This window comes from Glycomyces albidus (genome assembly GCF_009451885.1).
Classification (GTDB): Bacteria; Actinomycetota; Actinomycetes; order Mycobacteriales; family Micromonosporaceae; genus Glycomyces; species Glycomyces albidus.
The window spans coordinates 57071-143361 of sequence record NZ_WIAO01000012.1; the positions used below are offsets into that span (position 1 = coordinate 57071).

The following is an 86291-nucleotide window of genomic DNA, read 5'->3' on the forward strand; positions in this document are numbered from 1 at the left end:
CTGGCTCGAGGAGCGGTACGGCTAGGGCCTGCCCTCTGCCGAGGCGGTACCCGACCCGTTCGCTCGCAAGGCGGACGGGTGTTCAGGCGACGGGGCCGACAACGCGGCGAGCGGGCAAACGGGCGGACACCGCTCTGATTCACGCTCAAGGGTGGTCCGCACCGGGGCCCTCATGCTCGCCGCCGTCGAGGCCGCCCGCTAGAACTCCAGCGGTCCCAGGTCCGGCTCGGCCGCGAAGCGGAGGACCGCTTCGGGTGCGCCGTCGAGTTCGAGGAGCACCGCCTCGTTCGTGCCCGCGCGCAGCACCGGGCCCGGGACGTACAGGGTGCGCTGTGGTCCGCGGGACCAGTAGCGGCCCAGGCAGAACCCGTTGATCCAGGCGATGCCCTTGCCGAGCCCGGAGGTGTCGAGGAACCGGTCCGCGGCCTCCTCGGCAGTGAACTCGGCGCGCGCGAACGTCAGTCCCGGGATCGCCGGCGCCGCCTCGCCCGCCCCGGTGCCGATGGCGAGCAGATCGGCCTCGCCGATCGCGCGGGTCGCCCAGTCGGTGAGCGGCCGGCCGTCGAGGCGCACGCCGCCGATGATCCCCTTGTCCTCGCCCAGGCGCGGCCCGTAGTTGACGCGGCCCTGGTCCTCGACCAGGAGCCGCAGGGATCCGGTGACGGCCGGGATCGCGAGGGTGCGCTGGTGGAGGTCGCGGGACAGGATCCCGACGCAGACGCCGTCGACGACCACGTGGACCCGGTCGCGGACCTCTCCGACCGTCAGGACGCCGGCCTCGGCCGCGAAGTGCTTCTCGTGCAGCAGGAACGCCGCGTCGTGCCGGGCCTCGGCGAACGTGGGGACCTCCGTCGTCGCGACGGCGGCCAGGGCCTGCGCGGCGTCGAGCAGGGATCCGGCGCGCAGCAGCGGCGCCTCGCCGGTCGGGGCGGGCGCGGCCGGGTCGGGGACCTCGTCCGGCAGTGCGGTGTAGCGGCCGAGGACCTCGCGGAACGCCCAGTACTTGGCGGTGGGGCGGCCGGCCTCGTCGAGGGGCGCGTCGTAGTCGTAGCTGGTGGAGATGGGCATGTAGGTGCCCTTGTCGTTGGCGCCGCTGGTGAGCCCGAAGTTGGTGCCGCCGTGGAACATGTAGAGGTTGACGGAGGCGCCGCGGCTCAGGAGCACGTCGAGGTCGGCGGCGGCGTCCTCGGCCTTGGTGGTGTGGTGGTGGGTGCCCCAGGAGTCGAACCAGCCGTCCCAGTACTCCGAGGACATGAGCGGGCCGGTGGGCTGGTGCTCGCGGAGGACGTCGAGGCGCTCGTCGGAGCGGGAGCCGAACGAGGCGGTCATGTGGAGCCCGGGGGCGGATCCGCGCTTGAGCATCCACGGCTCCGGTTGGTCCACTGTGGTCAGCGGGACGGTGATGCCCTTGTCGCGGAACATCGCCGTGAGCGTCTCGATGTAGGCGGTGTCGTCGCCGTAGGCGCCGTACTCGTTCTCGACCTGCATGAGGATGACGGGCCCGCCGGCGTCGATCTGGAGCGGCGCGACGATCGCGCAGACGTGCTCGAGGTAGTCCTCGATGGCCGCCAGGAAGCGGGGTTCGCTGCGGCGGACGCCCACTTCGGGGTCGGCGAAGAGCCAGGCGGGGAGGCCGCCGTTGTCGAGTTCGGCGCAGATGTACGGCCCGGGGCGCACGATGGCGTGCATGCCCTCGACGGCGACGGCTTCGAGGAACCGGCGCAGGTCGAGGCGGCCGGCCTCGGTCCAGGAGCCGGGTTCGACGGCGTGGAGGTTCCACGGCACGTACGTCTCGATGGTGTTGAGGCCCATGAGGCGCGCCTTGCGGATCCGGTCGGTCCAGTGGTCGGGGTGGACCCGGAAGTAGTGGATCGCGCCCGACAGGACGCGACGGGGCTCGCCGTCGAGCAGGAAGTCGTGCTCGCCGATCGCGAAGCGGCTCATGCGCTGGTCCTTCGTTCGGGGGGTATTTATAGCCGTTAGAAAAATACCCGGAGCGGTCGGCGGGCCGCCGGGCCGGTCGGCGGTTCGGTGAGCTGGCCCCCTTCCCACGGGTCCGACGGGCGGGCCGCGGTCGCATAGGATTGGCGCACTACGCGTGGAAGGGCGGGCATGTCGACGGTTCGAGGGGCGCGGCAGCCGACGATCAAAGAGGTCGCGAGCCGTGCCGGGGTGAGTCCGATGACCGTCTCCCGCACGCTCGCCGGCGGCCGCAACGTGCGTCCGGACGTGCAGCAGCGCGTCATGGAGGCGGTCCGCGAACTCGGCTACTACCGCAACGAGAACGCGCGGAGCCTGCGACCGGGCCAGCCCAGCGGCCTCATCGGGGTCGCGATCACGAACCTCGCCAACCCCTATTACGGCCTCTTCGCGCTCGGTGTCGAGGAGGTGGCCGCCGAGCACGGGCGGCGGATCCTGCTCGGCAACACCGGCGAGGACGACGCACGCGAGCGCCAGCTCGTCAGCGACTTCATCGGCCGCCAGGTCGACGGGCTGATCCTGGTGCCGACCAGCGGCGACGCGGCGCACCTGCGGCCCGAGCGGCTCGGCGACGTGCCGCTGGTGCTCGCCTCCCGCCGCGTCCCGGGCCTGGAGGTCGACACGGTCCTCCTCGACGACGTGGGCGGCGCCTACCGCGGGACGATGGCGCTCCTCGACGCCGGGCACACCCGGATCGGGTTCCTCGGAAACCGCAGCTCGGTGTTCACCGGCGAGCGCCGCTACCGCGGCTACGAGCGGGCGATGACCGAGCGCGGCGCGCCGGTCGACCCCGCGATCATCGCCCGCGACCAGCAGGACGTGGACGCGGCGAGCCGGGCCGCCCGGGCGATGTTCGACCTCGCCGAGCCGCCGACGGCGATCTTCAGCGCGAACAACCGCAACACGATCGGCGCGATGCGCGAGATCGGGCGGCGCATCCGCGAGGGCGTGCCCGGGCCCCGCCCTGCCGTGGTGAGCTTCGACGACTTCGAGCTCTCCGAGCTCATGCCGGTGCCGGTGACGGTGATCGACCACGACGCGCGGCTGCTGGGCCGCGAGGCCGCGACCCTGCTGTTCTCGCGCCTGGACGGCACCGCGGAAGCGCGCGTCCGCACGGTCGAGCTGCCGGTCTCCATCGAATTCCCCTGAGTCGTTCCGGCCGGGTTGCAATCCGCCGCGGTATGTTGGTAACGTTACCAACCGCGAGGCCGCCACGGTCCCGCGAACCCGGCCCACGGACGAGGAGGCAGACGAGCGATGGAGCTCTGCATCGACTTCGGCGGCTCCGAGATCAAACTCGGCGCCTTCGAGCAGGCCGCTCCCGTCCGCACCGCCGCCGTCCCAGTCGGCGACGGCGACCTCGAGGCCGCTGCCGCCGCCGCGGCCGGACTCACCGCCGGCCGTACGCCGGACGCCGTCGGCATCGCCGTCCCCGGCGTCCTCGACCGCGCCGGCAAGCGCATGGTCCGGGCCCACGACAAGCACCCGCGCCTCGACGGCCTCGACCTCGGAGCGTGGGTGCGGGACGCGCTCGGACTCCCCGCGGGCGCGACCGTCGCGGTCGAGAACGACGCCCGGGCCGCCCTCGTCGGCGAGACCACCGCGGGCTCCGCCGCCGGCGCCCGGAACGCCGTGCTCATGACGCTCGGCACCGGCATCGGCACCGCCGCGCTCATCGACGGCGCGCTCCTGCGCGGCGCCCACGACCACGCGGGCATCCTCGGCGGCCACCTCACCGTCGACCTCGACGCCCCCCGGTGCAACTGCGGCAACGTCGGCTGCGCCGAGTCGATCGCCGGGGCCTGGGCCATCCGGCGCGACCTCGCCGCCCGCGGCGACGCCGTCGCCGACGTCCGCGAGATGTTCGCCGCCGCAGCGGCGGGCGACGCCGCCGCGGCCGCCGTCCGCGACCGCGCCATCCGGGCCTGGGGCGCCACCGCGGTGTCGCTGTGCCACGCCTACGACCCCGAGGTCGTCGTCCTCTCCGGCGGCATCATGCGCGCCGGCGGCGCCGTCTCCGCGCCCGTGGAGGCGTACGTCCGCGACCACCTGTGGACCAGTTCGCACCGCCCCGCGTTCATCGTCCCCGACCGCCCCGACCTCTCGGTGCTGCGCGGACTCGCCGTCCTCGCGGCCGACACCCATTCCTAAGGAGCGCTCGTGCCAACCGCCAGTCCGTCCGACCCCATCGGCCGCTACGAGAAGCAGCCGACCGTGCCGCTGCCGGCCGGCGCCCGCGTCCTCACCGGCGCTCGCGCCTGGGCCGCCGCCGCCGACACGGCGACCGAGCGCGCCGCCGGCCGGGCCCCGCGGCTCGTCGTCGACGCCTACCCCGGCGCGGACCTGCCCCTGATCGCCGAGGCGATCGCCGACGCGCTCCCGCAGTGGACGGTCATCGACGTCGAGGACGCCGCCGCCCTCCCGATCGAGGCCATCAACGCGCGCTTCGCCGACAACCTCACCGACGACCGCGTCTTCGGCGTCCTCTCCCACGCCGGCGTCGACGCCTTCTACGACACCGAGCGGCTCGACAAGCTCGCCGTCGAAGTCGACGGCGCCGACCACCCCGTGGTCCTCCTCGGCTGGGGCGCCGACCTCGTCGCCCGCCGCACCGGAGCGCCCTACGCGCTCGTCCTCGCCGACATGGCCCGCTGGGAGATCCAGCTCCGCCAGCGCGCCGGCGCCCCCAACTGGCGGGCCGGCAACCCCGGTGAGGACCGGCTGCGCAAGTACAAGCGCGGGTTCTTCGTCGAGTGGCGCGCCGCCGACCGGCACAAGCGGACCCTGTTCGACCGGGTCGACTTCGTCCTGGACGCCAACGCGATCGGCGCCGCCGCCGCGACCGGCCGCCCCGCCGGGATGATCACCGGCGACGCGTTCCGCACCGCGATCGCCAACGCCGCCCGCGCCCCCTTCCGCGTCGTCCCCTTCTTCGACCCCGGCGTCTGGGGCGGCCAGTGGATGAAGCGCAGACTCGACCTCGACCCGTCGCAGCCGAACTACGCGTGGTGCTTCGACTGCGTCCCCGAGGAGAACTCCCTGCTCCTGGAGGACGCCGACGGCGCGATCGTCGAGATCCCCTCCCTGGACCTGGTGTTCACGCAGCCGAAGGCCCTCCTGGGCGAGCGGACCTACGCGCGCTTCGGCGCCGAGTTCCCCATCCGCTTCGACTTCCTCGACACCATGGAAGGCGGCAACCTCTCCCTCCAGGTGCACCCGCTCACCGACTACATCCAGCAGACCTTCGGGATGCACTACACCCAGGACGAGTCGTACTACCTGCTCGACGCCGGCGACGACGCGGTGGTCTACCTCGGGGTCAAGGACGGCGTCGACCGGGACGCGATGCTCGAGGACCTGCGGACCGCCGAGACCGGCGAGCGGCCCTTCCCGGCCGAGCAGTACGTGAACGCGTTCCCCGCCAAGAAGCACGACCACTTCCTCATCCCCGCCGGCACCGTCCACAGCTCCGGCGCGAACTCGATGGTCCTGGAGATCTCGGCGACCCCGTTCATCTTCACGTTCAAGCTCTGGGACTGGGGCCGGGTCGGCCTCGACGGCGTCCCCCGCCCCGTCCACCTCGACCACGGCGAGCGGAACCTCGTGTGGGACCGCGACCGCGACTGGACCGAGTCGAACCTCGTCAACCGGGTCGAGGTCCTCTCCCAGGAGGACGGCGTCGTCGAGGAGCGCACCGGACTCCACGAGCTCGAGTTCATCGAGGTCCGCCGCCACTGGTTCACCGACCAGGCCGCCCACGACACCGAGGGCACCGTCAACGTCCTCAACCTGGTCGAAGGCGACGAGGCCGAGATCATCAGCCCCACCGGCGCGTTCGCGCCCTACACCGTCCACTACGCCGAGACGTTCATCGTCCCGGCCGCCGTGGGCCCCTATGTCATCCGCCGGACCGAACGCTCGCGCAGCGAGCGGTTCGGAACGGTGAAGGCCTCGGTCCGCGGCACCCGCACCGGCGAGGCGTAAGCCCGCACCCTACCCCTTGAGAACAAAGGAGTTCGACATGAGATCACGGAGGATCCCCCTCACCATCGCGGCGGCCGCCGCGGCGAGCCTGGTGCTCGCCTCGTGCGGCGGCGGCGGGGAAGACGACGGCGCCACCACCGGCACGCTCGACTTCTACACCAACAAGGCCGCGTGGGAGCCCGACTTCGACGAGCTGAACGCCGCCAGCGAGTCCGGCGCCGACATCACCCTTGAGACCACCGGGTACTCCGACGCCGGCCAGTACGACGCGTTCATCAAGCAGTCCTTCCGCACCGACAAGAGCCCCGGCCTGTTCACCTGGCAGACCGGCCCCTCGCTGGCCGAACTCGTCGACGAGGGCCTCATCGCGGAGACCACCGACATCTGGACCAAGGCCGTCGACGAGGGCTGGGTCTCGCCGGACCTGCGCGACTCGTACACCTTCGACGGCGAGCAGTACTGCGTCCCGATGAACATCGCCTACTGGGTCATGTACTACAACAAGACGATCTTCGACGAGCACGGCCTCCAGGAGCCGACCACCTGGGCCGAGCTCGACGCCATCGCCGCGGAGCTCGCCGGAGCCGGGGTCACCCCGTACTACCAGACCAGCACGCTGTTCACCTTCCAGTGGTTCCAGCAGCTCGTCGCCGGCACCGACCCGGAGCTCTACGACGGGCTCGCCACCGGCGAGGTCGAGTACACCGACCCGCGCATCGTCGACATCATGAACACCTGGCTCGATCAGCAGGAGGCCGGCTGGTTCTCCGACGCCGGCTCCACCGTCGACCCGGCCGTCGGCCTCAAGCAGGGCGACTACGCGATGATCAACTTCGGGTCGTTCTTCAACGGCTCCCTCGACGGCGCCGGCATGGTCTCGGGCCAGGACTACGACATGTTCGTGATCCCCGCCGTCAACGGCGACCTCGAGCAGACCCCGGTCGCCGTCGAGTCCGGGCCCCTGTGCGTGGCCGAGAACTCCGCGCAGAAGACCCTCGGCCTGACCTACTCCGAGTGGTGGATGTCGCCCGAGGCGCAGTCCGCCTGGAGTGAGGCCCGCGGCGACGTCGCGTTCAACCCCGAGGCCACGGTCGCCGACCCGATGCTCGAAGAACTCGGCTCCACCGTCTCCGGCGACGGCTACCGGCTCTTCGACCGCTACTACGAGGCCACGCCCACGCCGATCCTCACCGTCGCGCTCGAGCAGTTCGGCGCCTTCATCGCCAACCCGTCCGACCCGCTGCCGTTCCTGGAGGCCATCCAGGCCGAGGCCGACGACTACTGGGCAGACCAGGGATAGCACCGAGATGAGCGACACGACCCCGAACCCGCGGGCCCGCCGGCGGCGTGAACCGTACCGCCGGCCGGCCCTGGGGTTCATCGCGCCAGGCGTGCTCCTCGTGGCGGTGCTCCTGTACCTGCCGCTGGTGTGGACGACGTTCCTCAGCCTCACCGAGTACAACGGCCTGGGCGATCCCGAATGGATCGGCCTCGAGAACTACGTCGAGATGTTCGACGACCCCGGATTCGTCGGCTCCGTGCTCAACACGCTGCTGTGGGTCGCCGGCACCCTCCTCGTCCCGGTGGGCATCGGGCTGGGGGTCGCCCTGCTCACCTGGAACCTCAAGGGCGGCACCTGGCTGCGCCTGCCGTTCCTCATCCCGTACGCGCTCTCGGGGATCGGGGTCGGCGTCATCTGGTCGTTCATCCTGTCCGGCGACGGCGCCCTCGACCAGGCGCTCGCCGCCTTCGGAGTCGACGACACGCCGCGCTGGCTCGTCGACGCCCCGCTCAACACGGTCGTGATGATCCTCGCGACCGCGTGGCAGGGCGTCGGCGTGAACGCCCTCCTGTTCACGATCGGCCTCCAGTCGATTCCCAGGGAGCCGCTCGAAGCGGCCCGCATGGACGGCGCCAACGGGCTCCGGCTGTTCCGCAGCATCCTGTGGCCGATGCTGCGGCCGCTGACCGCGGTCGTCGTGGGCCTCTCGATCGTCGCCTCGCTGAAGACCTTCGACATCGTGCAGGGCATGACGAAAGGCGGCCCGGGGCGCGACTCCGAGACGCTCGCGTTGACGATGTACAAGGAGACGTTCGTGAACAGCGAGTACGGGCTCGGCTCGGCGATCGCGGTGTTCCTCACCGTCGTCACGCTCCTGGCCTCCATCCTCTACCTGCGCCAGCAGCTCTCCAGCAAGCACGGGGTCTGACATGCCGTTCAAGCACACCGCACGCGTCTTCCGCACCGCCGTCCTGGCCGTCCTCGGCCTGGTCTGGCTGCTCCCGGTCTACCTGCTGCTGGTCAACGCCGCGAAGTCCCCGGCGACGTTCACCACCAAGGAGTCGTGGCTGCCCACCGACTTCGCCCTGTTCGGCAACATCGCCGAGGCGCTGCGGCTCTCGGGCCTCGCTGAGAGCGCCGCCAGCACCCTCCTGTACGCGGTCGTCTCGCCCGCGATCGCCGTCCTCGTCGGCGCCGCCGCCGGGTTCGCGATCGTCGCGCTCCGCCTCAGGCACGGCTTCGCCTGGTTCGTCGCCATCTTCGGCGGCACCGTGTTCCCGCTCCAGATGATCCTGCTGCCGCTGTTCGACGCCTACTCGCGCACCGGCCTGTTCGACACGCAGGCGGGCATGATCATCGTGTACACGGCGATCTCGATCCCGTTCTCGGCGTTCGTGATGCGCAACTTCTTCAGCGGCATCGCCCACAGCGTGTTCGAAGCGGCCGTCATCGACGGCGCCTCGACCTGGCGGATCTTCGCCCGCGTCTACCTGCCGATGGCCTCGAGCGCGCTCGTGGCGATCTTCATCCTCCAGGCCACCTTCATCTGGAACGACTTCCTGCTCGGCCTGGTCCTCAGCCAGTCCGACACGGTGCGGCCCATCGTGACCAGCCTCGCGGGGATGCAGAGCACCTACGGCGGCGCCCAGATGTCCACGGTGCTCGCCGGCGGGCTGCTCGTCTCGCTGCCCACGGTGGTCCTGTTCCTGTTCACGCAGAAGTTCTTCGCCCGCGGCCTCGCCCTCGGGCAGTACTAGGAGCTCCCATGCGCCACATACCCACAGTGGACGACCTCGCCGCCGACCCGGTGACGCACCACTACGACGACATGATCGCCCCCAGCGGCCTGACGAACTTCCTCGGCACCGCCCGGGTCGAGCACGACCTGACCGCGGTCGGCGCCGTCACGTTCCCCCCGGTCTCCCAGGGCCTCACCCGCACCGCCGCGTGCTTCGTGGACGGGCGCCTCGTCGAGTCCTACGGCGCCCCCGTCACCCACGAATGGCGCCCCGACCGGGTCCGCCGCAGCGTCGCCCTGCCCGGCCTCGACCTGTCCACGGTCACCGTCTGCGCCCCCGGCGAGACCGGCGTCGCGATCGACGTCAGCGTCACCAACACGGGGGAGGAGCACCGCACCGTCCCCGTCACCCTCACCCTCGCCGCCGGAGCGACCCGCTCGGCCGAGGCGTGGCTCGACGCCGTCGCCCCCGAGGAGCGCAACCGCGCCGCCACCGGACCCTCCCGCCTGGTCTTCCACAACCGCGCCCGCACCGCCTGGAGCGTCCAGGGCGTCGACACCGCCGCCGACGTGCGCCTCTCCGGGATCGCCCCCGCCGCAGGGGAACACGAGGTCGGCATCGGCGGCATCGAACGCGGCGGCGAGGTCACCGTCCGCCTCGACCTCGCCCCCGGCGCCACCGCCCGCTTCGGCTACGTCCACACCGTCGCCGAGACCCAGGACGCCGCCCAGGCGGCCTTCGACCGCATCGCCGCCGACGTCCCCGCCGCGGTCCGAGCGGCCGAGACCTTCTGGAACACCCAGCTCGACGCCGCCTTCCGACCCGGCAACGGCGAGTTCTCCGGCCACCTGCCCGTCCTGGAGACCACCTCGGCTCCCCTGCGGCGCCTCTACTGGTGGGGCGTCCTCGGCGTCGTCTGGTTCCGCCGCGACTTCGCCGGCAACGTCCTCGGACGCAGCTACGACACCCTCATGCCGAACTACTGGGCCACCACCACGTTCATCTGGGACTTCAGCCTCAGCTCCATCTCCCACGCCCTCCTCGACCCCGACGCCATGCGCCGCCAGATCGAGCACTGGATCGCCTCCGACGTCCACACCCACTTCGGCACCTCCTCGCTCACCGGCGGACCGGTCGGACGCTGGTACTCGGTCAACGACTACGCCATGACCCGCCTGGTCCACGACTACCTGCGCTTCACCGGCGACACGGGCCTCCTCGAGGCCGCCCCCGGCGGCCGGCCGGTCGCCGACCACCTCCGCGACTGGGCGCTGGCCTGGCATGACCTGCGCGGCGCCTCGCCGCTCGCCGACTACGGCGAGATCGACAACCTCCTCGAATGCGTCAGCTCCTACACCCACGAAGTGGCGAGCCTGAACGCCGCGAACGTGTGGAGCATGCGCACGGTCGCCGAGATCCTCGCCGCCCGAGGCGACGTCGACGGCGCCGCGGCCCTCACCGCCGAAGCCGACGCCCTCGTCAAGGCCGTCGCCGAGCTCTATGTTCCCGGCGGCGGCCACTTCGCCGCCCGCCAACCGGACGGCACCCGCGTACCGGTCCGCCACGTCTACGACTTCTCCATCGTCGGCACCACCATCGCCGGCGACCTCGACGCGACCGTCCGCCGCGAGATGGTCGACTTCTTCCGCCGCGAACTCCAGACCGGCGTCTGGCTCCGCTCGCTGTCCCCATGGGACCCGGACGCGAGCTACTCCGTCCGCCCCGACCACCAGTGGAACGGCGCCTACCCCGCCTGGCCCGCCGACGCCGCCCGCGCCCTCGTCGGGCTCGGCGCCGCCCGGACCGCCATCGACTGGCTCCCGGGCCTGGCCCGCTCCGCCAACCAGGGCCCGCCCGGCCAGGCGCACTTCACCGAAGAGGCGATGCCCGCCCTCAACGGCGGCGCCCGCAAGGCTCCGCCCCAGCTCCCGTACATCATCGACTGGGCCTGCTCCTCCGCCGGAGCCTATGCGGCCCTGGTCATCGAGTCGTTCTTCGGCGTCGACCCGCGCGTCGGCTCCGACCGGCTCGACACCTCGCGCGCCTGCATCGCCGACCTCGACCCGGACGCGGTCCTGCGCGGCCTGCGCCTGGGCGACCGCCTCGTCGACGTCCACGCGGACGGCACGGTCACCGACAGCGCGATCATCGGCGGCACCGTCACCGACAGCGCGGGCACCGAGAGTGCGGTCACCGACGGCACGGCGGTCGACGTCCCGTGAACCCCTTGCAGCCCTACGACATGAGGCCGCTCATCCGCGGCGCCGTCGAGATCGAGGAGACCGGTCGCGGCCTCCTGCCGCACCGGCTGCCGCGCTGGGCCCGGCGCCAGATCCCCGACCGCTTCATGGTGCAGACCAGCGCTGAGAGCGCGGGCGTCCGGCTCGCGTTCCGCACCGCCGCCGACACCCTCGAACTCGACGTGCAGGCGCGGCGCATCGCCGCCGACGCCGACACGCCCCTCCCGCCGAGCGTCTACGAGCTCACCGAGGACGGCGAGGTCGCGGCGGCCGCGGCCGTCCCGGTCGGCTCCCGCTTCGTCTTCACCTTCGAACGCCCCGAAGGCGAGATCGTCCCCGGCCCGGACGCGACCGCCCGGTTCACCGGCCTCGCCCGCGGCGCCGAACGCGACCTCGAACTGTGGCTCCCGTACCACGACGCCGTCGAACTCCTCGAGCTGCGCGCCGACGCTCCGGTCACGCCCGCCCCCGACCGCGGGGCGGTCCGCTGGCTCCACCACGGCAGCTCCATCAGCCACGGCTACCGCGCCGACACGACCACCGGCACCTGGCCCGCCGTCGCCGCCCTCCGGGCCGGCGTCGACCTGACCAACCTCGCATTCAGCGGCAACGCGATGCTCGACCCGTTCACCGCCAGGACCATCCGCGACACCCCCGCCGACCTCATCACCCTCAAGATCGGCATCAACATCGTCTGCGGCGACACGATGCGCCTGCGCGCCTTCCGGCCGGCCGTCGACGGCTTCCTCGACACCGTCCGCGACGGCCACCCCGACACCCCGATCGTCCTGGTCTCCCCGATCTGGTGCGAGCCGGTCGAGACCGCCGCCGGACCCACCGTGCAGGACCCCGACCGCGACCGGGAGTGGTCCGTCGCCGCCGGCACCGAGGACGACGTCCTCCTCGGCAAGCTCTCACTCCAGGTCGTCCGCGCCGAGCTCGCCGCCATCGCCGACCGCCGCCAGGACGACGACCACCGCCTCCACTACCTCGACGGCCTGACCCTCTACAGTGGACAGGACGCCGCATCGACGCCGCTGCCCGACAACCTCCACCCCGGACCCGACGTCCAGCGCCTCATCGGCGAGCGGTTCGCCGACCGAGTCCTGGCCGAACTCACCCCCGAACTGCAAAGGAGCAGCACATGACCCGCCGACCGATCGCGATCGCCGGGGCGGCCCTCGCCGCCCTGGCCGTCGCCGCGATCCCGACCGCCGCGCAGGCCGCACCCGCCTGCGAGCCGACCGTCACCGCCTCCGTCAACGAGGAGCTCACCGAGCGCTTCGGCACCTACGGCGACACCGCCGGCCGCTGGACCGGCGCCGACTCCGCCTACAGCGTCCCGCTCCCCGACGGCACCACCGCGTGGCTCTACTCCGACACCTTCATGGGCGAGGTCGACGACGACCTGAGCCGGCCCCTCGACTCGCCGTTCCTCCACAACTCGATCATCGTCGACGACGGCGGCGTCCTCACCACCCACACCGGCGGCACCGAGGCCGCCCCCGAATCGCTCGCCAAGGTCGCCGGCGCCGACGAGTCCCAGAACTGGTACTGGTTCGGGGACGGCACTGTCGAAGGCAGCACAGACGAAGGCGGCACCCTCCAGGTGATGCTCCTCGAGTTCGTCAAGACCGGCACCGGCGTCTTCGACTTCAAGTTCACCGGCAACGCCGTCGCCTCCTTCGACACCGACGACATGAGCCTCACCGCGATCACCGAACTCCCCGCCTCGGAGGTGAACTGGGGCTCGGCGATCTACGAGGACCCCCGCGACGGCTACACCTACGTCTTCGGCGTCGAGGACGACCAGGCGCAGAAGTACGCCCACCTCGCCCGCGTCCCCTCCGGCTCCCTCACCACCGCCGCCTGGGAGTACTACGCCGCCGGCGAGTGGACCTCCGACCCGAACGCCTCCACCCGCATCCTCGAAGGCGTCTCCAACGAGTTCAGCGTCCACCGCTTCCAAGGGAAGTTCACCCTCGTCACCGGCGACGCCACCGCGCCGCTCAGCGCCGAGATCGTGATGTACCGCAGCGACGACCTGGAGGGCCCGTACACCGGCAAGACCGTCCTCTACACGACCCCCGAGACCGGCGGCAACGTCTTCACCTACAACGCCAAGGCCCACCCGAACCTCGGCGACGCCGACTCGCTGCTGATCACCTACAACGTCAACAGCTTCGAAGGCGCCGACCTCTACGCCGACGCCCACATCTACCGTCCCCGCTACATCGACGTCGACGTCCAGAACCCGGGCCGCCGCCGATGAGGGAAGGGGACCGCCCGGGCGAACCCCGGGCGGTCCCCTTTCCACCGCCGTGCGACTGATTCGCGCATTCCGCCCCCGCCCCGCGCCCGCGGGAGTACACAGGAGCGAAGGGCGATCCGCGCCCGCGACGGAAGGAGTGGCGATGTCACCGGACGACGGCAGCAGGCTCGCATGGGCCACCGCGGGCGCGGTCACCGCAGGCGCCCTGATGATCACGGTGGGCCTGTTCCAGCTCTTCGAAGGCATCGCGGCCGTCTCGCGCGACCGGCTGCTCCTGGACCTCGACGACTATACCTTCGCGCTCGACCTCACCGGCTGGGGCTGGATCCACATCGTCCTCGGCACGCTGGTCGCCCTCACCGGCGTGTTCGTCCTCAAGGGCCGCTCGTGGGCGTACGGCTTCGGCATCGGCCTCGCCGCGATCTCCGCGCTGAACCAGTTCTTCTTCCTGCCCTACTACCCGGTGTGGGCGCTGCTCATCATCGCCTTCGACGTGTTCGTCATCTGGGCCCTCTCCGTGGTCCTCGCCGAGGTCAACGCGCCCTCCTGAGCCCGCCCTCCCCAGACCGGCCGAGTCCGTGCGGCCCGCGCCGGCGGACCGCCTAAGCTGATTCATACCGACCAGTTGGTATGTGCCGGGCCGCTGCGGCGCGGCACCTCCCCGAAAGGATTCGACGAATGGCGATCGCGACCGTCAACCCCGCCACCGGAGCGACCGAGCAGGAGTTCGAACCCCACTCCGCCGAGGAGGTGCAGCGGCGGATCGCCGCCGCCCACGACGCCTTCGCAGCGCTCAAGGACACCACCTTCGCCGACCGCGCCCGGTGGCTGCGCGCCGCCGCCGACCTCCTCGACGCCGAAGCGGACGCGACGGCGCGACTCCTCGTCCTCGAGATGGGCAAGCCCATCGCACAGGCCGACGCCGAGGTCCGCAAGAGCGCCAAGGGCCTGCGCTACTACGCCGAGCACGCCGAGGCGTTCCTCGCGGACCAGCCCCTCGCCGACCCCTCCGCCGTCGGCGCTTCCCGGGCCTGGACCCGCTACGAACCGCTCGGCCCCGTCCTCGCCGTCATGCCCTGGAACTTCCCGGTCTGGCAGGCCATGCGCTTCGCCGCGCCCGCGCTCGCCGCGGGCAACACCGGCCTGCTCAAGCACGCCTCCAACGTCCCCCAGACCGCGCTCTACCTCGACACGCTCTTCGAACGCGCGGGCTTCCCCGCCGGCGCCTTCCAAGCGCTCCTCATCGGCTCCGCCGAGGTCAACGCCGTCATCGAGGACGAGCGCGTCACCGCCGTCACCCTCACCGGCTCCGACCCCGCCGGCCGCGCCGTCGCCGCCGCCGCAGGCGCCCAGCTCAAGAAGACCGTCCTCGAACTCGGCGGATCCGACCCGTTCATCGTGCTGCCCTCCGCCGACCTCGACGCCGCCGTTACGACCGCCGTCAAGGCCCGCATCGTCAACAACGGGCAGTCGTGCATCGCAGCGAAGCGTTTCATCGTCCACACCGACGTCTACGACGAGTTCAGCCGCCGCTTCACCGAGGCCACCGCCGCCCTCGTCGTCGGCGACCCCCTCGACCCGGCGACCGATGTCGGCCCCCTCGCCACCGAGTCGGGCCGCGACGACCTCGCCGCACTCGTCGACGACGCGGTCGCCAAAGGCGCCGAGGTCCTCACCGGCGGCGGCATCCCCGACCGGGCCGGCTGGTTCTACACGCCCACCGTCCTCGCCGGCCTCGGCGACGACGCCAGGATCGTCAGGGAAGAGGCGTTCGGACCGGTCGCGGCCCTCTACCGCGCCGAGGACGCCGCCGACGCGGCGCGCATCGCCAACCGGACGGCGTTCGGCCTCTCCAGCTCGGTCTGGACGAACGACGCCGACGAGCAGGACTGGTTCGTCCGCAACCTCGACGCCGGAGCGGTCTTCGTCAACGGCATGACCGTGTCCTTCCCCGAGCTCCCGTTCGGCGGCGTCAAGAACTCCGGCTACGGCCGCGAACTCGGCGCCGCCGGCATCCGCGAGTTCACCAACCTCAAGACCGTCTGGAAGGGCTGACCGCAGCGCTTTCCTTGCGCCGCACCAGCTCCCCGATCCAGGCCGGCGCGTACGGCGACGTGCAGCCCGGCGGGGTCGGGTAGTCCTTCAGCACGCCGAGCCGCTCGCCGATCGCGATCGCCCGGGCGCGGTGCTCGGCGTGGTCGATGCCGATCTGCGCCAGGCAGTGGTTCATCGCCCACTGCAACCGGTCCGGCGCGTCCTTCATCTCGGCCTCGATGACGTCGAGCAGCGCCGCGAGGTCCAGGCCCTCGGGCCGCTTCGCGACGCGCTCGGTCGTCAGGGCCCATCCCGCGCTCGCCACCACCGGGTCCGGGTCGGCCGTCCAGGCGAGCCGCAGCGCCTCGGCCTGCGGGTGCTTCTTGGCGACGTAGTTGACGAGCCAGTCGTGGACCTTCGGGGTGCGCGCGTCGCGCAGCATCGCGTCGAGCCGCTCCCGCTCGAACGCCTTCGGGCGGCAGATCAGGAGCGCGAGGAGCCGCGCCGCGGTGTCGCCGGTGTCCCAGAGCTCCAGGGCCAGCTCCTGCTGCGTCTTGAGCCGCTTGGCGACGGCCCGCAGCTTCGTCAGGTTCACGCCGTGGTCGTCGCCGTTCCGCTCGTTGACCTCGCGGATCCGGGGGTCGTCCAGCCCGGCCAGCTCGGCCATGACCTCGGCGGTCGTCGTGTCCATCCACCGATCCTAGAACCCGAGCACCGCCATGGCCGCGTTGTGGCCGGGGATGCCGCTGACGCCGCCGCCGCGGACCGCCCCGGCACCGCAGAGCAGGACGTTCGCGTGCGCCGTCTCCACGCCCCAGCGGCCCTGCGACTCGTCGGTCCGGTACGGCCACGACAGGTCCCGGTGGAAGATGTTGCCGCCGGGGAGCCGCAGGTCGCGTTCGAGGTCGACGGGGCTCTTCGCCTCGATGCACGGGTCGCCGTTCGCGTCCTCGGCCAGGCAGTCGGCGAGCGGCTCGTCGAGGTACCGGTCGAGCTGCGCGATCGTCGCGTCCAGGAGCGCCGCCTTCGCCTCCCGGTCGGCGCCTCCCCGGAACAGGCGCGCCGGCGCGTGCAGCCCGAACAGCGTCAGCGTCTGGAAGCCCTGCCGCACCAGGTCCTCGCCTAGGACCGACGGGTCGGACAGGGAGTGGCAGTAGATCTCGGACGGCGGCCGCGCCGGCAGCCGGCCCGCGGCCGCCTCGGCGTAGGCCGCCTCCATCTGCTCGAACGACTCGGACACATGGAAGGTCCCCGCGAACGCCTCGCGCGGGTCGACGTCGGCGTCGCGCAGCCGCGGCAGCCGCTTGAGCAGCATGTTCACCTTCAACTGCGCGCCTTCGGCCCGCTCGGGGGCCGCCTCGCCGAGCAGGTCCGCCAGCGCTTCGGGCGAGGCGTTGACCAGCACGTGGCGGGCCTCGACCGCCGCGGCGCCGTCCGCGTTCGCGAACGCCACCTCGGCGCGGGTGCCGTCGGCGGCGATGCCGGTGACCTCGTGCCCGGTGAGGATCTCCGCGCCGGCGGCCCGGGCCGCGGCGGCCAGCTCGTCGGTGAAGGCGCCCATGCCGCCGACCGGCACGTCCCAGTCGCCGGTCCCGCCGCCGATGACGTGGTACAGGAAGGTGCGGTTCTGCCGCAGGTCCTCGGCCCACGCCGAGGTGAAGGTGCCGATGAGGCCGTCGGTGAGCACCACGCCGCGGACGAGGTCGTCGCGAAAACTCGCCTCGATCGCCTCGCCGAGGGGCGCTTCGAAGAACATGCGCCAGGCCCGGTCGTCGCCGACGCGGCGGCGCAGCTCCGCTTCGGCGACGAGCGGCTCGGTGAGCGTCGGGAAGACCGCCTCGGCCACGGTCGCGGCCGCGCCGTAGAACGCCTGCCACGCCTCGAATTCGGTGTCGGAGCCGGTGAGCCGCGCGAACGACTCGCGGTTCCGGGCCCGGTCGCGGGTGACGAGCAGCCCCGCGGGGCGGCCGCCGCGGTCGGTCGGTGTGTAGGAGGAGACGTGCCGCTTGCGCACCTGGAAGCGCAGGCCGAGGTCGTCGACGATCTTGCGCGGCAGCAGACTGACCAGATAGGAGTACCGGGACAGGCGTGCGTCCACACCGGGGAACGCGGGGGCGGAGATGGCGGCGCCTCCGGTGCGCCCCAGCCGTTCCAGGACCAGGACGCGCTTGCCGGCGCGGGCGAGGTAGGCGGCGGCGGTGAGGCCGTTGTGGCCGCCGCCGACGATGACGGCGTCGTAGGACCGATGCTGTGGCATGGACATTCCTAACATGAACCGTTCTGTTTCCGGTGAAGTCGGTTCGGGAACTTTGTTTCGACAGCGTGTCCCCCTATAGTGGGACGTACCGACGCGAAAAGGGGGTAGGTCTATGGGCTTGCTGGACAAGTTCAACGAGCTGAAGGACATGGTGACCGGCGTCGTCGAAGAGGCCAAGGGCCAGGCCGGCGAGATGGCGGGCGACGCGACCGACGCGGCGGCCGCCGAGTACGGCGACGCCGCGCAGCAGGCGGGCGACGCGGTGCAGGGCGCCGGCGACTCGGTACAGGACGCCCAGGACGGCGCACAGGGCGCCGTAGAGGACTTCCGCAACGAGCACGGACTCTGAGCGACTCAGCGACGGACGTGGAGCGGCGCCCCGGCCTCGGCCGGGGCGCCGCTCCGGCGCTCGATGCCGGAGCCCGGATCCCTCTCGTCCGCAACGGCGGTTTCCGCCGCGGGCGGCACCAGGTCGCCCCGGCGCCGCGGCCGTCGAGGCCCGCGAAGCCGAAGCGGTCGGAGCCGCGCCGCGGGTAGGTTTGCCGGAGCAACGGCGACGGCGAGCAGAGGGGCACCGCATGAGCGACCTGACCGCGATCGGATTCAAGCGCAACGACGGCGAGGAGGCGACGCTGGGCGACTACCTCGGGCAGGTCGTCCTGGTCGTCAACACCGCGTCGAAATGCGGGCTGACACCGCAGTACGAGGGGCTGCAGCGAGCGTACGAGGAATACCGCGAGCAGGGCTTCACGATCCTCGCCTTCCCCGCGAACGACTTCGCCGGCCAGGAGCCGGGCACCGACGAGGAGATCGCCGAGTTCTGCTCGGTCCGGTACGCCGTGACGTTCCCGCTCATGTCGAAGATCAGCGTCGCGGGGCCGACCCGGCACCCGCTCTACACCGAACTCCTGCGCCGGCGGCCGAAGACCGACGGCACGGGCGCCGACGACCCCGAGGTCCAGTGGAACTTCGAGAAGTTCCTCATCGACCGCGACGGCGAGGTCGTGGCCCGCTTCGCGCCCACGGTCGCGCCCGACGACCCGGCGATCCGCAAGGCGATCGAGGCGCAGCTCGAGCGCGCCGCCGCCTGACCGGCCCGGACGCCGGCCCCGCGCCGGCGCCCGTCTTCATTCTCCGGTGAGGGCGTGTTCGAGCATCGCCGCCGGCAGCGGTTCGCCCTCGAGACGGGCGTCGTCGTAGAACCAGGCCGGCACGCGTCGAGGTGCCCGGTCCAGGTGGCGCCCGGGGTGATCTGCCCGCGATCGCGGCGGCGCTCACGCCGCCCCACGGGATCCGGCGCCGCCGGCGGGCCGGCTCGGGAGATGTCGGGCCCTCGGGTTCAGGCGGGTGCTCCCGCATGGATTCATCACACCGCAGCCGATCTGCGTTGCATACCCTCAGCGATCGTCCAGAGTGCCCCGTCCTCGTGCGCGCGGCCCGCCCTACTACCTGACCGTCTACAACGAGCCGATCATGCCCCGCCCCCGGGCGGCGCGGCCCACCCCGGGTCAGGAGCGGGCGACGAGGCCCGCCTCATAGGCGAGGATCGCCGCTTGAACGCGGTTCTGCACTCCCAGGCGGGTGAGGATCGCGCTCACGTACCCCTTCACGGTCCCTTCGGAGAGGAACAGCCGCGCCGCGATGTCGTGGTTCGACAGGCCCGCGCCGAGCAGGCCGAGCACCTCGGTCTCGCGAGGCGTCAGAGCCGCGATCCGCTCGAGGCCGGGATGCCGGCGGGTGAGGCCGGACGTGCCGAGCCTGGCGATGACGCGGTGGGCGATCCTCGGGGAGAGGTACGCGGCGCCGTCGGCCAGGGCCCGGATGCCGATGATGAGCTCGCGCGGGTCGGCGGCCTTGAGCATGAAGCCGCTCGCGCCGTCGGCGAGCGCCCGCATCACGTACTCGTCCTCGTCGAACGTGGTCAGCATGGCCACCGCGGTCTCCGGAGCGGAGCGGCGGATCCCGACCGCGGCCGCCAGGCCGTCGACGCGCGGCATCCGGATGTCGAGCAGCGCGACGTCGGGCCGGTGCGCCCGTGCGAGCTCGACCGCTTCGACCCCGTCCGACGCCTCGGCGACCACCTCGATCTCCGGATCAGTGGCCAGGATCGCGGCGACGCCGGCCCGGATCATGACCTCGTCATCGGCCAGCAGCACCCTGATCATTCGTTCCCCCGCAATGGAATCTCCGCCTCGACGGCGAACCCGCCGTCCCTCGGGCCGGCCGTGAAGTCGCCGCCGAGCAGCCGCACCCGCTCGGCCAGCCCGGCCAGCCCCGAACCCGGACCGGCCGCTCCGGCGCCCGGCCGAGGCCGGCCCGCCGGACCCGGCGGTCCCGCAGCCGGGCCGAGCCCGTCCGCCTCCGGCGCCGCCGCGTTCGACACCGCCACCCGCACCGCGTCACCGGCGCGCTCGACCCGGACCGCCACGGTCGCGCCCGGCGCGTGCTTGGCGGCGTTCGTGAGCGCCTCCTGCACGATCCGGTACACGGCCCGGTCCACGAGGCCGCCGAGCGGCGGGGCCTCGGCCTCGAGCCGGACGTCGAGGCCCGCCGCGGCCGACCGCTCGACGAGGTCGCGGACCCGCTCGTCGAACGGCATGGTCGGCGCCGCTTCGTCGCGGAGCAGGCCGAGGGCCTGCCGGAGCCGGTCGGTGGCCTCGACCGCGTTGACGCGCAACGCGGCCGCCGCCTCCCGACTCCGCTCCGGCAGGCCCGGCGCCAATTCCAGGGCGCCGGCCCGCAGGGCGATCAGGGCCAGGTCATGGCCGACCGAGTCGTGCAGGTCCGCGGCGATCCTGGCCCGCTCCTGGGCCTGCACGTGCTCGGCGACCAGTTCGCGCTCGCGTTCGAGCCGCTCCGCGCGCTCCTTCTCCGCCAGGTACAGATCGACCTGCTGGCGCCGGTACCGGCCGCCGAACCACGGCAGCATCACGAACACGCCGAGCACGAGCAGGGCGGTGACGCCGTTCCCGCGATCGATCAGCACGATCGGGGCGGCCAGGGCCGCCGCCGCGAGCAGGACGTGCGCGCCGTAGCGGGCCGTGAGCCGCCGGCCGTGGAGGTAGGCGAGGACCGCCAGCGCCACGAAGACCCCCTGGCGCCACGGCGGCAACTGCACCGTGTCGAGCCCGTTCACCACCGCCGCCGCCGCGATCGCGGCCAGTGCCGCCCCGTTGATCACGCCGACGAGCTTAGGGCCTGCCGCGCGCCCGGACCCTATCCGGCCCATTCGCTCGCTCGCCGCTGTTCCGGCTCCGGCCGCCGCGCCGGCGCCTCGGCCCGACCGGCCGCACCGGACGGCTGCGCCGACCGGAGCCGGACGAGCCGGGCGGCCGCGACCGCGATCCCCGCCAGGCCCGCGACCATCAAGGTCACCGTGAGCGGCAGCGCGAAGTAGAACACCTGCGGCCACGGGACCGTGCGCCCGCCCGAGATGAACGAGACGCCCGCCGGGTAGGCCGCGAAGACGGCCGCGGGGACGAGCACCGGCACGAGCCGCAGCCCGATCCGCCACGCCCGGCGCCCGGCCCGCTTCTCGGCCCAGCGACGCGACCGGGCCACGCCCAGGACGCCGAGCGCGATCGCGGCCAGCGAGACGGCCCCGAGGACCAGTTCGAAGACCTGCCGGTCGCGCCCGGGCTCGGCGGGCGCCTCCCCGTTCGCGATGGCGGACAGGCCCTCCATGGCGGTCCAGGTGACGTCGGCGAGCCCGGCGCCGGTGGTCATCACCGCGATCCCGTAGCCGCTCTCGGGATCGATCCACTGGACGGCGTTGTAGGTCATGAGGTTCCCCGAGTGGTTCAGCGTCCCGTCCGATTCGACGCCCCAGCCCATGCCGTAGTCCTGGACCGCGGACGGCGTGTGCATCGTCGCGAGCCCCTCGGCGCTGACGAGCTGGGTGCCCTCGCCGTTCTGGCTGATGAGCCACCGGCCCATGTCGGCGGCGCTGGTGATGATGCCGCCGCTGCCGGCGTCGTCGATGAAGCCGGGTGCCTCCTCGCGCGGGATCCACAGCCCGAACAGCGAGTTGTAGCCGAGGGCGGGCTCGACGTCCTCGTCGCGGGTGGCGCTCTCGCCCATGCCGAGCGGCGTGAACACGCGCTCGTCCATGAACGACGCGAAGGACTGCCCGGAGGCGACCTCGACCAGCCGCGCGGCGACGTTGAAGTTCACGTTGCAGTAGGTCCAGTCGGTGCCGGGGTCGGCGGCGAGCGAGTCGTCGCCCAGGCGCGACACGTAGTCCTCGAGCGAGGCCGCCGACTCGAGTTCGACGACGTCGATGCTCGAGTCGGCGAAGCCGGAGGTCTGGTCGAGGAGCTGGCGGACCGTCACCTCGTCTGCCCGCGCATCGGCCATCGCGAACCCGGGGAGCTGCTCCGCGACCGTGCCGTCGAGCTCGATCGCGCCCTCTTCGACGAGGATCATGACGGCCATGGCGGTGAACGACTTCGAGACCGAGGCGACGCGCATCGGGGTGTGCTCGGTGACCGGGTCGCCGTTCGAGTCGGTGCCGTATCCGGCGGCGAAGACGGTCTCGGCGCCGCGGGTGACGACCGCCGACAGACCCGGCACGCCGGAGACGTCGACGAGTTCGGTCAGGTAGGCGTCGAACGCATCGGGTGCCGCGGCGGTCTCGGCCCGCGCCGGGGCGGCGGGGGCGGCGATGGCGGCCGCGACGGCCAGCGCGGCTCCGATCAGCTTGGGGACCTTGAGATTCACAGGGTGGCTCCGTTCTTTCCGGGTTCCCCATGAACGCTATGGACGGATCGTCCCGCGAGCATCGGCAGAAAGTCGGGAACCACCCCTGACGAAAGTCAGGTATCGGGACCGGCGGCCCTCGGCTGCGTCCGCTGCGGCCCGGCCGCTATTGAGCGCTGGCCTGTCGGTCGGGCCGGTCGGCGGCGCGCCCGCGCGCCTCTGCCTCCCGGGTCGCCGCCCAGGATTCGAGGAGCGCGAACTTGTCGGCGGTGCCGGTGCCGGGCGGCGGGCTGTAGGCGACGATCTGGAGGCCGGGGTCGCCGGCCATCTCGAACACGTCGAAGGCGACCTCGAGGACACCGACCTCGGGGTGGCGGAAGGACTTCACGCCGGTGCGGTGCAGGTGGACGTCGTGCCCGGCCCAGTCGGTGCGGAACTGCGGGCTGCGGGTCGAGAGCTCGCCGATGAGGGCGGTCAGCTCCCGGTTGAGCGGGTCGCGTCCCGCTTCGAGCCGGATGATCGCGGCGACGGTCCGGCGGGCGAGCTCCCAGTCGACGTAGAAGTCGCGGGCCCGCCGGTCGAGGAAGACGAACCGGGCGATGTTCGGGGTGCCCTCGGTGTCGAAGTGCGGGGCGTACAGGGCCCGGCCCATGAGGTTGGCGGCGACGAGGTCCTGGGTCGCGTTGTGCACGATCGCGGGCACCGACATCGTGTCGAGGACCCGCTGCACCGAGGACCGCAGCGACCGCTCGGACGGCGCGTGGCGGCGCGCCGCCGACCGCGGCGCGGTGCGGGCGAGGTCGAACAGGTACTCGCGCTCGGCCTCGTTCAACTGGAGCGCGCGGGCGACGGCGTCGAGGACGCCCGCCGAGGCGCCCCGGATGTTCCCGCGCTCGAGCCGCGTGTAGTAGTCGACGCTGATGTTCGCCAGCAGCGCGACCTCCTCGCGGCGCAGCCCCGGCACCCGCCGCTCCCCGACGTCGGGCAGCCCCGCCCGCGCGGGGGTGACGTTCGCACGGCGGGACACCAGGAAGTCCCGCACCTCGTCCTTCGAGCTCATGGATCAACCGTAGTTCGGCCCGGGCCCGCCCGGGAGGTACGCGCAGAACCCCTCAGGCCGGCGTGAGGCCCGTGTGCGCCGCGAGCCGCTCCAGCAGCGCGTCCTGGAACGCCGGGTCGAGCGCGGCCGGATGCGGCTGCCGGGTGCGGCGGTGGAACCAGTAGCCGCCGCTCCGCGGACGGATCTCCGAGGCCGGGGCGGTCGCGAGCCACTCCTGCGTGCGGTGGCCCTCCACGAGGCTGTCGGGCGCGCCGGGCCCGCCCATGCGCGTCGGCACCCAGCCCGGGTCGACCACGTGCGCCATCGCGTCCGGACGCCGCCCGGCCAGCGCCATCGCGAATGCGGTCACGTACAGCTTGCTGTCCTCGTACGAGCGGGCCGAATCGCGGTCGAAGTCGACGCCGTCCAGGTCGGCCGAGCCGGACAGGTGCATCCCGCTGCTGAGGAAGATCACGCGCTGGGCGGCGGAAGCAGCGCGGTGAGCGCGTACGGCGCGACGATGTTGACCGCGTGCACGCGCGAGCCCCGGTAGACGCCCGCGTTGTGGATCACCGCGTCGAACCGGCCGAACTTCCCGGCCTGCTCGGCGACCGACACGACCTCGTCCAGGGACGAGAGGTCCCCGTACACGCCGCCGTGCACCCCGCTCGGCATGTCGCTGCCCGTGCCGCGCACGTGCGCCACGACCTCGTGCCCCTCGCCCGCGAGCGTCTCGGCGGCCGCGAGCCCCAGTCCCGTCGATGCACCGGTGATCAAGATGAGCGCCATAGCGGCCAATCCTAAGCGGCGCTCCGCGCCGTGGGAGGCACGCACAAGGCCCCCCAGCGGCCCCGCCGACCGGATTCACTTGGGACCGGCCCGGGGGGCCGTCCGCGGCGGCCGCACCGCCGCCGCCGACCGGCCCGCCAATTCGAACCACGAGCGAGGAATCCGATGACTCTCGTCAATGCCTACATCGCCACCTCCGCAACCGAGCCGCTCGTCCGCGGGACGGTCGAGCGCCGCGAGGTCGGCCCGAACGACGTCCTGATCGACATCGAATGGGCCGGGATCTGCCACTCCGACATCCACACCGTCCGCGGCGACTGGGGCGAGATCCCCTACCCGATGACCGTCGGCCACGAGATCGCCGGCGTCGTCGCCGCGGTCGGCGCCGAGGTCACCCGCCACCGGGTCGGCGATCGCGTCGGCGTCGGCTGCATGGTCGGCTCCTGCCGCGAATGCGAGCAGTGCCTCGCCGGCAACGAGCAGTACTGCCTCAAGGGCATGATCGGCACCTACAACGCCGTCGACGCCGACGGCACGATCACCCAGGGCGGCTACTCCGAGCAGATCGTCGTCGCCGAGGACTTCGTGCTCCGCGTCCCCGAGTCGATCCCCTTCGAGAAGGCCGCGCCGCTGCTGTGCGCGGGCATCACCACGTACTCGCCGCTGCGCCACTGGAACGCCGGCCCCGGCAAGCGGGTCGCCGTCGTCGGCCTCGGCGGACTCGGCCACATGGCCGTCAAGTTCGCCCACGCCATGGGCGCCGAGGTCACGGTCCTGTCCCAGTCGCTGAAGAAGCGCGAGGACGGCCTGCGCATGGGCGCCGACCACTACCACGCCACCGGCGACCCGGACACCTTCGCGGCGCTGGCGGGCTCCTTCGACCTCATCGTCAACACCGTCAGCTCCGGCATCGACATCGGCGCCCACCTCGACCTGCTGAAGACCGACGGGACCCTGGTGAACGTCGGCGCCCCGTCCGAGCCGCTGCCGGTGCAGGTCTTCAGCCTCCTCATGGGCCGCAAGTCCTTCGCCGGATCGGCCATCGGCGGCATCGAGGAGACCCAGGAGATGCTCGACTTCTGCGCCGAGCACGGCATCGCGCCCGAAGTCGAGGTCATCCCCGCCGACCGGATCAACGAAGCCTGGGAGCGGGTCCTGGCCTCCGACGTCCGCTACCGGTTCGTCATCGACGCCGGCACCATCTAGCGCCCGCCCGGCGACACGGCCGCACCTGGACGCTCCGCCGGGGGCGCGCGATGGGATCCTGGACCGGCGATCCAACGACGAGGAGAACCCATGAAGCTCCGGAACCTCCCGCCGCTCGCGCTGGCCGCGGCGGTCGGTGTCGCGCTGACCGCCTGCAGCCCTTCGGAACCGGAACCGGAGGAGTCCGCACCGGAGTCCGCGTCGCCGTCGGCGCCCCCGACGTCCGAGGCCGCCCCGGCCGCCGTGCTCCCGACGGGCGAGCCGCAGGTCCTCGCCACCGGCCTCGACGTCCCGTGGTCGGTGGCCTTCCTCGGCGAGACCGCCCTCATCAGCAGCCGCGACGACGGCGACGTCCTGGAGCTCCTGCCCGACGGCGGCACGCGCGTGATCGGCACCGTCGACGGCGTCGTGCACGACGGCGAGTCCGGCCTGCTCGGCCTCGCCGTCGACGACCAGGGCCGGCTCTACGCCTACTCGACCGGCGAGGACGGCAACCGCATCGAACGCTACGGCTTCACCGGCGAACCCGGCTCCCTCGCCCTCGGCACCGGCGAGACCCTGCTCGAGGGGATCCCCGCCGCGTCCTACCACGACGGCGGCCGCATCGCGATCGGTCCCGACGGGATGCTCTACGCCGCCACCGGCGACGCCGGGAACCCCGACGACGCCCAGGACCTCGACAGCCTCGGCGGGAAGATCCTGCGCATGACCCTCGACGGGGCCGTCCCCGAGGACAACCCGTTCGCCGGGTCGCTCGTCTACAGCTACGGCCACCGCAACCCGCAGGGGATCGCCTGGGCCGCCGACGGGACCATGTTCGCCGCCGAGTTCGGCCAGAACACCTGGGACGAGCTGAACATCGTCGAGCCGGGCGGCAACTACGGCTGGCCCGAGGTGGAGGGCATCGCCGAGGAGGGGGACTTCATCGACCCCGTCCAGCAGTGGAGCCCCGAGGAGGCGAGCCCGAGCGGCATCGCGGTCGTCGAAGGCACGGTCTTCATCGCCAACCTGCGCGGCGAGGTGCTGCGTGCCGTCCCCGTCGCCGACCCCGGCACCGCCACCGAGTACTACGCGGGCGAGTTCGGGCGCATCCGCGCCGTCACCGCCTCGCCCGGCGGGGACCTGTGGTTCACCACCAGCAACACCGACGGCCGCGGCGACCCGAGCGGCGACGACGACCGCCTCGTCGGCGTCGAGGTCGGTTGAGGCGCGCGATCGGGTAGATTGTCGACGTACATTTACCGATACACACGCCCCTTGCAGGGACGACCCAGAAGGACCCCATGCACGCCTTCCCGCTCTCCCGCGTCACGCTGCTCGACGGCCCGTTCGCCCGCGCCGTCCGCACCGACCTCGACTACGTCCTCGCCCTCGACCCCGACCGGCTCCTCGCCCCGTTCCTGCGCGAAGCCGGCCTCGAACCGCGCGCCGCGAGCTACGGCAACTGGGAGGACTCCGGCCTCGACGGCCACATCGGCGGCCACTGCCTCTCCGCGCTCGCCCTCCTGGCCGTCGCGACCGGCGAGCCCGAACCGCGGCGGCGGCTCGACCGCATGGTCGCCGAACTCGCCCGCGCCCAGGACGCCCTCGGTACCGGCTACATCGGCGGCGTCCCCGGCGGCGCGGCCCTCTTCGAGAGCCTGCGCGGCGGCCGCGGCGTCCGCTCCCTCGGCTCCAGCGACCACTGGGTCCCCTGGTACAACCTGCACAAGACCTTCGCCGGCCTCATCGACGCCCACCGCCTTCTCGGCCACGAGCAGGCCCTGGACGTGGTGGTCCGCCTCGCCGACTGGTGGCTCGACATCGCCGCCACGATCGACGACGACGCCTTCGAAGCCATGCTCGACACCGAGTTCGGGGGCATGAACGAGGCGTTCGCCGACCTCGCCGCGACCACCGGCCGCACCGACTACGGCGACATGGCGGTCCGCTTCTCCCACCGCGCGATCCTCGACCCGCTCCTGGAGCGCCGCGACGACCTCACCGGGCGCCACGCCAACACCCAGATCCCCAAGGCCGTCGGGTACGCCGCCACCGCCGCCCTCCGCGGCGATTCGCAGCTCATGGAAGCCGCCCGGTACTTCTGGCGCGAAGTCGTCGAGCGCCGCACGGTCGCCAACGGCGGCAACTCGGTCCGCGAGCACTTCCACGCCCCCGACGACTGCTCGACCATGATCGAGGACCGCGAGGGCCCCGAGAGCTGCAACACCTACAACATGCTGAAGCTGACCCTGCGGCTCGCCGAGGCCGGCCTCGAACCGGCCCACTTCGACTTCGTCGAACGCGCCGTCCTCAACCACCAGCTCGCCTCCCAGCACCCCGAGCACGGCGGCCTCGTCTACTTCACCTCGATGCGCCCGCGCCACTACCGCGTCTACTCCCAGCCCGACCTCGGCATGTGGTGCTGCGTCGGCACCGGCATCGAAGCCCAGGCCAAGTACGGCGAGTTCGTCTTCGGCGAGCACGAGGGCGCCCTCGCGGTCAACCTCTACATCCCCGCGGTCCTCGACGCCCCCGAGTTCGGCGGCCGCGTCCGCCTCGACACCGACTTCCCCGCGAGCGAGGCCGTCCGCCTCACGTTCGACCTGGACGAGCCGGGCACGTTCACCCTCCGCCTGCGCGTCCCGGGCTGGAGCGGCGGCCTGACCGGCCTCACCGTCAACGGCGCGGCGGTACAAGGCGAACCCGTGCCCGGCGCCGTCCTCATCGAACGGACCTGGCAGCGGGGCGACCAGGTCGCCTTCGCACTTCCGCTGCGGCTCAAGGCCGAACGCCTCCCCGACGGCTCGCCCTGGCAGGCGTACTTCGCCGGCCCCGTGCTCCTGGCAGCCCGGACCGGCGACGACCACCTCGACGGCCTCCTCGCCGACGACAGCCGCATGGGCCACGTCGCCCGCGGCCCGCTCTACGGCTTCGCCGACGTCCCGATCGTCGCGGACCTCCCTGCCGATGAGGTCCTCACCCGCCAAGGGCCGCTTCGCTACCGGCTCGCCACCGCGGACCCGGCCGGCGAGGTCGAACTCGTGCCCTTCCACGAGCTGCACGACAGCCGCTACACCGTCTACTGGCCCGTCGCCGAGCCCTCCCGAACGGCGCAGCGGCGCACGGAACTGGCCGCGGCCGACCGCGGCTCCCTGGCCCTCGACCGCATGACCGTCGACCAAGTCGCCTTCGGCGAGCAGCAGCCCGAGAGCGACCACGGCTTCCGCGGCGAGGCCACCGCCGTCGCGGTCGACCCCGACGGCCGCCGCTCCCGCTCGACCACCGCCAGCATGGCCGTCACCCTCAAGGACCCCGACCGCCTCGGCCAGAGCCTGCGCATCGGCTACCGCCTCGCCGGCGGCCCGGCCGCCGTCGCGGTGCGCGTGGACGGCGTCCTCATCGCCGAGGCCCGCTGGGAGGACGGCCTCGAGTCCTTCGACGTCGACTACGGTCTGCCCGAAGCTGTCCGAGCGCAGCGCGCCGAGGCGCTCGACCTCGAGTTCACCGCCCTGGACGGCCTCCCGACCCCGGCGATCACCACGGTCCGCCTGATCCGCTGGATCACGCCGTGACCGCAGCGGCCCGGGCCCGGGCGTGCCGCGCCCGGGCCGCTGCCGCCGACGACCGCCGAGGGCCAGACGCGCCGGCTACTCCTGCTCGTACTCCGCCGGGTCGTAGACCGGCGCCGGCAGCGACGCCGCGAGTGCGATCAGATCCTCGTACGCGAGTCCCTCGATGTCGCCCTCGAACATCGTGCTGAACTCGACGGCCCACCCGGCGGGGTCGAAGACCACGACCCAGTAGGAGCGGTTCTCGCCGACGCCGAACGTCCGGGTCGCCACGGTCCGTCCGTCGACCTGCGTCTCCTCGCAGGTGTCGTCCTTGTCGTCGCCCGGTCCGCCGCAGTCCACCAGGTACGGCTCCGGGCTCGCCCCTTCCGGGGGGAGGCCGGGGAGCCACCCGCCGGGAAGGTAGTACGTCACCGTCGCGGACACGTCGTACCCGTCGGCGTACGGGTACGGCAGGTAGAGCGAGCCGTCGTACGCCCGGATGACGGAACCCGATCCCGCCTCCCGCTGCACGGCGCCCGCGCTGAAGAGATCGGTGCCCGGGTGCGCCGCGTCGATCACCGCGACCGCCGCGTCGATGCTGGCCTGCATGTCCGCCTCGGCCCCGGCCTCCCAGCCCTCGTCGTACCCCGGGCCGGCGGGGATCTCGAGCAGGTCGTCGGCGGGGGCGAGTTCGCTGGTGTCGTACTCGAACTGCGGCATCGCGAGCATCGCCTCGGTGAGGTCGTCCACGCTCAACTCGCGGCCCTGGCCCGCGCAGTCGAGGTCCCATGAGGACCGCAGCGCCGACCCGTTCGGGTACACCACCGCCGCCTCCAGGGCGCAGCCGTGGTCCGCGATCATCAGCGTGCGGCCGTCCTCGAGCTCGTCGCTGGAGAACGCGGGGGCTTCGTCGGTCCAGGACGCCTCGTCCGAGATGAGGTGCTGCGGGAACCCGACGTCGCCGGTCGGCCCGGGCTCGGCGGTCCATCCGCCGGGCTGGAGCGCGGTGATCGTGAACGAGGGCTGCTCGGCCTCCTCGTCGCCGTCGGTCGCCCGGTAGCCGCGCAGGTACACCTGGCCGCCGGCCGCCGGCGAGTCCCAGCTCATGAACTGCAGCGGCTCGTCATAGAAGTCCAGTTCGGAGAGTGCCTCGTAGTAGCCGATGCCGAACTCCTCCATGGCGGCCGCGATCTGGCCCTCCGAGGGGCGCGGGCGGTCGAGGGCGCCGTCGTCGAGGAAGCCGGCGTCGACGGCGAGGGCGCCGAAGGCCGCCTCGGCGGCCTCGTCGAGATCGGCCGGGAGGTCGTCCCACTCGTCCGCGTCGCGCTCCGGCGGGTACCCGGCCGTGGCCGGGTCGAAGTCGAACGGTTCGCCTGGGGGGAACCCCTGGTGCTCGGGCTCGTCGACCGGGTCGAACACGCCGGCCGAGAACGCGAGAACGGCGGCGACGGCCGCGATCCCCGCCGTGGTCGCGCCGCCGAGGACGGCGCGGTGGCGGCGGCGGGCGCGGTAGCCGTCGCGCATGATCGAGTCGAGGTCGAGCGGCGCCTCCCGCGGGGTCGTGTCGGGGCGGGCCTGGCGGAACAGGGTTCCGGTGTCGTCTTGCGGTTGCATGTCGTCGTCTTCCTTCAGCTATGCCCGGACCGGCGCGAGCGAGTCGCCGAGGAACTCGCGCATCTTGCTCAAACCCTTGGCGCACTGGCTCTTCACGGTCCCGGTGGAGCAGCCCATGGCCTCGGCCGTGTCGTCCACGGACAGGTCCTCCCAGTACCGCAGCACCAGCGTCGCCCGCTGCCGCGGCGGCAGCCGGTCCAGCGCCGCGACGACCGCCAGCCGGAGGTCGACGCCCTCCTGCGGGGGGTCGAGCCGCGCCGCCGGGACCTCGTCGCTGGTGCGCTCGCGGCGCACCCATGCCAGGCGGCGGTGCGAGAGGTAGACGTTGACGACGATCCTGCGCACGTAGGCCGGGGCGCCGACCGGGTCCACCCGCTTCCAGACCGCGAACGCCTTCGTCAGGGCCTTCTGGACGATGTCGTCGGCCTCGTACCAGTCCCCGGACAGCAGGTACGCCTGCCGTCTCAGGTTGTCGCGCTGGGCCAGCGCGAACGACCGGAACTCGGCCTCTTGCTGCTCCTTGCTCTTCACAGGGCCTCTTTCAGATGACGGGTATGGGGGCCGCGCCCCGCCGATGTGAGTGGATGCGGCGGAACCCGGCAACGTTCATAGGTGGGCGCCTCGAAATCCGGTTGCCCGTCATCCGACCCGACCGAGTGTGGCCTCCCGCCGCCAGTGCCGGTCCGCGGTCCCCGCCCCGCCGGCCGGGCCGTCGGCGTGACGGCTCTCACGGCGCGGAGGTGTCAGGTTTCCGGCGGGCACCGCGGTCAAGTGTGGAAACCGGGAACCGAACGGAAGGACCAAGAAGCCATGACGATGCAGCAGGACGAGGCCGCGATCCGCGAGCGGATCGGCATGATCGTCGAGGGCCTGCGCGCCAAGGACCTCGACGCGATCGCACGGGTCTACGCCGAGGACGTCGTGTCCTTCGACGTCGAGCCGCCGCTCCAGCACGTGGGCGTGGACGCGAAGCTGAAGAACTGGACGAACGTGTTCGCGATGTTCGCCGAGATCGACTACGAGGTCCGGGACCTCCGGATCACCGTCGGCGGGTCCGCGGCCTACGGGCACGGGTTCGGGCGGCTCAGCGGCAGGCTCGGGAACGGGGCCGCGGTGCCGGGCATGTGGGTGCGGGCCACGTTCTGCTTCAAGCAGGTCGAGGGGGAGTGGCTGATCGCGCACGACCAGGTGTCCGTCCCGTTCGACATCACCACCGGGAAGGGCGTGACCGACCTGGAGCCGTGACGGTCATCCGCGCGGCGTTCGGGAGCCGAGCCAGTCCCATTCGAGGATCCGCGCCCGCATGAGCCGGGCGGCGGCCGGCAGCCGGTCGCCGCCCGGCCAGTGGAGACTGAGCGTGCGGTTGCAGTGCGGGTGGTCGATGCCCGCCCAGGCCACGCCCGGGTCGGGCCGGGTCCCGCGCGCGATCGCGGGGAAGAGGCACACACCGAGTCCGGCGCTGACGAGCGCGAACGTCGCGGCGGGTTCGTCGGTCTCGCAGACGATGCGAGGCTCGAGATTGCGGTCGGCGAACAGCCACTCGAGGAGGCGCCGCTGCCACTGGCCGGGCCGGGTGGTCACGAACGGCTCGTCCGCGAGGTCCTCAACGGCCACCGCCTCGGCGCCCGCGAGGCGGTGGCCCGGCGGGGTCGCGAGCCACACCGGCTCGACCGCGACGACCGCCGATGCCGCCTGCGGGGCGACGACGGGCTGCGACGCCAGGCACAGGTCCACCTCCTGCGCCCGCAGCGCCCGCTCCATCTCGTCGGGCGCCATCTGGTGCAGCTGGACCTCGACGTCGGGGTGCTCGGCCTTGAACGCGATGAGCGGGCCCGTCAGCGGCAGGAACGTCTCCGAGGCGAGGCGGACGACGCCCGGGCCGCCGCGGACGGCCTCGGCGACCGCGCGCCGTCCGGCTTCGAGCTCGCCGAGCGCGCGCTCGACGTGGTCCCGGAAGATCCTGCCGGTGTCGTTGAGCTGCAACCGGCCCGCCCGGTCGAACAGCGGCGCGCCGAGTTCGGCCTCGAGCCGGGCGATGCTCCGGCTCAGCGACGGCTGGGCGACGCGCAGCTCGGCTGCGGCCCGGCTCAGGTGCTCCAGGCGGGCGACCGCCGCGAACTGGCGCAGCGTGTTCAGGTCCACGGGTCCTCCTCATACCGCCGACGTCATAACACCATAGCGATATTGGTCTTTGCCGTCTTAACCGAGCAGTCATAACCTTGGCGCCATGCAACGACAATCCACGATCGCCGCCCCGCCCGGGACCGCGGTCAGCGGCTGGGTCCTCCGCGCCGCGGCCACCGCCCAGCTCGCGGCCGGGTTCGCCCAGCCGGTCTTCGCCGGCGTCTACCTGAGCGGCGACTTCGACGGGCTCGCCTGGCACGTCGTCGGCGCGGACCTGGTGTCGTACCTCGGGATCGCGCAGGTCGGCGCCGCCGTCGCGGTCTGGGTCCGGGTGCGGCGGGCATGGCCGTTCTGGGCCTCGCTCGCCCTCGTCGCCGGCGCGTCCGCGCAGTACCTCGCCGGGATGGACGGCGCGCTGTGGCTGCACTTCCCGCTCGGCGTCGCGCTGGTCGCCGGCATCGCCGCGGTGTTCGCCGCGGTCTGGGCGCGGCCGCTGCCGCGCCGGACGAAGGCGGCGCCCGATGCGTGATCGGAGCGCGCCGGTCTCGCGCCGGCGGATGCTGGGGATCGGCGCCGCGATCGGCGCGGCCGCCGCCGGCGGCCTGGCGCTCTCGGCCGCCTGGGCCCGCCGCCCGGCCGAGACCGGAGCCGAGCTCCGCAGCGAAGTGCCCCTGCCCCAGGCGTTCTCGGTCCCGCTGCCGATCCCGCCGGTGCTCGCGCCCGTCGCCTCCACCGCCGACGGCGACCGGTACGAGCTCGTGCAGCGCGAAGTCGACGCCGAGATCCTCCCCGGCTTCGCGACTCGGCTGTGGACCTACGACGGCGTCTTCCCGGGGCCGACGATCGAGTCGCGCCGCGGCCGCCATACCACGGTCCTGCACCGCAACGAACTCCCGGTGCCCACGGTCGTGCACCTCCACGGCGGCCGCACCCCGGCCGCCTCGGACGGCTACCCGACCGACCTCGTGCTCCCCGACGGCTGGAACGGGCACGGCGGCCACAGCATGGCCGACGACCGCGCCGCGGTCGCGAACCTCCAGCGCGAGTACGGGTTCCCGCTCGACCAGCGCGCGGCGATGCTCTGGTACCACGACCACCGCATGGACTTCACCGCCCCGGCGATCTGGCGCGGCCTCGCCGGGATCCACTTCGTCCGCGACGACGTCGAGGACGCGCTCGGCCTGCCCGCCGGCGACCGCGAACTGCCGTTGATGATCGCCGACCGCGCCTTCGACGCCGACGGCCAGCTCGCCTACCCCTCGGTCGACCCGACCCTGACCGGCGAGCACGGCGTCACCGAGCCGTACCTGGCCGGCGTCCTCGGCGACGTGGTCCTCGTGAACGGCGCTCCCTGGCCCGTGCACGAAGTGGACACCGGGCTCTACCGGCTGCGGATCCTCAACGGCTCCAACGCCAGGCACTACGAACTCGAGGCCCTCGCCGACGACGGCCGGGCGCTGCCGCTGGTCCAGATCGGCTCCGACCAGGGCCTGCTCGCCGCCCCCGTCCGCCACCGGAGCGTCCCGATCGCCCCCGCCGAACGCTACGACCTGCTGATCGACTTCGGCGACCTCCCGGTCGGCGCCGAGGTGCGCCTCGCCAACCGCCTCGGCACCGGCCGCACCGCCGACGTCATGCAGTTCCGCGTCGTGCGCGCGGGCGAGCGCACGCCGATCCCCGAGACGCTCGCCGACGACCTCCCCGAATGGGACCGCTCAGCAGCCGCCGTCGTCCGCGACCTCGCGTTCCGCGCCGGCCGCATGGACGACGGCCGCCACGGCTGGCTCATCGACGGCCTCCCGTTCGACCCCGCCCGCCCCGACGTCACCGCCCGCCTCGGCGACATCGAGGTCTGGCGCCTCGTCGCCGACGTCCACCACCCGATCCACCTGCACCTCGTCGGCTTCCGCATCCTCTCGCGCGGCGGCGCCGAACCCCTCCCGCACGACGCCGGCCTGAAGGACACCGTCGCCCTGCGCCCGGGGGAGTCCGCGGAGATCATCACCCGCTTCGACGGCTACCGCGGCCGGTACCTCTTCCACTGCCACAACGCCGAGCACGAGGACATGGGCATGATGGCCAACCTCGAGATCGTCTAGCACCCGTCCTGTGGCCCATGGCGAGGCGGCATCCGAGGCCGTTCGCCCGCTCGCGCCGCAGGACGGGCCCTAGGCCGGCGGCAGCGGCGTGGCCGACCCGGGATCGAAGGCGTCGCACAGGAGCACGAGGTACCGGCGCCAGCCGTCGCCGCCTTCCGGCATGAGCCACAGGATGTTCGTGAGCAGGCCCAGGACGCGGACCACGTCGTCACCGGTCACGTCGGACCGGATGGTGCCCTCGCGCTTGGCCTGCTCGGTGAGGTCGGCGAGCGGCGCGCTGGCGGGCTCGACGATCGCCGCCGTGAGCGCCGCGGGATTCGCCGCGGCCGCCAGCGTGTTCCGCTCGCGTTCGACGATCACCAGCACCGCCTCCATGACGATCCGGATCGCCGCGCGCGGATCGTAGTCGGGCGTCCGGTACAGGATCGGCGGGAGTCGCTCGGTGACGGTCTGCCGCAACGCGGTCCGCACCAGCGCCTCCTTGTGCGGGAAGTGGCGGAACAGGGTCCGGATGCCGACCCCGGCGCGCTCGGCGACCGCCTCCAGGGTCGCGTCCGGGCCCTGCTCGGCGAACACGGCGCGCGCGGCGTCCAAGAGCCGCTTGACGTTGCGTGCGGCGTCGGCGCGCAGCGCGCGTTCGGCTTCAGGAGGCACCCGCGCATTCTAGCCGCACCGCGGCGCCCTCGGCCGCTAATTGACACTCGACTGCCATATTTAGTATCGTCGATGGAAAGGTCTGTGCGCCTCGAGAACCCCCATCCGGCAAGGAGAGTCCAGTGCACTCGCAATCCCTACGAAGAGCGCGCCTGCGCCTGGTCGCCGTCGCGGCCGCGGTGCTCGCGACGCTGGCGGCCGGCCTCATGGGCGCCGTGAGCGCCCAAGCGGCCCAGGGCTGCTCGGTCGACTACTGGGTCCAGAGCCAGTGGCCCGGCGGCTTCACCGCCGACGTCACCGTCCACAATCTCGGCGATCCGATCGACGGCTGGGACGTCGAATGGGTCTGGCCCGAGGGCCAGAGCGTCACCCACGGCTGGAACGCCGACTTCACCACCACCGCCGAGCGGGTCAACGCGAAGAACCTGAGCTACAACAGGACGATCGCCACCGGCGCCTCGGTCTCCTTCGGGTTCAACGGCTCCTGGGCCGGCGTGAACCGCGAGCCCTTCGAGTTCCGCCTGAACGGCCGCGTCTGCGACGGCACCGTCGGCGAGCCCACCACCACGCCGACCACGCCGCCCCCCGCCGGCGGCGACTCGGCGATGGAGCAGGTCGCCGCCATGCAGCCGAGCTGGAACGTCGGCAACACCCTCGACGCGCTCGGCGGCGAGACCGCCTGGGGCAACCCGCTCATCACCGAAGCGCTCCTCGCCCGCGTCAAGTCGCAGGGCTTCAACTCGATCCGCCTGCCCGTCACCTGGGACGAGTACATGGGGCCGGGCCCGGACCACACCGTCGACCCCGCCCGCATGGAGCGGGTCGCGCAGGTCGTCGACTGGGCGCTCGAACAGGACCTCCAAGTCCTCCTCAACGTCCACCACGACTCCTGGATGTGGATCGACGACCTGCCGGCCGACCACGACGCGGTCCTCGCCAAGTTCGAAGCCCTCTGGACCCAGATCGCCGACCGCTTCAAGGACTACCCGCCCGAACTGTCCTTCGAGAGCAACAACGAGCCCCAGTTCGCCGGCACGGAGGCCGCGGAGGGCGACGCGCTGAACGAAGAGCTCAACCTCGCCTTCCACGAGATCGTGCGCGGCTCGGGCGGGAACAACGGGGACCGGCTCCTGGTGCTCCCGACCCTCCACACCAACGGCGACCAGGCCCGCCTCGACGCGCTCAAGGCCACCATCGACGGGCTCGACGACCCGATGATCGCAGCGACGATCCACTTCTACGGATTCTGGCCCTTCAGCGTCAACATCGCCGGGTTCACCCGCTACAACGCCGAGGTCGAGGCCGACCTCGTCGGCACCTTCCAGCGCGCGCACGACACCTTCGTCGACAACGGCATCCCGGTCATCGTCGGGGAGTGGGCGGTCCTCAACTACGACCACAACCGCCCCGGCGTCCACCAGCCCGGAGAGCTGCTCAAGTTCTTCGAGGCGGTCACGCACCACGCGCGCGAGAACGGACTCACCCTGTCCCTGTGGGACGCCGGGCAGTTCCTCAACCGGAACACGCTCCAATGGCGCGACCAGCACATGTACGAGTACTTCGCATCGGAGACCCGCTCGGGGACGACCTCGTTCGACTCGGTCTACCTGCCCGGCGACGGCGCCATCGCACCGAGCTCGCTCACCCTGAACCGCAACGGCCTCCAATTCGAAGGCCTCTGGCACGGGGACGAGCCGCTCGCCGAAGGCGCCGACTACACCGTCTCCGGCGACACGCTCACCTTCACCGCCGCCGCGCTCACCCGCCTCGCGGGGGACCGCGACCACGGCGTGAACGCACAGCTCGAGGCCCGCTTCTCAGACGGCGTCCCGTGGCGGATCACGATCATCACCTCCGACACGCCGGTCCTGTCGGACGCGACCGGACCGACCTCCTCGTTCGCGATCCCCACCCGGTTCAACGGCGACACGCTCGCGACCATGGAGGCCAGGTACGCCGACGGCACCAACGCCGGACCCGCAACCTGGACCCCGTTCCAGGAGTTCTGGTCGAACTTCCGGCCCGACTACGACGCCGGCGCGCTCATCCTCACGCCCGAGTTCCTCGCGTCGGTCACCGACGGGCAGCCCGTCACGCTGACCTTCCACTTCTACAGCGGCGCAACGGTCTCCTACACGATCACCGAATCCGGAGGCACCGTCACCGGCACCGCGTAGACCATGGCGCCGGGACGCCGCCCGAGTCGGCGTCCCGGCGCACCGCCCCCTGGGGCGGTTGGCACACTCTGGGGATTCTGGGATCCCCCGGGGCTCGTAGAGTCGTCTTCACCGGCACGAAGCCAACACAAGCGGAGGACCACCATGAGCGAATTCGACGACACCCCCTACGAAGCCGACGCCGCCACCGAAGAGGACGTCACGGCCGAGGACGACTCCTACGGCACGGGCATCCCCTCGGTCACGGTCGAGGAGACCTTCGACCTCGACGGCGACGGCGCCGCCGACAGCACCATCACCGCCGACGGCGTCACCTACGTCGACTCGGACGGCGACGGCCAGGCCGACGGCATCGCCAACGACTACGACGGCGACGGGATCTCCGACGAGGTCCTCGTCGACCTCGACGGCGACGGCTCCTTCGAGACCGCCGTCTACGACACCGACGGCGACGGCCAGGTCGACACCTACGAGTCGGACACCGACGGCGACGGCCTGACCGACCAGGTCTCCTACGACTCCGACGGCGACGGCTACGTCAACCAGGTCTCCACCGACACCAACGGCGACGGCCTCGCCGACGTCGTGGCCACCGACTACGACAGCGACGGCCTCGTGGACGAGCTCCAGGTCGACTCCGACGCGGACGGCCTCGTCGACGCCACCCTGATCGACTCGGACGGCGACGGCTTCCTCGACACCTCCTACACCGAGGCCGCCCCGCAGGGCGACTCCTTCCAGTCCCAGACCGGCCAGGTCATCTAGGACCCGCCCTCCGCTTGGACCCGAGGGGGCCGCGGCCGACGAGGCCGCGGCCCCTTTCTCCTGCGCCCGACCCGGCCCGCCGCGCCCCCTCGCCCGGCCGGCTCGACCGACGCTCCGCTCCGCCGCGCGAACCCTGCGCCGCGCTCCGCTGCGCCGTGCAAACCCGGCACCGCGCTCCACCCCGCCGCGCGAACCTCACAGGACGTTCCACCCCGCCGCCCAAACTCGTGACCAGATCTGTATTATGGTCACCAGTCAACGGGACGAGGAGGCGGCGATGGCGCGGACACAGCGAGCGGATCTGGCACGCCGGGCCGACGCGCTCCTCGACGCGGCCGCCGCCCTCCTGCTCGCCGAAGGCACCCGCAGGATCCGCATCGAAGACGTCGCCGCCCGCGCCGGCGTCGGCAAAGGCACGGTCTACCTGCACTGGCCCAACCGCGACCACCTGCTCCTCGCCGTCGGCGCTCGCGAAGCCGCCGCCATGCTCGGCGCCGTCACCGCCGCCATCGAAGCCGACCCGACCGAATGCGCGCCCCACCGCTACCTCAGGCGCCACTTCCTGGAAGCCGTCGACCGCCCCGTCCTCCGCCGCGTCTTCGACGCCGAAGGCGCCGACCTCGACGCGCTCGCGGCCGAACGCGCCCGCACCGGCCTCGCCGAGTCCCGGCTCGCCGCCGACCGCGACTACCTCGACGCCCTCGCCGCGCACGGGCTCCTGCGCGCCGGCCTCGACCCGTCCGACGCCGAATACGGGATGCAGGCCGTCGCCTACGGCTTCTTCGCGGCCGGACCGTTCCAGGCCCCCGCCCGGCACCACGCCGACCTCCTCGCCGACGTCGTCCGCCGGTCCTTCGAACCGGACCCCGCGCCGCCGGCCGCTCGCTACCGCGACGCCGCGCCCCGGGTCCTCGACGTCTTCACCCGCCTCACCGACGAGTTCAAGCGCATCGCCTACGGCCGCGCGCTCGACTGACGACCCCGCTGCAAGGAGCGAACGGCATGAAGGACATCACCGGCATCCACCACATCGGACTCCTCGTCCGCGACATGGGCGCCGCCCTCGCCGCCTTCCGGCGGCTCGGCTTCCGCCTCGGCCCGCCCGCCTATCCCGCGCTGCCTCCGGCGCCGGGCGCCGATCCCGAACCGGTCGGCGCCGGCAACGCCCACGCCGACTTCCCCCGGAGCTTCATCGAACTCCTCGCGTTCGCCGGCGACGCCGCCCGCCTGCCCGAGGACGCCGAGCTGGTGCCCCTGCGGGTCCCCGACGACCAGCTCGCCGCCACCAGGGCCGTCATCGGCCGGACCGTGAGCGGCCTGGCCGACCGCCTCGCGGTCGCCGAAGGCGCCCACATCCTCGTCTTCACCACCGGCGACGCGGAGCGGACCGCCGCCCGGCTCGACGCCGCCGGGGTCCCCAACAGCGGCGCCCGCGCCGCCCAGCGCCCGATCGCGACCGCCGGCGGCACCGTCATGGCCGAGGTCCGGTTCCTCGAGCTCCACGACCGCGGCCTGCCGGACGGCCTGGTGCCCGAAGGCCGCGTCGGCGCGGCCGAAGACGCCCCCGCGGACCTCCTCGACGCCCAGACCGGGCTCGAGCATCCCAACGGCGCCCGCGCCATCGCCGAGTGCGTCGTCTGCGTCGCACCGGACCGGCTCGCCGGCACCGCCGAGCGCTACGGGCGGTACCTCGGCGCCGCACCGGATTCCGACGGCCCGACCCCGGTCTTCACGCTCGGCTCCAGCCGCCTCGTCCTCACCGCGGCGGACCGGTTCGGCGACCGCTACCCGGGCGAGCGGCCGCGCACCGTGCCCGGCATCGGCGCCTGCACCGTCGCGGTCGCCGACCTCGCGGCCGCCGAGGCGCACCTGCGCGGCGCCGGCATCCGGCTCGGCCGCAGCGCCGACGGCCGCCCGTTCATCCCCGCCGCCTCGGCCCTCGGCCTCACGATCGCCTTGACGGACGGATGAGCGTTCGGCCGCGGCGGTAGCCCGGGCGCGACGCACGGCCGGCACGCCCGCCGCGGCGCACCGCCTCGCCGCGGACCGACTTCAGACGCTCTCGTCGTCCTCCAGCCCGACCGCGCGATGCAGCTCGTGGCGGCGCCGCGCCGCCTCCTCGTCGTCGTCGGCCGGCAGGCGGTCCAGGATGTCGGCGAGGGCGTCGGCGACGGCGTTGAGCTTGTGCTGGAGCGCCGCATCGTTCCGGGTCTCGCTGTTCTGGAGCAGCGCGACCATCAGGAACGTGATGATCGTCGTGACCGTGTGGATGATGAGATGCCAGGTGAGCTTCTCGAACCAGATGACGGTCGGCGCCCACGCGAGCACCAGGAGGGCGCAGAAGACGAAGTAGCCGGGGCGGCCGGTGAACTTCGCGGCCCGCGACGAGAGCCGGTCGAACCTGCCCACGCGGGGCGAGACGTCCGATGGCATCGTCGGCGATGACGACTCGGATTCGTGGGGAGTGTCGCTCATGGGTGCGAAATGCCCCGCGCTCCGGCCGGTAAACCAGACCCCTTCTGAGCTGGGATTCGTCTCGTGTTCAGGACACTCCGTAGCCGTCGTTATACGCTCGGTTGTGACGACCGACGAGGGCGGTGGCCTCATGACATCACAGCACGGCAGGACCGAGCGAGACGACTACAGGGCACTGGCTCCGCTGTTCACGGAGCTGGCCGGGCTCGACGTGGACGACCCGCGTCGCGGCGAGATCCGCGAGCGGCTGATCACCGGGCACCTGCCGCTCGCCGAGCACATCGCACAGCGGTACTCCGGCAAGGGCATCGTCAAGGAGGACCTGCTGCAGGTCGCCTCCGTCGGCCTCATCCACGCCGTCGACCGCTTCGACCCGACCTTGGGGAGCGACTTCCTCTCGTACGCGGTGCCGACCATGATGGGGGAGGTGCGGCGCCACTTCCGCGACACGGCCTGGCCGATGCGCGTCCCGCGCCGCCTGCAGGAGCTGCGCCTGGCGATCAACCAGGCCAGCGCCGATCTCGCGCAGGAGCTCGGCCGGCCGGCCACGTGCGCCGATCTCGCCGAGCACCTCGACCTCACCGAGGCCGAGATCGAGGAGGGACTGGAGGCGCGGCAGGCGTTCCGGTCGGTCTCGCTCGACGAGCCCGTGTGCCAGGACGCCGACCGCGCGCCGCTGTGCGAGACGATCGGCGCCGAAGACCTCGCGCTGGAGCTGGTGGAGAACCACGAGGCGCTGCTGCCGCTGATCCAGGACCTCCCCGCGCGCGAGCGCCGCATCCTGGCGCTGCGGTTCTACGAGGAGATGACCCAGGCCCAGATCGGCGAGGAGATCGGCATCTCCCAGATGCACGTCTCCAGGCTCCTCAAGGGAACGCTCGAGGAGCTGCGCGAACGCCTGCTCACCGCCCCCAAGTGACGGTGATGCATGGACTGCACGTCCGCGGGTAACCCGCGGTGGTCAACGATGTCCGAAGGGAAGGGGCCGGAAACGTGAGCGGCGATGTAGTGGACCTGATCATGGCCGACCACCGCGAGGTGGAGCGGTTGTTCGAGGAGCTGAAGCAGCATCCGGAGAAGCGGCCGCTGCTGGCGCCGGTGCTGTCGGCGCTGCTGACGGCGCACAGCCGCGCCGAGGAGGCCGAGGTCTACCCGGTCGCGCGCTCGGAGGCCGGCGAGACCGAGGAGGTCGCGCACAGCCAGGAGGAGCACGAGCTGGCCGAGGAGCTCCTCGTCCGCATGAACGAGTGCGACCCCGAGTCCCCCGAGTTCGACGAGGTCCTCCAGGAACTGGTGGACGCGGTGACCCACCACGTCCAGGAGGAGGAGTCGACGGTCCTCCCGGGAATGAAGTCCCGGCTCGACGACGCGCGCCGCATGGAGCTCGGCGACGCGTTCGCGACCAGCCGCGCCGAGCACATGGGCGACAAGCCCGGCAAGGCCAGCCGCAAGGAGCTGGAGATGCAGGCGCGCAACATGAACATGAGCGGCACCGGGGACATGAACAAGGCCCGGCTGGCCGAGGAGGTCAAGAAGAAGGCGAAGGCGTGACGCGCGCTTCCCGCTGATCCGCGCATGAGCCCGCGGAAACGGTCGCTTCGATTCGCGATCGTTTCCGCGGGCTCATCGCCGTACGGGGCCGGTGCTGGCGCGGACGGTCAGGGTCGTGGCGAGTTCGATGCGGGTCTGGGTGACCGCTTCGCCCGCGGCGAGCGCGAGGACCAGGCCGGCGGCGGTGGCGCCGAGTTCGGCGAAGGGCTGGTGGACGGTGGTCAGGGGCGGCCCGGACCAGCGCGCGTACGAGATGTCGTCGAAGCCGACGACGCTGAGCTCGCCGGGGATCGGGACGCCGGCCTGCCGGGCGGCCTCGTAGACGCCGAGCGCCTGGAGGTCGTTGCCGCACAGGACGGCGGTGGGCGGGTCGGCGAGGCGCAGCAGCTCGCGGCCGTGCGCGAACCCCTCTTCGAACGAGAACCACATGCCGGTGCGGACCAGGCGCTCGTCGAGGCTGGCGGCCGCGGCCGCGAGGGCGGTGCGGACGCCGTCGAGCCGGTCCCGCGAGCACCGGCGCTCGAGCGGGCCGGTGATGACGCCGATGCGGCGGTGGCCGAGGTCGAGGACGTGCTGGGCCGCGGCGATGCCGCCGTGCCGGTTGGCGGCGGCCACCGAGGGGACCGGGTGCAGCGGCTCGCTCGGCGGGTCGACGGCGACGAGCGGCAGCCCGCTCGCGCTGAGCAGGGCGTGCTGCTCGGGCGTGAAGCCCATGTGGGTGACGACGACACCGGTCGGGCGCCGGGCCAGGAGATCCTGGGCCCAGTTGCGGCCGATCGACTCCTCTTGCAGCGCATCGGTGAAGGCCACCGCGAGCCCGTGCTCGACGGCGACCTGCTTGACGCCGCGCATGAGGTCGACGCCGACGTGGGCCTGGAGTCCGTAGAAGACGATCTCGACGCTCGCGGCGCGGGTGATCTTCTCGGGGCGCCGGTAGCCCTGCTCGCGCAGCAGGCGCTCGACGCGGCGCCGCGTCTGCGGCGCCACGCCCGCGCGTCCGTTGAGGACCTTCGACACGGTCGGCGCGGACACGCCTGCCAGCCGCGCGACGGCGGCCACGGTCATCCTCCGGCGCCGGTCCTCGGCCGCCGGTTCCTCCAGTGCCGCAACGGGCGCCGTCCTGTGCGGGGCGCCCGACCGCATGGCGCGCCGCTCCTCGGCTTCGGCGAGGAGCCGCGAGCGCACGCGCTCGGCCTCCGCCTCGGCCGCGGGCCCGGCCGGGACCGTCTCCACGAGGTACCGGCGCTTGCGCGTCTCCGGGTCGAGCCCGTCGTAGACCCGGACCCGCAGCGATCCGCTTGGGAGCCTTTCGATTTCGCCTCGCGAACGCCGCGGGCGCGCACCGGTCGTCATGGAGCCACCGTAGCAGCGGGCCGGGCCGGGGCGCGATTCGCGACGGCTCCACGTCCGGCTCCACGCAATCGGCCGGACCGGCGTGTCCGCAGTGAACGGACTGATCGCGGCTCCGGAAGTTTCAGCGAAAAGCTATCGATAGACATCAATGAGAGTTTGGAAATTGTTCGCCTCTGAGCTGGGGTTGACTGGTCCCGAAGCCTGATCCTACGCTTCAGGATCAAGCGGTTGCCAACCGTGTTCATTCCGAAAGTTCCAACCCCCTGGAGGAGCGATGGCGCCCCGTCCGAACCAGCCCTCGAACGAGCACCCGTCCCGTACCCCGCGATCGCTCGACCGAAGGGCGTTCCTCGCGCTCGGCGCACTCCCGGCCGCCGCACCGCTCCTCGCCGAACCGGCCGCCGCGCAGACCACAGTGCTCGTCCAGCCCTCCATCGGGCAGCAGATCATCCAGGGCTTCGGCGGCATGAACCACACCGTGTGGATCAGCGACCTGACCGCCGCGCAGCGGGACACGGCCTTCGGCAACGGCACCGGCCAGCTCGGCTTCTCGATCCTGCGCATCCCCGTCCACGAGGACCGCGCCAACTGGAGCCGCGAAGTCGCCACCGCCAGGCGCGCGGTCGAGCACGGCGCCAAGGTCATCGCCTCGCCGTGGAACCCGCCCGCGAGCATGACCGAGACGTTCTCCGGCGGCCGGCGCCTGCGGTACGGCTCCTACGCCGCCTACGCGCAGCACCTCAACGATTTCCACGCGTTCATGCAGGGCAACGGCGTCAACCTCTACGCCGTCTCGATCCAGAACGAGCCCGACTACGCGCACGAGTGGACCGCGTGGACCCCCACCGAGATCGTCCGCTTCCTCAAGGAGAACGCCGGCTCGATCAACACCCGGGTGATGGCCCCCGAGTCGTTCCAGTACCGCAAGAACCTCTCCGACCCGATCCTCAACGACCCCGCCGCCCTCGCCAACCTCGACGTCCTCGGCGCCCACCTCTACGGCACCCAGCCCGCCGACTTCCCCTACCCGCTGTTCCAGCAGAAGGGCGGCGGCAAGGAGCTGTGGATGACGGAGGTCTACTACCCCAACAGCACCGACTCGGCCGACCTGTGGCCGCAGGCCCTCGACGTCGGCGAGCACATGCACCGCGCGCTCGTCAACGGCCGCTTCCAGGCCTACATCTGGTGGTACATCCGCCGCGGCTACGGCCCCATGCGCGAAGACGGGCAGATCAGCAAGCGCGGCGCGAACATGGCGCACTTCTCCAAGTTCGTGCGCCCCGGCTACCAGCGGATCACCGCCACCGCGAACCCGCAGTCGAACGTCTACATCAGCGCGTTCAAGAGCGGCTCCAAGATCGTCATCGTCGCCGTCAACAAGAACGCCTCCCCGGTGTACCTCCCGTTCACCATCGAAGGCGCCGGCTCGGGGACGCTCGCCACCTGGGTGACGACCGCCTCGCAGACGCTCGCTCCCTACACCGCCGTCACGATGACCAACGGCTCCTTCGGCTCCCAGCTCCCGGCCCAGAGCATCAGGACCTACGTGACCCAGTGAGCCGCGGTCCGCGGACCGAACGCATCGCGCCGCCCCCGGCACGGTCGGCGGCGAGGCCCGGCGCCTCGCCGCCGACCGGCACGATCCCCTGTCCTCAACGCGGACTCGACCCGGCGGCCGCCCCGGCGAACGTCCGCCGATACGCGCTCGGCGAGACCCCAAGGGCCGCTTGGAAATGCATCCGCAGCGACGAGGCCGACCCGAACCCCGCCTCGGCGGCCACGCGGTCGATCGGCTCGTCGCTGCGCTCGAGCAGGTGCCTGGCCCGCTCCAGGCGCTGGTGGAGCAGCCACCGCTGCGGCGAGGTGCCGACCTCCTCGCGGAACCGGCGCGTGAACGTGCGGACGCTCATCGCCTCGCACTCGGCGAGCTGCCGCAGTGTCAGCGGCTCGTGGAGCCGCGCCAAGGCCCACTCGCGGGCCCTGCGGGTCGCCGCCGCGCCCGTCTCGGGGACCGGCCGCTCGATGTACTGGGCCTGGCCGCCGTCGCGATGCGGCGGCACCACCGACCGGCGCGCCACCCGGTTCGCCACGGCCACCCCGAAGTCCACTCTGGTCATGTGCAGGCACAGGTCGAACCCCGAGGCCACGCCCGCCGACGTCAGGACGTCGCCCTCGTCGGTGTACAGCACGTCCGGTTCGAGCCGCACCCGCGGGTACAGCCGCCGGAACCGCTCGGCCGCATCCCAGTGCGTCGTCGCCCGCCTGCCGTCGAGCAGCCCGGCCGCCGCCAGCACGAACGACCCGGTGCAGATCGACGCGATCCGGGTCCCGGGCCGGATCATCGCCAGCGCTTCGGCGAGCGGCCCCGGCAGCCGGCCGCTCGTCCACGACTCGTCCGTCTCGTGCGCCGACGGCACCACGACCGTGTCGGCCTCGGCCAGCGCCTCCGGCCCGTGCTCGACGTTCACGGTGACATCGGTGTCCGTGCGCACCACGCCCGGCTCGGGCGTGCACGTCGCCACCTCGTACAACCGCTCGCCGGCCTCCTTCGCGACACCGAACACCCGGTGCGGGATGCCCAGCTCGACCGGCAGGAGGCCGTGGCGGACCAGGACCGTGACGCGGTGCCGCCCGGGATGCTGAAAAACGCCCATGGCCCGATCCTCGCACATATTGGCCAGCGGGCCACTGGCAGCGCCGCCCCCGCCCGACCAAGCTGGTCCCATGTCCATCGCAGCCCCCGAAGTCCCCCAGCAGCAGCGACCGCGACCGCTCGTCCACCGCGCCTGGTGGGTCGCCGCCGTCAGCTTCATCGCCCTCGTCGGCGCGGCCGCCTTCCGCGCCACCCCGAGCGTCTTCATCGAGCCGCTCCACGACGAGTTCGGCTGGTCCCACGGCACGATCTCCGCCGCCATCTCGGTGAACATCCTGCTCTACGGGCTGTTCTCGCCCTTCGCCTCGGCCCTCCAGGAGCGGTACGGGATCCGCCGCGTCGTCTCCATCGCGCTCGCCCTGATCGCCCTCGGCAGCGGCGCCACCGTGTTCATGACCGCGTCCTGGCAGCTCGTGCTCTGCTGGGGTTTCATCGTCGGCATCGGCACCGGGTCCATGGCGATGGCGTTCGTCGCGACCATCACCAACCGGTGGTTCATCGCCCGGCACGGCCTCGTCAGCGGCATCCTCACCGCGGGCGGCGCCGCCGGGCAGCTCGTGTTCCTGCCGCTCGTCGGCCTCCTCGTCGAAGGGCCCGGCTGGCGCGCGGCCTCGATCCTCGTCTCGCTCACCGCGCTGGCCATGGTGCCGCTGGTGCTCCTCGTCGTCCGGGACCGGCCCGAGGACGTCGGGCTGCGGCCCTACGGCGCCGGACCGGACTACACGGCCCCGGCCGTCTCGACGTCGGGCGCGGCGAAGCGGGCCCTGTCCAGCCTGTGGGAGGCGAGCGGGTCGCGCGCGTTCTGGCTCCTCGCCGGCACGTTCGCGATCTGCGGCGCGTCCACGAACGGCCTCGTCGGCGCCCACTTCGTCCCTGCGGCTCATGACCACGGGATGCCGCTGACGGCGGCCGCGTCGCTCCTGGCGGTCATCGGCGTCGTCGACCTCGTCGGGACGATCTTCTCCGGCTGGCTCACCGACCGGTTCGACCCGCGGCGGCTCCTCGCGGTCTACTACGCGCTCCGCGGCGTCTCGCTGCTGGCCCTGCCGACGCTGTTCGCCGACGACGTGCGGCCGCCCATGCTGTTCTTCATCGTCTTCTACGGCCTCGACTGGGTCGCGACGGTGCCGCCGACGATCGCGTTGTGCCGCGAGCACTTCGGCGAGAACGGCGCGGTCGTCTTCGGCTGGGTCCTCGCCTCGCACCAGTTCGGCGCGGCGCTCATCGCCTGGGGCGCGGGCTTCATCCGGGACGCCACCGGGAACTACGACCCGGCGTGGTTCACCGCGGGAGCGCTGTGCGCGCTCGCCGCGGTGATGTCCCTGGCGGTCAGGAGGCCCGCGGCACCAGCCGTCGCAGTTGGGTGACGTGGTCGGGTTCGAGCTCGTCGAGGGCTGCGACTCCGAGGAGCTTCATGGTCCGTTCGACCTCTTGGCGGAGGATCGCGAGGGCGCGGTCGACGCCGTCGCGGCCGCCGGCCATGAGCCCGTACAGGTAGGCCCGGCCGATCATGGTGAACCGGGCGCCCAGGGCGATGGAGGCGACGATGTCGGCGCCGGACATGATCCCGGTGTCCAGGTGCACCTCGATGTCGCGGCCGACCTCCCTGACCACCTCGGGCAGCAGGTGGAAGGGGACCGGGGCCCGGTCGAGCTGGCGGCCGCCGTGGTTGGAGAGCGTCACCGCGTCCACGCCGGCCTCGGCGCACCGCTTGGCGTCGGCGACGGTCTGGACGCCCTTGACCACGAGCTTTCCGGGCCACTGCGCTTTGATCCAGGCCAGGTCGGTGTAGTCGACGGTGGGGTCGAACATGGTGTCGAGCAGCTCGGCCACGGTGCCCGGCCAGCGGCTGAGCGAGGCGAACGCGAGCGGTTCGGTGGTGAGCAGGTCGAACCACCAGTGCGGTCTGCGGGCCATGTCGAGGAAGGTGCGGGCGGTGATCGCCGGCGGGATCGCGAATCCGTTGCGCTGGTCGCGGAGCCGGGCGCCGGCCACCGGCACGTCCACGGTCACCAGGAGCGTGTCGAACCCGGCCGCGGCGGCCCGCTCGACCAGGGCCATGGACCGGTCGCGGTCCTTCCACATGTAGAGCTGGAACCAGTGCCGCCCGGCCGGGCCGCCCGCCGCGGCGACGGTCTCGATCGGGGTGGTGCCCATCGTGGAGAGCGCGAACGGGATGCCCGCGGCCGCGGCCGCGGCGGCGCCGGCGATCTCGCCGTCGGTGTGCATCATGCGGGTGAACCCGGTGGGTGCGATGCCGAACGGCAGCGCCGCGCGCTTGCCCAGCACGTCCCAGCCGGTGTCGAGGTTCGACACGTCGCGCAGGATCGCGGGGTGGAACTCGATGTCGGCGAACGCCTGCCGGGCCCGGGCCAGCGACAGCTCGCCCTCGGCCGCGCCTTCGGTGTAGTCGAACGCGGCCCGCGGCGTCCGGCGCCGGGCGATGTCGCGCAGGTCGGCGATCGTCAGCGCCGCGCCCAGCCGCCGCCGCTTCCCGTTGAGAACGGGCCGCTTGAACCGCATCAGCGGCAGGACGTCTGCGGGGCGAGGGAATTGTCGCTTGGTCATATGAGGGCCTCACGGGTGGGACGGCGGGGTGGTCCGGGGCCATTGTCGCCGACGCGGCGCCCCGAATCCAGGGGCTTCCCGATCCGGCGCCAACGGCCCGTTCACACCTCGATGTGCGATCCGATGATCATCGTGCGGTCCCGCGGGAGCCGGAAGTGCTCGGCGGCGTCGGCGGTGATGTGGGACGTGGCGATGAACAGGTGCTTGCGCCAGGTCGCCATCGTCCGCGCCCGTCCGGGTTTGAGCTGGATCGTCGAGAGGAAGTACGTGGCCCGGTCGAGGTCGAGCCGCCTGCCCTCGGCCTGCTCCCGGTCGACCCCCTCGAGTGCGCGCGGCACGTCGGGGGTCTCCATGTACCCGAAGCGGGCGGTCACGTGGATGACCGCGTCCCGGTCGTCCCCGAGCTGGTCGACCCGGAGCCGGTCGGCGTCGGCCACCCGCGGGACCGGCTGGGTCTCGACCGAGAGGATCACGATCTGCGAGTGCCGGGCGTGGTTCTGCTCCAGGTTCGAACGCATCGCCAGCGGCGCGCTGTGCTTGCCGCGGTCGAGGAAGATCGCCGTCCCCGGCACCCGGGCGACCTTCGGTTCGCCCTCGCGGAGCCGCTCGACGAACTCCACCAGCGACCCCTCGCGGCGCTCGCGCTCGGCGGTGACGACGTCGCGGCCGCGCTGCCACGTGATCATGACCGTGAACGCGGCGACGCCGATGAGCAGCGGCAGCCACGCGCCGTGGACGATCTTCGTCGAGCTCGCCGCCAGGAACGCCAGGTCGATCGCGAGGAGCAGCCCGCCGCCGGTCGCGAGCAGCCACATCGGTGCGCCCCACCGGGTCCGGGCCACGTACAGGAACAGGAACGACACGATCGTGATCGTCCCGATCACGGCCATGCCGTACGCGAACGCGAGCGCCTCCGAGGTCCGGAACGCGAACACCAGGACCAGCACGGACGCCATGAGCAGCCAGTTGATCCACGGCACGTAGATCTGGCCGTACCAGTGCTCCGAGGTGTGCGCGACGCGCAGCCGCGGCAGGTAGCCCAGCTCGGACGCCTGCGCGGCGACGGAGAACGCCCCGCTGATGACCGCCTGGGCGGCGATCACCGTGGCCACGGTGGTGAGGAGCAGCAGCGGGATCCGCAGCGCCTCCGGAGCGAGCAGGAAGAACGACCCGGAGATGTTCGCGGTGTCCTCCAGGATGAGGGCGCCCTGGCCCATGTAGTTGAGCATCACCGAAGGGAACACGATGAACAGCCAGGCCCGCGAGATCGGCTTGCGTCCGAAGTGGCCCATGTCGGCGTAGAGCGCCTCGGCCCCGGTGAACGTGAGGATGACCGCCGCCAGTGCGAAGAACGCGATGCCGAAGTGCCCGAACACGAACTCGATCGCGTACACCGGCGAGAGCGCCCGCAGGATCTCGGGGTTGCGGGCGATCCCGCCGATCCCCAGGAGCGCGAGCGCGGTGAACCAGACGGCGACGATCGGCCCGAACCAGCGCCCGATGACGTGCGTGCCGCGCTTCTGGACCGCGAACAGCAGGACGATGATGACCGCCGTCGCGGGGATGATGACCGGTTCGAGGCCGCTGTTCACGGTCTTGACGCCCTCGACGGCCGAGAGCACCGAGATCGCGGGGGTGATCATCGAGTCGCCGAGGAACAGCGCGGCGCCGAAGATGCCGAGGGCCGCGAGGGCGAGCGCGCTCCTGCGCCCGCGGCCCGAGGCGTGGCGGCGGATCAGCGTGATCAGGGCCATGATGCCGCCCTCGCCGTCGTTGTCGGCGCGCATGGCCAGGCCCACGTAGAAGACCGTGACGATGATCGTGACCGACCAGAAGATCAGGGACACGATGCCGAACACGTTCGCCGTGTTCACCGGGACCGGGTGCGGGTCGCCCGGGTTGAAGATCGTCTGCAGGGCGTAGATCGGGCTGGTGCCGATGTCGCCGTAGACGACGCCGAGCGCGCCGACGATCAGCGCCAGGCGCAGCCGGCCGCCTTCGCGAGGGTGCCGCGGGGCCGTGCCGACCGGTGCTTGCAGATCGACCTCGCCCTCGCTGGTTCGAGCGGTCACGTGAGCTCCCTTCCGGTGCCGCACGCTAACGTGGTCCGCCGGTGGGATGCCAGGCCGAAGGCGCCTTCAGGCGAATCCATATGTGTTCTTGACACGCGTCCGGGCGATCCATACGGGCTCTTGACGCGCCGCCGACGCGGTCCCTACGGCGAATCCCCGCCCGGTGTCGGTCCCCCGGGGCACCATTGACCCCATGTCCCGAGGCGCACCGCGAGCAGCAGCACCCGACCCGTCGCTCGACCGGTTCTCCCCGGCCACGTCGTCGTGGTTCACCCGCGCCTTCGGCGCCCCGACCGAAGCCCAGCGGGGCGCGTGGGCGGCGCTGGCCGAGGACCGGGACGTCCTGGTGGTCGCGCCCACCGGCTCGGGCAAGACCCTCGCGGCGTTCCTGTCCTCCCTCGACGCCCTCGCCTCGGTCCCGCCGCCGGCCGAACCCAAGCGCCGCTGCCGCGTGCTCTACATCTCCCCGCTCAAGGCCCTCGGCGTCGACGTCGAGCGCAACCTCGCCGCGCCCCTCGACGGCATCCGCGAGGAGGCCCGCCGCCTCGACCTGCCCGAACCCGACATCCGGGTCGCGATCCGCTCCGGCGACACGCCGCAGCACGAACGCCGCTCGATCGCGACCCGCCCGCCCGACATCCTCATCACCACGCCCGAGTCGCTGTTCCTCATGCTCACCTCCAGCGCCCGCGACGCCCTCGCCGGCGTCGAGACGGTGATCCTCGACGAGGTCCACGCCGTCGCGGGCACCAAGCGCGGCGCGCACCTCGCCCTCTCGCTGGAGCGCCTCGACGCCCGCCTGGACCGGCCCGCCCGCCGCATCGGGCTGTCGGCCACGGTCCGCCCGGTCGACGAGGTCGCCCGGTTCCTCTCGCCGCGCCGCGACGTGGCGATCGTCCAGCCGCCCTCCGACAAGCGCTGGGACCTGCAGGTGGTCGTGCCGGTCGAGGACATGTCCGCGCTCGGCGACGCCCCCGCCTCCCTGACCTCGTCGGACGCCCGCTCCGCGGGCTCGATCTGGCCGCACGTCGAGGAGCGCATCGTCGACCTCGTCGAGGCCCACCGCTCGACCATCGTCTTCGCCAACGCCCGCCGCGTCGCCGAACGCCTCTCCAACCGCCTCAACGAGATCGCATTCGAACGCCGCCACGGCTTCGCCCTGCCCGAGGACCACGGCCCCGCCGTCACCATGGGCGGCTCGGGCGCCGCCGCGGGCGCGCCGCCCGTCCTCTCCCGCACCCACCACGGCTCGATCTCGAAGGAGCAGCGCGCCGAGGTCGAAGGCGACCTCAAGGCCGGGCGGCTGCCCGCCGTCGTCGCCACCTCCAGCCTCGAACTCGGCATCGACATGGGCGCGGTCGACCTCGTCGTCCAGGTCGAGGCCCCGCCGTCGGTCGCCTCCGGCCTCCAGCGCGTCGGCCGCGCCGGCCACCAGGTCGGCGCCGTCTCCCGCGGCGTGTTCTTCCCGAAGGTCCGCAGCGACCTCATCCAGTCCGCGGTCGTCGCCGAGCGGATGCGCGACGGCCGGATCGAGGCCCTCCGCATCCCCGCCAACCCGCTCGACGTCCTCGCCCAGCAGCTCGTGGCCATGGCCGCCATGGACGAATGGGACGTCGGCGACCTCCTCGGCCTCGTCCGCCGCGCCGCCCCGTTCGCGTCCCTGCCCGACTCGGCGTTCGACGCGACCCTCGACATGCTCGCGGGCCGCTACCCCTCCGACGCGTTCGCCGAACTGCGCCCGCGCCTGGTCTGGGACCGCACCGCCGGGACCGTCGCCGGCCGCCCCGGCGCCCAGCGCCTCGCCGTCACCTCCGGCGGCACCATCCCCGACCGCGGCCTCTTCGGCGTCTTCCTGCAAGGGCACGGCCTCCCCGGCGCCGCCGCGGGCCGCGGCGGCGGCCGCGTCGGCGAACTCGACGAGGAGATGGTCTACGAGTCCCGCGTCGGCGACGTGTTCACCCTCGGCACCTCCTCATGGCGCATCGAGGAGATCACCCGCGACCGCGTCATGGTCTCCCCGGCCCCCGGCGTGCCCGGCCGCCTCCCGTTCTGGCACGGCGACGGCCTCGGCCGCCCCCTCGAACTCGGCCGCGCCCTCGGCGCGTTCGTCCGCGAACTGTCCGCAATGGACGACACTGCGGCGCACGCCCGCCTCGCCGCCGCCGGACTCGACGACTTCGCCGCCCGCAACGCCATCGCCTACCTCGCCGAGCAGCGCGAGGCCACCGGCCACGTCCCCGACGACCGCACCATCGTCATCGAGCGGTTCCGCGACGAGATGGGGGACTGGCGCATCGTCGTCCACTCCCCGTTCGGCGCCCAGGTCCACGCCCCCTGGGCCCTCGCCCTCGGCGAGCGCCTCCGCGACCGCTACGGCGTCGACCCCCAGCTCATGCACCACGACGACGGCATCGTCCTGCGCCTGCCGGACAGCGACGCCTACAGCGGCGACCCCACCGGCGCCGACCAGGCGCCCGTCCGCGCCGACGACCTCGTCTTCGACAAGGGCGCCATCGGCGCCATCGTCACCAGGGCCGTCTCCGGCTCCTCACTGTTCGCCTCCCGCTTCCGCGAAGCAGCCGCCCGCGCCCTGCTCCTCCCGCACCGCCAGCCCGGCAAACGCCAGCCCCTGTGGCAGCAGCGGCTCCGCTCCTCCCAGCTCCTCGAAGTCGCCGGGCAGTTCCCGAGCTTCCCGATCATCCTCGAAGCCGTCCGCGAAGTCCTCCAGGACGTCTACGACGTGCCCGGCCTGACCGACCTCATGGCCGACCTCGACGCCCGCGAGGTCCGCCTCGTCGAGGTCACCACCGCCGACCCCTCGCCGTTCGCCCGCTCCCTCCTCTTCGGATACGTCGCCCAGTTCATGTACGAAGGGGACACCCCGCTCGCCGAACGCCGCGCCGCCGCCCTCTCCCTCGACTCCCGGCTCCTCGCCGACCTCCTCGGCCAGGTCGAGCTCCGCGACCTCCTCGACCCCGACGTCCTCGCCGAGGTCGAGCGCGAACTCCAGTGGCGCACCGAGGACCGCCGCGCCCGAGACGCCGAGAGCGTCGCCGACCTCCTCCGCGTCCTCGGCCCCCTCACCGAGGACGAGCTCGCCGAACGCGGCGCGGCCCCCGCCTGGGCCGAGACCCTCGCCGACGCCGGCCGCGCGATCCGCGTCGACATCGCCGGCCGGCCGCACTGGGCCGCCGTCGAAGACGCCGGCCGCCTCCGCGACGCCCTCGGCACCGCCCTCCCCGCCGGCATCCCCGGCGCCTTCACCGAGCCCGTGGACGACCCCCTCGGCGACCTCCTCGCCCGCTACGCCCGCACCCACGGCCCCTTCACCACCGCCGAAGCCGCCGCCCGCTTCGGACTCGGCACCGCCGTCGCCGAACACGCCCTGCGCCGCATCGCACCCGACAAGCTCGTCGAAGGCGAGTTCCGCCCCGGCGGCGAACACCTCGAATGGTGCGACGCGACCGTCCTGCGGCGCCTGCGCCGCCGCTCCCTCGCCGCCCTCCGCAAAGAACTCGAACCCGTCCCGCCCGCCGCGCTCGCCGAATTCCTGCCGCGCTGGCAGCACCTCGGCGGCAAGGAGTCCTCCACCGAGGACTACCGGCTCGAAGGCGTCGACGGCCTCGCCCGCGCCGTCGAGCAGCTTCAAGGGGCCGCCGTCCCGGCCTCCGCCCTGGAGCAGCTCATCCTCCCGTCCCGCGTCGACGACTACCGCCCGGCGATGCTCGACGAGCTGACCGCCTCCGGCGACGTCGTCTGGGCCGGCGCGGGCGCCCTGCCCGGCAAGGACGGCTGGATCGCGCTCTATCCCGCCGAGACCGCCCCGCTGCTCCTCCCGCCGCCCCGCGACCTCGCGCTCGACGGCCTCCACCGCGCGATCCTGGACGCACTCGACGGCGGCTACGGCCTCTTCTTCCGCCAGCTCGCCGACCGCGTCCGCGAAGCCGGCCGCGCCGACGCCACCGACGCCGACCTCACCGCGGCCCTGTGGGACCTGGCCTGGTCCGGCCGCGTCACCAACGACACCCTGGCGCCGCTGCGCGCCTTCCTCGGCTCCGGGCGCACCGCGGGCTCGACGGCCCACCGGGCCCGGCGGTCCGCCCCGCGCGCCCGGTACGGCGGCGGCTGGCGCGACCTGAACCGCCAGGCCCCCGCCGCCGCCCCCACGGTCGCCGGCCGCTGGTCCCTGCTGCCCGTCCCCGAGGCCGACCCGACGCTCCGCGCCCACGCGCTCGCCCACACCCTGCTCGACCGCCACGGCGTCGTCACCCGCGGCGCCGTCGCGGCCGAAGGCGTCGAGGGCGGCTTCGCCAAGGTCTACCGGGTGCTCTCCGCCTTCGAGGAGTCCGGCAAGGCCCGCCGCGGCTACATCGTGGACGGCCTCGGCGCCGCCCAGTTCGCCATGGAAGGCGCGGTCGACCGGCTCCGCGGCCTCGCCGCCCGCCGCGAACGCGGCGACGCCGGCCCCGCGGTGGTCCTCGCCGCCGCCGACCCGGCGAACGCCTACGGTGCGGCGCTGCCCTGGCCCGAGGCCGCCTCCGGCCACAAGCCCGGCCGCAAGGCGGGCGCCGTCGTCGTCCTCGTCGGCGGCGACCTCGCGCTCTACCTCGAACGCGGCGGAAAGACCCTCCTCGCCTGGCCTGCAACGGAAACCGACCTGGCCGACGACCCGCGCGCGGCGGCCGCCACCGCGGCCCTCGCCGAAGCGGTCCGCGCCGGCCGCACCGGCGCGCTCCACATCGAACGCGTCAACGACACCTACGCCCCCGGCTCGGCCCTCGCCCCGGTCCTCGAAGCGGCCGGCTTCCACGCCACCCCGCAGGGCTTCCGCCTGCGCCCCTGAACCTCAGCGCAGCAGGTCGAGGTCGTCGCCCCATGAGTCGAGGATCTCGCCGAGGCCGGCGGTGCGGGCCTTCCGTTCGACGTCGGCGAAGAGCCGCCGCTGGAGTCCGGTGGCGAGGATGCCGTCCACCGTCTCCAGCAGCGCAGCGGTGTCCCATTGCGGCAGCGGGAACCGCTCGAGCTCCCATTCCAGGTGCATGCCCTCGTGGGCCCGCGATCCGAACAGCACGAGCCCGACGACCGCCGGGTCCTCGGTCGCGGTGCGCACGAACTCGTCGTGGCCGAGGGGGTCGTTCATCGGCGCCGTCCCAGCCGCATCCAGTAGTCCTCGCGTCCCGTGTCGATCGGGAGCGGTTCGCCGCGGAAGGACGGGAGGCGGTTGAGCATGAGCTGCACCGCCGGGGCGTTTGCCATGCCGCGGTAGATGTCGAGCGCCCACAGGCCGTTGACGATCACGAGCGCCCGCAGCCGCTGCTCGATGCCGTCGTCGGCTCCGGCGCCGCCGAAGCCCTGCGCCACAAGGCGGTCCAGGTCGTAGTCGGCCTGGATGCGGGTGCTCGGCATGACCGGGGCCCACAGTACGTAGCGCGCGAGCTCCCACATCGGGTCGCCGATCATGACCGCCTCCCAGTCGAAGACGCCGGCGACCGCGTCGCCTTCGACGGTGAAGTTCCCCGGGTTGAGGTCGCCGTGGACGAGCTGCCGCGCCACCGGGAGCTGCGCGGCGATGCCCAGGGCGGTCGCGGTCAGCTCCTCGGCCATCTCGCGGTCGGCCGGGTCCTCCAGGTAGTCCCAGTCGGCCGGGAGGAGCGAGCGGAGCTGCCCGGTCCAGTCCCCGTGCAGCCCGTTCCCGGTCGCCGGGTCGACCGAGCCGGAGCCTTCGGCGGCGCCGAGGTCGACCGCTGCGATGGCGTCGATGACGGCGCGCACCGCCGGCGCGCAGCGGCGCTGGTGCGCCTCGTCCGAGCCTGTCAGATGGACGCCGCCGAGTCGCTCGGAGACGCAGCAGTAGGCGTCGGCGATCGGGCCGACGTGCAGCACCTCGGGGACCGGCACGGCCGTGCCCGCGAGCGCGCGGGCCGCCCACGCGTCCTTGTCGAATCCGATGCGGCGCGGAGCGATCCGGACCACGAGGTCCCGGCCGTTTGCGCGGAACGCGAACGCCTGGGAGACCTCGCCTTCGGCGATCGGCGTCCAGTGGCTGAGGGGGCCGAGCAGGTCGCGCATCGCCTGCGCGGCCTCCTCGCCGGTGAATGCGGTCTTCATCGCCCTCCAGGCTAGGACCGCGGCCCGGGCCCGCCAACCGGATTTCGGCCGCCCCGAACCGAAGCGGACCGGCCGACGCTTCCGAGCGGGCGTCGCCGGCCTGGCACGCGACGCGCTCGCGACCTCGCCCGCGGCGGCGTCGCGAGAGGGGTCCCGCGCGGCCGCGGCGATAATCGGGTGCAGCACCGAACCCCCTGAAAGGAACGCCTGCGATGAACACTTCCGCCTTCCCGCCGCTGATCCTGCCGCCGTGGGTCCGCAGTCTCGCCGCGGGCGTCCCGGAGGCCCCTGAGAACGCGGTCCCGCTGCCGCCGGCGCCGCTCGGCACCGTCTTCGCGCTCGGCGAGGAGGTCGGCTGGGCGGTGCCGCCGCGCCCGTTCGAACTCCTCTTCGGCCGCGACGAGGACAACGTGAACATCCCCTTGGGCGTCAAGGACAAGCGCATCAGCCGCGTGCACGGCCGCCTGGTCTGCCACGGCTCGGAGTGGACGATCCGCAACGAGGGCCGCCTGCCGATGCTCCTGCCCGGCGACTCGATGCTCCTCTCCGGTCACGAGCGCGTCATCGAGCACTCCTACATGCCCGTCTACATCGGCGACCTCTCCGAAGCCGTGCACTGCCTGGAGATCCGCCTCATCGGCGGCAAGCGCACCCCTGACGACGGCGCCGCGGACGACGAGACCGCGGTCCCCGGCAAGCACGACCTCAGCGAGATCGAGCGGCTCGTGCTCACCTCGCTCGCCCAGCGCTACCTCCGCGGCCTCCCGCGCCCGCAACCGGTCTCGTGGCGCCAGGTCGCCGACGACATGCGCCGCTCGCGCTTCGCCGCGGACCGGAACTGGAACGAGGGCACCGCGGCCCGCGTCGTCGCCGGCGTGCGCGAGCGCCTCTCCCACCCCGAGTACCGGCCCCGCGTGGCGGGTCTGCTGCGCGACGAGGTGTTCGGCGAGCCGCTCGGGAACGCCTTGAACGACAACCTGATCCGCGCGCTCCTCCAGAGCACCACCCTGGACCCGGAGGACCTGAGGCGCCTCGACGCCGACGACCCGGCCTAGAGCTCCTGGTAGCACATGAAGTAGTAGATGACCCCGGTCTCGGGGTCCCAGGGCGCGCCGGTCTCGTCCGCCGTGTCGCGCCAGTAGTACTCGAAGTCGGTGACGCCGTCCACCCCGCACGCCAGCCAGGCGGCGTCGTCGTGGTCCGGCTGCGACGGGTTCGGGTCCTCCGGGTTCACCACGATCCGGTAGATGTACTCCGCGGCCTCCGGCGAGTCGCAGGCGACGACGACCCACGTCTCCGGGTCGTCGGTCACGCACTCGCCCTCGACCGGGCGCCGCTCGACCTGCTCGTCGCCCGTGACCGGCGCCGGCACGGTCGGCCCCGGGCCGTCGTCCGCTTCGGACGCCGGACCGTCGCTCTCCGCGGCCGCCTCGGTCCCGTCGCCGCCGTCGCCCGCATCGGGCTCGAACGCGGTGTACACCAGCACCCCGGCCAGCAGCAGCAGCGCGATGACCGGCGTCAGCAGGCTGAACAGCAGCGGTCGCGGCGCCGGCGCGGCAGCGGCCGGCTCGGGGCGCTCCGACCGCAGCCGCTCCTGGATGTCCCGCAGGATCGGCAGCGCCGAGCCCGCCTCGGTGACGCCCACCGTCTGCGCCAGGTCGTGCGCCAGCTCCCCGCAGGTCTGGTACCGCTGCGCCGGATCGACGTGCATCGCCTTGGCCACCACCGGGTCCACCGCCGCCGGCAGGTTCGAGCGCATCGCCGTCACCGGCGCGATGTCGCCCGCACGCTGGGCCTGCTCGGCGCCGGAGTCGTCGAGGTGGTCGAGAGGCCGCCGACCCGCCAGGCAGTGGTAGAGCACCGCGCCGAGCGAGTACACGTCGCCCGCGCGCTCCAGCGGCGTCGCCGGCGACGCGGGCGCGGGCTCCGATTCGGCGGCCTCCTTCGGCGCCGGCGCCGCATTGAAGACCTCCGGCGCGGTGTAGCGGCGGGTCCCGATGTACTCGCCGGTGGCGGTCAGGTCCTTCCCGAAGCGTCCCTTCGCCACTCCGAAGTCGCTGAGGTACACGTGCCCTTCGCCGCCGAACAGGATGTTGCCGGGCTTGACGTCCCGGTGGACGACGCCGTGGTCGTGCGCGAAGTCGAGTGCCTTCGCGACCTGGACGATCACGTCGACGACCTCGGCCAGCGCCATGTCGCCGCGTTCGAGGCGGCGGCGCAGGTCGTCCTCGGCCCGCGGCATGACCATGTACAGCAGGTCGTCCCCGCGGGCGGCCGCGGTGATGACGTACATGATGTTCGGATGCTCCAGGCCCGCCATGAGCTGGATCTCCCGCAGGAACCGCTCGCGGTAGCCCGGGTGCATCGACAGGTATCCGGCCATCACCTTCACCGCGACCTTGCGGTGGTGGAGCCGGAGGTCCTCGGCCAGGAACACCTGGCTCTGCCCGGTGGCGCTCACCGGTTCCGGGTCGAGCCGGTAGCCCGGCAGCAGCTCGCCGAGCCGGTCTCGGATGCGTGCGAAGGGGTCGGTCGTCTCGTCCATCGAACTACCTCTGGGGGAGCGGGGCCTGCGAAGCGGCGCAAGTCGGCCGAAACCGGTTCCCCGATGCCGACTCCATATAAGCAGACGACCGCGCGGCGGCGCGGACCGTGTCCGGGACCCCTCCCGGCCCTCTCGTGCTAGCGCCGGCGGTGCGGCAAACGACCGCGGCGCTCCGACGCGAACCGATCGGAGCGGCTCTGTTCCCCAGACCGGCGGCGGCGCCCTCGAACTGCCCTACGATCGGGGCATGAGCACCGTGCTGGTCATCGGAGTGGGCGACATGGGCGACCGGGTCGCCGCCGGCCTCGGCGCGAGCGGTTTCGTCGGGCGGCTGATCGTCGCCGGCCGGTCCGCGCCGAACGTCTACCAGGTCGCGGCCTCGGTTGCGAGCGCCTCGGACTGCCTGGTCGAGCCCGCGGTGGCCGACGCGACCCGCCTCGACGAGGTCGTGGAGCTCCTCGAGCGCACCCGGCCCGACCTCGTCGTCCAGTGCGCCTCGCTGCGGAGCCCGTGGGCGCTGGCCGAGCGGGCCGACCCGGCCGCGAGGGCGGTCGAGGGCGCCGGTCTCGGGCTGCGGCTGCCGTACCAGGTCCCGGTGGTGCTCAACGTGATGCGCTCGCTCAGGGAGACCGGTCTCGACTGCCCGGTCGCGAACCTGTCGTTCCCCGACGTGACCGGCCCGATCCTGGAGCGCCTCGGATTCGCGCCGACCCTCGGCCTCGGCAACGCCGGCATGATCCTGCGCCGGGTGCGGGCCGTCCTCCGCGACGAGTCGCCCGGCGAGGAGCCGCCGCTCGTCCGGGTCGTCGCCCACCATTCGCAGCTCACCGGCGTGATGACCTCCGAGCCGCCGGCCGCGGAGGACCGCGTCCGCGTCTACCTCGGCGAGGCGGGCCGCCGCGACGACGGCGCCGCCTACCGCGGTCCCGCGATCGATCCGGGCCTGCGCTGGAACTACCTCACCGCGAGCGCCACGCTCCCGGTCCTCGAGGCGCTGCTGCCCGAGTCGAAGGTCCTGCGCTGGTCGGTCCCGGCGCCCGGCGGCCTCCCGGGCGGCTACCCGGTCCGCATCGACGGCGGCGCGGTCGAACTCGACCTCCCGCCCGGCGAGTCCCTTGAGGACGCCGTGGCGTTCAACGAGCGGATGGCCCGCGCCGACGGCGTCGATCGCATCGACCCCGACGGCACCGTCCACTTCACCGACGCCGCCCGCGAAGCCGTGGCCGACGTGGCCCCCGACCTCGCCGAACCGCTCCCGGTCGACGACATGGCGGCCCGGGCCGCGCGGCTCGACGAGGTGCTCGCGACGGTCTAGGGCCGGCCCTGCTGCGTCAGAACGATCGTCGTGCCCGGCCCGTTCGCCGCGTTGCCGGGGCCGAAACGACACACCGGCATCCTCCGGACCTTCCTCGGCTTGCGACGCTTGCGAGGGAACGGACTCTGACGCCGGCCCGCCGATTCACTGGAGCGGCCCTCACGCCTCGGCGGTCACGGCCTTGAGTTGGCGCATGGCGTCGCGCATGAGCTCGCGCAGGTCCCGGGGCTCGGGGTCGGCGACCCATCGGGCGTGGGCGACCTTGAAGACCGCGATGCCGGCCTCGGCGGCGAGGCTCGCCGCGGGGTCGGGGACACCGCGGGCGCGCAGACCGCCGGCGAGCGTGTCGGCCATCAGGGCGAGCTTGACCGCTTCGCGTTCGCGCAGTTCGGCATTGGCGGCGATGACGGCGTTGCGCCGGCGCGAGTACGCGTGCCGGTCCGCGAAGAAGCCGCCGGCGTCCTCGAGCACCGCGGCCACCGTGGCGATCGGGTGCGGCGCCTCGGGCGCCCGCTCCAGCGCCTCGGCGAGCCCCGTCACGAGCGGGTTCGCGTCCGGGAACAGCACTTCGCGCTTGTCGGCGAAGTGCCGGTAGAAGGTCCGTTCGGTGAGTCCGGCCCGCCCGGCGATCTCGGCGACGGTGACCTGCTCGAAACCGTGTTCCGCGAACAGCTCGAAGGCCGCTTCCTCGAGGCGTCCGCGCGCATTGGGTTCCCACCGTGCCATGAGCCGATCCTACCGATGTCATGGACTGACATGCATGTGCTACGGTTGATGGCAGGCACTGACATCAGGGTGGTCGACGTCCGACCCCCGCAACAGGAGGTTCCCTCATGCGCGTCTTCATCACCGGCGCTTCCGGCTGGATCGGCTCCGCCGTCGTCCCCGAGCTCATCGGCGCCGGCCACCGCGTCGCCGGCCTCGCCCGCTCCGACGCCTCCGCCGCTGCGCTCGCCGCGGCCGGCGTCGAGGTCCGCCGCGGCTCCCTCGACGACTTCGACGTCCTGCGCGAGGAGGCCGGCGCCGCCGACGCCGTCGTCCACCTCGCCTTCAAGCACGACCTCGCCTTCTCGGGCCGCTTCGGCGACGCCGTCGCCGCCGACCGCGCCGTGGTCGAGGCGATCGGCGACGCCCTCGCCGGCACCGGCAAGGCGTTCGCGCTCGCCTCCGGCACCCCCGAGTCCCCCGGCGCCGTCGCCACCGAGGACGACGGCCACGACTTCGCCCCGGACCGCCCCGGCCCGATGGCCCGCATGGCCACCGCGGAGTACCTGCTCGGCCTCGCCGCGCGCGGCGTGCGCTCCATCGTGCTGCGCTTCCCGCCCACCGTGCACGGCGAGGGCGACCACGGTTTCATCGCCGCCCTGGTCGGCGTCGCCCGCGAGAAGGGCCTCTCGGGATACATCGGCGACGGCACCTCCCGCTGGGCGGCCGTCCACCGCGCCGACGCCGCGGTCCTCGTCCGCCTCGCGATCGAGCGCGCCCCCGCCGGGTCCACGCTGCACGCCGTCGCCGACGAGGGCGTGCCGATGCGCGACATCGCCGCGGTCGTCGGCCGCCACCTCGGCGTCCCGACCGCATCGGTCGCCCCGGAGGACGCGGCCGCGCACTTCGGCTGGCTCGCCGCCTTCGCCGGCGCCGACCGCGCCGGCTCGAGCGCCCGCACCCGCGAGCTCCTCGACTGGGAGCCGACGCACCCCGGCCTCGTCGAGGACCTCGAGAAGGGCCACTACTTCGAAACCGGTCGGCCGCAGGCGGCATGACCGCGCAGTGAGCGGCTACTTCCCCGAGAAGCCGGATACCTCCGCCCGAACCACGCATACTGGTGGGGTTTCGGTGCTGAAAGGGGAGGGGGACGCCATGCGCGCGTTGACCGTCGAGCCCGGTGTCAAAGGCTCGCTGTCGCTCGAGGAGGTCGACGAGCCGGCACCCGGTCCAGGGGAGCTGCTCGTCGACGCCGTCGCGCTCGGCGTGTGCGGCACCGACCGGGAGCTCGCCGACGGCGAGTACGGCTGGGCTCCGCCTGGAGCCGACCGGCTCATCATCGGGCACGAGTCGCTCGGCCGGGTCCGCGAGGCGCCCGAAGGCAGCGGGTTCGCGCCGGGCGACCTCGTCGTCGGCGTCGTCCGCCGCCCCGACCCCGAGCCGTGCGGCGCGTGCGCGCGCGGCCTGTTCGACAACTGCCGCAACGGGAACTACACCGAGCGGGGCATCAAGGAGATCCACGGCTACGCGAGCGAGGTGTGGACGGTCGAGGCCGACTACGCGGTCAAGCTCGACCCCTCGCTCGCCGAGGTCGGGGTGCTCCTGGAGCCGATGAGCGTGCTCGTCAAGGCGTGGGAGCAGATCGACAAGGTCGGCTCGCGCTCCTGGTTCGACCCGAAGTCGGTGCTGGTCACCGGTGCCGGGCCGATCGGGCTCCTCGGCGCGCTCATCGGCGCCTCCCGCGGGCTCGACGTCCACGTCCTCGACCGCGCGCCCGACGGCCACAAGCCGAAGCTCGTGCGCGGTCTCGGGGCGACCTACCACTACGAGGGCTTCGCCAACGTGATCGAGCAGGTCGTGCCGGACATCGTCATCGAGGCCACCGGCTCGGAGGTGCTGGTGTTCGACGCGATGGCCGCGACCGGCGCGTTCGGCGTCACCTGCCTGACCGGCGTCTCGCCCGCGGGCCGGCGCGTGAGCGTCGACGCCGGCAGCCTGAACCGGGACATCGTGCTGGAGAACGACGTGGTCGTCGGCTCGGTCAACGCGAACCTCGAGCACTGCCGCCGGGCCGCCGAGGTCCTCGCCGAATCCGACCGCGACTGGCTCACAGGGCTGATCACCAAGCGCGTTCCCCTCGCGGAGTTCGCGGACGCGTTCAACGCCGGGGCCTCCGAGGTCAAGGTCGTCATCGACATCGCGTGACGGCGGTAGGCGATTGCCCGGGGTCGGACCGGTCCGTACGATCGGAGCATGCACCAGAAAGCGCTTGCTCGTCGTGTGGCCCTGCTCGACGGCTCCCGCCCCGCGCGCTCGGTCCTGAAGCTGCTGGCCCGCCGCCCCTGGCGGATGCTCGCGGCGGTCGCGGCCTTCGCGGTCAAGGAGGTCCCGCTGTGGTTCCTGCCGGTCGTGACCGCGGCGATCATCGACCTGGTCTCCTCGGGCGGCTCGGTCGGGGCGGTCCTCGGCTGGCTCGGCGTCGCCGTCGCGCTGCTGGTCCAGAACTACCCCAACCACATCGTCTACACCCGCAACTTCATGACGGTCGTCCGCGACACCGGCGCCGACCTGCGCAACGCCCTCGCCGCGCGGCTCCAGAGCCTCTCGATCGGCTACTACACGCGCACCAGCGCCTCGATCGTCCAGAACAAGGTCGTGCGCGACGTCGAGAACGTCGAGCAGATGCTCCAGCAGATGACCCACCCGCTGCTGTCGTCCACGATGGTCCTCGTCGGCGCGATCACCATGACCGCCGTCGCGGTGCCGCAGTTCCTGCCGGTCTACGCCCTCACCGTCCCGATCGCGATCGGCCTCCGCGCCGCCCTCCGGCGCCGCTCCCGGGCCCGCAACGAGCGGTTCCGCCGCGAGATGGAGGGCTTCGCCGCCCGCGTCGGCGAGATGGCCTCGCTCATGCCCGTCACCCGCGCGCACGGCCTCGAGCAGACCGCGGTCTCGCGGGTCGCCAGCGGCGCCGACGGGGTGCGCCGCGCCGGGCTCCACCTCGACATGCTCAACGGGCACGTCGCCTCGATCTCCTGGGTCACCATGCAGATCCTCGGGGTCGGCTGCCTCGGGCTCGCCGCGGTCTTCGCCATCACCGGGTTCCTGCCGATCTCGCCGGGCGAGGTCGTGCTCCTGTCCACCTACTTCGCGCTGCTGACCCAGGGCCTGACCAACCTGCTCATGCTCATCCCGATCGGCGCGCGCGGCATGGAGTCCGTCCGGTCCATCGCCGAGGTGCTCCAGGAACCCGACGTCGAGCAGAACGAGGGCAAGCGCCCCGTGCGCACCGTCGAGGGCCGGCTCGAGCTCGAGCGCGTCACGCACCGGTACGCCGGTGCCGACGCCGAAGCGGTGCAGGACGTCTCGCTCGAGATCGAGGCGGGGTCCACGGTCGCGTTCGTCGGCTCGTCCGGCTCGGGCAAGTCCACGCTGCTCAACCTGGTGCTCGGCTTCGTGCGGCCCACCTCGGGCCGGATCCTCCTCGACGGCATCGACATGCAGGAGCTCGACCTGCGCACCGTCCGCCGATTCACCTCGGTCGTGCCGCAGGAGTCGGTGCTGTTCGAGGGCACCGTCCGGGAGAACGTCGCGTACGGACTGCACGACGCGGGGGAGGAGCGGATCGTCGCGGCCCTCGAGGACGCCAACGCCTGGGAGTTCGTGCGCCGGCTGCCCGACGGCCTCGACACGGTCGTCGGCGAGCGCGGCGCCCGCCTCTCCGGCGGCCAGCGCCAGCGCCTGGCGATCGCCCGCGCGCTGGTGCGCGACCCGCGGATCCTCCTGCTCGACGAGGCCACCTCGGCGCTCGACCCCGAGGCCGAGGAGCTGGTCAAGGAGGCGCTCGGCCGTCTCATGCGCGGCCGCACCACCCTCGTGGTGGCCCACCGGCTCTCGACGGTCCGCCAGGCCGACCGCATCGTCGTCCTCGACCGCGGCCGGATCGCCGAGCAGGGCTCGCACCGCGAACTCCTCGAAGCCGGTGGCCGGTACGCGCACATGCACTTCACGCAGACCGGGTCGCGCTGAGGGCCCCAGCGTGGGCTCAGGAGAGCCGGTTCCGGCGCCCGCCGGTGCGTCCGGTCATGCGGGCCGGGATCGCCGTGCGCGAGCGGTAGAACGTGACCGGGCTGCTGCTGACGGCCTCCTTGTACATGACGGCCGCCCGGCCCTTGAGGTACCAGCGGCTCGGCGTGTCGTCGGGGTTCGTGAACTGGATGACGGCGTCGCGCCGACCGAGCGAGACCGGCTGGTGGAAGTATCCGAACCGGAACGGCTTGGGCGCCTTGCCCTTGAGCTGCCTGACGATCGATTCGGCGGTGTGCGCCCCGGACGGGATGCCGCTCTGGCAGGTGCCGTGGAGGACCCCGTACGCCTGGCGGATCGCGGCAGCGTCGCCGATGGCGTAGACCTCCGGGTGCGAGACCGAGCGGAGCGTCGGGTCGACGATGATCCGGCCGGTGTCGTCGGCGGCGATGCCGGCCTCGGCCGCGAGCGGGGCGACCCGCACTCCGGTCGTCCACAGTGTTACGTCGCTGGCGAGCACCTCGCCGCCGTCGAGTTCGACCGCGCCGGGCCGCACGCGGGCCACGGTCGCGCCGGTCCTGACCTCGACGCCGAGCCGGTCCAGCACCCGCCGCAGGTAGGCGCGGGCCTTGGAGCCCATCATGGCGCCGGGCTCGCCGCGGCTGAGGAGGCGCACCCGCATCCCGGGGTAGGACTCGGCGGCCTCGGCCGCCGCCTCGATGCCGGTGAGGCCGGCGCCCGCCACGGTGAGCGTCCCGGTCGGGTTGTCGCGCAGGGCGACGGCGAGTTTCGGGTCGTCGATGGTGAAGGCGTGCTCCACCGCGGGTGTGCTCGACCCGATGGCGTAGACGAGCGTGTCGTAGGCGAGCTCGCGGTCGTCGTCGAGGACGACGCGGCGCGCGCCCGCGTCGATCCGGGCCGCGCGGCCCTGGACGAACCGGACGCCGGCGGGCTCGACGATGTCGGGGATGCGGAAGTCGCCGAGCTCCTGGCCGGCGGCGGCCTGGTGCTGCCGGAGGCGCTCGTTGAAGCGGTCGGTCGGGTTGAGGATCGTGACGCGGGCGGCCGAGGTGCGGCGGGCGACGCCGACGGCGGCCATCATGCCGGTGTAGCCCGCGCCGATGATGAGGATGTCGTTCATGCCCCAAGGACGGCTCGCGCGCCGCGGGCGTGAGGTCAAGTGACCGTCATCACATTACCTGCCGTGCGGTGCCGGCCGCCGCGCCCCGCTGCAGCGCCCTGTCAGAGCGCCCCGAGCTTCTCAGGGTTGCTGACCAGGTGGATCTCTTCGATCTGTCCGTCCACCAGGTGCAGCATGATGACCGCCGCCGCGGTGCCGCCGGAGCGGACCACGACCGCCGGGCCGCCGTTGACCTCCGCGAACTCGACGCGCGGGTCCTCGGGCATCCGGCCCGCGAAGGTGACGAGCGCCCGGGCCACCATCTCGGACCCGGTGATCGCCTTGCGCGGGGCCGGGGCGAGCCCGCCGCCGTCGCAGACCAGCGTGACGTCGGGCGCCAGCGCCGACAGCAGCGCGGCGAGGTCCCCGCCCGCACACGCGTCCATGAAGGACTCCGCCGCCCGGCGCCGCGTGACCGGGTCGGTGTCGTACCGGCGCCGCTTCGACTCGACGTGCTCCCGGGCGCGCATCGCGGTCTGCCGCACCGACACCTCGCTGCGGTCGACGATCCGCGCGATCTCGGCGTGCGAGTAGCCGAACGCCTCCCGCAGCACGAACACGGCGCGCTCCAGCGGCGAGAGCGCCTCGAGGACCAGCAGCATCGCCGAGGACACGGTGTCGGCCAGCGCCAGCCGGTCCGAGGCGTCGCCGCCGGTCGGGACCGGCTCGGGCAGCCAGGGGCCCACGTACGACTCGCGCTTGGCCTGGGCGCTGCGGAGCCGGTCGATCGCCAGTCGCGTCGTCACGGTCACGAGGTAGGCCGTCGGGTCTTCGACCGTGCCGGGGTCGACCCCGTTCCACCGCAGCCACGCCTCCTGGACGACGTCCTCGGCGTCGGTGACCGTGCCGAGGACGCGGTAGGCCACGGCCTGAAGCCGGCCCCGCTGCTCCTCGAACACGTCCACGCGCCAGAGGATAGCGCCCCGGGAGGGCCGCCGTGTCCGTGCAGGGTCGCCGAGCAGCCGGGGTTCACTCCTCGTGGACGATGTAGTCCCCGCCGGCCCAGTGCCGGAGGCGCTCGAGGATCTCGTCCCGCCTGCCGCGCATGAACTCCGGCATCGAGCGGTCCCACGATTCGGCCGCGGGCACGTACACGTGGTAGGGCCTGCTGAAGTCGCCCCAGCCGCATTCGAAGGTGTAGGAGCCGCCCGGTTCGGAGTAGACGAGCCGTTCCTTCCACTCCTCTCTGAAGCCGTATCCCGACTTGTCGGCCGTCCTTCGGTCTTCGGCGAACGCGGCGGCGTAGCCGGCGCCGTAGTACGGGCGCTTGTCCCGCTCGATGCCCGCGGCGACCTCCTGCGCGATCTTCTTGGCGGCTTCGACGGCCCCTCGGATGAGCACCCGCCCGACGGCGGCGACGGTGTAGACGAGCGAGTCCATATCGACCTCCTGCGTCCAACGCTACCGAGGCCGCGCCCGCGCCGACCGAATGCGGATCCGCCGGCGCGAGGCGCGCCGAAGGGCGGGCCGCGCCGCGCGGCCCGCCCTCCAGATGCGGTGTTAAGCGGGCAGGTTCCAGACCTGGGTCCACAGGCCGTTGCAGTCGTAGATCTGCAGGTCGGTGCCGTCGGCGGTGCCGCCCGCCGAGATGTCGAGGCAGCGGCCCGACTGCGGGTTCAGCAGGGAGCCGTTCGGCTGCGGCGTCCACACCTGGGCGCCGGAGCCGTTGCACTCCCAGAGCTGGACCCTGGTGCCGTTGGCCGTGCCCTGCGCGTCGACGTCGAGGCACTTGCCGAACGACCGGAGCGAGCCGTCGGGGTACCGCGACCAGTCCTGGCCCGAGGCGATGCCGCACGCGTAGATCTGCGCGCGGTTGCCGTTCGCGGCCGTGTTCGTGTCCACGTCGAGGCACTTGCCCGTCTGCGGGTTCACGACCGCGCCCGTCGCGCCCGGAACGGTCCCGATTCCGAACCGGACCTCGCACTGGTTGTTCTGCCCCATCCAGGTCGCGGCGAGGTACAGGAAGCTCGTGCCGTTCTCGCGCGGGATCGCCGGCGTCGAGTAGCCCGGGCACGAGGGCACGCCCGCGGCGTAGCCGCCGGTCGGGTTCACCGTGACCGGGGCGGTCGCCTCGAACCAGTCGCCCGCGCCGAGGTTCCGGTTCGCGAAAAGCACCGTCCCGGACTCGGCGAGGACGGTCTTGTTCCCGGTCGGGCCCGCCACGACGCGCTGGCCGGAGAGGAGCAGCGTCCCGTTCGGACCGCCCGCGGGCGTCCAGGAGATGTACGGGGTGTGCAGCAGCTCCCGGTCGTCGGAGGTCTGCACGAGGGTGCCGCGGTCGCCCGCCGGACCCCAGTTCAGGCCGTCGTGGCTGTACTTGATGTAGACCTCGCAGGCGTGGTCGGCGTTCGTGGCGTCGCGGCACAGCTCGTAGCTCATGACGAAGCGCCCGTCGGGGAGCTCGGCGAAGGTCTGCATGCCCGGGCGCAGCAGGTTGTCGGCGGGGAAGACCACGTCGTCCTGGATGCCGGAGCTCCAGCTCTGGCCGCCGTTGGTCGACGTGTAGTGCGCGATCTTCTGGTTGTTGGTGGCGCTGTTGGAGGGCCGCTCGTCGGAGATGAAGCACGCGAGGGTGCCGTTGTCGGCGACGAGGAACGTCGGCTCCCAGATGCCGTGGCCCCACGAGTTGGGCTGCCCGGAGGTCTGGGTGCAGTTCGACAGGTACGACCAGGTGAAGCCGCCGTCGGTGCTCTTGAAGACCTCGACCTTCTGCGCGGTGTAGTTCCCGACGTCCCAGGCGGTGCCGGCGGCGAGCAGGTCGCCCGCGTTCAGTCCGGTGATGTTGCGCGGGACCTCGAAGAGCGTGGGCGCCTCCAGGTCCCAGCCGGGCGTGTTCGAGTTGATGGTGCTGATCTGGGTCCAGCTCTGGCCGCCGTTGGTGGAGCGGTAGACCGGGAGGTTCGTCGGGGCGTTGTGCCCGCCCTTGGCGAACGTGGCGAGCATCGTCTCGGCGGCGGTGCCGTCGTGCTTCAGGCCGATGGCTCGCGGGTAGCCCGCGGTGCCGCTGGGGAACGTGGCGAGGTTGGGGGAGTAGAGCACCGTGCCCGGGTACGCGGCCTGGGCCGGGGTCGCGACGAGCGCCTGCGCGCCGGCGGCCGCGAGGACCGCGGCCGCCAGCAGCACGGCCCAGCGCCGCGCGGCGGCGGCCAACCGTCTTGTCACCGTCATGGGGGTTGCCTCCTGTGGAGAAGATGCGCCTGCGGCTTTGCAGACGTTGCAAACACCATGCCAGCAATTTGCCTACGTTGCAAGAGGCGGTTTCCGGGGCAAATCGCCCCCGGCCCTGGCGGCCAGGGGCGAACTCGGTTCTTGCCGAACCGCGGCTACCGAACCGCGGCTACCGGACCGTGCTATCGAACCGCGCTATCGAACCGCGGTGCTCTCGCGGACCACGAGCCGGTGCGGGGCCACGACCTCTTCGGCCGCCTTCCCCGGATCGTCGATCCGGGCGGCGATCCGGCGGACCGCCTCCCGTGCGATGAACGGCGTGTCGAGGGAGACCGTGCTCAGCGACGGCCGCGCGAACCGGCCCTCTTCGATGTCGTCGATCCCGACGACCGCCACGTCCTCGGGGACGCTGAGCCCGGCGTCGAAGACCGCGCGCATCGCGCCCACGGCGAGCAGGTCCGAGAAGCAGAAGATCGCGTCCGGTCGCGGCGAGAGCGCCATGAGCGCCTTCGCGGCCTCGTAGCCGTCGGTGCGGCTGTAGTGCGGCGCCGGCGTCGCGTACTCCGCCCGCGCCTCCAGCCCCGCTTCCTCAAGGGCCGCTTCGTATCCCGCGGTGCGCAGCAGCGGCGTGGAGTACTCCTCCAGCGGTTGCGCGCCGATCGCGGCGATGCGGGTCCGCCCGGTCGCCACCAGGTGCGCGACCGCGTCCCGCGCGGCCTGGACGTTGTCGATCGCCACATGGTCGAACCGGCCGTCGAACTCGTGCTCGCCCAGCAGCACCAGCGGCATGTGCTCGGAGCGGTGCATGTCGAGCAGCTCCGACTTGGTCACCAGCGGGCTGAACAGGATCCCGTCGAACAGCATCGTGCGGTCGTCGCCCATGAGCAGGCGCCGCTCGCGTTCGTGGTCGTGCCCGGTCTGGTCGATCATGACGCGGTAGCCGAACTCGGCGGCCGCGTCGATCACGTCCCGGGCGAGCTCGCTGAAGTACGGTACGTCGATCTCGGGCACCACGAGCGCGAGCATCCCCGTGCGGCCGGTGCGGAGGGTGCGGGCCACGGGGTTGGGGCGGTAGTCGAGCTCCTCGATCGCGTTCAGCACGCGCTGGCGCATGCGCTCGCTGACGTGGGCGTACCCGCTCACGACGTTGGAGACGGTGCGGACGGAGACCTGCGCCAGTTCGGCGACGTCGCGAAGTGTTGCCGGCATACGGCCCATCCTACCGTTTGCAACGTCGGCAAAGGGGTGCTAGGTTTTGCACACGTTGGAAAATCACACAAGGGAGTGTTCCATGCAACGCCATCACCTCCGGCGACGCGCCCTGCTCGCCTCCGCCGGACTCGCGGCCACGGCACCTGCGCTGGCCGCCTGCGGACCCGACATCGCCTCCGACGAGGACGCCGGCTCCTCGAGCCTCCTCAAGGCCCCCGACCGCCGCGAAGGCGAGATCACCATCTGGGACCGGTCCGGCGATCTCTTCGAGGTCTTCGAAGGCGTCATCGCCGACTTCAACGCCGCCTACCCCGACATCAAGGTGAACCATGTCGCCGTCGACATCGACGCGAAGCTCCAGAACACGCTCATCACCGGCGCCGACGTCCCCGACGGCGTGTTCCTCGACGACGCCAAGGTCGGCGGCTTCACCGAGTACCTGTGGGACCTCAGCGACGTGCTCGCCCCTTACGCCGCCGACATCGCCCCGCAGAAACTCGACGTCAACACCGTGAACGGCGGCGTCTACGGCGTCCCCTTCGACCTCGACCCGGGCCTGCTGTTCTACAACGCGACCGCCCTCGAAGCCGCCGGCGTCGACGTCGCGGCCATCGCGACCTACGACGACCTCCTCCAGGCCGCCCGCGACTACCAGGCCGCCGTGCCCGGCTCGGCGCCGATCCACCTCGAGCAGTCCCCGTTCCTCGGCCAGCTCCAGCTCGAGATGTACGCGAGCCAGCTCGGCACCTCGATCGCCGACGCCGACGGCGAACTCCGCCTCGACACCCCCGAGTTCGAGCGCATCCTCACCTTCCTCGACACCGTGCGCAAGGAGGGCCTCGGCACCCGCGCCGAGTACCTCACCCCCACCGACATCGCCGAACTCGACAACGGCAACCAGGTCTTCTACCCGTGGGCCATCTGGTTCAGCTTCGCCCCGCAGCAGGTCCTCACCGCCACGAGCGGCGACTGGCGCGCCACCCAGCTCCCGGCGTGGGACGCCGGCGGCGCCCGCTCGGGCGCCATGGGCGGCTCCTCGTTCGTCCTCCCCAAGGACGGCGCCAACGCCGACCTCGCCTGGCTCTTCTACGAGTTCCTCATGTTCAACGAGGCCGGCTACACCGCCGTCTGGGGCCCCGGCGACGTCTACCCCGAGGGCCTCGCCACCTCGATCCCCAGCTACACGCCCGCGGCCGACCCCGCCGCGCCCCTGTACAGCGGCATCACCGCCCTCGGCGGCCAGGACCTGTGGACCGTCGCCACCGAGGCCGGCGCCCAGATCCCCGGCGGCACCCCGACCCCCTCCTGGTGGGCCGGCGCGGTCGACTACCTCGGCAACGACCTCCAGCGGATGCTCGACGGCGACCTCAGCCCCCAAGAGGTCCTCGCCAAGTCCACCGACGACATCCAGACGAACCTGGTCGACCGCCAGTGACCGCAGCAGTCGCCACCGCCCCCGCGACCCGGCGCGCCCCTCGCGCCGGGCGCGGCCCGCGCATGCGCCGGCGCCTCGCGCCGTACGTGTTCGTGCTGCCCTTCGTCGCGGTCTTCGTCGCCTTCAGCGTCTACCCGCTGTTCTTCACCGCGCGCCTGAGCTTCACCGACTGGCGCGGCACCGGCGCCGCCACCTGGGTCGGCTGGGACAACTACACCTACCTGCTCACCAACCCCGCGTTCTGGTCCTCCCTGGGGAACTCCGCGGTCCTGTGGCTCCTCATCGTCCCGGTCCAGATGGTCCTCGGCGTCCTCGTCGCGGTCCTGCTCAACAACGCCAAGCTGCGGCTCCGCGGCCTCTACCGGGTCGCGTTCATCGTCCCGTTCGTGACCCCGCTCGTGGCCGTCGCCCAGATCTGGGTGGTCCTGTTCGACCAGCGGTACGGCGCCGTGAACGCCTTCCTCGGCCTCTTCGGACTCCCCGACACCGGCTGGCTCACCACCAGCGCCTGGGCCAAACCCACGCTCGCGCTGCTGTTCCTGTGGAAGACCACCGGGTTCATCGTGATCATCCTGCTCTCGGGCCTCCAGTCGATCAACGCCTCGATCTACGAGGCCGCCGACCTCGACGGCGCCTCCAAGACCCGGCAGCTCTGGAGCATCACCGTCCCGCTCCTGCGCCGCACCCTCGGATTCGCCGTGGTCCTCCAGACCCTCGCGGTGTTCCAGATGTTCGCCGAGCCGTTCGTCGTCACCCAGGGCGGCCCGTACAACTCGACCACCACCGCGGGCTACTACCTGTACAACCACATCACCCGGGCGGACCTGGGCACCGGCGCGGCGAACTCGTTCCTCCTGGTCGTCCTCGTCATGGCGCTGTCGCTCCTGTTCGTCCGCCTGCTGCGAGCGAAGGACTGACGATGGCCGACACCGAAGCACGCACCCGGCCCCGCATCGGCTCGCACCTGTTCCTGATGCTCCTGCTCGCCGCGTTCCTGTTCCCCGTCGCCTGGGCCCTGCTCTCGGCGTTCAAACCCGCCGACGAGATCATCCGGTCCCCGCTGACGTTCGACCCGACGCAGTTCACCTTCGACAACTACACGGCGATGTTCCAGGACGTCCCGATCGGGCAGGGATTCCTCAACACCGCGGTCGTGCTCCTCTTCAAAGGCGCCGCCACCATGTTCCTCGCCCCGCTCGCCGCCTTCGCCTTCGCGAAGTACCAGTGGATCGGCAAGAACCTCGTCTTCGGCGCCGTCCTCATCACCCTGATGCTGCCCACGATCGTCCTCATCATCCCGCTGCTGCTGGAGATGAAGGAGCTCGGCTGGGTCAACACCTACCAGGCGCTCATCCTCCCCGGCGCGGTCGACGCGTTCGCGATCTTCTGGATGCGGCAGGTCATCAGCGCCGTCCCCGACGAGCTCCTCGACGCCGCCCGCGTCGACGGCTGCGGCGAGTTCGCCATCTTCTGGCGCGTCGTCGTCCCCGTCATCCGCCCCGGCCTCGCCGGCCTCGGCGTCCTCACCGTCATGAACATCTACAACGACTTCGTCTGGCCCGTGGTGGCCGCGAGCACCGAGCGCATGGCGACCCTCCAAGTCGTCCTCTCCACCCTCGCGCAGAACATCACCGGCAACCGGATCGGCGCCGACTACGCCACCGTCACAGGCGAACTGCTCGCGGCGAGCTCCGTCGCACTCATCCCGCTGCTGGTGCTGTTCATCCTGCTCCAGCGGCACTTCATCAACGGCATCCTCGCCGGCAGCGTGAAAGGCTGACGCATGACCCTCCCACCCGCCGCCCCCGGCACCCCGAGCCCGGAGGCCGCGCCTTCCGGAACTCCGCGAGCGGAATACCCGCGCCCCGACCGGGACCGCTCGGCGCGCTGGCTGAACCTCAACGGCGCCTGGGACTTCACCGCCGACGGCCACGAAGGCCCGATCACGGTCCCGTTCGCCTGGGAGAGCCGCGCGTCGGGGGTGCGGCGGACCTGGCTCGAGCACGCCACCTACCGCCGCACCGTCACCGCCCCCGCCGAGTGGGCCGGCTCGCGCACCGTCCTCAGCTTCGGCGCCGTCCACCACCGCGCCGTCGTCCGCATCGACGGCACCGTGATCGGCGAGCACACCGGCGGCTACGAGTCCTTCGAGTTCGACGTGACCGACGCGCTCGCCCCCGGCGTCCCGGCCGTCCTCGAAGTCGAGGTCCACGCCCCGGCCGACAAGCGCGCCATCGCGCACGGCAAGCAGCGCTCGATCCCGCGCGACGACTACGACGGCGTGTCCTTCACGCCCACCTCCGGGATCTGGCAGACCGTCTGGCTCGAAGCCCGCGGCCGCACCTACGCCGCCTCCGTGGCCCTGCGCGGCGACAGCCTCACCGGCATCGACGTCACCGCCGTCCTCGCCGGCGACGCCCCCGCCGGCGCCCGCGTCACCGCCACCGCCGACACCGGCGAATCGGTCACGCTGACCGCCGACGCCGACGGCGTCGCCAAAGGCCGCATCGACATCGCCGAGCCGCGCCTCTGGAGCCCCGCGCACCCGCACCTGTACCGCGTCGAGGTCCGCACCGGGGAAGGCGACGGCGCCGACCTCGTCACCGCCACGACCGGCCTGCGCCGCTTCGAGACCCGCGGCGAAGCGCTCTACCTCAACGGCGAGCGGATCTACCTGCGCGGCGTCCTCGACCAGGGCTACTGGCCCGACACCGGCCTCACCGCCCCCGACGCCGCCGCACTCCTGCGCGACCTCGAACTCGCCCGCGGCCTCGGCTACAACCTCGTCCGCAAGCACCTCAAGTTCGAAGAGCCCCTGTGGCTCCACGAGGCCGACCGCACCGGCATGCTCGTATGGGCCGAACCCGCCTGCCCGAGCCGCTTCTCGCCCGAAGCCGCCGCCGCCTTCGAAGCCCAGCTCCCCGCGATGGTCGAACGCGACGGCAACCACCCGAGCATCGTCATCTGGGGCCTCTACAACGAGGAGTGGGGCCTGGACTGGGACATCCCCGGCAGCCCCGCCCGCGCCGAGGCCGCCGCGCACGCCTACGAGCGGCTGCGCGAACTCGACGCGACCCGCCCCATCGTCGAGAACTCCGGCTGGTCCCACGTGCGCACCGACCTCCTCGACTGGCACTACTACGAACCGGACCTCGGCGAGTGGAAGGACGCCGTCGCCCGCCTCGCCGCGGGGGAGCAGGAGGACTTCCCGGTCCGCCTGGGCCCGGACTTCACCGTCGACAAGTCCCTCTACGGCACGGCCGACTTCCCCCGCACCGGCGTCCCGATCGTCAACAGCGAGTACGGCGAGGGCTTCACCAGCCTGGAGCGCGCCTGGCACCTGCGCTGGGAGACCCAGGAGCTGCGCCGCCACGACCGCTTCGCCGGGTACGTGTACACCGAGTTCGCCGACGTCGAGCACGAGGCCGCCGGACTCCTCGACGCCGACCGCCGGCCCAAGGACTGGGGCGGGGCCGTCCCCGCCGACGCCAACGCCGACACGGTCCTCGTCCTCGACCTGGTCCCGCTCGCGGCCGGCGCGGACATCACCGTCCCCGAGGCGCCGTTCACCGTCGACGTCCACGTCTCGCACCACGGCCCCGAGGCCGCCTCCGGCACCGTCCAGGCCGCCTGGGTCCCCGCCGGGACGCCGGTCGGCACCGCCGTCCCGACGGCCGAGACCGCCTCCGAACCGGTCAAGGCCGAACCGTTCCGGCTCTCGCCCGCCGTCGCGCTGACCGTCCCGGCCGCCGCCGGTCCGGCCCGTCTCCTCATCTGGCTCGCCGACGACGAAGGCCGCGTCATCGCCCGCGCCTTCCTCGACGCCGCCGAGGTCGAGCCCCCGAACCGCCGCGGCGCCCGCCCCGGCGAATTCGAAGGCGCGCCGCTCCCCGGCATCGGCTAGGCCGCCTCCCGGACCGGTGCGGGCGACGGCGGCTCCGAACCGCAGGACAGGCCGCGAGATCTCCGGACCGGCGCCCCGCACCAGGGCGCCGGTCCGGACCCTGAGAATGCGTTGACAGTCCGGCCCGCCGCGACCTAGCCTGCACAGGCAACGTTGTACCGGTAAAGCAGACCAGGCTCAAGGAGCACCCACCCGTGAATCGACCGATCGTCCGCCACGCCCCCATCGTCGGACGCGTCCCCCACCTGCTGCACGGCGGCGACTACAACCCCGACCAGTGGCTCGCCTCGAAGGAGACCACCTGGAAGGAGGACATGCGCCTCGCCCGCCTCGCCGGGATCAACACCCTATCCGTCGGCATCTTCGCCTGGGCCGCACTCGAACCCGAGGAAGGCCGCTACGAGTTCGGCTGGCTCGACGAGATCCTGGACCTCATGGCCGAGAACGGCGTCACCGCCGTCCTCGCCACCCCGACCGGCGCCCGCCCCGGCTGGATGAGCCGCGCGTACCCCGAGGTCCTGCGCGTCAACAAGGACCGCACCAGGAACCGCCACGGCGGCCGCCACAACCACTGCCTCACCTCGCCGGTCTACCGCGAGAAGACCACCGCGATCAACACCGCGCTCGCCGAGCGCTACAAGGACCACCCCGCCCTCGGCGTGTGGCACCTGTCGAACGAGTACGGCGGCGAATGCCACTGCGACCTGTGCCAGGAGCGCTTCCGCACCTACCTCCAGGGCCGCTTCGGCTCGCTCGACGAGCTGAACGAAGCCTGGTGGACCGCGTTCTGGGCCAAGACCTACACCGACTGGTCCCACATCGAGTCCCCCTCCGACCACGGGCGCGGCGAGCAGGACATCCACGGCCTCCACCTGGAGTGGATGCGCTTCACCACCGAGCAGTTCGTCGACTTCTACCTCCACGAGACCGCCCCGCTCAAGGCGATCACGCCGGACGTCCCGTGCACGACCAACCTCATGGGCACCTACCCGGGCATCGACTACTTCCGCCTCGCGCAGGTCCTCGACGTCGTCTCCTGGGACTCCTACCCCGAGTGGACCGGCACGGAGAAGGACGCCGCCCGCGGCGCCCGCGCCTCCTTCCTCCACGACCTGACGCGCAGCCTCAAGGGCCGGCCGTTCATGCTCATGGAGTCCTCGCCGTCGGCCACGAACTGGCGCCCGGTCGCCAAGCTCCACCGCCCCGGCGTCCACCTGCTCCAGTCGCTCCAGGCCGTCGCGCACGGGTCGGACAGCGTGCAGTACTTCCAGTTCCGCAAGGGCCGCGGCGGATCCGAGAAGTTCCACGGCGCCGTCGTCGACCACGAGGGCACCGAGCGCACCCGCGTCTTCAAGGACGTGGCCGAGGTCGGCGAGCGCCTCGCGGCCCTCGACGGCGTCGTCGGCACCGACACCCCCGCCGAGGCCGCCGTCGTCTACGACTGGCACCTCCGCTGGGCCCTGGACGACCAGAAGGGGATGCTCCAGGAGCGGACCGCCTACGAGCGGACGGTCGTCGAGCACTACCGCGCGTTCTGGGAGCAGGGCGTCCCCACCGACGTCATCGACTCCTCGCTCATCGCCGAGCCCGGCTACCTCGACCGCTACAAGGTCCTGGCCGCGCCGATGCTCTACATGCTCCGGCCCGGCGTCGCCGAGGCGATCGACGCGTTCGTCCAGCGCGGCGGCACCTTCGTCGCCACCTACGCCACCGGCTATGTGGACGAGCACGACCGCACCTTCCTCGGCGGCTTCCCCGGGCCGCTCCGCGAGACGCTCGGGATCTGGGCCGAGGAGATCGACGCGCTCTACCCCGAGGACCGCAACGCGATCGAATGGGACGGCCGGTCGTACGAGGCCCTCGAGCTGTGCGAGCTGATCCACGCCGAGTCCGCCGAGGCCCTCGGCGCGTACGGCGCGGACTTCTACGCCGGCCGCCCGGCCCTGACGGTGAACCGCCGCGGCGAGGGCAGGGCGTACTTCATCGCCGCCCGCACCGGAGCGGACTTCCTCGCCGACTTCTACGGCGGGGTCGTCGCCGAATCCGGTGTCGAGCGCGCGCTCGACACGGACCTCCCGGTCGGGGTCACCGCCCAGGTCCGCACCGACGGCGCGACGGACTATGTGTTCGTGCTCAACTTCAACCCGGCTCCGGTCCGCGTCGAGGCCGGCGGCGAGGTCCTCGACCTCGCTCCCTTCGGCACCGCCGTCGTGGAGCGCGCGCGGGTGTAGCCGCTGACGGCACCGCCCCCGGAGACCGCGCGTTGCGGCCTCCGGGGGCGCTCGTACCGGTCGCGTGCGGCCGCATGCACGACACCGCGTCAAGAGGACGGCATGACGCCGAGCGCGCCGAGCACCCACGGGGCCGCGCTCAGGATCAGGACGAGCATCACCGGGGCGCCGACGGCTCCGACGACCACGGGCGCGCGCCCGGGCCGGTACCGGCGCCAATGGGAGACCGCCACCAGCCCGAACCCGGTCGCCCCCAGCACGAAGAACAGCACGTACGCGACGCTCGCGGCGGTGACCTCGTCGGACCCGGTCACGACGAGCACGGTTCCCTCCACCACCCCCGCCGCGGCGTAGACGCCGAGCATGGCGAACGCGCCGAACGCCAGTGTCGAGGTCCAGGCGGGCCGGATCAGCCGCGGCCGGTCGGCGACCGCGAGGAGCTCCACGGCCGCGCCGAGCAGCTTCAGGACGACCACGAGCACGTTCATGACGAGCAGGCCCTGGGCGTAGTCGGCGTACTTCCCGTCCGAGAAGTGCCCGGTGGCCTCGAACCAGACGTTGACGACGGCGAAGCCGACGCACCACAGCGCCATGATCGAGCCCACCGCGACGATGCGCCTGTCCGTTCGCCGGGGCGGTGTTGCGGTGATGACCATGGTCGAAGCCTCCTCCCGGCGGCGCCCGGCGGTCTCCCTCCCGCGGGGGAACCGGCTCCCCCGCGAGCGTGAGCCGCCGCTTCGCCGTCGCCGGTGGGCTTGACCCGCTGCCCACGGCCGAGGACAGGACCCCGAGCGCCTCCGCCGCGCGGCTTGCGCCGCGGAAACATCGCATCTTGCCGCCTCGATCGCAGGTCGGGCCCATCCCGGGCGCGGGCGGTAGACGATCGCGATCGGATCCCCTGCCGCGCAGCGGTTCAAGGCGCCTCGGAAGGGCCCGACCTGCGATCCCCTTGACCCGTGCCGACGCTAGAAGCGGCCCGCACGGATCCCGCACGATTACCGCACAGCGGACCCGGCCGCGACTCGACCGCCCCGGCGACGAGCGGCGGCCGCAGGCGATCTTCAGCGGAGACTTCGGCGGGCGGCGAAGAGGATCACCCACTGGGAGGCCATCCCCGCTGCCGCCGCCCACATCGCCGTGCGCGGCGACGCCACCTCGCCGACCAGGCCCGAGACGGCGGCCCCGGCCGCGACGGCGCCCATGAGCACGAACCGGAAGACCGCGTTCATGCGCCCGAGCAGCTCGTCGGGAGTGGCCTGCTGGCGCAGACTCACCCCCACGACGTTGGCGGTGCCGACCGCCGCGCAGACCAGCGCCCACGCCAGACCGACCACCCAGATCCCCGGCCCCGGGCCGACCAGCGGCAGGCTCAGCGCCAGTGGCGCGGCCGCCGCGCCGACCGCCCACAATGCCCGACCGGTGCCGAGCCGGTCGCGCAGGTGCCGTGCCACCGCGGCCCCCGCGAAGGACCCGGCCCCGCCCGCGCCCAATAGGACGCCCAGACCCGCGGCCGGCAGATCCGCGCCGACCCACACCACCGGGAGCATCGCCAGGAACATCGCGATCGAGCAGTTGTTGACCGCACCTGAGGCCGCCATCGCCCGCAGCGCCCGGTGCCGCCACACGAACCCGATCCCGGCGCGGACCTCGGCGGCTATCGAGGCGCGCGGCCCGGACGGTGCTTCACGGGAGCGGATGCGGCGCACGAACAGCGCCGAGCAGACGTAGCCGAACGCGTCCACCGCCACGGCCAGCGGCGCCCCCAGCAGCGCCACCAGGAACCCCGCCGCGCTTCGCCCGCCGACGCCCAGCCCCGAGTCGAGCGCGACGAGCCGGGCGTTGGCCCCGGTGAGGCGCTCGCGGTCGACGATCGACGGCAGCAGCGACTGCTGGGAGACGTCGAAGGCGACCGTGCCGACCCCGGCGAGAAACACCACCAGGTACAACTGCCACATGGTCAGCGCCCCGAGCGCCCACGCCGATGGCACGCTCGCCATCAGGACCGCTCGGACGAGATCGGCCGCGACCATGATCCGCCGCTTGCGGACCCGGTCGATCCAGGCCCCGGCCGGGAGCCCGAACACCAGGGCCGCGGCCGTCGCCAGCGAAGCCAGCAATCCCACCTCGCCCGGGGAGGCGCCGAGTTCCTCCACGGCCGCCAGCGGCAGGGCCACGTACGAGATGTGGGCGCCGAGCTTGGCGGCGGCGCCGCCGATGAACAGGTTCCGGAGGTCGCGGTTCTCGCCCAAGCGGTCGGAGCCGGGCGCGCGCTCGAATGTCACTGAGGTCATCCGGCGACCTTCCGCCGCCCCCGCCCGGCGCGGCAACGGATTCGGCTCCGGCTAAATTCGAGCGGTGATCGAGCTGGGTCTGTCGGTCGCCGACCTCGCGGCCACCCGTTTCGCGCTCTCGCCCCTGTGGGAGGTGACCGCGAGCATCCGCGTCCTCAAGTCGCCCGCCGAGCACACCCTGCACCGCCGCTGGGCGAAGGCCGCCGGGCCGCGCCTGCGCGGCAGGGACCTGCGGCTCCTGTTCGATCTCGTCCCGGTCCCGACCAGGGGACTCCCCGCCTTCCTCGCCCCGCCCCCGTCGACGTCCACTCCGGACCTGGCCCTCGAGCTCGCCGCCATGCGGACGACCGGGCACGACGAGGTGCGCGCGGGCCTCGGCATGATCCCCCGGACCCCGGCGATCGAGGACTTCGCCGCGGACCTCGACGCCGGGCTCCCCCGACTGGAGACCGCGATCGCCGACTACTGGGAGGCGGCACTCGCGCCGTGGTGGCCGCGCATCCGGGCGCTCTGCGAACGGGACCTGCTGTACCGCTCCAGGCTTCTGGCCGAGGGCGGCGCGAAGCGCCTGTTCGCGGACCTGCACCCGCAGATCCGCTGGGACCCTTCGGGCACCCTGCGCATCGACAACCGGCAATGGGAGATCGCCGAAGCGCTCGGCGGGCGCGGCCTGCTGCTGGTGCCCACCGTGTTCGGCGGCGAGCGGATCTTCTCGGTCGTCGCCCAGCCGTGGACGCCGACCGTCCGGTACCCGCCGCGCGGCCTCGCGACACTGTGGAGCGGCGAGGCGCCCGCCGCCCCGGCCGCGCTCGACGGCGTCCTCGGACCCACCCGCGCCGCGCTGCTGGCGGCGCTGGCGGAACCGGCGAGCACCACCAGCCTGGCCGAACGCACCGGCCTGAGCGCCGGCGCGGTCTCGCAGCAGCTCGGCCTCCTGCACCGCGCGGGCCTGGTCTCCCGCCACCGCACCGGCAGACTGGTCCTGTACGCGCGCACACTGACCGCCGAGGCGCTCCTCGAAGCGCCGGAATCGGCCGCGCCGTAGCAGCGGGCGCACACCCCGAGGAGTGCGCGCCCGCGTTCATACAGCGAATCCCGCGCCGGCCGCCGCCTAGTGCACGACGACCGGGCCGGAGCAGCGGTCCCGCGGTCCCCGACCGCGTGAGACCGCCGCCCCTGGGAACCGGTCTACTGGTTGATGATCAGTTCGAACGTGCTCGTGTTGTTCCGGATGTCCTCGTGGTTGCCGCTGAGCTCGAGGCCGTTGAAGACCGCTTCGCCGACGGCCGGGCCCTGGCCGTTCTCGGGCATCTCGTTGACCCAGATGCCGATGCCGGACTTCGACTCGAACTCGTCGCCGCTCAACCGCGCGCCCGTGATCGTCACGTCGGTGAAGACCGTGTCCGCGACCGGGAACTCCGGCTGGCCGCCGGTGTACTTGGTCTGGAACATGATCCCCGAGTACGTCGGGTCCACAATGTCCACATTCGAGACCCGGATCCCCTGGAACACCTTGTCAGCCGAGAAGATCCAGATCCCCGGGAACGTCTGCGCTCCCCAGAAGTGCCCGCCGGACCTGACGACCGAGATGTTCTGGAAGTCCGTGGTCGGGCTGGCCCCGAACCCGTCCATCGGGATCCCGAAGTCCAAAGAGCTGATCGTGATGCCCGAGTACACCAGCGTGTCGGCGATGTGGATGTCCCGGAACGTGTTCCCGTGCCCGCCGTAGACGGCGAGCCCGGCAGCCCGCCACGTCAGGATCGAGGTCAGGTTCTCGTACACGTTCCCGGTCTGGGCCCCGCCGCCGGCGTCGGTGGCGGCGAACAGCGCGAAGCTGTCGTCGCCGGACGCGCGGGACTCCACGTTCTGCACCAGGTTGCCGGTGCTGCCGTTGGTCATGTTGATCGCGTCCGCGAACAGGTTCCGCGCCCGCGAGTCGGTGATCCGGATCCCGTCCATGTTGGAGCCCCAGAACATGCAGACCTGGTGCTCGGTCCACGTGTTGTCGATCGTCATGTTCGACACGTTCTGCCAGTCGAAGACCTTCCCGGGCCCGTCGATGCGCGTGGTGTAGTTCCCGAAGTACGCGAACCCCGAGAACACGGAGCCGTTGGCCGTGGCCTCGGCGCGGAAGCCGACGTCGGTGTTCTCCTGGTTCTGCGGCGCGTAGAACCGGGTGTACCAGGGGCCGGCGCCGATGATCTCGACCGCCTTGCCGTACACCTGGAACTTCTGCGCGGTCGAGTAGTCGCCCGCGGGCAGGTACACGCCGTCGAGGGTCCCGGTCGCGTCCATGCGCACCTCGTCGAGGGCGTTCTGGACGTCCTGGTGCGTGAACCCGTCGGGCTCGACGTACCGGGACGGGTCCGGGTTCGCGATCGGCGCGACCTCTTCGAGGCTGATGAAGTCGATCGCGTAGTAGGCCGCGGTGTTCGCCGCGTCCTTCTGCAGCCGGATCGTGCTCCCCGCGGGGACCACCTCGTCGAGCAGGACGTTCGCCTCGTCGTAGATGTGGCGGGCCGGGCCGGAGCCCGGCTGGTTGTTCGGGCTCGCCTCCTGGCCGTAGAGCCACGCGTACTTCGAGGTGAGTTCGACCGGCTGCACGAACTGCCCGTTCACGTACAGGTTCAGCGTCGAGGTGATGCCGCCGCCGCCCGCCGCGTCCGGAATCGCGAACCGGGTCACCAGGGTGTTCGTGTCGGTCGTGGTCGTGAACTGCACGTACTCGCCGGTCCCGTCGAGGACCACGGCCTGCCGGCCGCTGGCCTCGCCCGCGAGGTCGCCGATCTCCCGGTTCGGGCCGAGGATCCGCGCGCCGCCGCCGGGCGACGCGTGCTCGGCTTCGTCCAGCGTGTACGGCATGTCCGCGCCGCGCCCGACCGAGAGGGTCCGCGTGGTGGCGTTGTTGCCCTGCTTGACCGCGTGCTCGTTGCCGTCCACGGCGACCTCGACGTCCACGGTGTACTGTCCGTCGGCCGCGGTCCACGACCCGAGGTCGATCGGCCCGGTGTCCCCGCCGGCGGCGATGACGCCGTCGTAGGAGCCGGTGAGGGTCCGCACGACGGCGCCGGTCTCGCTGTCGGCGAGGGTCAGGGTGACGCCGTGCGCGCCGCTCGCCGACGCGAGGCTGCCCTGGTTGGCGATCACGACCGCGAAGTCGACGGCGTCGCCGGCGGACGGACTGCTCGGCGACCACGTGACCGCCGCGGCGACGAGGTCCGATGTGGCGATCGCGCCGACCGCGAGGGGATCCGCGTGCGTGTACTCGTTGTTCGACTCGTCGCTCTCGACGACCGTCCCGTCCGGGTCGACCGCCGCGCCGACCTCGTGGTCGCCCGCGGTGAGCGACCCGATCGGGACGCTCACGGTCTGCGCGGCCCCGGCGGCCAGGCCGCCGACGCTCGCGCTGCCGACCACGTCGCCGTCGACGGAGAGCGCCACCGCACTGGCGGGGGAGGCGGCCTCGCCGGTGTTCTCGACGCGGGCCGAGAGGGTCACCTCGTCGGTCTCGACCGGTGAGGCCGGGCTCCACGAGAGGCCGGTGACCTCCAGGTCGGGCGCGGGGGCGGCCTCGCCGAACACCTGGAACTCGGCCACCTGACCGTTCGGCGCGCCCGTGTTCCCGGTGAACTGCAGGCGGATCTCGCCGTACGTCCCCGTGACCGGGACCGTGACCGAGTTCCCGGAGGCCGGATCGAAGGCGTACGCCGCCGACGCCTTGATCTCGGCGAAGGCGCCTCCGCCCGCGTCGCGTGCGAGCACGCTGAACGTCTGCGTCCGCGCGCTCCAGACCGGGTCGGGGTTGAGTCTGACGACGATCCGGTCGAGTTCGGCGTTCGCGCCGAGCGAGACGGTGAGGGTGCTCGGGTAGGCCCCGTTCGCGCCCTCCCAGTACGTGGTCACGTCGCCGTCGTTGGCGTTCGCGGCCGCATAGGTGTGCACGGTGGACGACGCGGCGATCGGTTTTCCGGCAGCGAGTTCGCCGGTCTGCGACGGCGCGCCGGCCTCGCCGTAGACCTCGAACTCCGCGACCTGGGCCGCTGGCCAGCCGGTGTTGCCGCTGAACACCAGCCGCACGAAACGGGCTTCGGCCTCGCCCACCGCGATGGTGACGGTGTTGCCGCGGTTCGGATCGAAGGTGTACCCCTGCGAGGCGGCGAGCGTGGTGAAGGACGACCCGTCCGCGCTGCCGCGCACTTCGAGCGTCTGGGTCCGGGTCTGCCAGGCCGGGAGCGGAGGCAGTTCGAGGACCACCTCGCCCACGTCGGCCGCGGCGCCCAGGTCGACCTGGATCCACTGCGGGAAGGCGCCGTTGGCGCTCTCCCAGTAGGTGCCCTGGTCGCCGTCGGCCGCATTGGCGGCCGTGTACCCCTGCACATGGCTGCTGGCGGTCATCGACCTGCCCGCCGCCAGGTTGGTGCCGTCCGCCGCTTGCGCTGCGGCGGCCGGCCCGAGCGCTGCCGCCGCGGCGGCGACCGCAGTCGCCGCCGCGATGGCGAGGCGCATGAATCTCATGATGGCTCCTTTTCGCGGACGCTTTCGATCCACTGCCGGCAGTTGTCGCGCACCATGCAGTAGATCGACGAGCGTCGATCTCATTGGAACTTCGGAGGTATGAAGAGGCTGGGTGAGATAGGTTTAGCGCTATACCTAATGGGAGATTCTAATCCCGCGAAATTACGCTTGTCAATACATCGCTCCTCTATGCCGCAGTCCGGTCCTCATGGGAGCGATCGGCAAAATCGGGTCGCCCGAACGAAAGCCCGAGCACGGCAAAGGCCGGGGCCCGGATCCGCCTGCACGGTGGCGGATCCGGGCCCCGGCCCGGTCTCGATGGCGCCCTAAGCGAACGGGTCGTCGTCCTCGTCCTCCGGGCCGCCGCCCCACGTGTCCTCGTCCTCGACGATCCAGTACTTCTTCTCGTGGTCCTGGTCGTCGCCGGGCCCGCGGCCACCCGGCGCGCCGCCGGGGATCACGCCGCCGGCCGCGCCGCCGGCGCCCGCCAGGCGACCT

68 protein-coding genes and 1 pseudogene (1 of these 69 cut by a window edge) are annotated in these 86291 nt (G+C 72.5%); 40 read left to right on the top strand and 29 right to left on the bottom strand.

Features of this window, described 5'->3' with window-relative positions; translation table 11 throughout:
• Nucleotides 1–25, top strand: the end of a protein-coding gene (gene aac(3), locus GFD30_RS11810; RefSeq protein ID WP_153025409.1) for an aminoglycoside 3-N-acetyltransferase. 785 nt of this gene lie to the left of the window's left edge; the window shows 25 of its 810 coding nt (coding positions 786–810); its start codon lies beyond the left edge, outside the window; the stop codon is at nucleotides 23–25.
• A gap of 173 nt (nucleotides 26–198) precedes the next feature.
• Here aac(3) and GFD30_RS11815 read toward each other — a convergent pair whose 3' ends face one another.
• A complete protein-coding gene (locus GFD30_RS11815) occupies nucleotides 199–1944 on the bottom strand; it encodes a glycoside hydrolase family 35 protein (RefSeq protein WP_153025410.1) in 1746 nt (581 codons plus the stop codon).
• 168 nt (nucleotides 1945–2112) lie between these two features.
• Here GFD30_RS11815 and GFD30_RS11820 point away from each other — a divergent pair, with 168 nt between their 5' ends.
• From GFD30_RS11820 to GFD30_RS11870, 11 genes are all read left to right on the top strand, one after another.
• Nucleotides 2113–3129: a LacI family DNA-binding transcriptional regulator gene (locus GFD30_RS11820; RefSeq protein ID WP_153025411.1), complete on the top strand. Its 1017-nt coding sequence runs from the start codon at nucleotides 2113–2115 to the stop codon at nucleotides 3127–3129.
• A gap of 108 nt (nucleotides 3130–3237) precedes the next feature.
• A complete protein-coding gene (locus GFD30_RS11825) occupies nucleotides 3238–4131 on the top strand; it encodes an ROK family protein (protein ID WP_153025412.1) in 894 nt (297 codons plus the stop codon).
• 9 nt (nucleotides 4132–4140) lie between these two features.
• On the top strand, nucleotides 4141–5964 hold the full coding sequence (locus GFD30_RS11830) for a class I mannose-6-phosphate isomerase (protein WP_322633172.1): 1824 nt from the start codon (nucleotides 4141–4143) through the stop codon (nucleotides 5962–5964).
• Nucleotides 5965–6001: 37 nt separating this feature from the next.
• On the top strand, nucleotides 6002–7264 hold the full coding sequence (locus tag GFD30_RS11835) for an ABC transporter substrate-binding protein (protein WP_153025413.1): 1263 nt from the start codon (nucleotides 6002–6004) through the stop codon (nucleotides 7262–7264).
• A gap of 7 nt (nucleotides 7265–7271) precedes the next feature.
• Nucleotides 7272–8174 (top strand): carbohydrate ABC transporter permease, encoded by a 903-nt coding sequence (locus tag GFD30_RS11840; RefSeq protein ID WP_153025414.1) that lies wholly within the window; start codon nucleotides 7272–7274, stop codon nucleotides 8172–8174.
• A 1-nt stretch (nucleotide 8175) separates the two neighbouring features.
• Nucleotides 8176–9003 carry a carbohydrate ABC transporter permease gene (locus tag GFD30_RS11845; RefSeq protein ID WP_153025415.1) on the top strand — a complete coding sequence of 276 codons (828 nt, stop codon included), beginning with the start codon at nucleotides 8176–8178 and terminating at the stop codon, nucleotides 9001–9003.
• An 8-nt stretch (nucleotides 9004–9011) separates the two neighbouring features.
• On the top strand, nucleotides 9012–11207 hold the full coding sequence (locus tag GFD30_RS11850) for a glucosidase family protein (RefSeq protein ID WP_227996119.1): 2196 nt from the start codon (nucleotides 9012–9014) through the stop codon (nucleotides 11205–11207).
• A complete protein-coding gene (locus GFD30_RS11855) occupies nucleotides 11204–12373 on the top strand; it encodes a GDSL-type esterase/lipase family protein (RefSeq protein ID WP_322633173.1) in 1170 nt (389 codons plus the stop codon). The genes GFD30_RS11850 and GFD30_RS11855 overlap by 4 nt, the downstream gene beginning before the upstream one ends.
• Nucleotides 12370–13497 (top strand): DUF4185 domain-containing protein, encoded by a 1128-nt coding sequence (locus tag GFD30_RS11860; protein ID WP_153025416.1) that lies wholly within the window; start codon nucleotides 12370–12372, stop codon nucleotides 13495–13497. The genes GFD30_RS11855 and GFD30_RS11860 overlap by 4 nt, the downstream gene beginning before the upstream one ends.
• A gap of 142 nt (nucleotides 13498–13639) precedes the next feature.
• Nucleotides 13640–14047 (top strand): DUF7144 family membrane protein, encoded by a 408-nt coding sequence (locus GFD30_RS11865; protein WP_153025417.1) that lies wholly within the window; start codon nucleotides 13640–13642, stop codon nucleotides 14045–14047.
• 128 nt (nucleotides 14048–14175) lie between these two features.
• Nucleotides 14176–15552, top strand: coding sequence for an NADP-dependent succinic semialdehyde dehydrogenase (locus GFD30_RS11870; protein WP_153025418.1), 1377 nt, complete (start codon nucleotides 14176–14178; stop codon nucleotides 15550–15552).
• On the opposite strand, the gene GFD30_RS11875 is transcribed toward GFD30_RS11870, so the two are convergent.
• On the bottom strand, nucleotides 15530–16222 hold the full coding sequence (locus tag GFD30_RS11875; RefSeq protein WP_153025419.1) for a DNA alkylation repair protein: 693 nt from the start codon (nucleotides 16220–16222) through the stop codon (nucleotides 15530–15532). The genes GFD30_RS11870 and GFD30_RS11875 overlap by 23 nt on opposite strands.
• A gap of 9 nt (nucleotides 16223–16231) precedes the next feature.
• On the bottom strand, nucleotides 16232–17788 hold the full coding sequence (locus tag GFD30_RS11880) for a phytoene desaturase family protein (RefSeq protein ID WP_153025420.1): 1557 nt from the start codon (nucleotides 17786–17788) through the stop codon (nucleotides 16232–16234).
• A 112-nt stretch (nucleotides 17789–17900) separates the two neighbouring features.
• On the opposite strand from GFD30_RS11880, the gene GFD30_RS11885 reads away from it, so the two are divergent.
• Together GFD30_RS11885 and GFD30_RS11890 are read left to right on the top strand one after the other, a co-directional pair.
• On the top strand, nucleotides 17901–18137 hold the full coding sequence (locus tag GFD30_RS11885; RefSeq protein WP_153025421.1) for a YtxH domain-containing protein: 237 nt from the start codon (nucleotides 17901–17903) through the stop codon (nucleotides 18135–18137).
• A gap of 229 nt (nucleotides 18138–18366) precedes the next feature.
• Nucleotides 18367–18879 carry a glutathione peroxidase gene (locus GFD30_RS11890; RefSeq protein WP_153025422.1) on the top strand — a complete coding sequence of 171 codons (513 nt, stop codon included), beginning with the start codon at nucleotides 18367–18369 and terminating at the stop codon, nucleotides 18877–18879.
• A 417-nt stretch (nucleotides 18880–19296) separates the two neighbouring features.
• On the opposite strand, the gene GFD30_RS11895 is transcribed toward GFD30_RS11890, so the two are convergent.
• The 5 genes and pseudogenes from GFD30_RS11895 to GFD30_RS28255 form a co-directional block, all read right to left on the bottom strand.
• Nucleotides 19297–19953 (bottom strand): response regulator, encoded by a 657-nt coding sequence (locus GFD30_RS11895; RefSeq protein WP_153025423.1) that lies wholly within the window; start codon nucleotides 19951–19953, stop codon nucleotides 19297–19299.
• Nucleotides 19950–20969 (bottom strand): sensor histidine kinase, encoded by a 1020-nt coding sequence (locus GFD30_RS11900; protein ID WP_153025424.1) that lies wholly within the window; start codon nucleotides 20967–20969, stop codon nucleotides 19950–19952. Before GFD30_RS11900 ends, GFD30_RS11895 begins: the two co-directional genes overlap by 4 nt.
• A 35-nt stretch (nucleotides 20970–21004) precedes the next feature.
• The gene (locus GFD30_RS11905) at nucleotides 21005–22507 is read right to left on the bottom strand and encodes a serine hydrolase domain-containing protein (protein ID WP_322633174.1); all 1503 of its coding nucleotides are present in this window, start codon (nucleotides 22505–22507) and stop codon (nucleotides 21005–21007) included.
• Nucleotides 22508–22652: 145 nt separating this feature from the next.
• On the bottom strand, nucleotides 22653–23546 hold the full coding sequence (locus GFD30_RS11910) for a helix-turn-helix domain-containing protein (protein ID WP_153025425.1): 894 nt from the start codon (nucleotides 23544–23546) through the stop codon (nucleotides 22653–22655).
• A 52-nt stretch (nucleotides 23547–23598) separates the two neighbouring features.
• Nucleotides 23599–24314 (bottom strand): annotated as a pseudogene (locus GFD30_RS28255) (SDR family NAD(P)-dependent oxidoreductase).
• A 165-nt stretch (nucleotides 24315–24479) separates the two neighbouring features.
• On the opposite strand from GFD30_RS28255, the gene GFD30_RS11920 reads away from it, so the two are divergent.
• From GFD30_RS11920 to GFD30_RS11930, 3 genes are all read left to right on the top strand, one after another.
• A complete protein-coding gene (locus GFD30_RS11920; RefSeq protein ID WP_153025426.1) occupies nucleotides 24480–25520 on the top strand; it encodes an NAD(P)-dependent alcohol dehydrogenase in 1041 nt (346 codons plus the stop codon).
• A 90-nt stretch (nucleotides 25521–25610) separates the two neighbouring features.
• Nucleotides 25611–26726, top strand: coding sequence for a PQQ-dependent sugar dehydrogenase (locus GFD30_RS11925; protein ID WP_153025427.1), 1116 nt, complete (start codon nucleotides 25611–25613; stop codon nucleotides 26724–26726).
• Nucleotides 26727–26803: 77 nt separating this feature from the next.
• Nucleotides 26804–29074, top strand: coding sequence for a beta-L-arabinofuranosidase domain-containing protein (locus tag GFD30_RS11930; RefSeq protein ID WP_153025428.1), 2271 nt, complete (start codon nucleotides 26804–26806; stop codon nucleotides 29072–29074).
• Nucleotides 29075–29149: 75 nt separating this feature from the next.
• Here the strand turns inward: GFD30_RS11930 and GFD30_RS11935 are convergent, their stop codons facing one another.
• Together GFD30_RS11935 and GFD30_RS11940 are read right to left on the bottom strand one after the other, a co-directional pair.
• Nucleotides 29150–30667, bottom strand: a complete 1518-nt coding sequence (locus tag GFD30_RS11935; protein ID WP_153025429.1) for a hypothetical protein — start codon at nucleotides 30665–30667, stop codon at nucleotides 29150–29152.
• 18 nt (nucleotides 30668–30685) lie between these two features.
• Entirely contained in the window at nucleotides 30686–31198 is a 513-nt protein-coding gene (locus tag GFD30_RS11940; protein ID WP_322633175.1) for a SigE family RNA polymerase sigma factor, read from the bottom strand.
• A 279-nt stretch (nucleotides 31199–31477) separates the two neighbouring features.
• Here GFD30_RS11940 and GFD30_RS11945 point away from each other — a divergent pair, with 279 nt between their 5' ends.
• Nucleotides 31478–31912, top strand: a complete 435-nt coding sequence (locus GFD30_RS11945; protein WP_153025431.1) for a YybH family protein — start codon at nucleotides 31478–31480, stop codon at nucleotides 31910–31912.
• 3 nt (nucleotides 31913–31915) lie between these two features.
• Here the strand turns inward: GFD30_RS11945 and GFD30_RS11950 are convergent, their stop codons facing one another.
• The gene (locus GFD30_RS11950) at nucleotides 31916–32809 is read right to left on the bottom strand and encodes a LysR family transcriptional regulator (protein WP_322633176.1); all 894 of its coding nucleotides are present in this window, start codon (nucleotides 32807–32809) and stop codon (nucleotides 31916–31918) included.
• A gap of 85 nt (nucleotides 32810–32894) precedes the next feature.
• Between GFD30_RS11950 and GFD30_RS11955 the strand changes: the two genes are divergently transcribed.
• Both GFD30_RS11955 and GFD30_RS11960 read left to right on the top strand, forming a co-directional pair.
• Nucleotides 32895–33320 (top strand): hypothetical protein, encoded by a 426-nt coding sequence (locus GFD30_RS11955; RefSeq protein ID WP_153025432.1) that lies wholly within the window; start codon nucleotides 32895–32897, stop codon nucleotides 33318–33320.
• On the top strand, nucleotides 33313–34890 hold the full coding sequence (locus GFD30_RS11960) for a multicopper oxidase family protein (protein WP_227996124.1): 1578 nt from the start codon (nucleotides 33313–33315) through the stop codon (nucleotides 34888–34890). The genes GFD30_RS11955 and GFD30_RS11960 overlap by 8 nt, the downstream gene beginning before the upstream one ends.
• Before the next feature lie 69 nt (nucleotides 34891–34959).
• On the opposite strand, the gene GFD30_RS11965 is transcribed toward GFD30_RS11960, so the two are convergent.
• The gene (locus GFD30_RS11965; RefSeq protein WP_153025433.1) at nucleotides 34960–35544 is read right to left on the bottom strand and encodes a TetR/AcrR family transcriptional regulator; all 585 of its coding nucleotides are present in this window, start codon (nucleotides 35542–35544) and stop codon (nucleotides 34960–34962) included.
• A 122-nt stretch (nucleotides 35545–35666) separates the two neighbouring features.
• Here GFD30_RS11965 and GFD30_RS11970 point away from each other — a divergent pair, with 122 nt between their 5' ends.
• The 4 genes from GFD30_RS11970 to GFD30_RS11985 all read left to right on the top strand — a co-directional run bounded on the left by GFD30_RS11970 (nucleotide 35667) and on the right by GFD30_RS11985 (nucleotide 40457).
• Nucleotides 35667–37721, top strand: coding sequence for a cellulase family glycosylhydrolase (locus GFD30_RS11970; protein WP_322633177.1), 2055 nt, complete (start codon nucleotides 35667–35669; stop codon nucleotides 37719–37721).
• A 144-nt stretch (nucleotides 37722–37865) separates the two neighbouring features.
• Complete coding sequence (locus GFD30_RS26260; RefSeq protein ID WP_194201938.1) at nucleotides 37866–38486, top strand: hypothetical protein; 621 nt, start codon at nucleotides 37866–37868, stop codon at nucleotides 38484–38486.
• A gap of 277 nt (nucleotides 38487–38763) precedes the next feature.
• Entirely contained in the window at nucleotides 38764–39462 is a 699-nt protein-coding gene (locus GFD30_RS11980; protein WP_153025434.1) for a TetR/AcrR family transcriptional regulator, read from the top strand.
• 26 nt (nucleotides 39463–39488) lie between these two features.
• Entirely contained in the window at nucleotides 39489–40457 is a 969-nt protein-coding gene (locus GFD30_RS11985; protein ID WP_153025435.1) for a VOC family protein, read from the top strand.
• A gap of 81 nt (nucleotides 40458–40538) precedes the next feature.
• Here GFD30_RS11985 and GFD30_RS11990 read toward each other — a convergent pair whose 3' ends face one another.
• Nucleotides 40539–40961, bottom strand: coding sequence for a low affinity iron permease family protein (locus GFD30_RS11990; protein WP_227996126.1), 423 nt, complete (start codon nucleotides 40959–40961; stop codon nucleotides 40539–40541).
• A gap of 130 nt (nucleotides 40962–41091) precedes the next feature.
• Between GFD30_RS11990 and GFD30_RS11995 the strand changes: the two genes are divergently transcribed.
• Together GFD30_RS11995 and GFD30_RS12000 are read left to right on the top strand one after the other, a co-directional pair.
• Nucleotides 41092–41880 (top strand): SigB/SigF/SigG family RNA polymerase sigma factor, encoded by a 789-nt coding sequence (locus GFD30_RS11995; protein WP_153025436.1) that lies wholly within the window; start codon nucleotides 41092–41094, stop codon nucleotides 41878–41880.
• 74 nt (nucleotides 41881–41954) lie between these two features.
• Nucleotides 41955–42512 (top strand): hemerythrin domain-containing protein, encoded by a 558-nt coding sequence (locus tag GFD30_RS12000; protein WP_322633178.1) that lies wholly within the window; start codon nucleotides 41955–41957, stop codon nucleotides 42510–42512.
• A gap of 72 nt (nucleotides 42513–42584) precedes the next feature.
• Here GFD30_RS12000 and GFD30_RS12005 read toward each other — a convergent pair whose 3' ends face one another.
• Nucleotides 42585–43865: a LacI family DNA-binding transcriptional regulator gene (locus tag GFD30_RS12005; protein WP_227996128.1), complete on the bottom strand. Its 1281-nt coding sequence runs from the start codon at nucleotides 43863–43865 to the stop codon at nucleotides 42585–42587.
• A gap of 274 nt (nucleotides 43866–44139) precedes the next feature.
• On the opposite strand from GFD30_RS12005, the gene GFD30_RS12010 reads away from it, so the two are divergent.
• Nucleotides 44140–45423, top strand: a complete 1284-nt coding sequence (locus GFD30_RS12010) for a glycoside hydrolase (protein WP_153025437.1) — start codon at nucleotides 44140–44142, stop codon at nucleotides 45421–45423.
• A 94-nt stretch (nucleotides 45424–45517) separates the two neighbouring features.
• Here the strand turns inward: GFD30_RS12010 and GFD30_RS12015 are convergent, their stop codons facing one another.
• On the bottom strand, nucleotides 45518–46519 hold the full coding sequence (locus GFD30_RS12015) for a GlxA family transcriptional regulator (RefSeq protein WP_194201939.1): 1002 nt from the start codon (nucleotides 46517–46519) through the stop codon (nucleotides 45518–45520).
• A 70-nt stretch (nucleotides 46520–46589) separates the two neighbouring features.
• Between GFD30_RS12015 and GFD30_RS12020 the strand changes: the two genes are divergently transcribed.
• A complete protein-coding gene (locus GFD30_RS12020) occupies nucleotides 46590–47885 on the top strand; it encodes an MFS transporter (RefSeq protein ID WP_227996130.1) in 1296 nt (431 codons plus the stop codon).
• Here the strand turns inward: GFD30_RS12020 and GFD30_RS12025 are convergent.
• Nucleotides 47848–49086, bottom strand: a complete 1239-nt coding sequence (locus GFD30_RS12025) for an alpha-hydroxy acid oxidase (protein WP_153025439.1) — start codon at nucleotides 49084–49086, stop codon at nucleotides 47848–47850. The two genes, GFD30_RS12020 and GFD30_RS12025, sit on opposite strands and share 38 nt — an antisense overlap.
• A 101-nt stretch (nucleotides 49087–49187) precedes the next feature.
• Complete coding sequence (locus GFD30_RS12030; RefSeq protein ID WP_322633179.1) at nucleotides 49188–51158, bottom strand: potassium transporter Kup; 1971 nt, start codon at nucleotides 51156–51158, stop codon at nucleotides 49188–49190.
• A 193-nt stretch (nucleotides 51159–51351) separates the two neighbouring features.
• Between GFD30_RS12030 and GFD30_RS12035 the strand changes: the two genes are divergently transcribed.
• Nucleotides 51352–56001 carry an ATP-dependent helicase gene (locus GFD30_RS12035; RefSeq protein ID WP_153025440.1) on the top strand — a complete coding sequence of 1550 codons (4650 nt, stop codon included), beginning with the start codon at nucleotides 51352–51354 and terminating at the stop codon, nucleotides 55999–56001.
• A 3-nt stretch (nucleotides 56002–56004) separates the two neighbouring features.
• On the opposite strand, the gene GFD30_RS12040 is transcribed toward GFD30_RS12035, so the two are convergent.
• The gene (locus GFD30_RS12040; protein ID WP_153025441.1) at nucleotides 56005–56298 is read right to left on the bottom strand and encodes a hypothetical protein; all 294 of its coding nucleotides are present in this window, start codon (nucleotides 56296–56298) and stop codon (nucleotides 56005–56007) included.
• Nucleotides 56295–57266 carry a phosphotransferase family protein gene (locus GFD30_RS12045; protein ID WP_153025442.1) on the bottom strand — a complete coding sequence of 324 codons (972 nt, stop codon included), beginning with the start codon at nucleotides 57264–57266 and terminating at the stop codon, nucleotides 56295–56297. The genes GFD30_RS12040 and GFD30_RS12045 overlap by 4 nt, the downstream gene beginning before the upstream one ends.
• Before the next feature lie 212 nt (nucleotides 57267–57478).
• Between GFD30_RS12045 and GFD30_RS12050 the strand changes: the two genes are divergently transcribed.
• The gene (locus GFD30_RS12050; protein ID WP_153025443.1) at nucleotides 57479–58321 is read left to right on the top strand and encodes an FHA domain-containing protein; all 843 of its coding nucleotides are present in this window, start codon (nucleotides 57479–57481) and stop codon (nucleotides 58319–58321) included.
• On the opposite strand, the gene GFD30_RS12055 is transcribed toward GFD30_RS12050, so the two are convergent.
• Nucleotides 58318–59811, bottom strand: coding sequence for a serine/threonine-protein kinase (locus GFD30_RS12055; protein ID WP_153025444.1), 1494 nt, complete (start codon nucleotides 59809–59811; stop codon nucleotides 58318–58320). The genes GFD30_RS12050 and GFD30_RS12055 overlap by 4 nt on opposite strands.
• Nucleotides 59812–60058: 247 nt before the next feature.
• Between GFD30_RS12055 and GFD30_RS12060 the strand changes: the two genes are divergently transcribed.
• Nucleotides 60059–61126 carry a saccharopine dehydrogenase family protein gene (locus GFD30_RS12060; RefSeq protein ID WP_153025445.1) on the top strand — a complete coding sequence of 356 codons (1068 nt, stop codon included), beginning with the start codon at nucleotides 60059–60061 and terminating at the stop codon, nucleotides 61124–61126.
• 159 nt (nucleotides 61127–61285) lie between these two features.
• Here the strand turns inward: GFD30_RS12060 and GFD30_RS12065 are convergent, their stop codons facing one another.
• Complete coding sequence (locus GFD30_RS12065) at nucleotides 61286–61852, bottom strand: TetR/AcrR family transcriptional regulator (protein WP_153025446.1); 567 nt, start codon at nucleotides 61850–61852, stop codon at nucleotides 61286–61288.
• Between the two features lie 107 nt (nucleotides 61853–61959).
• Between GFD30_RS12065 and GFD30_RS12070 the strand changes: the two genes are divergently transcribed.
• The 3 genes from GFD30_RS12070 to GFD30_RS12080 all read left to right on the top strand — a co-directional run bounded on the left by GFD30_RS12070 (nucleotide 61960) and on the right by GFD30_RS12080 (nucleotide 65860).
• Entirely contained in the window at nucleotides 61960–62889 is a 930-nt protein-coding gene (locus GFD30_RS12070) for an SDR family oxidoreductase (RefSeq protein ID WP_153025447.1), read from the top strand.
• A 97-nt stretch (nucleotides 62890–62986) separates the two neighbouring features.
• Nucleotides 62987–64036 (top strand): glucose 1-dehydrogenase, encoded by a 1050-nt coding sequence (locus GFD30_RS12075; RefSeq protein WP_153025448.1) that lies wholly within the window; start codon nucleotides 62987–62989, stop codon nucleotides 64034–64036.
• Between the two features lie 48 nt (nucleotides 64037–64084).
• A complete protein-coding gene (locus tag GFD30_RS12080; RefSeq protein ID WP_153025449.1) occupies nucleotides 64085–65860 on the top strand; it encodes an ABC transporter ATP-binding protein in 1776 nt (591 codons plus the stop codon).
• A 16-nt stretch (nucleotides 65861–65876) separates the two neighbouring features.
• Here GFD30_RS12080 and GFD30_RS12085 read toward each other — a convergent pair whose 3' ends face one another.
• The 5 genes from GFD30_RS12085 to GFD30_RS12105 all read right to left on the bottom strand — a co-directional run bounded on the left by GFD30_RS12085 (nucleotide 65877) and on the right by GFD30_RS12105 (nucleotide 71414).
• On the bottom strand, nucleotides 65877–66998 hold the full coding sequence (locus tag GFD30_RS12085; RefSeq protein ID WP_153025450.1) for an NAD(P)/FAD-dependent oxidoreductase: 1122 nt from the start codon (nucleotides 66996–66998) through the stop codon (nucleotides 65877–65879).
• A gap of 101 nt (nucleotides 66999–67099) precedes the next feature.
• Nucleotides 67100–67942: an RNA polymerase sigma-70 factor gene (locus tag GFD30_RS12090; protein ID WP_322633180.1), complete on the bottom strand. Its 843-nt coding sequence runs from the start codon at nucleotides 67940–67942 to the stop codon at nucleotides 67100–67102.
• A 64-nt stretch (nucleotides 67943–68006) separates the two neighbouring features.
• Nucleotides 68007–68417 (bottom strand): hypothetical protein, encoded by a 411-nt coding sequence (locus GFD30_RS12095; protein WP_153025452.1) that lies wholly within the window; start codon nucleotides 68415–68417, stop codon nucleotides 68007–68009.
• Between the two features lie 120 nt (nucleotides 68418–68537).
• Complete coding sequence (locus GFD30_RS12100) at nucleotides 68538–70205, bottom strand: sialidase family protein (RefSeq protein WP_153025453.1); 1668 nt, start codon at nucleotides 70203–70205, stop codon at nucleotides 68538–68540.
• 195 nt (nucleotides 70206–70400) lie between these two features.
• Nucleotides 70401–71414 carry a LacI family DNA-binding transcriptional regulator gene (locus GFD30_RS12105; RefSeq protein WP_153025454.1) on the bottom strand — a complete coding sequence of 338 codons (1014 nt, stop codon included), beginning with the start codon at nucleotides 71412–71414 and terminating at the stop codon, nucleotides 70401–70403.
• An 82-nt stretch (nucleotides 71415–71496) separates the two neighbouring features.
• Here GFD30_RS12105 and GFD30_RS12110 point away from each other — a divergent pair, with 82 nt between their 5' ends.
• The 5 genes from GFD30_RS12110 (at nucleotide 71497) to GFD30_RS12130 (ending at nucleotide 78987) form a co-directional block, all read left to right on the top strand.
• Nucleotides 71497–72852, top strand: a complete 1356-nt coding sequence (locus GFD30_RS12110) for an ABC transporter substrate-binding protein (RefSeq protein WP_153025455.1) — start codon at nucleotides 71497–71499, stop codon at nucleotides 72850–72852.
• 62 nt (nucleotides 72853–72914) lie between these two features.
• Nucleotides 72915–73769 carry a carbohydrate ABC transporter permease gene (locus tag GFD30_RS12115; RefSeq protein WP_153025481.1) on the top strand — a complete coding sequence of 285 codons (855 nt, stop codon included), beginning with the start codon at nucleotides 72915–72917 and terminating at the stop codon, nucleotides 73767–73769.
• 2 nt (nucleotides 73770–73771) lie between these two features.
• Complete coding sequence (locus tag GFD30_RS12120; protein ID WP_153025456.1) at nucleotides 73772–74632, top strand: carbohydrate ABC transporter permease; 861 nt, start codon at nucleotides 73772–73774, stop codon at nucleotides 74630–74632.
• 3 nt (nucleotides 74633–74635) lie between these two features.
• Nucleotides 74636–76756 (top strand): glycoside hydrolase family 2 protein, encoded by a 2121-nt coding sequence (locus GFD30_RS12125; RefSeq protein ID WP_153025457.1) that lies wholly within the window; start codon nucleotides 74636–74638, stop codon nucleotides 76754–76756.
• A gap of 194 nt (nucleotides 76757–76950) precedes the next feature.
• A complete protein-coding gene (locus GFD30_RS12130; protein ID WP_322633182.1) occupies nucleotides 76951–78987 on the top strand; it encodes a beta-galactosidase in 2037 nt (678 codons plus the stop codon).
• Nucleotides 78988–79076: 89 nt separating this feature from the next.
• Here the strand turns inward: GFD30_RS12130 and GFD30_RS12135 are convergent, their stop codons facing one another.
• Both GFD30_RS12135 and GFD30_RS12140 read right to left on the bottom strand, forming a co-directional pair.
• Nucleotides 79077–79643: a hypothetical protein gene (locus GFD30_RS12135; protein WP_153025458.1), complete on the bottom strand. Its 567-nt coding sequence runs from the start codon at nucleotides 79641–79643 to the stop codon at nucleotides 79077–79079.
• 405 nt (nucleotides 79644–80048) lie between these two features.
• Complete coding sequence (locus tag GFD30_RS12140; RefSeq protein ID WP_153025459.1) at nucleotides 80049–81278, bottom strand: MFS transporter; 1230 nt, start codon at nucleotides 81276–81278, stop codon at nucleotides 80049–80051.
• A gap of 64 nt (nucleotides 81279–81342) precedes the next feature.
• On the opposite strand from GFD30_RS12140, the gene GFD30_RS12145 reads away from it, so the two are divergent.
• Nucleotides 81343–82323 carry an ArsR/SmtB family transcription factor gene (locus GFD30_RS12145; RefSeq protein ID WP_322633183.1) on the top strand — a complete coding sequence of 327 codons (981 nt, stop codon included), beginning with the start codon at nucleotides 81343–81345 and terminating at the stop codon, nucleotides 82321–82323.
• A 143-nt stretch (nucleotides 82324–82466) separates the two neighbouring features.
• Here GFD30_RS12145 and GFD30_RS12150 read toward each other — a convergent pair whose 3' ends face one another.
• Nucleotides 82467–85784, bottom strand: coding sequence for a discoidin domain-containing protein (locus tag GFD30_RS12150; protein WP_456071415.1), 3318 nt, complete (start codon nucleotides 85782–85784; stop codon nucleotides 82467–82469).
• Nucleotides 85785–86291: the final 507 nt, after the last annotated feature.

Excerpts from the sequence above, each read along its gene's own strand:
- GFD30_RS11815 (WP_153025410.1), bottom strand. The coding sequence starts at position 1,944 with ATGAGCCGCTTCGCGATCGGCGAGCACGACTTCCTGCTCGACGGCGAG.
- GFD30_RS11820 (WP_153025411.1), top strand. The coding sequence starts at position 2,113 with ATGTCGACGGTTCGAGGGGCGCGGCAGCCGACGATCAAAGAGGTCGCG.
- GFD30_RS11825 (WP_153025412.1), top strand. The coding sequence starts at position 3,238 with ATGGAGCTCTGCATCGACTTCGGCGGCTCCGAGATCAAACTCGGCGCC.
- GFD30_RS11835 (WP_153025413.1), top strand. The coding sequence starts at position 6,002 with ATGAGATCACGGAGGATCCCCCTCACCATCGCGGCGGCCGCCGCGGCG.
- GFD30_RS11840 (WP_153025414.1), top strand. The coding sequence starts at position 7,272 with ATGAGCGACACGACCCCGAACCCGCGGGCCCGCCGGCGGCGTGAACCG.
- GFD30_RS11845 (WP_153025415.1), top strand. The coding sequence starts at position 8,176 with ATGCCGTTCAAGCACACCGCACGCGTCTTCCGCACCGCCGTCCTGGCC.
- GFD30_RS11850 (WP_227996119.1), top strand. The coding sequence starts at position 9,012 with ATGCGCCACATACCCACAGTGGACGACCTCGCCGCCGACCCGGTGACG.
- GFD30_RS11860 (WP_153025416.1), top strand. The coding sequence starts at position 12,370 with ATGACCCGCCGACCGATCGCGATCGCCGGGGCGGCCCTCGCCGCCCTG.
- GFD30_RS11865 (WP_153025417.1), top strand. The coding sequence starts at position 13,640 with ATGTCACCGGACGACGGCAGCAGGCTCGCATGGGCCACCGCGGGCGCG.
- GFD30_RS11870 (WP_153025418.1), top strand. The coding sequence starts at position 14,176 with ATGGCGATCGCGACCGTCAACCCCGCCACCGGAGCGACCGAGCAGGAG.
- GFD30_RS11875 (WP_153025419.1), bottom strand. The coding sequence starts at position 16,222 with ATGGACACGACGACCGCCGAGGTCATGGCCGAGCTGGCCGGGCTGGAC.
- GFD30_RS11880 (WP_153025420.1), bottom strand. The coding sequence starts at position 17,788 with ATGCCACAGCATCGGTCCTACGACGCCGTCATCGTCGGCGGCGGCCAC.
- GFD30_RS11885 (WP_153025421.1), top strand. The coding sequence starts at position 17,901 with ATGGGCTTGCTGGACAAGTTCAACGAGCTGAAGGACATGGTGACCGGC.
- GFD30_RS11890 (WP_153025422.1), top strand. The coding sequence starts at position 18,367 with ATGAGCGACCTGACCGCGATCGGATTCAAGCGCAACGACGGCGAGGAG.
- GFD30_RS11895 (WP_153025423.1), bottom strand. The coding sequence starts at position 19,953 with ATGATCAGGGTGCTGCTGGCCGATGACGAGGTCATGATCCGGGCCGGC.
- GFD30_RS11910 (WP_153025425.1), bottom strand. The coding sequence starts at position 23,546 with ATGAGCTCGAAGGACGAGGTGCGGGACTTCCTGGTGTCCCGCCGTGCG.
- GFD30_RS11920 (WP_153025426.1), top strand. The coding sequence starts at position 24,480 with ATGACTCTCGTCAATGCCTACATCGCCACCTCCGCAACCGAGCCGCTC.
- GFD30_RS11925 (WP_153025427.1), top strand. The coding sequence starts at position 25,611 with ATGAAGCTCCGGAACCTCCCGCCGCTCGCGCTGGCCGCGGCGGTCGGT.
- GFD30_RS11930 (WP_153025428.1), top strand. The coding sequence starts at position 26,804 with ATGCACGCCTTCCCGCTCTCCCGCGTCACGCTGCTCGACGGCCCGTTC.
- GFD30_RS11935 (WP_153025429.1), bottom strand. The coding sequence starts at position 30,667 with ATGCAACCGCAAGACGACACCGGAACCCTGTTCCGCCAGGCCCGCCCC.
- GFD30_RS11945 (WP_153025431.1), top strand. The coding sequence starts at position 31,478 with ATGACGATGCAGCAGGACGAGGCCGCGATCCGCGAGCGGATCGGCATG.
- GFD30_RS11955 (WP_153025432.1), top strand. The coding sequence starts at position 32,895 with ATGCAACGACAATCCACGATCGCCGCCCCGCCCGGGACCGCGGTCAGC.
- GFD30_RS11960 (WP_227996124.1), top strand. The coding sequence starts at position 33,313 with ATGCGTGATCGGAGCGCGCCGGTCTCGCGCCGGCGGATGCTGGGGATC.
- GFD30_RS26260 (WP_194201938.1), top strand. The coding sequence starts at position 37,866 with ATGAGCGAATTCGACGACACCCCCTACGAAGCCGACGCCGCCACCGAA.
- GFD30_RS11980 (WP_153025434.1), top strand. The coding sequence starts at position 38,764 with ATGGCGCGGACACAGCGAGCGGATCTGGCACGCCGGGCCGACGCGCTC.
- GFD30_RS11985 (WP_153025435.1), top strand. The coding sequence starts at position 39,489 with ATGAAGGACATCACCGGCATCCACCACATCGGACTCCTCGTCCGCGAC.
- GFD30_RS11990 (WP_227996126.1), bottom strand. The coding sequence starts at position 40,961 with ATGAGCGACACTCCCCACGAATCCGAGTCGTCATCGCCGACGATGCCA.
- GFD30_RS11995 (WP_153025436.1), top strand. The coding sequence starts at position 41,092 with ATGACATCACAGCACGGCAGGACCGAGCGAGACGACTACAGGGCACTG.
- GFD30_RS12005 (WP_227996128.1), bottom strand. The coding sequence starts at position 43,865 with ATGACGACCGGTGCGCGCCCGCGGCGTTCGCGAGGCGAAATCGAAAGG.
- GFD30_RS12010 (WP_153025437.1), top strand. The coding sequence starts at position 44,140 with ATGGCGCCCCGTCCGAACCAGCCCTCGAACGAGCACCCGTCCCGTACC.
- GFD30_RS12015 (WP_194201939.1), bottom strand. The coding sequence starts at position 46,519 with ATGGGCGTTTTTCAGCATCCCGGGCGGCACCGCGTCACGGTCCTGGTC.
- GFD30_RS12020 (WP_227996130.1), top strand. The coding sequence starts at position 46,590 with ATGTCCATCGCAGCCCCCGAAGTCCCCCAGCAGCAGCGACCGCGACCG.
- GFD30_RS12025 (WP_153025439.1), bottom strand. The coding sequence starts at position 49,086 with ATGACCAAGCGACAATTCCCTCGCCCCGCAGACGTCCTGCCGCTGATG.
- GFD30_RS12035 (WP_153025440.1), top strand. The coding sequence starts at position 51,352 with ATGTCCCGAGGCGCACCGCGAGCAGCAGCACCCGACCCGTCGCTCGAC.
- GFD30_RS12040 (WP_153025441.1), bottom strand. The coding sequence starts at position 56,298 with ATGAACGACCCCCTCGGCCACGACGAGTTCGTGCGCACCGCGACCGAG.
- GFD30_RS12045 (WP_153025442.1), bottom strand. The coding sequence starts at position 57,266 with ATGAAGACCGCATTCACCGGCGAGGAGGCCGCGCAGGCGATGCGCGAC.
- GFD30_RS12050 (WP_153025443.1), top strand. The coding sequence starts at position 57,479 with ATGAACACTTCCGCCTTCCCGCCGCTGATCCTGCCGCCGTGGGTCCGC.
- GFD30_RS12055 (WP_153025444.1), bottom strand. The coding sequence starts at position 59,811 with ATGGACGAGACGACCGACCCCTTCGCACGCATCCGAGACCGGCTCGGC.
- GFD30_RS12060 (WP_153025445.1), top strand. The coding sequence starts at position 60,059 with ATGAGCACCGTGCTGGTCATCGGAGTGGGCGACATGGGCGACCGGGTC.
- GFD30_RS12065 (WP_153025446.1), bottom strand. The coding sequence starts at position 61,852 with ATGGCACGGTGGGAACCCAATGCGCGCGGACGCCTCGAGGAAGCGGCC.
- GFD30_RS12070 (WP_153025447.1), top strand. The coding sequence starts at position 61,960 with ATGCGCGTCTTCATCACCGGCGCTTCCGGCTGGATCGGCTCCGCCGTC.
- GFD30_RS12075 (WP_153025448.1), top strand. The coding sequence starts at position 62,987 with ATGCGCGCGTTGACCGTCGAGCCCGGTGTCAAAGGCTCGCTGTCGCTC.
- GFD30_RS12080 (WP_153025449.1), top strand. The coding sequence starts at position 64,085 with ATGCACCAGAAAGCGCTTGCTCGTCGTGTGGCCCTGCTCGACGGCTCC.
- GFD30_RS12085 (WP_153025450.1), bottom strand. The coding sequence starts at position 66,998 with ATGAACGACATCCTCATCATCGGCGCGGGCTACACCGGCATGATGGCC.
- GFD30_RS12095 (WP_153025452.1), bottom strand. The coding sequence starts at position 68,417 with ATGGACTCGCTCGTCTACACCGTCGCCGCCGTCGGGCGGGTGCTCATC.
- GFD30_RS12100 (WP_153025453.1), bottom strand. The coding sequence starts at position 70,205 with ATGACGGTGACAAGACGGTTGGCCGCCGCCGCGCGGCGCTGGGCCGTG.
- GFD30_RS12105 (WP_153025454.1), bottom strand. The coding sequence starts at position 71,414 with ATGCCGGCAACACTTCGCGACGTCGCCGAACTGGCGCAGGTCTCCGTC.
- GFD30_RS12110 (WP_153025455.1), top strand. The coding sequence starts at position 71,497 with ATGCAACGCCATCACCTCCGGCGACGCGCCCTGCTCGCCTCCGCCGGA.
- GFD30_RS12115 (WP_153025481.1), top strand. The coding sequence starts at position 72,915 with ATGCGCCGGCGCCTCGCGCCGTACGTGTTCGTGCTGCCCTTCGTCGCG.
- GFD30_RS12120 (WP_153025456.1), top strand. The coding sequence starts at position 73,772 with ATGGCCGACACCGAAGCACGCACCCGGCCCCGCATCGGCTCGCACCTG.
- GFD30_RS12125 (WP_153025457.1), top strand. The coding sequence starts at position 74,636 with ATGACCCTCCCACCCGCCGCCCCCGGCACCCCGAGCCCGGAGGCCGCG.
- GFD30_RS12135 (WP_153025458.1), bottom strand. The coding sequence starts at position 79,643 with ATGGTCATCACCGCAACACCGCCCCGGCGAACGGACAGGCGCATCGTC.
- GFD30_RS12140 (WP_153025459.1), bottom strand. The coding sequence starts at position 81,278 with ATGACCTCAGTGACATTCGAGCGCGCGCCCGGCTCCGACCGCTTGGGC.
- GFD30_RS12150 (WP_456071415.1), bottom strand. The coding sequence starts at position 85,784 with ATGCGCCTCGCCATCGCGGCGGCGACTGCGGTCGCCGCCGCGGCGGCA.